Here is a 111,684-nt window from a genome sequence, read left to right as displayed (position 1 = left end):
CGCGGTTGTGCCGAAGGACGGCCGCCCGACCATCTTCATCGACGGCCGCAAGCTGTCGAACGCGGCGCGCGACCATCTCGAACAGACTGCCCAGGTCGCCGAGCCCGCGGAGCTGGCGCCCACGCTGCAGGCGCTGGCCGGCTCGGGCGCGTCGATCGCGCTCGACAGCGCCACCGCCGCCGATGCGCTGACCCGGCTGGTCAGGGATGCCGGCGGCAAGCCGCTGCGCGGCGCCGATCCGGTCGCGCTACTGAAGGCCGTCAAGAACGCCACCGAGATCGAAGGCACCAAGACCGCGCATCGCCGCGACGCCGTGGCGCTGGCGCGCTTCCTCGCCTTCATCGATCGCGAGGCGCCGAACGGATCGCTGACCGAGATCGACGCCGTCGAGGCGCTGGAGAGCTTCCGCCGCGACACGGGCGCGCTCAAGGACGTCTCCTTCCCCACCATCTCCGGCACCGGCCCGAACGGCGCGATCGTGCATTATCGCGTCACCCGCAAGAGCAACCGCCGCATCCAGCCCGGCGACCTGCTGCTGATCGATTCCGGCGCGCAATATCAGGACGGCACTACCGACGTCACCCGCACCATCGCGATCGGCGAGCCGACCGCCGAGATGTGCGACCGCTTCACCCGGGTGCTGCGCGGCCATATCGCCATCGCCCGCGCGGTATTTCCCGACGGCACCACCGGCGCACAGCTCGACACACTGGCGCGGCAGTTCCTGTGGCAGGCCGGGATCGATTTCGAGCACGGCACCGGCCACGGCGTCGGCAGCTATTTGTCGGTGCACGAAGGCCCGGCGCGGATCTCCAAGCTCGGCACAACGCCCTTGAAGCGCGGCATGATCCTGTCCAACGAGCCCGGCTACTACAAGGCCGACGGCTTCGGCATCCGGATCGAGAATCTCGAACTGGTTGTTGAGAAGTTGGTTGAAGGCGCCGAGAAGCCGATGAACGGATTCGAGACGCTGACGCTGGCGCCGATCGATCGCCGGTTGATCGACACGGACATGCTGAGCCGGAAGGAACTGGCCTGGCTGAACGCCTACCACGCCCGCGTCCGCGCCGAAGTGAGGCCGCATCTCGACGGCCCGACCCAAGCCTGGCTCGACTCCGCGACCGCGCCGCTGGAGCGCTGATCGCCGTAATGTCACCGTCATTCCGGGATGCGCGCCGGCCGGCGCGCAGACCCGGAATCCAGAGGTTGTTGCGAAGAGAGATTCCGGGTTCGCGCTTCGCGCGCCCCGGAATGACGAACGAGAGGACGGTGGCGCGCGCCCCGGAATGACTGCCTGTGCCAGAAGTCTCGCACCCCTCCCGCTCCCCGCATGGCCTTATGCCGAAAACGGCCTGTTAGTGATCCCGCGGCACGTTACAGTCGAGTGCACACCGCACATCGTCATTTGCTGACCGGTCGGAACCGCCCCCGCATGCACGGCAAGACCGGTAGAACCTTCGCGATCGACCCCGGCCGGATCGACCGGCCGCCGTCGAAACTGCTGCTGCTCCTGCTGGTGCTGATGAACGGCGCGGCGCCGATCGCGCTGTACATCTTCGTGCCGGCGCTGCCGGTGCTCGCCAGCGATCTCGGCGGCGACATCTCGGTCGCGCAGATGACGGTGTCGCTCTACATGGTCGGGCTGGCGTGCTCGCAACTGATCATGGGCCCGCTGTCGGACCGGTTTGGCCGCCGCCCGGTGCTGCTCGGCGGCTTGACGCTGATGGTCGCCGCCAGCGTCGGCTGCATCTTCGCCGAGACCCTGCCGCAACTGATCGCCGCGCGGTTCCTGCAGGCGCTCGGCGGCGCTTCCGGCATGGTGATCAGCCGCGCCATCATCCGCGATCTGTACAGCCGCGACCGCGTCGGCGGCATGCTCAGTCTCGTCATCGCCGTGATGATGATCGCGCAGATGCTGAGCCCGCTGTTCGGCGGCGTGATCGAAACCGCGCTCGGCTGGCGCGCGATCTTCTACGTCGTCACGGCGGGCGCGATCGCCGTCACGGCGACGATCGCGCTGGCGCTGCCCGAGACGCGCCGCCGCCTCGGTCCCGCCGCACCGGGCGGCTTCCGCGGCGATGTCGGCGGCCTGTTCAGGAGCCGCGCCTTCATCGGCTATGTGCTTTGCCAGGTGCTGGCCTCGGCGATCATCTTCACCTTCGCCGGCGGCGGGCCGTACGTCGTGGTGACGCAGATGGGCCGCAGTTCGGCCGAATACGGCGCCTGGTTCGCCAGCTCCGGCTTCGCCTATCTGCTCGGCAATCTGTTCTGCGTGCGGTTCGCGCCGCGCTATTCGCTCGACAAACTGATCTGGTTCGGACTGGCGATGCAGATCGGCGGCGCGGCGCTGAATCTGGCGTGGGGCGTGCTCGGCTGGAATCAGGTGCCGAGCTGGCTGTTCGCCACCCACATGATCATCATGTTCGGCAACGCCTTCGTGATGGCCAATGCAACCGCCGGCGCGATCAGCATAAGGCCGCAGGTGGCCGGCACCGCTTCCGGGCTGATGGGCTTCACCCAATTCGGGATCGGCGCGCTGTGCTCGCAGTTCGGCGCGTATCTCGGCGGCCATTTCGCCACGCCGCTGCCGCTCAACATCGCCGTCGCCGCCCTCGCGCTGGCCTGCGCCGCCTCGATGATCTTCCTGGTGCCACGCAGCAACCTCATCGCGAGCGAAGAGCTGATCGAGAAGGCAGAAGGCGAAGAGCCGCCGGTGATGTGAGGGCGGCCTGCCTGCGCCGTTTCACGCACAGCATCGTCATCCTGAGGTGCGCGCCCTCCTCGGCGCGCCTCGAAGGATGCGGCGACGCGCGCAAGCGGCCCATCCTTCGAGGCCGCCGCTCCGCGGCGGCGCCTCAGGATGACGTCCGGACTGGCCAGGCACGCCCCTCCCCGGGTCATTCCGGGGCGCTCACGAAGTGAGCGAACCCGGAATCTCGATCGGCAGAGCACCTCGGAATTCCGGGTTCTCGAGCTGCGCTCGCGCCCCGGAATGACGCGTCAAGAGATCAGCGCCAGCCACTCGTCCTCGGTCAACACCGCGACGCCGAGGTCTTTCGCCTTGGTGAGCTTCGATCCGGCGTCCGCGCCGGCGACGACGTAGTCGGTCTTCTTCGACACCGAGCCGGCGACCTTGGCGCCCAGTCGCTCCGCCGCCGCCTTGGCTTCGTCGCGGGTGAATTTCGTCAGCGATCCGGTGAACACCACGGTCTTGCCGGCGACGGCGGTGTCGCGCCGCGCCTGCTCGGCCGGCAGCACGTCCTTCAGTTCGGCCAGCAGCGCATCGAGCGCCGCGACGTTGCGCGGCTCGGCGAAGAACTCGACCACAGCGGCAGCGACGACCTCGCCGATGCCGGCGATATTGTCGAGATCCTGATACGCCTCCGACGTATTGCCTTCCTCAGTCTGCCCTTCCGCGGCGGCGCGCATCGCCGCCAGGAAGGCATCCAGCGTGCCGTAGTGCCGCGCCAGCAGCTTCGCATTGCCCTCGCCGACATGGCGGATGCCGAGCGCGAAGATCAAGCGATGCAGCTCGATGGTGCGCCGCGCGTCGATCGCCGCGAACAGATTGCGCACCGAGGTCTCGCCATAGCCTTCGATATCTTCGAGCTTCAGCGCGGCGTTGCGCGCCTGCAGCGTGAAGATGTCGGCGGGTTCCTTCACCCATCCGCGTTCGTGGAACAGCACGATCTGCTTCTCGCCGAGCCCGTCGATGTCGAAGGCCAGCCGCGAGACGAAATGCTTCAGCCGCTCCACCGCCTGCGCCGGACAGATCAGCGCGCCGGTGCAACGCCACACCGCCTCGCCCTCCTCGCGCGCCGCGTGGCTGCCGCACACCGGGCATTTGTGCGGGAAGTGATAGGGCGTCGCGTCGGCCGGCCGCTTGTCGAGCACGACGCTGACGATCTGCGGAATCACGTCGCCGGCGCGCTGCACCACCACGGTGTCGCCCTCGCGGATGTCGACGCCGTCGCGCAGCGGCGAGCCGTCATTGCCGAGACCCTTGATGTAGTCCTCGTTGTGCAGCGTCGCGTTCTGCACCACCACGCCACCCACCGTCACCGGCTGCAATCGTGCCACCGGAGTGAGCGCGCCGGTACGGCCGACCTGGATGTCGATCTTCTCCAGCACCGTGGTCGCCTGCTCGGCGGCGAATTTGTGCGCGATCGCCCAGCGCGGACTGCGCGAGACGAAGCCGAGGCGTTCCTGATAGTCGAGCCGATCGACCTTGTAGACCACGCCGTCGATGTCGTAGGGCAGCGCCGCGCGCTGCTCGCCGATCCGGCGATAGAATGCGAGCGCGTCGTCGACGCTGGTACACAGCGTGATCTCGGGATTGACGACGAAGCCGGCCTGTTTCAGCCAGCCGAGCATCTTGAACTGGGTCGGCTCGTCCATCGGGTAGTCGCTCATCTCGCCCCACGCATAGGCGAAGAATTTCAGCGGCCGCGACGCGGTGATCGCAACATCCTTCTGCCGCAGCGAGCCGGCGGCGGAATTGCGCGGATTGGCGAACACGGTGTCGCCGGCCTCCTCCTGCCGCTTGTTGAGCGCGAGGAAATCCTGCTTCAGCATGTAGACTTCGCCGCGCAGCTCGCAGGCGGCGGGGATCGTCTTCGCCTTCAGCGTGGTCGGAATATCCGCGATAGTGCGGACGTTGGCGGTGACGTCCTCGCCGGTGAAGCCGTCGCCCCGCGTCGCCGCGCGCATCAATTCGCCGTGCTCGTAACGCAGCGACAGCGACAGCCCGTCGATCTTCGGCTCGGCGACGATCGACGGCACCGCATCGAGCCGGAGGAAACGCTGCACGCGCTCGACGAATTCCGTGACCTCGTCGTCGGCAAAGGCGTTGCCGAGCGACAGCATCGGCACCGCGTGCTGCACCTTGGCGAAACCACGCGCCGGCGCCGCGCCCACCGTCTGTGTCGGCGACGACGCGCTGACGAGCTCGGGGAATTTCGCCTCGATCGCCTCCAGCCTGCGCCGCAGCGCATCGTACTCCGCGTCCGAAACCGTCGGCGCGTCGTGCTGGTAGTACGCGCTGTTGTGCCGCTCGATCTCGAGCCGCAACCGCATCGCCTCCACCTTGGCTTTCGCTTTGGTGAGGGTGGCGATGTCGGGGGCGGGCTTCGGCGCTTTTGTCATGCGCAATGGATACAATGAAGGACCTGGTGATGAAAGCGGGGCTGGCTCACCACTCCCCGCGCGCGGCAGGGCAATCGCATGGAATTCGAAGCTATTGCACCGGGCTCGCTTCACCCTCCCCTTCGAGGGGGAGGGTCGGCACGCAGCCCGCGTAGCGGGATGCGTGACGGGGTGGGGTGAGCCGCGGCACGGCGGATGAACTCTTCGCCACCCCACCCCGCTCGCTGACGCGAGCGACCCTCCCCCTCCAGGGGAGGGTGATGCACGTCGCGAGCGCGAACTTTCAGATGCGATCACCCTGCCCCGCGCGGAGCGAGGATGAGATCACCCCGCCGCCTTGATCAGCCGGTCCGCCGCCGCCCTTGCCTCGGCGGTGATCTCGGCGCCCGCCAGCATCCTCGCGATTTCTTCGCGGCGGTGGTCCTGTTCCAGGGCGGCGACGCGGGTGGCGACGCGTTTGCCCTTGTCGAGCGCGGCTTTGGAAATCAGCAGATGCTGGTCGGCGCGGGCGGCGACTTGCGGGGCGTGGGTCACGGCCATCACCTGCACCTTGGTGGCGAGCCGCGCCAAGCGCCCGCCGATCGCATCGGCGACCGCGCCGCCGACCCCGGTGTCGATCTCGTCGAACACCAGCGTCGGCGCCGAGCCCTTGTCCGACAGCACCACTTTCAGCGCCAGCAGGAAGCGTGACAGCTCGCCGCCGGAGGCGACCTTCATCATCGGGCCGGGCCGCGTGCCGGGGTTGGTCTGCACCCAGAATTCGACGCGGTCGATGCCCTGCGGCCCCGGCGTCGCCGGATCGGCCTCGACCTGGGTCATGAATTTGGCGCGCTCGAGCTTGAGCGGCGCGAGTTCGCCATTGACCGCCTTGTTGAGCTTGTCGGCGGCCTTGCTGCGCGATGCGGAGAGCTTCGCCGCGGCGGCGCCGTAGCGCGCATCGGCGTCGCCGGCGGCCTTCTCCAGCGCCTTCAGCCGGTCGGCGCCGGCGTCGATCAGCGCCACGTCGGCGGCGTATTGCGTAGCGAGTGCGGCGAGCCCATCGACCGGCGTCGAATACTTCCGCGCTGCCGCGCGTAAAGCAAACAGCCGCTCCTCGATCCGCTCCAGTTCGAGCGGGTCGAAATCGGCGGCGGCGAGTGCGGCGTTGAGATGCTGGTCGGCTTCCTCCAGCGCATTGATGGCGGCGTCGATCGCCCGCACCGCGGGCTCGACCAGTTGCGGCGCGGAGCCGGCGCGACGCTCCAGCCGGCGCACCGCGGCGGCCAGCGCCGCCACCGGCGAATGATGGCCGCCGACCGCGTCCTGCGCCTCGCGCAGATCGGAGGCGATCTTCTCGCCCTGCATCATCACGGAGCGGCGCTCGGCCAGCACGGTCTCCTCGCCGTCCTGCGGCGCCAGCTTCTTCAATTCGTCGGAGGCGTGGCGCAGATAATCCGCCTCGCGCGCGGCCCGCTCCATCCCGGCGCGGTGGGCGTCGAGCGCGGCGCGGGCGCTGCGGCGACCCTCCCACAGCGTCTCCAGCGCGGCGACGTCCTTCTCCAGCCCGGCGAAGGCATCGAGCAGCCGCCGATGGGTGGCGGCGTCGACCAGCGCGCGCTCGTCGTGCTGGCCGTGGATCTCGACCAGCGTGGCGCCGACCGATTTCAGGGTCTGCACGCTGACCGACTGGTCGTTGATGAACGCGCGGGTGCGGCCGTCGGCGAGCTGGATCCGGCGCAGGATCAGCTCACCGGAATCCTCGATCTCACGGTCGTCGAGCCCGTTGGCGGACAGAATGCCGAAGGCGGGATGGCCTTTGGCGAGGTCGAAGGTCGCGGTGACCTGGCCGTGTTCGGCGCCGTGGCGGACCAGCGCGGCATCGCCGCGGCCGCCGAGCGCCAGCGCAAACGCATCGAGCAGGATCGATTTGCCCGCCCCGGTCTCGCCGGTGAGCACGGCGAGGCCACGGGAGAACTCGATATCGAGCCGCTCGATCAACACGATATCGCGGATCGACAGGCGCGAAAGCATGAGGAAATGGTCCTATCCGAGACCGAGCTTTTTGAAGGACTTGCTGATCCAGGAGCCCTTGTTCTCGGTGGGTTCGAGTCCACCGGACTTTACAAGAGTATAGGCGTCTTTGTACCAGCGGCTGTCAGGAAAGTTGTGGCCAAGCACGGCGGCGGCGGTCTGCGCCTCGCCGACGATGCCGATCGCCATATAGGCCTCGGTCAGACGCGCCAGCGCTTCCTCGACGTGGCGGGTGGTCTGATAGCGCGTCACCACGGTCTTGAAGCGGTTGATCGCCGCGGCGTAATCGCGCTTCTCCATGTAGAAGCGGCCGACGTCCATCTCCTTGCCGGCGAGCTGGTCGCGGGCGCCTTCCAGCTTCTGCTTGGCCTGGTTGGCGTATTCGGAGGTCGGATATTTGCGGATGACTTCCTCGAGCGCGGCGATCGCCTTCTCGGTGCGGCCCTGGTCGCGAGAGATGTCCGGGATCTGGTCGTAATGCGACGCGGCGATCAGATATTGCGCATAGGCCGCATCCGGGCTGCCGGGGTGCAGCGTCACGTAGCGGGTGGCGGAGCCGATGCAGCTGTCGTAGTCGCCGGCCTGATAGAACGAATAGGCCGACATCAGCAGCGATTTGCGCGCCCAGTCGGAATAAGGATGCTGCCGGTCGACTTCCTCGAATTTCTTCGACGCGCCCTTGAGGTCCTTTTCCTTGTTCATCAGGTACAAGCCCTCATTGTAGAGCTTGTCAGCCGGCTCGTCGTTGAACTTGTCTTCGTCCTTGGCCAGGAACTTGTCCCAGATCGCGCCGGTGCCGCAGCCGCCGAGCGGCAGCGCCAGCAGCATCAGGCTGGCGACCAAAGGAAGGCTGCGCCAAAACCGATCGCTTCCGCGCAAGATCAGCCTGTTTCGCAGTCCGAGCCGCTGTGCCGACATCAATTCCAACCTGACATACTGGAGAACGGTGCGCCCCGGCATCCGATCAGGCCGCCATGGCGAAAGCCACCGACCTGCCCCCGAAGCATGGAGTCGACCTCCGGCTGTGTAGCCGAAAAAGGTTACTGGACCAACCGGGTACGCAGGCATTTCGCCGGGAATAAGGCGATCGGGCGGCGGCGGCTGGCAGACGGGGAAAAGCGGCGGGATATGGAGATGACGGGCCGCCAGTCGTGGTCGCGAAGGCGGTCGATGTCGTGCCCCGTCGGATCAGGACATATCCGGACCGTAGGCCGGGGCGACCATGCCGCCGGCCAGGCGGGTGACGGCTTCGGCGTGGCCCCGCACCGCGCGGCGCGCCGGCTCGGCTTCGATCACTCGGAAGTTGGTGCGATCGGCCAGAAGCGCGGTCAGCACCGAATGGTTGAGCTTGTGGCCACCCCGCATCGAGCGATAGGCGCCCAGAATCGGCAGACCCGCCAGCGCCAGATCGCCGATCGCGTCGAGCAGCTTGTGGCGGGCGCATTCGTCGGCATAGCGCAGGCCTTCGGCGTTGAGCAGCCGCTCGTCGTCGAACACCACCGAATTCTCGAACGACGCGCCGAGCGCGTAGCCCATTTCCCACAGCCGGGCGACGTCGCTCATGCAGCCGAAGGTGCGGGCGCGGGCGATTTCGCGGCGGAAGGCTTCCGGCTCGACGCCGAGGCTGTAATTCTGCTGACCGATGACCGGATTGGCGAAGTCGATGTCGACCTCGACGCGGAAACCACCGGTATAGGGGCGAAGCTCGCCGAACGAGTCGCCGTGCGACACGCGGACCGGCTTGAGAACCTGGATGAAGCGGCGCGGCGCCGATTGCTCGCGGATGCCGGCCTGGTCGATCGCGGCAACGAAAGGCGCGGCGCTGCCGTCCATGATCGGCACTTCGGGGCCGTCGACTTCGATGGTGGCATTGTCGATGCCCATGCCGCGCAGCGCGGCAAGGACGTGCTCGGCCGTCGAAACCAGCGGGCCGTCGCTATCGCCCAGCACGGTGGCGAGTTCGGTGGCGACCACCGATTTGGCATTGGCCTGGATTTCGCGGTCACCGCCGTCGAGACCGCTGCGGACAAAAATATAACCCGCGTCGATGGAGGCGGGTCCGATGGAGAGCGTGGCCGGACGACCGGAGTGGACACCGACGCCAGTGACCGTGGCTTGCGATCGCAGCGTTGTCTGCCGGCTGAATTTCATGCGCTAGTGCCCACCAATGACCACCAGTCCGTCGTTTCCCGGACATAACGTCCAGGCGACTCGACCGTGTGTCCCCAAGTCCAAGAAACCATAGCACTGCCTCAAAGAGCGCCAACTCACGCTTTTTTACGAATTGTTACCCCAACTCCGCCGCATTACCGCCGCCGGCTCCTCGAATTCGGACTCAATCGTGGCGCCATCGCAATCGTTCCCGCTTCTGCAGAAAACCCATTTAGCAAATGGAAACATAGACTTACTGGATATCTACGAGCTCCGCAGCGTGTCAAACAAAGACCCCGGAAGCTAGCTTCCGGGGTCTTGTCATCGTCAGAAATGAGGCATCGGATCAGTTCGCCTGCCGCCGCAGGAAGGCGGGGATATCCAGATGGTCGTCCCCCTGTGGCAGGGGCGCAACAGGTGCGGGCCGCCCATGGATGTCGAGGCCCTGCGGCGCCGGGCGTTTGGCGTATTCCGACACCGGGTCCGGGCCGCCCATTTGCTCGGCGACGCTGCGCTGCGGGCGGCGTTCCGGCAGGGGCGGCATCTGCGGCATTGCGGGCGCGGCGACGCCGCGCGCCGGAGCCGCGGGCTCGGCTTCGTCTTCGCGACGGCTGAGGCCGTTGGCGAGACGCTGCAGCAGCGACAGCCGGGTCTTCTGCGGCTCGTCGTCGAACTCGCTGCGGGCGGCCTGACGGATCTCGTTCTGGGCGGGCACCGGCAATTCGTCGAACCGCGGCATCCGCGGCGCGCGCAGAGCGGCCCGGTCGGGCTGCTGCGGAATGAAGGCGTCCGGAGTCTCGGGCTCCTCGTGCGTCGCGCGCGTCGGCTCGACGTCGGGGAACAGCGACGGCTTCTGCGGGATCGGACGGACGGTGACGTCGCCATAGGACGCGGACTGCACCGGCGCCTGAGCGACGTCCTGAGCCGGCATCTGCTCGTTACTGACGGCGGCAGCGATCGCGGCGAGCGCCGCACGCTCGACATTGGCGGCGCGGGCCACCGGGGCAGCGGCGGCCGGAGCCGGCGCAGCGGCAGCCTGCGCCGCGCGGGCGGCGGCGGCTTCCGCGATGCGCAGATTGTCGGCGCGCAGCTTGGCGGTCAGTTCAGCCAGACGGCTGTCAGCCGGCGCAGCATTGGCAGCCGCGCCGGCCGCGGCTGCGTTCCGCGACAACTGCGCCTGCTCGATGCCGGTGGCCACGACCGAGACGCGAATGATGCCGTCGAGGCTCTCGTCGAAGGTGGCGCCGACGATGATATTGGCGTCCTGATCGACCTCCTCGCGGATGCGGGTGGCGGCTTCGTCGACTTCGAACAGCGTCAGGTCCTTGCCGCCGGTGATCGAGATCAGCAGGCCGCGCGCACCCTTCATCGACGAGTCGTCGATCAGCGGATTGGCGATCGCGGCTTCGGCGGCGGTCAACGCGCGCTTCTCGCCGGAGGCTTCGCCGGTGCCCATCATCGCCTTGCCCATCTCGCGCATCACCGCGCGGACGTCGGCGAAGTCGAGGTTGATCAGGCCTTCTTTCACCATCAGGTCGGTGATGCAGGCGACGCCCGAATACAGCACCTGGTCGGCCATCGCGAAGGCGTCGGCGAAGGTGGTCTTCTCGTTGGCGACGCGGAACAGGTTCTGGTTCGGGATGATCAGGAGAGTGTCGACCACCTTGTGCAGTTCGGTGATGCCGGACTCGGCGGTCCGCATCCGGCGGGCGCCCTCGAAGTGGAACGGCTTGGTGACCACGCCGACGGTGAGGATACCCATCTCGCGGGCGGCCTTGGCGATCACCGGCGCCGCGCCGGTGCCGGTGCCGCCGCCCATGCCGGCGGTGACGAACACCATGTTGGCGCCGGTGAGGTGATCGCGAATCTCGTCGATGACTTCCTGCGCCGCGGCGGAGCCGACATCGGGCTGCGAGCCGGCGCCGAGACCCTGGGTCACCTGGGTGCCCATCTGGATCAGCCGCTGCGCCTTCGACATCGTCAGCGCCTGCGCGTCGGTGTTGGCGACGACGAAGTCGACGCCATCCAGCCCGGCGGTGATCATGTTGTTGACCGCATTGCCGCCGGCGCCGCCGACTCCGAACACGGTGATCCGGGGCCGCAGCTCGCGAATGTCGGGAACGTTGAGATTGATCGTCATGGTTGCCTCTCGATTACGCGAGCGTTGGTTCGTGAAGTCCCGGGCGATGGGCCTGGGCGATCTGTGAAAGCGGAAGGGGGCGGAATAGAGTCATCAGAAACCCTCGCGCAGCCAGCGGCCGACCTTGCCGAAGTAGCCGGCGTGATCGGCACTCCGGACCTGCCGGGCGTGTCGGGGCTCGATGTGTTCGAGATGAGCGTATTGCGGATACACCAGCAGGCCGGTGGGAACGGCGAAGGATGCGCTCTTGGCCTCGGTGGGAAGCCGGCCGAAACCGAGCGGACGGCCGACCCGCACCGGACGGCCGAGAATCCGCGTCGCCAGTTCGGGAATGCCGGTGAGCTGCGACGCGCCGCCGCTCAGCACCACGCGCGCGCGCGGCTCTGCAGCAAACGGCGAATCCGCCAGCCGGTCCCGGACCATCTCAAAAATCTCCTCGGCGCGATGCCGGATGATGTTCGCGATCGTCGCGCGGGAGATCACTTGCGGAGCATCCCGCTCATTGTCCCCGGCGGCAGGGATCGACATCAGCTCGCGCGCATCAGAACCGCCAGTTAGCACCGTGCCATATAACGTCTTGATTCGCTCGGCATCCGCAATGCAGGCACCTAATCCACGCGCGAGATCCATCGTGATGTGATGCCCGCCGAGCGCAAATCCGCCGGCGTGGACGAAGCGGCCGGCCGAGTAGACCGCCATCGTGGTCGTCCCCGCCCCCATCTCGATCAGCGCGGCGCCGATATCGGCTTCGTCGTCGGTCAGCACCGACAGGCCTGCGACATAAGGACTCGCCGCCATCGCCTCGACCTCGAGATGACAGCGCTCGACCGCGAGCATCAGGTTCTTGGCGACGGTGGCGTCGGCGGTGACCACGTTCATGTCGACGCCGAACTGACGCGCGACCATGCCGCGTGGATCGCGGATACCCTTGACGCCGTCGAGCGTGTAGCCGACCGGCAGCGCGTGCAGCACGGCGCGGCCGGGCGCGGTGGCGTGATGCATGCCGGTCGAGGTGACGCGACTGACATCGTCGGCGGTGACCGCGCCGCCCTTGATATCGGCGGCGGCCTCGATCAGTTGTCCCTGCAGCCGGCCGGCCGACACCGACAGCAGCACGGATTCGACCCGCACCTTGGCCATCCGCTCGGCGAGCGCCACGGCGTGGCGGATCGCCTTCTCGCACTCGACCATATCCACCACGGCCCCGGCCTTGACGCCGCGCGACTGGATCTGGCTGTAACCGACCAGTTCGACGGCGTGGCTGCGGCCGCGCAGCGCGTCCTTCGGCGGGCACGGCTTGAGCCGCGCGATCATGCAGGCGATCTTGCTGGTGCCAATGTCCAGCGACGCCACCATCGCGGTGCGATGCGGCGGCATCGGGCGTGTCTTCGGCGTCTGGGTGCGGTCGAAGCCGGTCACGCGTCACCAGCCTTCTTTTTGGACTTCTTGTCCTTGCTGAACTGCTCTTCGCGCGCCTTGGCGGCGTTGTCCGACAGCCGCACGGTCAGGCGATCGGGCAGCCGCATGTCGATCGCGGTGATGTCGCGCGAAAACAGTTTGTCGTCCTGATCGAGCTTGCTCAGCATCGCCAGCGAATTGCCGACCTCGTGCTCCGGCAGCCGGATCACCAGCCCATTGGTCAGCCAGACGTTCCACCGCCGCTCCCCGACCAGCGCGACCGCGCGGGTCTGCGACTGGATCTGCGGATAGCGCCCGAGCAGCGCGAGAAAATCCTTGGCGCGACTGCCCGCTCCGCTGCCCACCACCAGCGGCAGCGACAGGAAGCGGCGCGCCACATAAGGCTCCAGCACGGCGCCGTCCTCGGCGATCACCGAGGTGCGGCCGTCGAGTTGCCAGCGCGCGAAGGCGGTGCGCTCGACGATGTCGATCTGCAACTCGCTGGGATAGAACTTCAGAACCGTGGCGTCGGCGATCCACGGGTTCGCCTTCAACTTGTCACGCACCGCTGCGGCATCGAGGAACAGCAGCGACGACCGCCCGGTGACCCCGCCGATCGCCAGAATCTCGTCCTGCGTCAACTGCTTGCGGCCGCTGAGCGCGACCCGTTCGATGCGGAAGCCGGCGATGTTGGCGACCGCGTTGCGGGCGTCGTCCACCCCCTGCACGAACTCGTCGACATGGCCGCCCTTGACGATGCCGAGACCGGCGCTGCCGAGCAGGATCAGCGCGGTGGCGAAAACGCCGATCCGGCGCGGCGTGTACTTCTCCAGCACCGCGATGACGCCGTGCTGCGGCTCGGGCCGGGCCAGCCGCTTGGTCGGGCGCGGCTGCGGCCGGTTGCGGCGGGCCATCCGATGGCGCAGCAGCGCGACGGCCGCGACGGCGACCGCTTTCAGATCAGACTGAATCCCCGACAGTCGCGACGACTTGGCGAGGCGCCCTCCACCATGCATTGCTTGCGCTCATACTCGTTGTGCCCGCAACCAACCGGGCTCAGGCGCAAGTGACGGCTCGATGCTGCACGGGATCGCGCCGCGGAGAATCCGCCCGGTCACGCCGCGTCAGCCGAGCGTCAGAATGCGCGGCCAGCGTTAACCTTCGGCTCTCCTGGTAAACAAAAAGTAAAGGCGCTCGGTTCGGCCCCGGAATTGTTACGTTTCCTGAAAGATTTGCGGCCGCCAGCGGCATTTTTGCAGCGCCGAAACCGGGAACTCGACCAAAGTCGTTAACGCCGGGCGCCGCGTTCGGCGAGCGCGATCTGGCCGTGGAGGAAATCGACGAAGGCGATCCCCTGCGCCTGCAGCGCCTTGGGATAGAGCGAGGCCTTGGTCAGTCCGGGCAGCGTATTGGTCTCGAGAAAGATCGGACCGTCGGCGACGACGATGAAGTCGGAGCGCGAATAGCCGCGGCAGCCCATCACCCGATGCGCCTTCACGGCATCCTCCATGATCCTCGCCGAGATCTGCGGCGCGAACCGGCCGGGGCAGATCTCCTGGGTCGATTTGGCGAGATATTTCGCGGTGTAGTCGAAGCCGCCGTCGGCCGGCACGATCTCGATCGGCGGCAGCGCCAGCAGCGAGCCGTCGGCCTGCTCCAGCACGCCGCAGGTCGCTTCGATGCCGGAGACGAACGGCTCGATCAGATAGTCCTCGGACCTCGCCGCGTCGCGCACCGCGACCAGGTCCTGCTTCGCATTGATGAAGAACAGGCCGTAGCTCGACCCGTCGCGGGCCGGCTTGGCGATCAGCCGGCCGTGGGCGGCCAGCGCCGCCTCGGCCTCCGCCAGCGCGATGCCGGCCGGCGCGCGCACGCCGGCGATCGCGGCGAACCGCTTGGCGGCCACCTTGTCGAAGGCGAGATGCGACGCCGCCGCGCCCGACCCGGTGAACGGCACGCCGCGCATCTCGCACATCGCCTGCAACTCGCCGTTCTCGGCGACACCGCCGTGCAGACCCAGCACCAGCAGCCGCTGTTCGATCGCCGCGCGATCGAGCGCGCGCTCCAGCGGACCGATGTTTTCGCCAGCCGGCCGAAACGCCTCCTCGAACGGCCGCGCATGCGCCAGCAGCGCCTCCGCGGTCACCGCGTGGACGCTGTCGTCGTCGTTCCAGAACCACAATTCGGCATCGGGCAGCGCGGCGTGCAGCGCCTGCGCCGAGGCGACCGAAACCAGGCGCTCCTTGCTGGTGCCGCCGAAGAGAATTGTCTGTCGCATGAATTCGGTCCGCCGCGCGGGTCCCTGCTCGATCGAATGGTCCGTGAAACGCGCGGGCCGGCGCGGGCGCAATCTCCCCGATTTGGCTGATTCGGAGAAGCCGCCGCTATCGCGCCCGCCGCAGGCAGACGAGGCCCCAGCCGAGCAGCGCCACGATCGCCGGCGTCGCCAGCCCGATCACGCGCAGCGGCTGCCAGACCCCGCCTTCGGTCGCGACCATGCCGAGCCACATCACGCCGGCCCAGGCGATCAGCAGCGGCACCACCCTGACCTCGCCGCTGCGTCGCCACGCGTCGACCTGCACCACTGCGACCAACGGCGCGACGAACGCCACGTAGTTCGGCTGCGACACCGACAGCATCACCGGCAGCGCGGCGCACAGGATGGCGCCGCCGATCAGCAGCGCTTCGGACGGCGGCGGTTGCGGCCCGGTCAGGCGCCAGAACCGGCCGTGGCCGATCCACAGAAGCGCGGCCGCGAACGCGGCGTTGAAGGCCATCTGTCCCGCGGTGGCGAATCCCGGCAGCGTGTCGGCCGCGGGCAGGCCGCCAGCGCCGATCCGCGCCAGCATCGCGGCGATGCTCAGCATGTCGTACGAGGTGAAGGTGATTTCGGCGGCAATCTTGGCGTTCGGCACGCCGGTGAGGATGCCGTTGAGATGCTCGGTCCACATCGCGGTGTAGAGTTTGATCACTTCGGCCGGCCCGAGGCACAGCGTCGGCACGACGAACAGGAAGACGAGACTGAAGCCGGCGGTGGCCAGCACCGTTTTCACGTCCCGCCGCAGTATCGGAAACAGCAGCAGCGCGATCGGAAACAGCTTGATGGTGAAGCCGATCGCCAGCGCGCACGCCGCCGCATAGATCCGGCCCTGCACGTAAAGCACGAGGAACGCCACCATCGTCAGCAGCACCAGCGCGCTCGGCTGCCCGCGGCCGAAACCGTCGCCGATGAACGGCAGCAGCGTCGCCAGCGGCCCGATCCGCAGCATCCACCACCCGTTCCAGCCGGCCTCCTGGAGCAGAGGCGGAGCGCCGCGTTCGAGCGCCCTCGCCCACCAGTCGATCGCGATCAGCACGGCGGCGGCGCTGAGCGCGTACCACACCGCGACCGACATCGGCAGCGGCAGCGCCCAGGCCGGTTTGGGATAGCCGTCGAGCGGATAGGCGAACGGCCCCATCAGCAACGCGAAGAACGGCGGGTAGTGATAGGTCCAGCCGTGATGATCGGCGACTTCATACAGGGGATAGCCTGTCCACACCGCCCAGCCGGCGCGGAAGAACACCTGGACGTCGCCGAACCCGTGCACCGCCGAGCGCTTCACCACGATCGGCAGATAGATGCAGAGCGCCAGCGCGACGGCGGCGATCAGCGCGATCTCGTACCAGTGCAATTGCCGCAATCGCGGCGCGAATTGTCGTTGCAACGAGACGCTCCGGTCGAATCCTGGGCGTGATTTGCACCCCTGCGGGGCGGAACCATGGCGAGTGTGTTGCTGGCCGTGTACGTCGGGGACGAGAGAGCCCGCAGCAGGCCAGCCTTCGCGACGCTTGTAAAGAGGCCAGAGCCGTGCGGCGGTCGGCCCCCGGCTCGGTGGACGGACACGACAGAACGGGTCAAGGTCCGCCGCACAAGGCCCACTCCTCTCGCCGATTCGGCTGCGACCGTGGCGCCGGGGACACAGCGATCGATACTGCGGGAACAATGATGATCAGGGCGTGGCTCGACCTTCCCACTTACGGCACCTTCGTCACGCTGGCGCTGTTGTACTACGGCGTGGCGCTGACGCTGGTCGTCCTGACCTGCGCCTCGCCGCTGCGTGGGCCGGTCTCGAAGCTGAACGGGGTCGTCGCGCCGTTCTTCTCCTCGGTTGCGGTGCTGTTCGGATTGCTCACCGGCTTCCTCGGCTACGACGTCACCGAGCGCAATCGCCAGGCGTCCCGGGCGGTGCAGGCCGAGGCCGGCGAACTGCAGAATCTGTATACGCTCAGCGTCGCCTCCGTCACCGACATGCGCGATATCCGCATCGCGCTGAAGGGCTATGCCGCGTCCGTGCTGCACGACGAATGGCCGGCCGCGCATGGCGAGAGCGCGCCGCGGACCAATGCGGCCTATGACACCCTGCTCGGCGAACTCAGCGATCCCGCGATCAGTCGCGACGCCAGCGCCGCGGTCCACGTGGCGATGCTCAGCGCAGCGGTGCGGGTCGGCACCGCGCGCAACGCAAGGCTCAGCCTGTCGACCGATCGCACCAGCGACCTGAAATGGATTTCGGTGCTGCTGCTCGGCGTGATCACGCAGGTGGCGTTGACCTTGGTGCATCTCGACAAGCCGCGCGCGATGCTCGCGGCGCTGACGGTGTTCGCCACCGGCGCGATCGTCGCGCTCGGGATGATCGCGCTGCAGGAAGATCCGTTCGGCGGCGTATTTCGGGTGTCGTCGACGCCGATCGAGCGGCTGCTGTCGCTATCCGACACGGTGGCGCCGCCGGTCGCGCCCGCCCCGGCGCCTGCGACGGCTCCGCCGTCCGCCGCGCCGAAGTAACAGCTCAGCCGGCAATCCCGGCGGTGACGCCGATCCGCTTGATCTCCCACTGCAACTCGATGCCGGACTGCGCCTTGACGCGTTCGCGCACGGTTTCGCCGAGGGTCTCGATGTCGGCCGCGGTGGCGTCGCCGATGTTGATCAGGAAGTTGCAGTGCATCTCCGACACCTGCGCGCCGCCGATCCGCAGCCCCCGGCAGCCCGCCGCGTCGATCAGCTTCCAGGCGCTGTGGCCCGGCGGATTCTTGAACGTCGAGCCGCCGGTCTTCTCGCGGATCGGCTGCGCCAGTTCACGGTGCGCCTGCACCTCGTTCATCTTGGCGCGGATCGCGTCCGGCGATGCCGGCGTGCCGCGGAACCGGGCCGAGGTGAAGATCAGCGACGGGTCCGCGCCGGAGCTGCGATAGCTGAACTGCATCCCCGCAAGATCGATGACGTGGCGGCGGCCGGCGCGATCGACCGCGGTGGCGTCGATCAGCACGTCCCTGGTCTCGCGGCCATTGGCGCCGGCGTTCATCCGCAGCGCGCCGCCGATCGTTCCGGGAATCCCGAAATAGAACTCGAGTCCGCCGAGTTGCGCCGCCGCCGCGGTCTCGGCGACGCGCTTGTCGAGCGCGGCCGCACCGGCATGGACGGTCTCGCCGTCGCTGCGCGCTTCGCCGAAGCCGCGCGGCGCCAGCCTGATCACCACGCCCGGCAAACCGCCGTCGCGCACGATCAGATTGGAGCCGACGCCGATGCACAGCACCGGCACCTCCGCCGGCAGCAGCGACAGGAAGTAACCGAGATCATCCTCGTCGGCCGGCGTGAACAGCACCTGCGCCGGGCCGCCGACACGAAACCAGGTCAGCGGCGCCAGCGGCTCGTTGCCGAGCAGCCGGCCGCGCAAATCAGGCATCGCGGCTTTGAGGTCGGCGGCGAGATCGGGAAACATCAGTACAGCCAAGAGCGATACTCCGGCCGTTGATCCTTCATGTCCTCGAACAGCCACACCATGCGATCGACGAACCACGTCTTCGCGAGCATCACCACCACTGCGCCCAACGCGGTGATGGCGAGATCGAACGCGATCAGTCCCCACGCCAGAAACGGCAGGCCCGCCATCGAAATGCCGGCGGCGACTCCGGGCACGATGCGATGCCGGGCCGGCACCTCGTCGCGCTGCAGAGCGACCCAGATCCGTTCGCCGAGCACGGCTTTCGACGCCCAATTGTCGGTCGAGGCCGGCGGCGGAAACGCCCGCGGATTATAGGCCAGCCACGCGATCGTGAGGCCGATCGGCGCCAGCGCCCACCAGCCGAGCCACGCCCGGCTCCAGATCGCCGCGATCAGCACCGGAAATGCCGCGTAGCGCGTCCACACGCTCCACGGATTGGCGTGCCGCTTCCAGGTCTCGTCGCTCAGGACAGCCATCGGCGCCTCCTCTCGCTTCAGCCGCCCAGCGCCTTCAATTCGCCCGGCAGTGCGTAGGCCCATTGGGTGATGTTGCCGGCGCCGAGGCAGACGACGTAGTCGCCGCTCTTGGCGACGCCCGCGACGACTCCCGCCAGCGATGCGGAATCCTGCAGCGGGATCACGTTGCGATGGCCGTGGGCGCGCAGGCCGAGCACGAAGTGATCGCGATCGATCCCCTGGATCGGCGCCTCGCCGGCCGGATAGACGTCGGCGACGATCACGCTGTCGGCGTCGTTGAAGCAGGTGCAGAATTCCTCGAACAGCGACTGCAGCCGGGTGAAGCGATGCGGCTGCACCACGGCGATCACCCGGCCGTCGGTCGACTGCCGCGCCGCCTTCAGCACCGCGGCGATCTCGACCGGATGATGGCCGTAATCGTCGATGATGGTGACGCCGTTCCAGTCGCCGGTCTTGGTGAAGCGCCGCCGCACGCCGCCGAATGCCGCCAGCGCCTTGCGGATGGTGTCGTCGGACAGGCCGAGTTCATGCGCGACCGCAATGGCTGCCGTTGCGTTCAGCGCATTGTGCCGGCCCGGCATCGGCAGCATCAGCTCGGCGATCTCGTGCGCGGTGCCGGCCTTGCGGTCGCGGAACGCGACCTTGAAGGTCGAACCGCTGCCGGACGGCTTCAGCTCGAGCAGGCGCGCATCGGCCTGCGGGTTCTCGCCGTAAGTAATAATGCGGCGGTCTTCGATCTTGCCGACCAGCGCCTGCACCACCGGATGATCGATGCACATCACCGCGAAGCCGTAGAACGGCACGTTCTCGACGAAGTTGCGGAACGCGTCCTGCACGGCGTCGAAAGTCTTGAAGTGATCGAGGTGCTCGGGATCGACATTGGTGACGATGGCGACGTCGGCCGGCAGCTTCAGGAAGGTGCCGTCGCTTTCGTCGGCTTCGACCACCATCCAGTCGCCGGCGCCGAGCCGCGCATTGGTGCCGTAGGCGTTGATGATGCCGCCATTGATCACGGTCGGATCGAAATCGCCGGCGTCGAGCAAGGCGGCGACCATCGAGGTCGTCGTGGTCTTGCCATGGGTGCCGGCGATTGCGACGCAGCTCTTCAGCCGCATCAGTTCGGCCAGCATCTCGGCGCGGCGGACCACCGGAATGCGTTGCGCCCGCGCCGCCAAGAGTTCCGGATTGTCGCGCTTGATCGCCGTCGACACCACCAGCACGTCGGCGCCGGCGACGTTGTCGGCCTTGTGGCCGACGTGGATCTGGATGCCCTTTTCGCGCAAACGACTGACGTTGGCGCTCTCGGACGCGTCGGAGCCCTGCACCGTATAGCCGAGATTGCACAGCACCTCGGCGATGCCGCTCATGCCGATGCCGCCGATCCCGACGAAGTGAATGGGTCCGATCTCGCGCGGCAGTCTCATGGCATGGTCCTTGAAATCATCGTCCGGAACGGACGGCAGAACGGCGCAGGCGGCCCGGGCGGCCTGCCTCCCCTTGGATGCCCCGCCTGTCGCACCCTGACAAGGCCATTTTGCGCGTTCTTATGGCGCATTGCGCCGTCACGCGGATCGCACTTGACAGGCTTACGCCGCCGCCGGCGCTATCCTGCGCGCGCGGCCTGGTCCTGCAGTTCGATCACGCGCAGATAGTTGCGCAGGCGATTGTGCTCCAATGTTCGGATCAATTTGTTCTGATGATACGGCAGCAGCAGATCGGCGAGCGCCTCGCTCCACGGCGCGTCGGTGTCGAACAGCACGCCGAGGCCGAACACCGCCGGGATCTCGGCGAAGCCGTAGGCCCGGCCTTCCGCGAGCTCCTCGCGCAGAAAATCGTCGATCGCCGTCATCACGCCGTTGCGCGGACCGCCTTCGACCTGCGCCAAAGCGAACTGGCCGTTTCCGCGAAAACCGCGGCCCTCGACGATCGAAGGATCGCCCGGCACGACGCCGCCCTCGAAGCTGCAGGGCAGACGATAGGCCGCGGGGATCCGCTCGGGCGCGTAGTACTGATCGCGGCGCGCGCACGGCCAGCCGACGTCGTGCAGGAAGGCGAGCACCGGCTTGCCGTCGCGGCGGCAGGCCGCCTTGATGGACTGCAACTCGTGATACACCGTGTACCAGTTGTGATCGCCGTCGACGATCCAGGCATCGTGCGCCGCCATCGTCGCCAGCGCGTCGAGGCTCGCCACCGCGAGGTGGCACACCTCGGGATGGCGCGCCAGCCATTGGGTGAACGCCGGCTGCGGCGACGGGTCGATGCAGGTCAACGCGCCGTCACGCGCGCGGCTGTAATCTGCGAGCAGCGCCGACATGCCGCCCGCCTCGCTGCCGATCTCCGCGATGGTGCGGGCTTCGGCCAGGGTCAGGGCCTCGAGGATCAGGTCGGAAAATTCAGCAACCGAATGGATCAGCAGATCGGGCATCGCACAACCATCTCAGATGTTCGCCACCTTGACGACCAGATCCGCCAGCCGGTCCGCGGCATCGAGCCGGCCGACGGTGCGGGCGGCGGTGACCATCGCGGTGAGTTTCTGCGGATCGGCGGCCAGCGCGGCGATCTCGTCGGCGAGCCGCTCGGGGGTGAAGTCGGCCTGCACGATCCGGATCGCGCCGCCGGCGTCGGCGAGCACGCCGGCATTGGCGAACTGGTCCTGATCCAGCGCACCGGGCAGCGGCACCAGGATCGACGGCCGGCCGATCGCGGCGAGTTCGGCGACGGTGCCAGCACCGGAACGTGATACCACCAATTGGCTGGCGGCCAGCCGCGCCGGCAGATCGTTGAAGAACGGAGCGAGCTCGCAGGTGATCTTCAGCCGGTCGTAGACGGCGCGGACCCGCGCCATGTCCTCCTCGCGGACCTGCTGGGTCAGCACCAGCCGCGGCTGCAGCGCCGGATCGAGCTGCTCGATCGCGCCGGGCACGATGTCGGCCATCACCCGCGCGCCCTGGCTGCCGCCGACCACCAGCAGCCGCAGCGGCCCCTCCGCGGCGAGCGGCGCGAACGGCACCGCGGCGGCCGCGAGGATTGCCGGGCGCATCGGCGTGCCGGTGGTGGTGGTCTTGGCGGAAAGCGTCGGATCGCGGTCGAGCACGCCGGGCAATGAGGTCGCGATCGCCGTGACACCCTTCGACAGCAGCCGGTTGGCGCGGCCCATCACCGCATTGGAATCGTGAATCAGCGTCGGAATCCGCAACGCCCGCGCCGCGAACAAGGGCGGCAGCGTCGGATAGCCGCCGAAGCCGACCACTGCGGCGGGCTTCAGCCGCAGCATCAGCGCGAGCGCCTTCGCGGTTCCGGCACCGAGCATCAGCCCGGTCCGGGCCAGCGCCCACGGCGTCCTGCCGCGCACCGTCTCGCTCGGCACCACGTCGATCATGTCGGCGGAGAACAACCCGCTGTAGCGCATCGCGCGGCTGTCGGTGACGAGGCGCACGCGCAGGCCGCGCTTCATCAGCACCACGCCGAGCGCCTCGGCGGGGAACAGATGCCCGCCGGTGCCGCCCGCCGCGAGAAGGATGAGGGGCGCGTCGCTCATGGCGTCACGCGTAGCCCGCAGCCGCGGCACCCATGGCATTGACCTCGGTCTTCGGCCGCAGCCGGGTCAACGCCAGCATCATGCCGACGCCATAGGCAAGTGACACCATCGACGAGCCGCCATAGGAGATGAACGGCAGCGTCATGCCCTTGGCCGGGATCAGTTGCAGATTGACCGACATGTTGATCGCGGCCTGGATGCCGAACAGGATGGCCAGCCCGGACGCGGCGAAGCGCGCGAACAGATCGTCCGACTTGTAGGCGCGCGACAGCGTGCGCATCACGATGAAGGTGAACAGCGCCAGCAGCGCCAGGCACAGGATGATGCCGAATTCCTCGCCGGCCACGGCAAACACGAAGTCGGTGTGACTGTCCGGCAGGCTGCGCTTGGCGATGCCCTCGCCGGGCCCGAGACCGAACCAGCCGCCGTTGCTGAACGCCTCGCTCGCCATGTCGACCTGGAAAGTATCGCCCGATGCCGGGTTCATGAACCGCTTGATCCGGCCGGCGACGTGCGGGACGAACAGATAGGCGGCGAACAGGCCGCCTGCGGCGACGCCGGCCAGCCCGAACACCCAGACGATCCGCATCCCCGCGATGAAGAACAGCGCGCCCCACACCATCAGCACCAGCATGGTCTGGCCGAAATCCGGCTCCATCACCAGCAGCGACACCAGCGTCAGCAGCAGCGCCAGCGACATCGAGGTCGCCGGCATTTCCGGCCGCCGCGCCGCTTCCGAGAACAGCCACGCCGCCAGCACCACGAAGGACGGTTTGGCGATTTCGGAGGCCTGAATATTGAGGCCGAGCAGCGTGATCCAGCGCCGGGAGCCCTTCACCTCCGGGCCGAACAACAGGGTCGCGACGATCAGCACGATGCTGAGCGCGAACACGATCAGCGCGGCACGCCGGATCTGCCGCGGCGACAGGAACGACACCCCGATCAGCACGATCAGCGACGGCGCCAGGAACAGCACATGGCGGTTGAAGAAATGGAACGGGTCGAGCCCGATCCGCGTCGCGACCGGCGGCGACGCCGCCAGCGACAGGATGACGCCCGCCAGCATCAGCGCGATCAGCGCCACCAGCAGCACGCGGTCGATGGTCCACCACCATTCGCTGAACGGGGTGCGTTGCTCACGGGAAATCATCGGCGATCCTGGGCCAGAGGTCGGCTTATTGGTGCGCCGTCGTGGTTGCCAGAAAGTTAATGGAAAGGGGAAGAGTTGAGGTTGTGAACGCCGACCTGCCAAGCCCTGCCAAGCCGTCATCCCCGCGAAGGCGGGGATCCAGTATCCCAGAGCGTTCGTGGCTGAGCACCTGCGCTCCGGACTACTGGGTCGCCCGCCTGCGCGGGCGATGACGTGGTTGGCCGTGGCTAGGCCACCGGCTTCACCCCATCCAGCGCCGTCACCAGATCGCGGAACTTCGTCCCGCGGATTTCGAAATTCCTGAACTGGTCGAACGAGGCGCAGGCCGGCGACAGCAGCACGACCGGCTCCGGCAGCCCCGACGATGCGGCGTCGCGTGCGGCGGCCGGCACCGCGTTGTCCAGCGTCACGCTGATCTCGTAGGGCACACGCCCTTCCAGCGTCGCGGCGAATTCCTGCGCCGCCTCGCCGATCAGATAGGCCTTGCGGATGCGCGGGAAGTATTCGGCGAGGCTGTCGATGCCGCCGGTCTTCGGCTTGCCGCCGGCGATCCAGAAGATCTCGCCGAACGACGACAGCGCTTTCGCGGTCGCGTCGGCATTGGTGCCCTTGGAGTCGTTGACGAACAGCGTCGTGCCTTGGCGTCCGACCTGCTCCATCCGGTGCGCGAGGCCCGGGAAGCTGCGCAGGCCGTTCTGCAGCACGTCCGGGCCGACGCCGAGCGCCAGCGCTGCGGCGGCGGCCGCCGCGGCGTTCTGCGCGTTGTGCAAACCGCGCAGCGAACCGATGCCGTCGAGCTTCGCGACTTCATGCGATGCGCCGCCGTCGGCTTGCACGATCGTCTCGCGATCCGCGGTGATGCCCGAGGCGAGCGGCTGCTTCACCGAAATCCGCACCACGCGCTTGCCGGCGCGCTCCAGCCGGTCGGCGGCGTCGCGGCCGAAGCCGTCGTCGACGCCGATGATCGCGGTGCCGCCGTCCTGCACGCCGGCAACCAGCCGCTCCTTCACCGCGGCATAGTGCTCGATGGTGCCGTGGCGATCGATGTGGTCCTCGGTGACATTGAGCAGGATGCCGACGCTCGGATCGAGCGACGGTGTCAGATCGATCTGGTAGGACGACATCTCGATCACGTGGACGCGGCCGGCGCGCGGCGGCTCCAGCGACAGGATCGCGGTGCCGATATTGCCGCCCATCTGGGTGTCGTAGCCGGCCTGCCGCATCAGATGCGCGATCAGCGCCGTGGTGGTGGACTTGCCGTTGGTGCCGGTGATGGCGACGAACGGCGCGTTCGGCGCGTGCAGCCGCCGCTCGCGGCAGAACAGCTCGACGTCACCGATCACCTCGACGCCCGCCTCGCGCGCCTTGAGCACGCTCCAATGCGGCGTCGGATGCGTCAGCGGCACGCCCGGCGTGAGCACCAGCGCGGCAAAATTCATCCACGGCAGATTGCGCAGATCGGCGGTGATGAAATTGGCCTGCGCCGCTTCGACCATGCGGTCGAGATTGTCGTCGCAGGCGATCACTTCGGCGCCGCCGGCGCGCAGCGCGTGGCAGCTCGCCAGCCCCGAGCCGCCGAGCCCGAACACCGCGACGGATTGCCCGGCGAAAGAGGTGACGGGGATCATTGCATTGCTCCGGCCACAAGGACCTCGCGCACAACCGACACGGCGTCATCCTGAGGTGCTCGCCGCCTTCGGCGAGCCTCGAAGGATGGCCGCGCGTGCCCGTGGCCATCCTTCGAGGCTCGCAAGGGCTCGCACCTCAGGATGACGCTGCAATCGGCGTGAAGGCTGACGGCGCACATATCCAACTTCACCGCAGCTTCAGCGTCGACAGGCCGGCGAGCGCCAGGATCACGGCGATGATCCAAAACCGGATCACGATCTGCGGCTCGGTCCAGCCCTTCTGCTCGAAATGGTGATGGATCGGCGCCATCCGGAACACGCGCTTGCCGGTCAGCTTGAACGACGCCACCTGCACGATCACCGACACCGCCTCGAGCACGAACAGCCCGCCGATCACCGCCAGCACGATCTCGTGCTTCACCGCCACCGCGATCGAGCCGAGCATCCCGCCGAGCGCCAGCGAGCCGGTGTCGCCCATGAAGATCGAGGCCGGCGGCGCGTTGAACCACAGAAAACCGAGGCCGGCGCCGAGCAGCGCGCCGCACAGCACCGCCAGTTCGCCGGTGCCGGCGACGTAGTTGATTTGCAGATATTCGGCGAACACCGCGTTGCCGACCAGATAGGAGATCATGCCGAAGCTCGCGGCCGCGATCATCACCGGCACGATGGCGAGGCCGTCGAGGCCGTCGGTGAGGTTCACCGCATTGCCGGCGCCGACGATCACGAAGGCGCCGAAGATCACGAAGTACCAGCCCAGATTGAGCACCACTTCCTTGAAGAACGGGATCACCAGCGAACTCGACAGCGAGCCGCGGCCGAGCCACACCAGCGCGAAACACGCCGCGCCCGCGATCGCGAATTCGATCAGCAGCCGGGTGCGGCCGGAGATGCCGGCGTGGGTCTGCTTGGTGACTTTCATGTAGTCGTCGTAGAAGCCGACGAAGCCGAAGCCGAGCGTCACCGCCAGCACGATCCACACATAGGGATTGAGCGGATTGGCCCACAGCACGGTGCCGACCGTCAGGCCCGACAGGATCATCAGGCCGCCCATCGTCGGCGTGCCGCGCTTGGTCACCAGATGCGATTGCGGACCGTCGGCGCGGATCGGTTGCCCCTTGCCCTGGCGCAGTCGCAGATTGTCGATGATCCACGGCCCGCACAGAAACACGAACAACGCGCCGGTCACCACCGCGCCGCCGGTGCGGAAGGTGATGTAACGGAAGACGTTGAAAGCAGGAAACGAGCTGGAAAAATCGATCAGCCAATAGAGCATTGAAGCCGCCTCACACCGCAGCGTCGTCGAGCGCGGCCTTGCCGGGAAAGCGCTTCTCGAGCGCGGTGACAATCGTTTTCATGCGCGAGCCGAGCGAGCCTTTGATCATCAGCACGTCGCCGGACCGGACTGCCGCAACCACCTGCGATTCGAGCGCGGCCGCAGTCTCTGCATAGCCGCCTCGTTTGCCCGAGGAAAGGGCATCCCACAGATTGTGCATCAGGGGGCCGCAGCAGAACACCAGATCGACCGCGTTGCTCTGCACCGTTCCGGCGAGGCCGCGATGCAGCTCAGGCCCGGCCGGACCGAGTTCCAGCATGTCGCCGAGCACCGCGATTCGCCGCCCCTGCCCGCTGATCTCGGCGCTGCCGAGCACGCCCAGCGCCGCCGCCATCGACGCCGGATTGGCGTTGTAGCTCTCGTCGATCAGCGTCGCCGCGCCCTGCCCGAGTTCGAGGGTGCGGCGAACGCCGCGCCCGGCCGCGGGCTCGACCTGCGCCAGTGCCAGCGCGGCCAGCGCCAGGTCGGCGCCGACCAGGTCCGCCGCGGCCAGCACGGCGAGCGAGTTCATCGCGATGTGGCGGCCGGGGATGTTGAGCTTGTAGGTGACGTCGTGCCCGAGGATGCTCGCATCCACCGCTGAGCAATCCGCATGCAGCGCAATGTCGCGCAGCCGCGCATCGGCCTTGGCGTGGACGCCGAACGAGACGATGCGTTCGACTCCGGCTTTGCGGGCGCTCGCGGTGAGCCGTTTGAACATCGGATTGTCGCGGTTCAGCACGGCAATGCCGCCGGGCTCCAGCCCTGAGAAGATTTCCGCCTTGGCGTCGGCGATCGCCTCGATGCCGGAGAAGAATTCGAGATGCACCGGCTCCACCGTGGTGATGATCGCCAGATGTGGTCGCACCATCTTGACCAGCGGTTCAATTTCGCCGGCGTGGTTCATCCCGATCTCGAACACCGCATAGCGCACGCTCGCCGGGCAGCGCGCCAGCGTCAACGGCACGCCCCAATGATTGTTGAACGACGCCACCGAAGCGTGGGTCTCGCCCTGCGCGCCGAGCACGCCGCGCAGCGCCTCCTTGGTCGAGGTCTTGCCGACCGAGCCGGTCACCGCGATCACCTTCGCGTCGAGCCGCGCCCGCGCCGCGCGTCCCAAGTCGCGCAGGCCGTCGAGCACGTCGTCGACCAGCAGCAGCGGCGCATCGGGGGCGAATTTGCCGCGCTGCGCGGTCTCGACCACCGCCAGGGCGGCGCCGGCCTTCAGCGCCGCCTCGACGAAATCATGGCCGTCGTGAACGTCGCCCCTGATCGCGAAGTAAGCGTCGCCCGGCGCCAGCGTGCGGCTGTCGATCGAGATGCCGAACACGTCGCGGGCCGGCGTGCCCTGCACCGCCGCGCCCATCGCCGCGATGATCGCATCGGACGTCCATAGCGGTTGTTTGCTCATGCGGCGCTCGCTGACAACGCCGCCGCGGCGGCTTCGTGGTCACTGAAAGGCAGCACCGTGTCGCCCACGATCTGCCCGGTTTCATGGCCCTTGCCGGCGATCACCAGCGCGTCGCCCGGCTGCAATTCGCCGATCGCTGTTCGGATCGCCTCGGCCCGGTCGCCGATCTCGCGCGCGCCCGGCGCTGCTGCGAGAATCGCGGCGCGGATCGTGGCGGGGTCTTCGCGGCGCGGATTGTCGTCGGTGACGATCACGGCGTCGGCGCTCTCGGCCGCGATCGCGCCCATCAGCGGCCGCTTGCCGGCGTCGCGATCGCCGCCGGCGCCGAACACCACAACGAGCTTGCGCTTGGCATAAGGCCGCAGCGCCTGCAGCGACTTGGCCAGAGCATCTGGCTTGTGCGCATAGTCGACGAACACCGGCGCGCCGTTGCGTTCGCCGACCAGCTCCAGCCGGCCGGGCGCGCCCTCGAGATGATCGAGCGCGGCAAACACCGCCGCCGGATCGCCGCCGGTGCCGATCACCAGCCCGGCCGCGACCAGCGCATTCTCGATCTGGAATTCGCCGACCAGCGGCAGGTGGACTTGATAGTTACGCCCGGCATGGTCGAGCGTGAGCCGCTGCGCGAAGCCGTCGACCGCGGCCGCGATCAGCCGGATGCCCGCGCCGGCGTCGCCGTTGCGGCCGACGCTGATCAGCCGCAACCCGCGCGCCCGAGCCGCATCGATCACTTCCGCCGAACAGTCGTGATCGGCCGAGATCACCGCGGCGCCGCCGTCGACCACGAGATCGCGGAACAGCCGCAGCTTGGCGTTCAGGTAGTGCGCAACGTCGGGATGATAGTCCATATGGTCGCGCGACAGATTGGTGAATCCCCCCGCCGCGACGCGGACGCCGTCGAGGCGGAACTGGTCGAGCCCGTGCGACGAAGCTTCCAGCGCCAGATGGGTGACGCCCTCGCGCGCAATGGCGTCGAGCGAGCGATGCAGCGCGATCGGATCCGGCGTGGTCAGCGAGCCGTAGACGCTGCGCGTCGGCGTCACGAGACCGATGGTGCCGATGCTGGCCGAAGCATGACCCAGCCGCTGCCAGATCTGCCTCGTAAACGCTGCCACCGAAGTCTTGCCGCTGGTGCCGGTGACCGCCGCGATGGTCTGCGGCTGCTGCGGAAACATCCGCGCGGCGGCGAGCGCCAGCGCGCGGCGCGGATTGGTCAGGCGAACGAAGGGCACGGCGAGGTCGCCCGCGGGCGGATGATCGCCAGCCACCGCGACGGCGCCTGCCTCGATCGCAGCGGCGACGAAGCGCGCCCCGTCGGTCTTCGCCCCGGCCAGCGCAAAGAACACATCGCCCGGCTTCACCGCTCGGCTGTCGACCGCGAGGCCGCCGACATCGAGAGCGGCCGCCTGCACCGTGATCGCCGTGTCGTCGCTGAAGAGGTCGCGGAGCTTCATGGTCCTCGAGTCCGGTCGGTCGGTCCGAAGGGAGTTCGCACGCAGACCGGGCTTTTAGCGCAAGCGCGCCCCGGTGCAACACGACTGACGCATTGCCGCCCCGCGTGGCCCGCGACCTACTGGGCCGCCCTCGATGACGCAAGAATGAGGCGGTCGGGCGGCGGCAGATCGAACCGCGGCTCGATCCCCAGCAGCGGCGCGATTCGCTCGATCACCTTGCCACCGGTGGGCACCGCGTTCCAGCCCGAGGTGATGAAGCCGTGGGTTTCCGGCAGCGGCTTGGGCTCGTCGAGCATGATCAGCACCTGGAATTGCGGATGGTCGGCCGGCAGCACGGCGGTGAACGAGTTCAACACCTGCTTCTTGGCGTAGCGGCCGTTGATCACCTTTTCCGAGGTTCCGGTCTTGCCACCGATGTAGTAGCCCTTGGCGATCTGATCCGCCGTCCTGGCGGTGCCGATTTCGGCGTTCAGGCGCATCAGATAGCGGATCTTGTCGCTGGTCTCCTTCTTGACCACGCGCTTGGCCATCTTCTGCGCTTCGTCTTCGCTGCGCCGGTGGAAGGTCGGTGGGATCAGATAGCCGCCATTGACCATCGCGTTGATGCCCATCACCGCCTGCAGCGGCGCCACCGCGACGCCGTGGCCGAACGAGATGGTGATGGTGTTGAGTTCGCCCCAGCGCTTCGGCACGATCGGCGAGGCACTCTCGGGCAGTTCGGTGCGCAGCCGGTCGAGCTGGCCGACCTTCTTGAGGAACGCCTTGTGCGCGTCGACGCCCATCGACAGCGCGATCCGTGCAGCGCCGACGTTGGACGAGAAGGTGAACACTTCCGACAGCGAGATCGCGCGGCCGAGCGGATGGGTGTCGTGGATCGCGAACTTGCCGTAGCGCAACGCGCCGCGGGCGTCGTACATCGAATTCAGCGTCGCCTTGCCCGAGTCGAGCGCCATCGCCAGCGTCAGCGTCTTGAAGGTCGAGCCCATCTCGTAGACGCCGGTGGTGAGCCGGTTGATGCGGTCCGGGTCGTTGGCCTCGCGCGGATTGTTCGGATCGAAATCCGGCAGCGACACCATCGCGACGATCTCGCCGGTGTTGACGTTGGAGACGAGACCGGACGCCGCCTTGGCCTTGTACTTGTCCTTCGCCTTCAGCAATTCATCGCGCAGCGCGTGCTGGACGCGGATGTCGACCGCGAGCTCCACCGGCTTCTGCAGCCGGTCGGAGGCGAAGCCGGCGCGATGCAGATCGGCGAGTCCGTTGTGGTCGAGCCACTTCTCGATGCCGGCGATGCCCTGGTTGTCGATATTGACGAGGCCGATGAGGTGCGAGACCTCGGTGCCGGTGGGGTAGATGCGCCTGTTCTCGCGCAGGAAGCCGATGCCGGGAATACCGAGCTTCTTGATGTCGGCCTGCTGCCGCGGCGTGATCTCTCGCTTCAGCCAGACGAAGCCCTTCTTCGAGGCCAGCCGCTCGCGGACCTCCGGGGTCTCGAGGTCCGGCAGCGTCGCGGTGAGCAATTCGACCGCTTCATCCTGATCGATGATGCGGCGCGGCTCGCCGAACAGCGACGGCGATTTGACGTCGGTGGCCAGGATGGTGCCGTTGCGGTCGACGATGTCGGGCCGCGCGGTGGCGATCGCGTCCTGCGACGCGGTGCGCCGCGTGCCGTGGCTGTCGCCGACCACCGCGATGAAGGTCAGCTTGAACGCGATCACGCCATAGACCGCGGCGAAGGCCAGCATCGCCAGACCGACGCGGGCGCGCGCCTTGGCGTCGCGATCGACGTCGCGGCCGTAGATCAGGCTGCGCACCAGCCGCTGGCGCCAATTGACGTGATGGCCGACGAGCGGCACCGACGGTTCGGTCATTGCGCGGCCTCCCTGGCCGGCAGCGCGCCGGTGACGATGTCGGGATCGATCTTCTCGATCATCGAGGCGATCGGGTCGGGATCGTTCGGGTTGACGATGCTCGGCGGCCGCGCCGGCAGGTTCTTCAACTGGTCGAACTGGCGCGCCGTGATCGGCTTCAGTTTGAGGTGCCGCTCGGCGATGCCCTGCAGCCGGCCGGGCGCGTCGAGCTTGGCCCATTCGGCACGGAGCTGCGCGATCGCCTCGCGCTCCTTGCGCACTTCGGCGTGGAGCTGCAGCACCTTCTCGGTGCGCGCGGTCGACTCCATCTTGATCCGGTAGACATAGGCCGCGGCGAACACCAGCATTCCGATCACCACGACATGAATGAGGCGCATCATCGGCCGGCCCTCGTCACGCCCGCCTTCATCACACCGGCGAGCGTCGGCCATCCCGGCAGATCGTCGGGCCGGTGCGCCGGCGCCGCAGTGCGTTCGCCGCCGCGCAGCTTGGCCGAGCGCGCGCGCGGATTGGCGGCGACCTCGGCGTCGCCGGCGGTCGTCGGCCGCTTGGTCAGCACGGTGAAGCTCGGAGCTGCCTGCGCCAATTCGGGCAGATGCCGCGAGCCGCCGCCGACGCGGCTGCGCTCGGCGAGGAAGGTCTTGACGATGCGGTCTTCCAGCGAGTGGAACGTCACCACCGCGAGCCGCCCGCCCGGTTTCAGCACCCGCTCCGCCGCCGCCAGCGCCTGATACAATTCGTCGAGCTCTTCGTTGACGAAGATCCGCAGCGCCTGGAACGTGCGCGTCGCTGGGTGGATCTGTCCCGGCTTGGCGCGCACCACCGAGGCGACGATGTCGGCCAGCGCCTTGGTGGTCGTGATCGGCGCCTCCTTGCGGGCGGCGATGACGGCGCGGGCGACGTGGCGCGAGAATTTCTCCTCGCCGAAGATGTAGATGATGTTGGCGAGGTCGGTTTCGGACGCGCGCGCGACGACGTCGGCCGCAGTCGGCCCGTCGGTGCCCATCCGCATATCGAGCGGGCCGTCCTGCCGGAACGAGAAGCCGCGGTCGGCCTGATCGACCTGCATCGACGACACGCCGATATCCATCACCACGCCGTCGACGGCGGGCGCACCCTGCGCCGCGCAGACCTCGGCCAGATTGGAGAACCGATCCTCGACCAGCGTCAGCCGCCCGCCGGCGCCTTGGACCAGGTCGAAGCCGCCGGCGATGGCGCTGCGGTCGCGATCGATCGCGATCACCCGCGTCGCGGCCGCCTCCAGGATCAGCCGGCTATAGCCGCCGGCGCCGAAGGTGCCGTCGAGATAGATTCCGCCATCGCGCGGCGCCAGCAGCGTCACCGCTTCGGGGCCCAGCACGGGAATATGGCGCGGGCGCGCTTCGCTCATGCGCCCTGCCCTGACGGCGCGGCTGTCCGACCGGTCCGCGGCGTGCGGGGACCGGCTTCGGCACAGTTCGGCTGCGATGTCGGCGGCAACGGGCGCATCGTCGTTCGAAACTCCCGGTTCCACGGCGGGTCCAACCGGCGCGTCGGCGACCGCTCCCCGCGCCCCCGACGGTCCGGCTGAAATCGGCTGGATTTCCATCGGCTTGAGGGTTTGCAGAGGTGGTTCCGGCCGGTCCCGGCGGTTCGGCTCTTCACCCCTCAGTAACGTCCCTTAGCCTTAAGAAAACGTTGACGGAGTCCGCGCAGACCGACGGAACAGCCGCGATTTCAGGCGGCTGGCGGGGCGGTATTGGAATGATGCGGATCACCCACAGTCCACAGAAAATGGCAAAATCGTGAAACAGCCGAGTTGCGACCGACGGTCATCACACGGATAGTGGGCAGGCGCTGCGGCTGGCTGCATTCGCGCCTCCGCCGTTCTCCTGCCGGGTTTGGATCGTCTGATGTTGTCAGGTTCGTTCGCGTCTGCAGGCTCAGAGTCGAAGCGTCGACGTGCCGTCCCACTGCCCAAGGGCATCGTGGCCATGCAGACTTTTACACCCGATTCATCCGTCGTTTCCGACGTGATCCCGTCGCCGAATTTCGGCGAGCGCAACAAGGCGCGCCAGCCCGACATGATCGTGCTGCACTACACCGGCATGCCCGACGTCGAGGGCGCCCTGACCCGGCTGTGCAAGGCCGGCACCGAAGTGTCGGCGCATTACGTCGTGCTCGAGGACGGCCGGATCCTGCAATGCGTGCCGGAATCGAAGCGCGCCTGGCACGCCGGCGTGGCGCATTGGGCCGGCGAGGACGATATCAATTCCTGCTCGATCGGCATCGAGATCATCAATCGCGGCCATGATTGGGGCTATCCGGACTATCCGCTTCGCCAGATCGCCGCGGTGATCGCGCTGTGCCGCGGAATCATCATCCGCCGCAACGTTCAGCCGCATCGCGTGCTCGGCCATTCCGACGTGGCCCCCGCGCGCAAGAAGGACCCCGGCGAGAAATTTCCGTGGCGGGCGCTGGCCTCCTCCGGCGTCGGGCATTGGGTCGAGCCGGCGCCGATCGATGCCGGCGCGGTGCTGCGCCATGGCGCCGAGGGCGAACCGGTCCAGGTGCTGCAGCGCGCGCTGGCCGATTACGGCTACGGCATCGCGATCAACGGCAAGTTCGACCACGCGACCTTCGAGGTCGTCACCGCCTTCCAGCGCCATTTCCGGCCCGAGAAGGTCGACGGCATCGCCGACGGCTCGACGCTGGCAACGCTGCACGCGCTGCTCGGCGGTCTGCCGGTCGAGGTCCGCACCGCCGCTGCGCTGGGCTGAGCGACGCAGGCCCAACAACCAGCCAGATCATCGCCCTGCCGGCTCTGACGCGATCAGAGCCCGCAGGGCGATGGCGTTATGGCTTGTCAGCCACCGATCCGTCCGACCGCGGGAGCGGCCGGCCGTGTAGCGGCGGGAGCCGCCTTTTGCGCCGGCCTGGCGGCGGGAGCCGTCCGCACCGCCTGCGGGGCGGGCCCGGCTCCGCGCGGCGGCGGTCCACGTCGCACGTCGCGATCGCCGCCGCGATTGCCCGATGCCGCGGCCGCGCCGATCGCCGCGCCGAGCAATCCGCCGGCGATGGCGGCAGCCGCCGCGCCGTCGTCCGATTGGCGTGCGCCATCGATCCAGACGCAGGCCTGACGGCGTTCGCTGAACCGCTTGCCGGGGCCGCAATCGACATAGCGGCGCGGCGGAGGCGGCGGCGGCACGTAGCGGCGCTCCTCGTAGTAACGCGGCGGCGGGGCGCGGTCGAAATCCTCGACGCAGGCTTGGCGGCGCTCGCTGAAGCGCATCCCCGGGCCGCAGCCGTCGCGCACCTGGACAACGTCACTGGGCCCGGCGATCGGCCGCGCACCGAACATCGACTGCGCGCCGACCTGGGTCGGCAGAACCACGGCAACAACAGCGATCAGCAGGGTCAGCCGCGCTGCAATTCGCGAAGCGGTCATCGAAACGTCCTTTCTCGAAGGAATCAGATCGGAAGCACCGCCGCGAGCGGGGAGAAAAAAGAAGGGCGGAGCCGTTCGGGAACAATGGAACCCGCAAGCGTTAGGAGCGGCGCCGTACCGTTGCAATTGTTTCCCAACCGGCCGTCTGCGTCATCTTGTCACGATTTCGTCGTGTGGAGGCGGAGCGCCAGCCCCGGCGCAGCTTGACGCCGCCGCGCGCAGCCCGCATGGCTTGCCCGTCAGTCGGCCGGACGGCCGCTCCCGCACCGGCCGAAAGGCTGCGGGGGAGGAAAGTCCGGGCTCCATCGACATACGGTGCCGGATAACGTCCGGCGGGGGCGACCCCAGGGAAAGTGCCACAGAGACCGAACCGCCCCGCGAAGCCGCAAGGCGAAGCGGGGTAAGGGTGAAAAGGTGCGGTAAGAGCGCACCGCGTCTCCGGCAACGGAGACGGCATGGTAAACCCCACCGGGAGCAAAACCGAATAGGGACGGCATCGCGGACAGTTCGCTCTCGGGCGATAACTCCGCAGGGTGATGTCAAACCCGCCGTCCGGGTAGGTTGCTCGAGGCGCTGTGCAAACAGCGTCCCAGAGGAATGGCCGTCGCGTATCGCTCCGCCTCACGGCGAGCGGTGCCCTCCAGAACCCGGCTTACAGGCCGACTGATACTTGTTGAATGAAGGGCTCGGCGTGATGCGCCGGGCCCTTCGCCATTCTCCCTACAGAAGGTCTGCGATCACTTCCGTTAGAGGGGCCTCATCACCGAGGAAGCTCGCAATCATCGCCGTCATAAAGACATCCGGGTCTAACCGCTTCAACTGCAGGGGGCGACCCGCGTGATCTGCAAGATGGGCGAAGAACGCGAGTTGCGCGCGTCCGTTGCCTTCGCGAAAAGGATGGATCGAATTGAGCTCTGCTAGAAAGTGTCCTCCAGTATCGGCGAACTTTGTAGCGGACTGGCCCTGGAAGAAATTGCTGCGGCGCAGATCGGAAAACAGACGATTCATCTGCACGGCAATGTACTCGGGATAGCAGAAGTAATTCTCGCCTTTAGCAATCCGGACAGTGCGATATCGTCCAGCCCACTCAAACACATCCTGAAACAAATGGTGGTGAAAACGGCAATAGTGCACCGTATCGAGCTTCCCAGAAGGAAATGGTTGTTCGGCCCTGGCTGCCGTCACTTCAGCTTCGTACTGATCGAGCGTAGCCTGATCCCGAATATCGAGTAGGTTCTTCAGAACGGCGGTGCCGGGATAGCAATACGGATCGGCAACCGCATCATACATGCTAGCCCTTGCGGTAAGCTCGCTTGATGTGAGCGATCCGCTCTTCCGCGGAGTGGCCCAGACGTTCCGATTCTTTCGCACGCCGATGCATCGCGTCTGAGAGCTCAATGCCCTCCACGGCGCTGATCTTTTCGAAGTGCTCCGCGCCGAGCACAAATCCCTGCTCTGCCGGCGGCTTCTGATCGTGATCGTCTGATGCCATAACTGCAGTCTATCACGGCGCCCGTTCGTCGTCACCGCAGTTCGCACGGGCCTCTAATGCCCCCCGCCCCCCGCTGCCGCCGGGTTCGCCGGTTTCGCCACCAGCACCACCAGCGTGCTGAGCCCAACGTAGAAGATCGTCAGCAGGAAGAACGCGTCGCCGAAGCTCATGGTGACGGCCTGGCGGTGGACGATTTGGTTGAACTGCTTCAGCGCCATCAGCGAGGCGTCGCCCATGCCCTGGAATTTCTGCGTCAGCATGTTGAGGAAGTCGACCGCCTGGGCGTTGCCCCAATTCACCTTGTCGTGCAGCCGCGAGATGTGGAAATCGGTGCGGCCGTCGAGGATGGTGTTGATCAGCGCCAGCCCGAGCGCGCCGCCGAGATTGCGCGTCAGGTTGAACAGGCCGGAGGCGTTCTTGACGCGCTCCGGCGGCAGCGTGCCGAGCGCGATGTTGTTGACCGGCACCATCGCCATCATCATGCCGACGCCGCGGAAGATCTGCGGCCACAGCAGCTCGTAGAAATCATAGTCGCGGGTGATCCCGGTCATCAGCCAGGTGCCGGCGGCGAACAGCAAAAGGCCGATCGCGATCAGGATGCGCATGTCGACCAGCGTCATCAGCCGGCCGACCAGCGGCGCGGACAGAAACATCGCGATGCCGGAGACGAACATCGTCTCGCCGATCATCAGCGCGCTGTAGCCGCGGACTTCGGCGAGGTAGCGCGGATAGATGTAGGTCAGGCCGTACAGGCCGATACCGACGCAGAACGAGAACAGGCAACCGAACGCGAAATTGCGGTTGGTGAAGGCACGGATGTCGACGATCGGCTCGCGCGCGGTCAGCACCCGCCAGAAGAACCCCACGGCGCAGACCGCACAGACGATCGCGAAGATGAAGATCGACTCGTCGCTGAACCAGTCGTTGCGATGGCCTTCCTCGAGCACGTATTCGAGCGAGCCGAGGAAGCCCGCCATGAACAGCAGCCCCCACCAGTCGAAATGGTCGAGCAGTTCGTAATGCGGCTCGTCGAAATCGACCAGCATCAGCACGCCGATGGTGATGCCGATGCCGGGGACGACGTTGATGAAGAACAGCCAGTGCCACGACATCAGGTCGGTGATGTAGCCGCCGACCGTCGGGCCGATGGTCGGCGCCAGCGTCGCCACCAGGCCGATGATCGGCCCGACCAGGTTGAATTTGCTGCGCGGAAACACCGTGTAGGCCGAGGCGAACACGGTCGGGATCATGCCGGCGCCGAGGAAGCCCTGGATCGCCCGCCACACGATCATCTCGGTGATCGACGAGGTGAGACCGCACATCAGGCTGGCGAAGGTGAAGCCGGCCGCCGAGATCGCGAACAGATTGCGCGTGCCGAGCGCGCGCGACAGGAAGCCGGACAGCGGGATCGCGATCACTTCGGCGATCAGATACGAGGTCTGCACCCAGGAGACTTCGGACGATGACGCCGACAGGCCGGCCTGGATTTCGGACAGCGATGCCGAGACGATCTGGATGTCCAGGATCGACATGAACATCCCGAACACCATGATCAGGAACGCGATCAGCCGGCTGGCCGGCACGTGTTCGGACGGCGCCTGCGGCACCGCTCCGGCGGTCGCTGTGGTGGATGCCGACATCGGCAGTTCCTTAGAGGCCAACCTGCAATGTTCTATCCGTCATTGCGAGCGAAGCGAAGCAAACCAGGGCTCGGTGCGCTGAGCTGGATTGCTTCGTCGCTTCGCTCCTCGCAATGACGGTGATTGGTTTCGCTTACTTCCCGGTCCTTGTGTCGACCCGGATATAGACCGACATGCCGGCGCGCAGCAGGCCCTCGCGTGCCACCTCGGCGGGCACGCGGATGCGGACCGGCACGCGCTGCACGACCTTGGTGAAATTGCCGGTGGCGTTGTCGGGCGGCAGCAGCGTGAACACCTGCCCCGCCGCGGGCGACAGGCTGTCCACCGTGCCCTCGATCTTGCGGCCGGAGTAAGCGTCGACCGAGATGTCGACGGTCTGGCCGGGCTTCAGGCGGGCGAGCTGGGTTTCCTTGAAATTGGCGTCGATGTACACGCCGCTGAGCGGCACGATGTTGCCGAGGCGCTGGCCGGCGTTGATGTAATCGCCGGTATTGACCATGCGGTTGGAGAACACGCCGTCGACCGGCGCGCGGACATTGGTGAAGTCGAGATCGCGCTCGGCCTTGGCGAGCGAGCTCTGCAGTTCGACGAGTTGGGCGCGGGCCTCGTTCTGCTGCGCCTTGGTGACCTCGACATTGTCGCGCGCGGCGTCATAGGCCGCCTTGGCGGCGGCGACCGAGGCGGTGCCCTGGTCGCGGCTCGCCTGCGAGGTCTCGAACACCGCGCGGGAGGCGAAGCCCTTGGTGCTCAGCGCCTGCTGGCGGTCGAAATCGAGCGTGGCGCGCCTGGCCGAGGCTTCGGCGGATTCGCGCTGCGCCTGCGCCTGCTCCACCGCGCTTTCCTGCGCGGTGACCTGGCGGCCGATCCGTTCGATGGTCGCCTGCTGCGTGGCGATCTTGGCGCGCGCGGTATCGACCGCGATCCGATAGTCGCCGTCGTCGATCCGGAACACCACGTCGCCGGCCTTCACCAGCGTGTTGTCGCGCGGGACGATCGCGGCGATATGGCCGGCGACGCGGGCGCCGAGCGTGGTGTTGTTGGCGCGCACATAAGCGTCGTCGGTCGACACCATGAAGCGGCCGACCAGCATGTAGTCGGTGCCGAAATAAGCGCCTGCCGCCAGCGCCGCGAGGCCGACCGCGATCAGCGCCAGCCGCTTCCGGCCCGGCTTCTTCGCCGCCGCCGCGGGCTCCGTCGCCGGGGCGACCGGCTCGGACTTGGTGTCGGGCTGCACCGGCTCGGCGCGCTTCAGCGTCGATGGATCGTCCGGCAACGGGCGCGCGGCTTGCGGCGGCACGGCGGCACGCGGGTCCGCCTCTTGGGCGGGCTCGGACCTCAGAACGCGTGCAGCTTGGTCGCGACCGGACATCGGGCTTTCTCCTGACTGGCTCACAAGGATGAGCGCTTGTCCGGACCACCCGTCCTGACAGCCATTCTCAAATAAATTGACCGAACGGTTCGGTCAAGATAGATTTCTATGCGAAGCTTAGCAGCGCGGTCCCATCTTTGTGATAGCGACCGCCGGAATTTATGGACACGCTGAACCAATGGTTGCACCGGCTACCACCGCCCAGGCGCCTCATGCCGACGACGACAGCGTCAAGCGCCGTCAGATCGTCAAGGGCGCGCGCGCGGTGTTTCTGGAACAGGGCTTCGACGGCGCCAGTATGGGCGAGATCGCCCGCGCCGCCGGCGTCTCGAAGGGGACGCTGTACGTCTATTTCGCCGACAAGAATTCGCTGTTCTGCGAGATCATGGAGCAGGAAAGCCTCGCCCAGGGGATGCTGGCGTTCGACTTCACCCCGGAGCGGGAGGTCGAAGCCACCCTCAAGGCCTTCGGCACCGCCTATATCCAGGCGCTGTGCAATCCGCGCGGGGCGTCGGCGATCCGGACGGTGATGGCGATCGCCGAACGCATGCCGGAAATCGGACAGCGCTACTACGAGCGGGTGATCGCCAATTCGCTCGGGCGGTTCGCGCGCTATCTCGAACTCCACGTTCAGTCCGGCGAGTTGGAGATCGGCAACTGCCAACTCGCCGCCGCGCAATTCACCAAACTGTGCCAGGCGACCCTGTTTCTGCCGTTCATCTTCCAGATGACCGAGACGCCCTCGCCGGCGCGGATCGCCGAGGTGGTGGACAGCGCGACGCGCATGTTCCTCGCCGCCTATCGGGCGAAGCCGGACGCCGCTGACTAATCGTCTTCGGCTTCGTCGCGATCCACCGCCTTCGCACGCGCCGGGACTTTGCCGATCGAGCCGGTGACGCCGTTCCAATTGCCCGACGCATAGGGATTGCGCCCCTGCAGCCGCTGCGCGATCACTTCGCCCGGCACCGCGGCGGGCTTGCAGATGCTGCGCTGGCTCTTGCGGCGCATCAGGTCGACGTGGATGTGATCGTAGTGATAGATGTTCGAGCCCGGCGCCAGCACGGTGTTGAACATTTGGCACGCCGAGTTCTGCACGTCGTGCAGGAACGCCTGCTCTTCCGGCAATCCCTTCCAGCCGCCCTTCACCGTCACGCGCCGGCCGTCGGCCAGCACGAAGGCGGAGATGTCGAGCGCGTTGCCGAAGGCGTGTTCGGAGATGTGCGCGTTCGGATTGCCGTTCATGCCGCGGCACGAATAGGCCGAGATCTGCTTGATTTCGACGACGGGGACACCGAACCAGCGCATCGCCGACGGCTGCACCGATTCCACCAGCCAGCGGTCCAGCGCGGAGACGATCGGACACGCCAGCGTCGCCACCGGCTTGATCGCGACCGGCCCGACCGAGCCGGTGATGTTGCCCTGCTGCGCCGGACCGAGCCGCGGCAATGGGCGCCGCGCGTCGTCCGGCGCACGACCGGCGGGCGCCGGTGCGTAGCTCGGATCGCGCGAATAGCCGGTGACGTGCTCGGCCGGCGGACGATCCGCAGGCGGCAGCGCGCCCTCGTCCGGCAGATCGATGTCCCGGCCCGCGGGGCCGACGCCGGGCGCGGTCAGCGACACCGGAGCATTGTTGCTGCCGTAGGGAGGATTCGAAGCGCCGTAGCCGGTTTGCTGTTGCGGATAGCCGCGCGCCGGCGCCGCATAAGACGGCTGCGCCCCCGGCCAGCGCGGCTGGCTGGCGCGACCTCCGATCGCCGCTGGCGGACGCAAATCGTCGGCAAAGCCGATCGCGCCACTCTCGCCGAGCGCAGCCACTTTGAGGGGAAACTCGGCGCCGCAGACGCCGGGGCCCGAGATCGGATCGACCCGGACCAGTTCGGGGCCTTCCTTGACGGCGCCCGATTTCAGACAAGCGACCTCGGCCTCGGTCCGCCACGGTTCACGCTCGGCGGTTTGAAACAAACCGCGTCCGCAACCGGCAAGCGACACGAGGACGAAGGAGCCGACGAGATACAAACGAACTCCGCGCGTCATCCGCGCACAGTCGCCCAATCTGATTAAAGAGAATTGAACGGTATCGATTCAGCTTCGCCTAACCATGCGAAAGCGGGGGCCGAAGCCCCCGCATTGCCGCTCGTCAACGATCTGCGATCAGCCGATCAGGCGGCGCGGACTTCGCGCAGGAAGGTATCGACCTGAGACTTGAGGGTCTCGCCGGTCCGCGACAGTTCCGTCGCGGAATCGACCACATGACCGGCGGCCATGCCGGTTTCGCGCGCCGCATCGTGCACGCCACCGATATTGTTCGAGACTTCGGTGGTCGAGCGCGCAGCCTCGGCGACATTGTGGGCGATCTCGCGTGTCGCCGAGCTTTGTTCCCGCACCGCGCTGGCGATCGCCGTGGCGATCTCGTTGACGCGGCCGATGATCGTGGTGATGCCCTCGATCGCCGTCACCGAACTCTGCGTGGCGGTCTGGATCGATCCGACCTGGGAGGAGATCTCGTCGGTCGCCTTGGAGGTCTGTTCGGCGAGCGCCTTGACCTCGGCCGCGACCACCGCGAAGCCGCGGCCGGCGTCGCCGGCGCGCGCCGCCTCGATGGTGGCGTTGAGCGCCAGCAGGTTGGTCTGCGCGGCGATGTCGCTGATCAGCGTCACCACTTCGCCGATCTTCTGCGCCGCTTCCGCCAGCCCCTTCACTTCTTCATTGGTGCGCCCGGCCTGGCTGGCCGCCTCGCTGGCGACCTGCGCCGACTGATCGACGTGCTTGCCGATTTCGTTGATCGAGGCGTCGAGTTCCTCGACCGCCGCCGCGACCGCTTGCGCATTCGAGGTCGCCTGCGACGAGGCGGCAGTGGCCGCCACGATGCGCTGTTCGGATTCCTTGGCCGTCCCCGCCATCGAATCCGCGGTGCCCCGCAGTTCGGTGGCCGCCGAACTCACCAGTTCGACCACGCTGCCGACATTCGACTCGAACCGCGCCGCGAGTTCCAGCATCGCCTGCCGCCGCTCGCTCTCGTTGGCGATACGCTGCTGGTCCTGCGACGCGCGCAGCCGTTCGGTCTCGATCAGGCTTTCCTTGAAGACTTCGACGGTGCGGGCCATCGAGCCGACCTCGTCGCGCCGACCGCAGCCGGGCACTTCGATCGCATGATTGCCCTGGCTGATCTCGCGCATCGCGCCTTCCAGCGCCTGGATCGGCTTGGCCATGCCGCGGCCGAGCCAGAACGCGATCGCCATCGCGGCCAGCGCCGCGCCGAGCGTCGCCAGCCCGAGCCACTGCATCGCGCTCGCCGTCAACGCCTCATAGGCGCTGGCGTCGCGCACGATCTGCAGCACCGCCACCGGATTGCCGGAGAAATTCTTGATCTGCCCGAAGCTCACGCCGGTTGCCTTGCCGCCGTCCTCACCCTTGCGGATCACCAATTCGCCGGTCATCGCACGGCGCACCGCATCGGCGTCGGGTGTCAGCCCGGAGATCGACGAGGCAACGACATTGGTCTTGTCGCCCGCCGGCTGCAGGATCGCGACGTCCACCCCGAACCGCGACTTCATCCGCTCCACGAAATTCTTGCCGAACGGCGCGCCGATATCCATCGTGCCGACCAGGCCCTTGCTGTCGACGATCGGCGCCGTGCCGAAAACGGTGAGGTTGTCGCGGCCGGGCTCGATGCCGCCTTCGGAGCGCGAATTGGCCAGCGCATCCACCACCATCTTGCGACGGTTGGCGACGTTGTCACCGAACGCATCCGGCTTGTGGACGCGGGCGAATGTCGTGGACGGCGGAACCTGGATGGTGATCAGGTTGAGGCCGCGCGGGGCGAGCTTGCCGTGAGCCTCTTTCATCAGCGCGATCGTGGCGTCGCGATCGCCGGAGCGAATCGAGTCCTTGATCGATTGCATCGCTGCGAGGGTTTCGCTGAGGGCCAGCGTGGTGCGGGTTTCGGCCTCGATCGCGCCGGACAGATTGGCGTAGTCCGAGCGAAGTTCGCGCTCCAGCGCGACGTCGATGGTCGCTTGCTGCCGCCAGAAGCTGAAGCCTGCCAGCATGGCGCACGATCCGATCGCCACCAGCGTAATGGCGACGATCATCCGCGCCGAAATCGATCTCATCATTGAAAGTCCCCCTACCCGGCACCGAACGCCGCCGCGCCGGCCGATACGCCAGCATTCTGTAATTCGAGAGGTAAAACATTGTATTAACGAGTTAAGTATTCCGTACAGCTATTCATCAAACCCGACACAGGGACGCCGGGTAAGGTTGATCAGTTAGGTTAAGCGCGCAATTGCGTTGACCGCGCCGGCGCCGATGGTCAATTGGCGGCATGATCAAGGACGACGACTACGAACTGGATTCCTCGGGAAACCGGGTGCTGATCGGTCTCTCGTCGGAAGAAACCGCCGAGTTCTTCCGGCTGGACGAGATCATCGCCAAGAGCGGACCGCCACCGGGCGGCAATGAGGAATGGTACCGGCCCGAGGACCGGCGCTGGCTCGAACTCTACGAGAAGCACGAATCCGCCCGCCGTCCGTTCCTCAAGAGCAGCAAGACCATGCATTGACGAGGTGCGGGATCGGCGCCGCCGCCGGGCGGCGCAGCGATCGGCGCTTTGAAGATCACCAGGCGTAGCGCACCACGCCCTTGCCGGCGTAGCTGCGGGTGACGTCGGAGAATTCGCCCTCGAAGCTGGCCGCGACCGAGAATCCGTTCAGCCAGTTCACCTCGGCCGATACCGTGGTCAGCGCCGCATCCCGCGCCGGCCGCGCGCCGTTCACGACGAAACTCGCCCCGGGCAGCGCCTGGAACGTCGCCGCGATCGAGCGCTCGGTGTCGAAGTCGTGCGCCCAGGCCGCCCGGCCGCGCAGCGTCAGCAGCGCGCCATCGAGCGCGAACGACCGATCGCCGCGCAGGCCGAGTTCACTGCGCGTCGCCGTCGCGGTCTTCGACGCGTAGTCGAGCGCAAACACGCCGGTGCCGCTCACCGTCTGCTCGGCATAAGCCGGTAGATCGAACGCAGTGATCTGCGCCGCCGCATAGGGCGTGAGCCCGACGCCGCCGAGCGCCGGGGCGATCCAGCGGTGACCGGCTTCGACACGGGCCGAATAGGCATTGGCATTGAAGGTCGCGCGATACTGATTGACCCCGCCGATGCCGACGGTCCGCTCGGTGGTGATCTCCTGCCAGCCATAAGCGGCCGCGGCAGTGAGATAGCCGGCGCCGACGCTATGGCGGACGAAGCCGCCGACCTGCACCAGATCGGAGCGTCCCGATCCCAGACCGCCGGACAGACCGAAACTGGTCGCTCCGCCGGCCATCGCGAAGCCGGCGACGGTCTGCGGCGACAGCCAGTAGTCCGCGCCGGCCGCGATGCCGTAGAGCCGGCTGGTCGACGTGGCGCTGCCCTGCGTCGCGTTGCCGTCGGTGGTCTGCGAACCGCCGAAGCCCGCCGCCCAACTGACCCAACGCGACTCGAACGGCGGCTTCACCACCGCTTTGGTGATCATCGCGTGGGCATCGCGCACGGAGCCGCCGCCCGCGTAGGACATCGCGACCGGCGTCTGAGCCCCGCGCCCGCGGCCATTGCTGAACGGATCGGTCAGCACGCCCATGAACATGTTCATGGCGTTGAACGTGGTCTGCTGAACGCCGGTCGGCGTCTCGCCCGCCGCAGCACTCAGCCCGGCCGGCCCGAGCGCGCCGAACACGATCGGAATGCTGCCGGTCCGCGCGAAGTACCCGCTCAGCGCGTTGGCGACCGCGGTCTGGTTGCCGTTGAGGCCGCTGTTGATCGGCAGCGGCGACGGCGTGGGTGTTGGAGTCGGTGTCGGCGTAAAGTCCAGCACCAGGTTGAGATAGGCGTTGTTAGCATCGTAGCCCAGACTCGACTTGAAGCCCGACGGCAGATTGCTGTTCACCACCGAACCGAAGGTGCCGACGATGCCGCCGGCGGCATTGAGGATGGTGTACTGCTTCTCGACATAGCTGCCGCTGGCGAAGATCGCGTTGACCGTCGCGCCGCCGAGCGTCGCGGTGCCGGTGACGTCGGTGCGGTCGGCGGCGGTCGGCGACACCTCGACCATGTAGCTCGAGGCCGCGGTGAAGACGAGGTTGCCGTTCACATTCAGCGTGCCGATCGAATTGCCCGGCGCCAGCGCGCCGCCGTCGATCAGCGTGGTACCCACCGTGCCGGTGCCGCCGAGCGTGCCGCCGGCATTCACGGTGGTCAGCGACGAGGTTGCGATCGAGCCGTTGACCGAGAGCGTCCCGGCATTGACCGTGGTGGCGCCCAGATAGGTGTTGATCCCGGACAGGGTCTGGTGGCCGCCATTGAGGATGACGCCGCCGGTGGGCGTTCCAAACGCTGGCTTGATGATTCCGGCGAATTCCGACGCCGCGTTGGTGATCACCAGATTGCTGTTGCGCAGGGTGACAATGCTGCCAGCGACGCCGCGCAACGCCTGGATCGTGGCGTCTCCACCGGCGTTGGAGATATCCAGCGTAGCGCCGCTGGCGGCAAGATTGACCTCGCTGGAGGTGGCGATGGCGCCGACATGTCGGAGGTCCAGCGTAGCCGACGCCGAGTTGAGCGTGGTCGGGCCGCTATAGGTGTTGGCGGCGAACAACCTGAGCGACGAATTTTGCCCGACGGTCAGGCCACCGCTGCCGTCGACGACACCGCTGAAGTTGGAGCCGAAAACAAAGTCGGTGCGCTGGACCGTCAGCGTGCGGCTGCCGAGATGGACCGCCGTGCCGTTCTGGCCCTGCAAGCTCTTGATCGAGATGCCGGCGTTGGCCCCGGAAATGTCCAGCGTCGTATTGGCCTGCAAGGTGACGCCTGCACCGCTGAAGTCGGCCGCGCCGGTCAATGCCAGCGTACCCGCATTGATCTGGATGGCGCCAGCGCTCGGGCCGGTACCGCTGAAGCTGAAGGTGCCGGTGCCTTCCTTGATGGCGCTTAGCGTGCCAATGAAATTTCCGGTGAAGCTGGTGGACGCATTGTCGCCACCGAAACTGAAGGTGTGGCCAGCTCCAAGATTCACATTGCCGGCGCCCGCCAGCGACGCCACGGTCTGTTGTGTATTGGTGAGATCGAGCGTCGCACCGGCGGCAATCGTCAGCGCCGAGGCGCTGCTGAGCACGTAATCGACGGCGGTCTGCAGCGTGCCATTGAGGATGGTCGTCGCGCCGCTGTAGGTGTTGGCGCCGGACAGGACCAGCGTGCCGATGCCGTTCTTGATGACAACGCCGGCGCCGGAAATCACGCCGCCATAGCTCGTCGTGTCGGAGCGGGTGAAGGTCAGCGTGCCGTTGTTCAGGACGTTGCCGGTGATCGAGCCGAGGGTGCCACTGTCGCCGACCGTCAGGAACGCGTTGGTGTTGATCTCGGTGCCGCCGCTGTAGGTGTTGGCGCCGGTGAGGTAGTTGAAGCCGCCAGAGACGAACATCTGGCCGGCGCCGCTGATCGCGCCGCTGATGGTGCCGCCCCCCATGGTCGCCAGGATCCCGAGCGCGACATCGGGCGCGACCGAGCCGGAGTCGAGAAACAACGAATTCGTCGCGATGGCGCCCGCCCCGGTCACGGTGGACCCGCTCCCGACAGTCAGGGTGTTCAAGACCAGCGTCGCGCCGGCATTGATGCCGAGGGTGGCGCCGGTCATCGTGATCTGCCCGGCATTCGCCGTGGTCGCGGCCACCACCGGGGTGGTCGGCGTGGATGCGATCGTCGAGACGTCGGTCGAGGTCGGTGCGACGCCGGTGCTCCAATTGGCGCCGTTGGAGAAGTCACTGTCGACGGCGCCGTTCCAGGATTGCGCCTGCAGCGCCTGCGGATAGACCACGATGCCGACCAGCGCGGTCGACAGCAGCAATTGCTTGATCCGTGCAGCGGCGACGGACGCGATCCGCACCCTGCCGTTCGCAATCCTGCCACCCATCACCGTCGGCACGTCCATCGTCGCGTCTCCCCGAAGCGCTGCCGTTCCGACGCGCGGGCGCGCCGGCCGGGTCTTGTCTTCATCGATGCGTGTAGCTCGGCCGCTTGCGACACCGCCGCATGCGCGTTCGCCGCGCCCCCGGGGGAACACTAGGAGCGCGGCAACGGGATGAAAAATTGTGTCTTTGAATGCCGACCATAGCGCCGGTGAATGGTTTGGGCCGCGCTCCCATGCTGATGATCGGGGCCGGCTGCGACAATTCGTCATGGTGGGCGGGCCGCCGCTGATCTATCTATCAGCCGCGCGAATGATTGAAGCTTGCCTTGCAAGATCAAGGCGACAGGGGGACGGCGGGGCCGATGGCGACGATCAATCTGCGTAATGTCGATCTCAATCTGCTGATCGTGTTCGACGCGGTGTATGCCACCGGCAATATCAGCCACGCCGCGCGGCAGCTGGCGCTGAGCCAGCCGGCGGTCTCGAACGCGCTGACGCGGTTGCGCGAGCATTTCGACGATCCGCTGTTCGTGCGCGCCGGCCGCGGCGTCAAGCCGACGCTGCGCTCGCAGCAGATGATCGAACCCGTGCGCGAAGCGCTGCGGCTGATCCGCCAGCAATTCGACGGCGACCGCAGCCTCGACCTCGGCTCCTACAAGCGCACCTTCCGGATCGTCATCGTCGATCCCCTGGAAGCCATGCTGATGCCGACGATGCTGCGCGAGATCAGCGCGCACGCGCCGCAGGTGACGATCGAATCCCGGCCGCCATGGAACACCAATGTCGCCGACGCTATCATCGCCGGCACGCTGGATCTGGCCTGCTACACCTTTCCGGTCAGCGCGCCGGGACTGGTGTTCAAGACCATCTGCCCGTGCGACCACGTCATCGTGGCGCGCCGCGGCCACCCGAAGATCGGCGCCACGCTGGACGCCGAGACCTTCCTGTCACTGGCTCAGGTCGCGCTGATCCCGGAACTGCGCGGCCACACCAACATCGATCGCGACATCACCACCCGCGGCGGCAACCGGCGGATCGCCTACATGGTCAACAAGGTGTGGTCGATGCCGGGCGTCGTCGGCAGCACCGACCTGGTCACCGTGATGCCGCGCCGGTTCGCCGAACTGATGGCGCCGAAATTCGGTCTGCAGATCTTCGAGTCGCCGATCCCGATCTCGCCGCAGGACTATCACATGATCTGGCACGAGAAGAACACCGACGACCCCGGCCACAAATGGCTGCGCGACACCATGGTGAAGGCGATGCAGCCCGATCCCGCGCCGGCCGGGCTGGTCCCGGCCGCAGCCGCGTGCTAGCCCTCCCCGCAACAACAGCGGGGAGACGAAACGCGATGGTCGAGGCGGTGATCTGGGATTTCGGCGGGGTGCTCACGACCTCGCCGTTCGAGGCGTTCGCGCGGTTCGAGACCGAGCGCGGGCTGCCGATCGACATCATCCGCCGCACCAATGCGGCCAATCATTTCGAGAACGCCTGGGCCAAGTTCGAGCGCGCGGAAGTCGATCTCGACACCTTCGACGCGCTGTTTGCGGCGGAATCGCTGGCGCTCGGCGCCGAGGTTCGCGGCCGCGACGTGATCCCGCTGCTGTCCGGCGAATTGCGGCCCGAGATGATCGAGGCGCTGCGCCGGATCAAGGCGAACTGCAAGACCGGCTGCATCACCAACAATCTGCCCGCCAACGCGATCGGCTCGGCGTCGGGCCGCACGCTGTACGTCGCCGAGGTGATGGCGCTGTTCGATCACGTCATCGAATCCGCCAAGATCGGGCTGCGCAAGCCCGATCCGAAGATCTATCGGATGATGACCGATACGCTCGGCGTCGACCCGGCCAACTGCGTCTATCTCGACGACCTCGGCGTCAACCTGAAGCCGGCGCGCGAGTTGGGGATGACCACGATCAAGGTGGTCAGCGCCGATCAGGCGATCGCCGAGCTCGAGGCCGCGACCGGGCTGACGCTGCGGGCCGGCTAACCCGGCCGGGTCGTGACGGCGGCGCGCGCCTCGCCCTCGTACCAGCCCTTGGAGCGGTTGACGATCCACACCACCGTCAGCATCACCGGCACCTCGATCAGCACGCCGACCACGGTGGCCAGCGCCGCGCCGGATTCGAAGCCGAACAGGCTGATCGCGGCGGCCACCGCGAGTTCGAAGAAGTTGCTGGCGCCGATCAGCGCCGAGGGACCCGCGACGCAATGCTGCTCGCCGCTCAGGCGATTGAGCAGATAAGCGAGCCCGGCGTTGAAATACACCTGGATCAGGATCGGCACCGCGAGCAGCGCGATCACCAGCGGCTGCCGGATGATCTGCTCGCCCTGGAAGCCGAACAGCAGCACCAGCGTCGCCAGCAAGGCGACCAGCGACAGCGGCTGAACCGCGCCGAGCAAGCGCTGCAATCCCGCCTCGCCGCCGGCCGCCAGCACCCGCCGCCGCAGCATTTGCGCGATGATCACCGGCACCACGATGTACAGCGCCACCGAGATCATCAGCGTGTCCCACGGCACGGTGATCGCCGACAGGCCGAGCAGCAGGCCGACGATCGGCGCGAAGGCGAACACCATGATGGTGTCGTTCAGCGCTACCTGGCTCAGCGTGAAATGCGGCTCGCCTTTGATCAGGTTCGACCACACGAACACCATCGCGGTGCACGGCGCCGCGGCCAGAATGATCAGCCCGGCGATGTAGGAATTGATCTGATCGGCCGGCAGATGATCCCTGAACAGCCAGCCGATGAACAGCCAGGCCAGCGCCGCCATCGAGAACGGCTTCACCGCCCAGTTAATGAACAGCGTCACGCCGATGCCGCGCCAATGCTCGCGCACCCGCGCCAGCGCGGCGAAATCGATCTTCACCAGCATCGGAATGATCATCAGCCAGATCAGCACCGCCACCGGCAGATTGACCTTGGCGATCTCGGCGGCGGCGACCGCCTGGAACAGGCCGGGCACGACATGGCCGAGCCCGATGCCGACGGCGATGCACAGCGCGACCCACAGCGTCAGATAGCGTTCGAAGGTGGACATTGAGGACCTCTTTGATCACTTCGCGCCGCGTCGCGCCGCTCGAAAAAGCGTCTTGTCTTGCAAACGAAGCGACCCAATCCACCGCCGTCATCCCCGTGAAAGCGGGACTCCACTTTCCCGGAGCGCCCGCGTTCTGGCGGAGCGTTCGCCGCAAGCGCGCTGGAATACTGGGTCGCCCGTTCAAGCCGGGCGATGACGTCGTGCAACGTTGCTTCGCCTTGCCTTCATCGTTGGTCTGCCATCACCGGTCTGCGCTTGTTACACCGTCGCCATGCGGCGGCCGGTGGCGGTGACGACGAGTTCGCCGTTCTCTTTGCGGAATTCGCCGCGTTGCGGCGGCAGCAGGTCGAGCACGGTTTCGGACGGCCGGCACAGCCGCACGCCTTTCGGCGTCACCACCAGCGGGCGATTGATCAGGATCGGATGCGCCGTCACGGCATCCATCAGCTGGTCATAGCTCAGCTCGGGGTCGTCGAGCTTCAGCTCGTGATACGGCGTGCCTTTTTCGCGGATCAATTGCCGCAGCGTCAGCCCGGCGCGAACCATCAGCTGTTCGAGCATCGCCCGGCTCGGCGGGCATTTGAGATACTCGATCACATGCGGCTCGATCCCGGTATTGCGGATCAGGCCGAGCGTGTTGCGCGAGGTTCCGCAGGCGGGATTGTGGTAGATGACGACGTCCATCTTGGGGCCTCTCAACGCGATGCCGCGCGCGCGCGGCTGCGCGCGGCGGTCTTCGCTGGCGGCGCACAGCGCGGCTGCAAATCGGCGATCAGCGGCGCACATAGTTCGGGGCTGCCGCCGCAGCAATCCTTGATCAGGAACAGCGCGATCTGCTGAAACCGCGCGAGGTCGGCGCGATACACGATGGAGCGGCTGTGGCGGCGCGCGCTGATCAGCCCGGCGCGCGCCAGGATCGCCAGATGCGACGACATCGTGTTCTGCGGCACCGCCAGCGCGTCGGCGATCGCGCCGGCCGCCATGCCGTCCGGCTCGTGCGCGGCCAACAGCCGGAACGCCTCCAGCCGGGTCGCTTGCGCCAGCGCCCCGAGGGCGAGAATTGCGTTTTCGGAATCCATATATCGAGATTTATCGATATTCTGAGCCGAGTCAAGGCCCGCAGCTCGACTATTTCGATGCTGCTGGAAATATCGTTTGACAGACGGACCACCCGACCGCATCCTGCGGCCATGAAGATCGACGACGTCGCCGCCAAATTCGAGGCGCTGGGCAATCCGACCCGGCTCAAGATCTACCGGGCGCTGGTGCGCGCCGGCGAGGCCGGCACGCCGGTCGGCCGGCTGCAGGAGCGGCTGAAGATCGCGCCCTCGACGCTGTCGCATCATCTCAAGACGCTGGTCGCGGCCGGACTGATCCGCCAGGTCCGCGACGCGACCACGCTGAACTGCCACGCCAATTACGACGTCATGCGCGGCCTGCTGGACTTCATGGTCGCCGAGTGCTGCGCCGACGCCACCGTGCCCAAGGATACCAAGTCCGCCGCCTGACGTCGTCAGGCCCGTTTATTCGATCATTCTAGTTCGATCGAATTAGCAGAAACTGTCCGTCGTTCTGCCGAACAACCACGAGGAGAACCGCCATGTCGACCACCGAGATCACCGAAATCGTCCGTGAGAAATACGCCGCGGCCGCCACCCGCGCCGGATCGTGCTGCGGCGCCCCTGCCCTCGACCATGTCAGCCCGATCACCAGCAATCTCTACGACGCCGCGCAGGCCGAGGGGCTGCCCGCCGAAGCCATGCTGGCCTCGCTCGGCTGCGGCAATCCGACCGCGCTGGCCGAGCTGAAGCCCGGCGAGACGGTGCTCGATCTCGGCTCCGGCGGCGGCATCGACGTGCTGCTGTCGGCGCGCCGGGTCGGCCCCACCGGCAAGGCCTACGGCCTCGACATGACCGACGAGATGCTGGCGCTGGCGCGCGACAATCAGCGCAAGGCCGGCGCCGATAACGTCGAATTCCTCAAGGGCCAGATCGAGGCGATCCCGCTGCCGGACAATTCGGTCGACGTCATCATCTCGAACTGCGTCATCAACCTGTCGGGCGACAAGGACCGTGTGCTGCGCGAAGCCTTCCGCGTGCTCAAGCCCGGCGGCCGTTTCGCCGTCTCCGACGTGGTGACGCGCGGCGAGATTCCCGAACAGTTGCGTAGCGACGTGCTGCTGTGGGTCGGCTGCCTCGCCGGCGCGCTGGACGAGGCCGACTACACCGCGAAGCTCGCGGCCGTCGGCTTCCGCGACGTGTCGATCGAGCCGACCCGGATCTACAAGGTGGACGACGCCCGCGACTTCCTCGAAGGCCGCGGCCTCGACGTCGACGCGATCGCGCCGCAGATCGACGGCAAATTCTTCAGCGGCTTCGTCCGCGCCACCAAGCCGGGGGCGACTGCCGGCGGCTGCTGTTCCAGTTCGTGATCATCGCGACGGCGCGCCGATCTTGCGACCGGCGCGCCAGTCACGCACCACGACCTCGCCGCGCGACGGGGCCGGCGCGGACACAACGAGCGATCAACCCTTCTTCGCCAATCGCTTCTCCACTTTCTTGCGGGCGTTGCCGACTTTCTTGACCGCCTTCTTCACTGCGGTGGCGGAGCGGCCGGTCTTCTTGGCCTCGTAACTCACTTCGTGCTTCTGGCCGCCGGCGACTCTGGCCCGATCCTGTTTCCGCCCGCGCGCCGTCTTGGTCGTGGTGGTCTTCTTCGCAGCCATCGTGTCCTCCTGTTGTTGCCGACGGGGCAACGCATGGAGGATTCGCGGGTTCCGGAAAATTGTGCCGCACCGTGGAACGAATCACCGCGTGACAGGCAACGTCCCGCCATCCGTCTTTGTGAGGAGCACCCGGATCGGCGCTTCGCGCCGTCCGGGCACAGGCTCCGCGACGAAGCAATCCAGCTCGTGCGCGAGGCTGGATTGCTTCGCTGTGCTCGCAATGACGAAGCTTACAGGCTGTCGCCGAAATCCTCGCGGAATTTGGCGACGAGCTTGTTCTGCCAGTCCGACACCGGCTCGAGCAGGCCGTAGAAGAACCGCAGCACCTCCGGCTCCTCGACGAAGGTGAGCCCGCCGATCAGGTGGCGATTGTCGTACAGCCAGGCGATGCGGTCGACCGCGTATTTGACCTGCGACAGCGTGAATACGCGGCGCGGCAGCGCCAGCCGCACCAGCTCCATATTGGCGAAAATCTCGCTGCCGTCGGGCTCGCGCTGTTCCGACAGCGTGCCGCGCTCCATGCCGCGAATGCCCGAGGCGATGTACAGCGCCGAGGCCAGCGCCCCGGCCGGATATTGCGATTGCGGAATGTGGTCGACGAAGCGCTTGGCGTCGATGTGGCAGCCGAGCCCACCGGCCGGCGTGATCACCGGCACGCCGCGCTCCTGCAATTGTTCGACCATGTAGCCGATGAACATCGGCCCCTGATTGATCATCTCCTCGTCCATGGTCTCTTCCAGACCGACGGTGAGCGCTTCCATTTCACGTACCGACATGCCGCCGTAAGTGAGGAAGCCCTCGTACAGCGGCACCAGCGGCCGCATCTTCTCGAACAGCGCGCGGTCGCGGATGCAGATGCCGCCGCCGCGGGCGCAGCCGAGTTTGCGCGCCGAGAAGTAGATGATGTCGCACAGGTCGGCGGTGCGGCGGGTGATCTCGCGGATCGACATCGCCTTGCAGTGATCCTCGCGGGTCTTGTTGAAATACAGATTGTCCGCGAGCAGGCTGGCGTCGAGCACCAGCGGCACGCCGTGCTCCTTGCAGACGTTGCTGACCTCGGCGAGGTTGGCGAGCGAGAACGGCTGGCCGCCGATCAGATTGGTGCCGCTCTCCATCCGCACGAACGCGATGTTGCCAGCGCCGTGCTGGCCGATCACCGCGCGCAGCTTGGCGATGTCCATGTTGCCCTTGAACGGATTGACGCTGACCACTTCGAGGCCGGCGTCCGTCACCAGTTCCTCGACCGAGCCGCCCTGCAGCGTGATATGCGCCTTGGTGGTGGTGAAGTGATAGTTCATCGGCACCACCTTGCCGGGCGAGACGAACACCTTGGCGAGGATGTGCTCGCAGGCGCGGCCCTGATGCGTCGGCAGGAAGTAGTGCATGCCGAAGATGTCGCGCAGCTTGTCCTCGAGCCGGGTGTAGGTGGCGCTGCCGGCGTAGCTGTCGTCGGCGACCAGCATCGCCGCCTGCTGGCGGTCGCTCATGGCGTTGACGCCCGAGTCGGTCAGCATGTCGAGAAAGACGTCGTCGTTCTTCAGCAGGAAGGTGTTGTTGCCGGCCTCGGTGATCTTCTCGAGGCGGCGTTCGACCGGCGGCAGGCTGAGCTTCTGCACGATCCGCACCTTGTGCATCTCGAGCGGCACCGTCTCGTTGCCGTAGAACTTCACCGTCGCCATACCGCGTACTCCCCAACCCGCACCACGCGAGGGCTTCGGGCTTATCGAGGAGCGCCGGAATCTCAATTGCGCCAGATCAATCCAGCCGCTCGGCAGCGTTAACAATCGGTGCAGGGGGCCCGTAGGCGAAACAAATCCCTACCGCGACGAAACCAAATTCGGCGCTCCACGAAAACGTCCTGAAACGGTTGGGCGGGTACTGATGTCGCCAACAAGTCGCCGAAACAGGCGCTGGCGAACAAACAGGGCGTTCAAACAGGGGACCGACCATGACCCATTTCCAGCTGATCCGCCGCACTGCCGCGATCGCTGCATTCGCGATCGGGGCCGTCGCCCTGACCGGAGCGGCCCAGGCCGCCCAGCCGCTGCCCTTCCCGTTCCTGCCGCTGCTGCCGCAGCCGGCCGCGCTGCAGCCGGCGGCGCTGGCGCCGCAGGTCCAGGCCGTGCCGCAGGACGAGGACGACGACGCGTCCGCCGCCGAAATGCCGGCGCGTCTGAAGCGCCAGATCGTCAGCTACGCCACCCGCGAGGCGCCGGGCACGATCGTGATCGATACTCCGAACACTTATCTCTACTACGTGCTCGGCGGCGGCCGCGCGATCCGCTACGGCATCGGCGTCGGCCGCGACGGCTTCACCTGGTCGGGCGTGCAGTCGATCACCCGCAAGGCGGAGTGGCCGGACTGGACCCCGCCGCCGGAGATGATCGCCCGCCAGCCCTATCTGCCGCGCCACATGGCCGGCGGCCCCGGCAATCCGCTCGGCGCCCGCGCGATGTATCTCGGCGGCACGATCTATCGCATCCACGGCACCAACGCGCCGTCGACGATCGGCACCCACGTCTCGTCCGGCTGCATCCGGCTCACCAATGACGACGTCACCGACCTGTATGGCCGGGTCAATGTCGGCGCCAAGGTGATCGTGCTGCCCGACAACCGCCGCGCCGACAATTCAAGCGGCCGCCGCGGTTAGCGAACGACGACCGACAACGCACTCGAGGACGAATGGCGCGGGCGACCGCGCCGTTTTCTTGTGTCGTATCGTTGCCGGCGTGTCCGTTGTGACACAACGGCGGCGGCGGCGCGGCGACATTGCCGCGATTTCAGGGGCTTTGCCCGGTTCGCGCCCAGCCCCCTGCTGGCGCCGCCGGGCCCGGGCCTGTATGGTCCGGCTCGTTTGCCCCCGGGGATTTGATGCGTTTCAAGACCATCCTGATCGCATTGGCGATCATAGCACTCTCGTTCGGTGTCACGCTGAAGGCGTTCGACTGGCTGTCGCCGCGCGCCGTCAGCCCGCTGACGCTGCAGGCCCTGCCGCCGCTGCCGGCGATCCGACAGTCCTCGGTCGTCGTGCCCGTGAGCGTGCCGCTGACCGCGATCCGCGATCTGGTCGACCGGAGCGCGCCGCGCAATTTTTCCGGCAGGGCCGACAATCCGATGCCGCAGCTCGTGCAGAACGCCGATATCAGCTGGACGGTGGCGCGCGGCGCCGTCGCGACCAAGGGCGCACCCGAGCAGGTCACCGTCACCGCCCCGCTGATCGGCACCCTCTCCGCCCGGGGCTCGCTCTCGAGCAGCGCCCAGAACCAGGTCGGTGATACGCTCGGCAAATTGTTCGGCGACAAGGTCGCCAAGCAGGTCGGCGTCAACATCAAGTCGTTCAACGCCAGCGGCGAGATCAAGGGCATGATCGCGATCACCGCCCGTCCGAAAGTGCTGCCGGACTGGCACGTCGACCCGAACCTCACCGCACAGGTGATCCTGTCCGACTCCAATGTCGCGATCGGCGGCGCGCGCATCAACGTGCCGGCGCAGGTCAAGCCGGTGATCGACAAGGCCGTCAACGACCAGATCGCCCAGTTGCAACGGACCATCCGCGACGACGGCGCGCTGGAGCGCAGCGCGCGGCGCGAATGGGCGCGGATCTGCCGCTCGATTCCGCTGCAAGGCGCCGGCGTGCCGAACGGCTTCTGGCTCGAACTGCGTCCGACCAAGGCGCTGGCCGCGCAGCCGCAGATCGACGGCGCGACGGTGGCGCTGACGCTCGGGATCGTCGCCGACAGCCGTATCACCACGGCGCCGACCAAGCCGGAATGTCCGTTTCCCGCGCAGCTCGAAATGGTCGCGCCCGACAGCACCGGCGTCAAAGTCGCGGTGCCGATCGATATTCCGTTCAAGGAGCTCGATCGCGTCATCGAGCCGCAATTCGTCGGCCGCACCTTTCCTGAAAACGGTGGGGCCGCCGCGATCACGGTGAAGCGCGTCAATGTCGCCGCCAGCGGCGACCGGCTGCTGATCTCGATGCTGGTGGATGCCAAAGGCCAGAAGAGTCTGTTCAGCTTCGGCGGCGAAGCCACGCTGCACATCTGGGGGCGGCCGGTCCTGAACCAGGAGGATCAGACGCTGCGGCTGTCCGACATGCAGCTCGCGGTGGAATCCGAGGCGGCGTTCGGCCTGCTCGGCGAGGCGGCGCGCGCCGCCGTGCCCTATCTGCAGAAGGCGATCGCCGAACGGGCGGTGATCGATCTCAAGCCGGAATCGCTCAACGTGCAGCGCCGGATCGGCGCGGTGATCGCGGCGTATCAGCGCAACGAGGACGGCCTGCGCATTTCCTCGGAGATCTCCAGCCTGCGGCTGACCGATGTGGCGTTCGACTCCACCATGCTGCGGGTGACCGCAGAGGCCAACGGCATTCTCGAAGTCACGATCACCAAGCTGAAGGCGCCCTGAGTCCCGCGCTGATCTGCGACGTTCTCGGCAGCGTGACTCCGTCTCCTGCATGAGACCCCGGCTGCTCGAAACAAAATTCGCCCGGCGGCTCGTGCCACCAGGCGAATTTCACCACAAGACATCCCAGACAGCCGCCCGAACGCGTCGTCGCGTTCGGGTCTCTGTCAGATCATGCCGTTACGACTTGTTGTACTTGAATTCCGGCATCGACTTGAGCTGATCCTTGGTGGCGTTGAACACCGCGTGGTCGGGATACCAGCGATCGGCCGTATTCGCCGTGTTCGCCGCCGAGCCGGTGGTGGTGGTGGTGGTGGTCGCCGGAGCGGCTGCCGTTCCCGGAGCGGCCGTCGTGCCGGACGCCATGTTGTTGTTGGTCCGGTTCATCGCGGTATTGCCGGATACCGGGGTGTTGACGAACTTCATCTTGTCGAACGACACCGCGACGTCACGCTCGCCGACGCCGAGGAAGCCACCGACGCCGATCACGACGGCCTGGACCCGGCCCGAATTGTCGATCAGCACTTCGTTGATGTCGCCGAGCTTTTCGTTGGCCTGGTTGTAAACGTCGAGCCCCATCAGCTTCGACGTCCGCCATTGGCCGGTGTCGGAGGCCGGCGACGGCACCGTGGTCGACTTCGACATCGAGGTGGAATTGTCTGTGGTGGCGGGGGACTGCGCGAACGCGGCGGTCGCGAGAAGCGTGGTGCCGAGCAGGCCGGCCAGAACGGTATTGGTTTTCATTGTGTAGGACCCTCCATGTTTGTCGAATGGTCCCGGACAAACGAGGGAGTCAGCGCACAGTTCCGAAGCTGGATCGCTTTTATTGGTCGACTACACATGACGAAATCGAGTCGGCCGACGCGCCGGTTCCATCGCGTGACGACACGACGCGGCACCTGCCACGGGACGGCGCGGAGGCGCGCCGGTCCCGAGGGCGTCGGATGGTCAGGCCTGATAGTTGACCACCATCGCAGACGACGATCCCGAGCTGGCGCTGCTGGTTCCGCTGGAACCATAGCTGCTCGCGGTCGACGACTGCTGCTCCTGGAGCAGCTTCAGGAATTCCTGCAGCGCCTCGCTGATGTCGGTGCCGGAGCTGGACGTGCTCGTCGTCGAATCGGTCGACGTCGACGACGAGCTGTCGCTCGGCGGCGGACCGGGCGGCGGACCGCCGGCGCCACCGGGCCCGCCGGCGAACGCATTCTCGAACACGCTCTTCAGCTCTTCGGCCTGCTCGCTGGTCAGATTGCCGCTCGACACCTGCTCGTCGATCAGATCGTCGATCTTGGACTTCATGTCTTCGGGCGACGTTTGCGTGCTGCTGCTGGAGCCGCTCGTCCGGCTGCTCTGCAGGCTGGAATCGATTTCGGTCAGCGCCGACGACAGCGCCGTCGCATCGGTCGAGCTGACCTGGCCGGCGGAGACTTCGGCCGCCAGCTCCTTCTGAAGCTGCTGCAGGGGAGAGAGATAACTGCTTGTCGCGGAGATGGAGGTCATGAGAAGCTCCGGATGCTGTGATCGCAGTTCACGATGTGATTGATAGAGTTAACGAGACCTTTCCGCCCCACACGGCCTGATTGCGGAATGTTGCAGCGTTTCCACGAGACATATCGGGAAACAAAAAACTCGTTTCAGCTTCGCGCGGAATTTCGGTAAACGGCGTCATGAGCACCGCCCCGCCCCATATCCTCGTCGTCGAAGACGACCGGGAAACCCGCGCGCTGATCGCGAAATACCTTCGCAACAACGAATGTCATGTCGTGACCGCGCAGGACGGCCGCGAGATGGACAGCCGGCTCTCCGACCAGCGCGTCGACCTCGTCGTGCTCGACGTGATGCTGCCGGGCGAGGACGGCCTCAGCCTGTGCCGGCGCGTGCGGGCGAGCTCGCCGCTGCCGATCATCATGCTGACGGCGCGCGGCGAGGACGTCGACCGTATCCTCGGCCTGGAGATGGGCGCCGACGACTACCTCGCCAAGCCGTTCAATCCGCGCGAATTGCTGGCGCGGATCCGCTCGGTGCTGCGCCGCCAGTCGCTCGCCCAGACCGCCAGCGCCACGTCCGGCGCGACCGCGCTCACCTTCCTCGGCTGGCGGATCGATTTCCGGCTGCGCGAACTGCGCAACCCCGATGGCGCCCTGGTGGCGATGACCAGCGCCGAATTCGACCTGCTGCAGGCGTTCTGCGAACGGCCCGGCCGGGTGCTGTCGCGCGAAGCGCTGCTCGATCTCACCCACGGCCGCAACGCCGGCTCGTTCGAGCGTTCGATCGACGTGCTGGTCAGCCGGATCCGCCGCAAGATCGAGCCCGACCCGCAGAGCGTCAGCATCATCAAGACGGTGCGCTCCGGCGGCTATATGTTCACGCCCGCCGTCGAAACGGTTTGATCGAGGCCGCTGCGGCCGGAGGCTTCATGCTCGAGCGGCTCGGCAGGTTTCGATTCAGCGGCATCCGCAGCCAGATCGCGGTGCTGGTGTTGGCGTCGCTCATCGGGACGCAGTTGCTGATCATGGCGACTTTCCTGCTGCGCGGGCCGGACCGCTTCGGTCCGCCCGAACATCGGCGCGAGCAGTTCGAAATCGCGGTCCTTCTGATCGCGGCGACTCCCGAGGAGCAGAGGCCGCAGCTCGTCGAACAAATCACCAGGACATTCCCTCACCTCGAACTCCGCCTGCTCGACGCCGCCGCGGTGCCGCCGCGGTCCGACCGCGAACTGCCGGAAATTCGCGACGTCGCGCGCACGCTCGGACCATTGGCGAGGGTGTTCGCGCTGCCCGGCGCGGAGCCGCCGCAAGTCGGCATTGCGTTGCCGGACGGGACCGCGATCGCCGCCGCGATTCCGGAGATGCGAGGCCGGCCTCCGATCTCGAACGGGCCGTGGATGAGTGCGTTCGCCGGCGTGATCATCAGCCTCGCGATGTTCGGCCTGTGGGCCGACCGGGCGCTGTCGACGCCGCTGTCGGAATTCGCTGCCGCGGCGGAAAACTTCAAGCTGGACGGCACCGACGAGCCGCTGGCCGAGAGCGGGCCGGACGAAATCCGCTCGCTGGCGCGGGCCATGAACCGGTCGCGCAACCGGATCACGGCGCTGATCGACGACCGCACCCGGACACTGGCTGCGATCGGCCACGACCTGCGCACCCCGATCACGCGGCTGCGGCTGCGCAGCGAATTCATCGAGGACGCCACCCAGCGCGACAACATGCTGCGCGATCTCGACCAGATGCGCTCGATGCTCGACGCGGTGCTGTCGTTCCTGCGCACCGGCCGCGCGCTGGAACCGATGACGCGGATCGATCTGGCGAGCACGCTGCAACTGATCACCGATCAGTTCACCGATCTGGGCCACAAGGTGACTTATCTGGGGCCTGAACATGCCGAATTGTTGGCGCGGCCGGACGATATCCGACGCGCCGTCACCAATCTGGTCGACAACGCAGTTCGCTATGGAAAGGACATCCTGGTCCGGCTGGAAGCGTCGCCCGGGCGCGTCACGATCGAGGTCGAAGACGACGGCCCCGGCATTCCCGAAGCCTGCAAGGCCGACGTGATCGAGCCGTTCGTGCGCGGCGACGATGCGCGCAACATGGACGAGACCTCCGGCTTCGGCCTCGGCCTCTCGATCGCCCGGACCATCGTGCAGAATCACGGCGGCGAACTGACGCTGCGCGACCGCAAGCCGCACGGCCTGATCGTGCGGCTCGACCTCCCCGGACAGCAGCAGGACAGCGGCGCCGCGTGAGCCGGCGTCCCGATCAGTTCGCGGGCGTGACCTTCGGCGCGGCGCCGTGCAGCGCGCCCGGCCGGCGCAAATGGATGGTCGCGACGTCGTCGGAATACACCTTCTGCCAGCCGTCGATGTGATCGAGCAGATGGGTGGCCGCGTCCTCGGTGCGGAGCAGCGTGGCGTCGATGTCGTAGTCCGCGAGCAGTCGGAACAGTTTCTCCGGCGGCTTCAGCCGCACCGCGGAATTCTGTTCGACCACGAAGGCCTCGCCGTACAGTTCGGTGCGGCCGTCGATGAACGGCGCGACGCCGTTGGCGATCAGGTAGCCGCCGAAATCGTAATCGTTGAACACCCGCTGCACGCCGAGCGTCTTCAGCTCGGCCACCGCCGCCGCCGGCGAATTCGCCGGATGCGGCGCGAAGCGATGCAGCGAGGCGAACGCCAGCGTGCCGCCGAGCGTGAGCGCGATCGCCGCGGCCACCGCGCCGACCGAGAGGCGCGCCGGCGCCTCGCCGCGCGCTTCGGCGCCGCCGATCTGCCGGGCCAGCGGCGCCGCGATGATCAGCGGCGCGAGCAGCGCCAGCACTTCGATGTTGCGGTTGGCGCTCAGCGCCATGTGCACGAGGCCGAGCAGCAGCAGGATGCGCACCGGCGGCAGCGTCACGCCGCGCCACAAAGCGAGGCCGAGACCTCCCAGCAGCGCAACCTCGAACGCCCCGACCCGCGAGAAATTCACCGGCGCCCATTCGCCGATCGTCGCCAGCGCCGCGCCGAGCGACAGGATGCGCTGCGACGCCAGGATCGCGTTCCAGCCGTACGGATTGGCGCAGCTCACGATCAGCGCGGCGACGCCGAACGCACCCCAGCGCAGCAGCAGCGAAACGCGGCGCGACGGCGCCGCCGCCAGCACCGCGTCGAGCGCGATCGGCGCCACCAGCGCGATGCCGAGCACGAAGCCGCCGTGCAGATTGGCCCACAGCACCATCAGCGGCAGCAGCCAGAACGACGGCGCGGCGCGGCGATCGGCGGCCGCCATCAGCGCGCCGACCCATGCCACCATCACCGGCATCGCCAGCACGTGCGGCCGCGCCAGCATATGCGGCGCCATCAGCGCCACCGCCGCGGCGACGAACACCAGCGCGGTACTGCCGCGCAGCCGCTGGCCGAGCCAGCGCGCATAAAGCATGAAGGTCGCCGCCAGCGCCGCGGCCGACAGCACCACCGGCCCGGCCCAGCCGGCGAGTTGGTAGCTCGCCGCCAGTAGCACCTGCGACAGCCATTGCGTCGAGATCCACGGCTGCCCGGCCATGGTGAAGGAATAGACGTCGACCTGCGGCACCGCGCGATGGTCGATGATCCACTGCCCCAGCGTGACCTGCCACAGCGTATCGGGATCGTTCAGCAGCCGGTCGCCGGAGACCAGCAGGAAGGCGTAGACCGCGACCCCGATCCACAGCGGCAGCGCGGCGCTGTGCCGTGCGCCGGCGAGGTCGCTCGAATCGGCGGTGAGGATCGTCATCGGCGGTGTCCGGTCGTGGCTGAAGCTACGCCGATCAAACACGCGGCCGGATAATTTGAAGTAAACCGGCCGCGCTGTCGGGCCGATGGAACAAGCTCCCGCCGAAAGGCACGTTGACACCGGGGGTGATCGGCCTACATTGAGTCCGTTCCGAGGGGGGCTCCGACGAGGAGCTGAGATACCGCAAGCTTGCCGATGCTGGTCGTATCAGACCGCATTCTGAGCAGGACCGCGGTGACCCTTTGAACCTGATCCGGGTCATGCCGGCGAAGGGACAGGGATGTATCAGACTATCGAAGGCCAGAGCGGGGCCGATTCCGCTCATCACGCTGCTATTGCATCAATCACGCCCGACGACGCCGCTCCTGCCGACGCCGCCGCATTGCGCGGCACGCCGCCGGACCTGCGCAAGGACGCGCCGGTCTCGGTGATCGGCGCCGGCATCGCCGGGGCCTGGCAGGCGCTGCTGCTGGCGCGCGCCGGCCGCAACGTCACGCTGTACGAGCGCGGCGACCGCGAAATGACCCAGGCCACCAGCCATTGGGCCGGCGGCATGCTGGCGCCGTATTGCGAGGCCGAGACCGCCGAACCGATGGTCGGGCTGATGGGCCTGCGCTCGCTGGAGATGTGGCGCAAGGAATTCCCCGAGACCGCGTTCAACGGCTCGCTGGTGGTGGCGCATGCGCGCGACCGCGCCGATTTCGAGCGCTTCGCCAAGATGACCGCGGGCCACAAGCGGCTCGACGCCGACGGCGTCGCCGAGCTGGAACCGGCGCTGGCCGGCCGCTTCCGCGAGGGCCTGTACTTCCCCGACGAGGGCCATGTCGAGCCGCGGCTGGTGCTGGCGCGGCTGCACGAGCGGCTGGTCGAGGCCGGCGGCGCGATCCATTTCGAATCGGAGATGACGCCGGAGGAACTCGACGGCCTGGTGATCGATTGCCGCGGCCTCGCCGCGCGCGACAAGGCGCCGGAACTGCGCGGCGTCAAAGGCGAGATGGTGGTGATCAAGACCACCGAGGTGACGCTGTCGCGGCCGGTCCGCTTGATGCATCCGCGCTGGCCGCTCTACGTCATCCCGCGCGAAGACAATCACTTCATGCTGGGCGCCACCTCGATCGAGAGCGAGGACGAACTCGTCACCGTGCGCTCGGCGCTGGAACTGCTCAGCGCCGCCTATGCGGTGCATCCGGCGTTCGGCGAGGCGCATATCGTCGAGATCGGCGCCGGCCTCCGCCCGGCCTTCCCCGACAATCTGCCGCGCATTTCCATCGGCAACCGCCGCATCGCCACCAACGGCCTGTACCGCCACGGCTTCCTGCTGGCGCCGGCGCTGGCCGAGAAGATGCTGGCCTATGTCGAGCGCGGCGTCGTCGACAATCAGGTGATGCGATGCTTGTGACCTTGAACGGCGAACAGCGCGAGGTGAACGCCACCAGCGTCGCCGCGCTGATGAGCGAACTCGACTGCACCGGCGGCCACTACGCCGTCGCGATCAACTACGACGTCGTCCCCCGCGGCAAATGGGACGAGACGCCCGTGAGTGCCGGCGACGAAATCGAAATCCTCACGCCGCGGCAGGGCGGATGAGGATGAGGATGGCCTCGCCCCGAATATCGACGTCATCGCCCGGCCCGTCCGGGCGACCCAGTATCCCAGAGCGCCGGCGTTCAGCCGCTAACTCTCTGGGATACTGGATCCCCGCTTTCGCGGGGATGACGGCCTTTTGTGGAGCAACCCACGCATGGTGAAATTCTACGACCGCGAGATCTCCTCGCGCCTGCTGATCGGCAGCGCGCTGTATCCGTCGCCGGCGATCATGCAGGATTCCATCCGCGAATCCGGCGCGGACATCGTCACCGTGTCGCTGCGCCGCGAGGCCGCCGGCGGCAAGGCGGGCGATCAGTTCTGGTCGCTGATCCGCGAGCTCGGCGTCACCGTGCTGCCGAACACCGCCGGCTGCCGCAGCGTGCGCGAGGCGGTGACCACGGCAAAGCTGGCGCGCGAATTGTTCGGCACCGCATGGATCAAGCTCGAAGTCATCGCCGACAACGACACGCTGCAGCCCGACGTCGTCGGCTTGGTCGAAGCGGCGCAAATCCTGACCAAGGACGGCTTCGAGGTGTTTCCCTATTGCACCGAGGATCTGTCGGTGGCGATGCGGCTGGTCGATGCCGGCTGCCGCGTCATCATGCCGTGGGCGGCGCCGATCGGCAGCGCGCGCGGCATCGTCGCTCGCGACGCGCTGAAGCTGCTGCGCGACCGCCTGCCCGATATCACCCTCGTCGTCGATGCCGGCCTCGGCGCGCCGAGCCACGCGGCCGAAGCGATGGAGCTCGGCTACGACGCCGTCCTCCTCAACACCGCGATCGCCAAAGCCGAAGATCCGGTGGCGATGGCCCGCGCCTTCAAGCTCGCGGTCGAAGCCGGCCGCACCGGATTCGAGGCCGGGCTGATGGGCGCCCGCGATTTCGCCTCCCCCTCAACCCCCGTGATTGGGACCCCGTTCTGGCATGCCGTATCCTGATCGCTTCTATCCCGTCGTCGACAGCATCGCGTGGGTCAAACGCCTCGCCGCGCTCGGCGTCGGCACCGTGCAACTCCGCGCCAAGGACCTCGACGACGGCGCCGCGCTGCAGCTCGTCACCGACGCGCTCGACGCGGTGAAAGGCACCAGCGTCAGGCTGATCATCAACGACTACTGGCGCGCCGCGATCGTCGCCGGCGCGCAGCATCTGCATCTCGGCCAGGAAGACCTCGCGACCGCCGATCTGCACGAGATCCGCGCCGCCGGGCTGACGCTCGGCCTGTCGACCCACGACGACGCCGAACTCGAAACCGCGCTGGCCGCGCGCCCGGACTACATCGCGCTCGGCCCGATCTTTCCGACCACGCTGAAATCGATGCGCTTCGCCCCGCAGGGCATCCCGAAGATCACCGACTGGAAGCAGCGCGTCGGCAGCATCCCGCTGGTGGCGATCGGCGGCATCAAGCTGGAACAGGCCGAAGAGATCTTTGCCGCCGGCGCCGACTCGATCGCGGTGGTGAGCGACGTGACGCAGAACCCCGATCCAGACGCCCGCGTCCGCGCCTGGCTCGATTTCGTCGCGGAGACGGCGTGAGCCGCGGCACAAAGGATGTCGCCGTCACCCTGAGGTGCGAGCCGTCTTCGGCTCGCCTCGAAGGGCGACGGCGGGAGCACTGAATTCGTTGCGGTCATCCTTCGAGGCGCGCAAGGGCGCGCACCTCAGGATGACGGACCAACCAAGCGGCCCGATAACAACACAAACAGGAGGATGGCATGAATATCCGCTCCAATCCCGACACCACGCGTCCCGCCGTCACCACCGGCGGCCTGCCCTCCTCGCGCAAGATCTATGCTGTGCCCGCCACCGCGCCGGATCTGCGCGTGCCGCTGCGCGAGATCATGCTGAGCGAAGGCGCCGGCGAGCCGAACCTGCCGGTGTACGACACCTCGGGCCCCTACACCGATCCCGGCGTCACCATCGACGTCAACAAGGGCCTGTCGCGCGCCCGCACGGAGTGGGTCAAGCAGCGCGGCGGCGTCGAGCAATATGAAGGCCGCGACATCAAGCCGGAAGACAACGGCAATGTCGGCGCAGCCCATGCGGCGAAGTCGTTCACCGCGCATCACCAGCCGCTGCGCGGCGTCGGCGACGCGCCGATCACGCAATACGAATTCGCCCGCAAGGGGATCATCACCAAGGAGATGATCTACGTCGCCGAGCGCGAGAATCTCGGCCGCAAGCAGCAACTGGAGCGCGCCGAAGCCGCGCTGGCCGACGGTGAAAGCTTCGGCGCCGCGGTGCCGGCGTTCATCACCCCGGAATTCGTCCGCGACGAGATCGCGCGCGGCCGCGCCATCATCCCGGCCAACATCAATCACGGCGAACTCGAGCCGATGATCATCGGCCGCAACTTCCTCACCAAGATCAACGCCAACATCGGCAACTCGGCGGTGACCTCGTCGGTCGAGGAGGAAGTCGACAAGATGGTGTGGGCGATCCGCTGGGGCGCCGACACCGTGATGGACCTCTCCACCGGCCGCAACATCCACACCACCCGCGAATGGATTTTGCGCAACTCGCCGGTCCCGATCGGCACCGTACCGATCTATCAGGCGCTGGAGAAGTGCGACGGCGATCCGGTCAAGCTCACCTGGGAGCTGTACAAGGACACGCTGATCGAGCAGGCCGAACAGGGCGTCGATTACTTCACGATCCACGCCGGCGTGCGGCTGCAATACATCCACCTCACCGCCGATCGCGTCACGGGCATCGTTTCCCGTGGCGGATCGATCATGGCGAAGTGGTGCCTGGCGCATCACCAGGAGAGCTTCCTCTACACGCATTTCGACGAGATCTGCGACCTGATGCGGAAATACGACGTGTCGTTCTCATTGGGCGACGGGCTGCGCCCGGGCTCGATCGCCGACGCCAACGACCGCGCGCAATTCGCCGAACTGGAGACGCTCGGCGAACTCACCAAGATCGCCTGGGCCAAGGGCTGCCAGGTGATGATCGAAGGCCCCGGCCACGTGCCGCTGCACAAGATCAAGATCAACATGGACAAGCAGCTCAAGGAATGCGGCGAGGCGCCGTTCTATACGCTCGGCCCGCTGACCACCGACATCGCGCCGGGCTATGATCACATCACCTCCGGCATTGGCGCCGCGATGATCGGCTGGTTCGGCTGCGCGATGCTGTGCTACGTCACGCCGAAGGAACATCTCGGCCTGCCCGACCGCAACGACGTCAAGACCGGCGTGATCACCTACAAGATCGCCGCCCACGCCGCCGACCTCGGCAAGGGCCACCCCGCAGCCCAGTTGCGCGACGACGCGCTGTCCCGCGCCCGCTTCGACTTCCGCTGGCAGGACCAATTCAACCTCGGCCTCGACCCGGATACGGCGAAAGCCTTCCACGACGAAACCCTGCCCAAGGAAGCCCACAAGGTCGCGCATTTCTGCTCGATGTGCGGCCCGAAATTCTGCTCGATGAAGATCACGCAAGATGTGCGCGACTACGCGGCGGGATTGGGCGACAACGAGAAGGCGGCGCTGAACCTCGCCGGCGCCGGCTCGTTCGGCAGCGTCGGCATGACGATGTCCGGCGTCATCGAAGACGGCATGGCGCAGATGAGCGAGAAGTTTCGGGATATGGGGGAGAAGCTGTATCTCGATGCGGAGAAGGTGAAGGAGAGCAACAAGGCGCTGTCGTAGGGCGGCGCGGCTCTCCACGCCACAAACGTCATGCCCGGGCTCGACCCGGGCATCCATCTGACACAAACGGCCGGGCGAAAGCCCGGCTGTTTTGTTAATGACACCTGTAGGGCGGGTTAGCCGAAGGCGTAACCCGCCTCTTCCACGCGATCAGTCGGCGGATTACGCTGCGCTAATCCGCCCTACGGGCTGTCAGTTCCTTACTCTCACTGCACACACAGTATGTCCAAAGAATGAAAGTCACATGACATGACTGATCCTCTTTCAGATATTCTTCAAGTACGCATCTAACTCTCTATCAACGTGAGTATCGTAACTTAGCCATCCGGATTCTTGACGGTTTAATTTCTTTATGTTGTCAGTAAATTTGATTCCTTTTCGCAAGTTGTAGTTGTAATAGAACAACGGGGGGCCACTATCTTTGTTGTTTGCCTTGCCATACACGACAGCTACCTCCTGACCGTTAGCTATAGGGACTTGGTAGCCCCAAAGCGTTATCTCGGTGTCGCTGAGGTTCCCGCCTCGCTGCAGGAAGAATGAGGTCACTTTGTAGATTGCGTTTCCGCTTTTCTCCCGTCGGATCGCGCCCCCATAAACGGTGCCCTTGTAGTGGAAGAACTTCGCCATTGCCCTATCGACCCCATGACTATTTTAGAATCTTGCTAATTATTCGACCAACAGCCAAGCCAATGCTACCCCCTTCGCCGCGCCGTGAATTGCCGGCTTCAGAACCGTCTCAGATTCTCCCTGTTTCTCTATTTTCGATAAATCTAAACCCTCATTTAGTCGGCTCACATTGCTATTAGATAATTCCTCTTCCTTGCCCATCTCAACAATGCTCCACTTTGCTTTGGACGCACGAACGAGACTTCAATCACATTCAGCGAAGAAATAAACAGCGACAAGGATTATCGTACAGCCTTGGTTGATCGATCAGTTAGTGATGATTCAATACCCTTAGAAACAATGCAAGAGATCAGATGTGGATTTTTCCATGACACAACATCGTACCATGCGCATCGCTGCCAAACTCCACTCATTCTCTCTTCTCCGGCATCATAAGACAGCGTGCAACTCAGCCACATTTCGTCGAATGTAACGCACTGTCGTCAGCCCGTAGGATGGGTTGAGCTCTTGCGAAACCCATCGCCCCGATCGCTGCACATCATGATGGGTTTCGCGAAGGGCTCAACCCATCCTACGGCGCTGGAGGCAGCTATTCGAAAAGGCGGTGGCCCTGCCGGACATCCTGTTTTCGCGCACCAACCATTCCGGTTGAAGTGCTGCCCTTTGTTTTTTGGTCTTTGGTAGACTCGCTAACTACAATATTACCATCGAGCGTTTGACTCTCTTTCAAAACGAAACCACTTACAATACGGTCCGTTCGCTACAAATCTCCAAGGGGTGCAATGGTGGCCTGGTGGAAACGAAATAGACCGGTCGACCCTCAAGATTCGGCTCCTTTGATAGCAACAGAATCTCGTTTGTCGGGATCGTCGGAATGGAGTGAGCTTGAGCTGCAAGCCGAGATCAAACGTAGGCAAGAAGAAGCACGCAGGGTCGAAGCTGCCGTGCTCCGTAGACGACGAGAACAGGAGGAGCAGCTGTCTCGCGAGAAGGCCGCCTATGCGGCCGGCGTTTCACTTTGCACCGATCCTGATTTCATCAACTCCTTACTCAAGGACTTGAGACGCCGGATCTCTGCTGGAGATAAGCGGCCGCTAGATATTACAGATTTCCTTTGGTCGGCGCTTATCAAGAAGATCAATACGATCTCTGTCGAATGGAATCAGTCGCTCGAGGGGATGCGAGAAGCGCTGCCCGCCTCTTTGAAACCGCATGGTCTCAGAGTTATCGACTTCACTCATGAGTATGAGACAATCGAGGAAACCGAAAGCGGCCTCGGCGGTATATCGAGATCCACCGAAAAGCACACGATGAAAGGACTTGCTGTCACCTACTAGCACACTGGCCGACAATAAATTCCATTCAATTCGATATCGCCGGCCGGCGTGGTTCGCCAGCCCGTAGGATGGGTTGAGCTCTTGCGAAACCCATCGCCCCGATCGCTGCACATCATGATGGTTTTCGCGAAGGGCTCAACCCATCCTACGGCGCTTCACGATCGTTCGCCGAACGCGTCGCTTGGGGCGTCCATGTCGCCAGCCCAATCGATCGAATAGACGCCGCGCGCGACCATACGATGAAACGAGGAATGCGGCCAGTCCGCGACGCGGGCGACGTGGCCATGTTTCACAGGGTTGAAATGAATGTAGTCGATATGCCTCGCGAGATCGTCGTCGTCGCGAAGCGTATGCTCCCAATAGCGCCGCTGCCAGATGCCGCGTTCGGCTTTGCGCGCGCGGCTTTCGGAAATCCGTTCGCCCGTCGGTAGGCCGCGTGAGAACGCAGCCTTGATCAGCCGCCAGCGCGCGGCGAAATCGCGATCGCCATCGGGGAGCGTCCAGACCGCATGAAGGTGGTCGGGCAACACCACGATCGCATCGATCACGAACGGATGGCGCTGCCGCGTCTCGCGAAAGGCAGCGCGCAACAGATCGATGTGATCGGTCAGCAACCGCAGCCGGCGCTCCGCGAGATTGACGGTGAAGAAGAAGCGGCCGCCGGCGATGGCGTTACGCCGATAATTCGTCATCGAAAGGCCCGTGGTGCGGCGATGGGTTTCGCAAGAGCTCAACCCATCCTACACGATGGCTCGCGTAGCTGGTGACCTCAGAACCCGCATATCGCTTGGCTCATGCGGGTCCCCCGCTACTTCACCGCCGCCCGCATCGCCTTCCAGTCAAAACTCTTCGCCGTCGCCAGCGCTTCGTCTTCGCCCAGCCCCTTGAACGCCAGCGACAGCGCGGCGGCGGGGCCGAGGGCGATCAGGATGGTGCCGGACTTGTCGCTGGCCTGAAACGTTCGCGTCAGCTTGAAGCCGTCGATGGTCGCGGTGGTGGCCGGGCCGTGGCTGGCTTCGGTCTTCATCCCGGTGCCGCCGGCCGCAAGCCGGCTCTGCGCCGGCGCGCCGGCGAGCAACTGGACGCTGACATGGATCTCGCCGCGCGCGTAGCCGCGCTGCACCACCACAATCCGGCTGCCGCCGTCCTGCATCGCCATGCCGCCGAGCCTGCCGGCTTTCCAGCCCGGCAGTTCGACCAGAAGCGGCGCGTACGGCTCCAGCCCGTCCCCGGCGCGCACCGGGGACGACGGCGCCAGCGCCGCCGCGACCAGCGCCGGCAGCGCGACAGCCAAGCCAAACAGACGACGACGCGCGATCATCACACCCTCCGAATCCGAGACAGCGGCGGCAACCTAGCAAGGCCGCCGGCCGCGGCATTGATCTGAGTGCACGCTCGCCGAAGGTCGCAGCGATCCGACGGGCCGGCGTCGCCCCGCCGATCTCGTCGCGGTCGATCTGGGTCAACCCACCCTCGCGTGACCCGCGCGTCCTGCAGCCCATCGGGCGGATCAGCGCAGCGTCATCCGCCTTTTCTCCGGCACAAGCTCAGTCGCTCGGCGGGTTACGCCTTCGGCTAACCCGCCCTACGGTCCAGCTCACGCCAGAGAACCTGCTTTGCGTCCCGCCCTCCGCTCGCGCTACACATGAATATCCATCCCAGCCACCGCCCCGCTCATGCGCCGACGCACCCGTGACTACGGTCCCCGCCCCTCAACTGCCGCGCCGCGCCCGGTGCTGCTGGCGGCGGCGCGGGATTTCGTGCGGGCGGCGGCGCAGATCGAGGGCGTGCGGCGCATCGCCCTGATAGGCTCGCTCGTGACCGACAAGCCGGCGCCGAAGGACATCGACCTGCTGGTGACGATCGACGCGGCGATGGATCTCGACGATCTCGCGCGCACCGGCCGGCAGATGCAGGGCAAGGCCAACAGAGTCAATCTCGGCGGCGAGGTGTTTCTGGCCGGCGACGACGGCGTCTATCTCGGCCGCATCTGCCACTATCGCGAATGCCACACGCGCATGCTGTGTCGCGCACAGCATTGCGGCGCCCGCAATCATCTCAACGACGATCTGCACGACGTCACGCTGTCGCCGCAACTGATCGCCGAGCCGCCGCTGGAGTTGTGGCCGAAACTGATCCGCCGCACCGAATTGCCGGCCGATGTCGAGGCGATCCTGATCGCCGAGCTGCCGCGATAGCGAGCGTCGCCGGGAGCATAGCATGCCGGTCGCTGCGCGCCCTCACACCACCCGCAGCTGCGGCCGGACCCAGCCCTGGCGCAGTTTCGCCGCCAGGGCTTCGGCCTCCGCGAGGCTACTCGCGCTGATGAAAAAGGTCCCGCGCAGGCCGATCGGTTCGCGGACGATCGGACTGCAGACGATCTCGCCGCCTACGACGTAGTCGGCCGCTTCATCGATGATGTGCGACGTCAGCCGGTACAGGCGCGCGCCGATGTTCGGGGCCAGCGTCACCTGAACGTGAGGCGCGGCGACCGTCATGGTTGTGCCATCGGACACCGCGAAGGTGTGCTCGGCCACGGCCTCGATCGCCAGCACCTCGTCCAGCGCGACATCGATCCGCTCGCGCGGATGAACGATGGACATCGCGATACGGTCCTGTCCGTCGCGGCCGCCGGTAATCACCGAGAAGCTCTTCGTCATGCCATCCCCCAGCGAGCATCGCCGCCGGCATCAGCCGATGCGACGGCCTGGATTGTTTCCGTGCGATGCCGTTGCGGTGCTGCGCGAGTTCCCCACCGCCGCGCCCACCCGCGCGTTCGCTTCGCTCCACGCAGGCGACGACGCGACGCTCTCACGGCTCGCCGAAGCGTTGTTGCGTCCGACGGATCACCTCCTCGATCATCGGTCCGCTCTTCTGCAGCTCGGCGGCGATTTCGGTGGCACGATCCGGCGTGATCAGCGCGCCCTCTTCGCAGTCGAAGATGCAGCCGCCGGTGGCGTCGGCATAGGCGGCGGCCGCCAGATAGGCCGCCTCGCCGGCCGCCAGATCGGCGCCCCAGCGGAACGCCAGCGCGTGGCGCCAGCGATGGTCGAACGCGACGTCCTCCGCCTCGTCCATCAGTTCACCGGCGTCGAAATGATCGCATTCGAACGCCGTCGGTCGATCGCGCAGCACCGCCGGCAGCGCGCCGTTGAGCTCCGCGAACGGCCGGGCGGCGGAGAGACGCAGCGGCGCGCCGCGGCGATCGAGCGCCTGCTGCCAGTCCTCGATCGTGGTCAGTCTCTGGTCCGAGAACACGTAGATTTCCATCGACATGTCGGTTGCTCCTGATCCGCATCGGCGGCGCGCGACCGCGGTCCGGCGATGCGCGGCCTGCCGCCGAGCGATGACGTCGGCGACACCCGCAAAACGGTAAAATTCTTAACTACTCGCCCTTCTTGACAATCGGAACATATCATGAACAATTAGCTTGGCAAGTTTTCAAACGAAGTTTTTCTTGGAGGCGTCGATGTTGCTGTGGGTGCTGATTTCGTTACTTGCCGTTGTCGCCGCGCCGAGTCGGGCGCAGTCGCTGATCGACAAGGCCGCGCGCGACGAGATCGCCCGCGTCAAGAGCGGCGATCCGGAGATGGCCGCGGCGATCGCCAAGGCGCGCGCCGGGCTCGATGGGTTTCTCGCCCGCGCCGATCATCCGGCCGGCAATCAGCGCGACTTCGCGGTCAAGGTGAAAGTCCCGCTCGGCGCCAATGCGGAGTATCTGTGGCTGCGCCCGTTCGTTCGCGACGGCGACGGCTTCATCGGCCGCGTCGTCAACACGCCGCGCAACATCGCCAAACTGAAATACGGCGACCGCCTCGCCTTCGAACGCAAGGACATCGCAGACTGGTCCTACAAGCAGGACGATCGCGTGATCGGCAATTTCACCGCCTGTGTGCTGATCGCGCGCGAGCCGGCAAATCAGCGCGCCGCGTTCCGCGACCAATACGGGATCGATTGCGAGTGAGCATCGGGAGGACACTGGTCGGACGCGGCTGGCGTTCGACCGCCCCCCCACCATTCGCGTTCCCTTCACGAGGTGTTAACCAAGCCCGCAACGGCACCGAACTGATCGCTTGCATTTTAATTATCGCCTCGACAGCGACGAGGAGCAGACGATGAGCGAAGCGCTTCTGATCATGCCGAACATGCGCGGCGGCTGCGCGACGGTTGGTAGCAAGGTGCATACGTTGTTTCGCGTCAACGGCCGACGGCGGGGACTGGCGCAGCTGGAGCCGGACGCCGAAGCGGCGGCGGATCGCGATGACCAGAGCGCGAGCCACGATGCAGCGAAGACGTCGAGCCGGTAACGATCAGCTGGTCGCAAGGTGTAGCCCGGGTGAGCGAAGCGACACCCAGGTTGTTGCTTTGTGGCAGCCCCCGCATATCGCTGCGCTCATGCGGGCTACCGGCTTGCTACAGGCTTGCGGGCGACGGTCGCGTCGCTACACCCCGACCCGCTCCTTGACCCTCGCGCCCGGCGCAATCGTCGGCGGCGACGCATTCAGCTTCTCGATGGCGAAGCCCGCCGCGGCCTTGTAGCCGGCCATGAAGGCGGCGCGTTCGGCCGGCGGGATGACGTCGTCGATGTTCTCGAACGTGCCGCCGCAGCGCTCGTCGACGAGGTTCAACAGGCCGAATGGCCCGGCGCCGCGGTTGCGCAGGATCAGTTGCGAGATCGGGCCGCAGAGCTTTTCGTCGAACGCCGCGAGCGCGGCTTCGTTCGCGCCGTGCGCCACCATCGCGGCGCCGAGTTCGCGGGCGTCGATGATCGCCTGGCTGCCGCCATTGGAGCCGGTCGGATACATCGCATGCGCGGCGTCGCCGATCAGCAGCACCGGGCCGTCGCGCCAGGTCGACACCGGGTCGCGGTCGATCATCGGATTTTCGAATGCGCTGGTGGATTCGCGGATCAAGGCCGGCACGTCGATCCAGTCCCACACCCAGCCGTCGAAATGATGCGCGAAGTCGCTGGTCGGGACCTGCCGGAACCAGCCCTGTTGCTTCCAGCCTTCGCTGTTATCAAGCGTCACTTCGGCGATCCAGTTGATCATCGACAGCCCGGTCGCAGGATCGGGATGCGAGATCGGATAGATCACCACGCGCTGGCGATGGGTGCCGAGGCCGATGAAGGAGGCGCCGGAGCGGGTCGGCCTGCCCCAGGTGGTGCCGCGCCACATCACCGCGCCGCCCCAATGGATCGGCGGCTGATCCGGATGCATCTGCGCGCGGATGGCGGAGTGGATGCCGTCGGCGCCGATCAACAGCGCGCCGTCGACCTCGGCGCGGCCGCCATCGGCCTGCTCCACGGTCGCAGCGACGCCGTGGGCGGTCTTGCGATAGCCGGAGACGCGGCTTCCGAGCCGCACCGCATCCGGCCCAAGCCGCTTCACCACCTCGTCGTGCAGCAACATGTGGAAGGCGCCGCGATGCACCGCATATTGCGGCCACGCATAGCCGGCGTCCCGGCCGCGCGGCTCGGCGTAGATGTCGTTGCCGTTGAGGCCGACCAGCGCCCATTCCTTGGCCGGCAGGCCGACGCGGTCGAGATCGGCCTCGGTGATGCCGAGATCGCCGAGCTCGCGCACCGCGTTGGGCTGCAGATTGATGCCGACGCCGAGCGGCCGCATCTCGCGCGCCGCCTCATAGACCACGCAGGGCACGCCGATCTGATGCAGCGTCAGCGCCGTCGCCAGCCCGCCGATGCCGCCGCCGGCGATGATGACCTTGTCGCTCATGAGCACGCCCCAACCTGCTTCTGATTGCGACTTGCTGTAGCCAGCCACGACCGGCGAGGCAACCGGCCCGGTATCAAGAAGTCCGGGGAATGACCGACTTGACGACAGGAACAAATCGGAAACAAAATAGCAGCAGTTCCTTGATGCATTTGTTGTTGCTTGTTTCTGGAGGGCGCCATGACGCGCCGGACTTTTGCGCTGGCGGCCGTCGGGCTGCTGCTCTCGGCCCTCCCGCCTGCCGGTGCGGGCAATTTGCTCGAGCGGGTCGAGCGCGACGAACTTCGCTACGTGCCCGACGACGACCCGGTGATGCAGGCGGCGATCGCCAAGGCCCGCGCCGCCCTGCCCGACTTCCTGGCAAAGGCCGCGCGCCCGCGGATCAACCAGCGCGCCTTCGCGCTGAAGGTGGAGGTCAGGCTCACCGATGGCCGCAGCGAATTCCTGTGGGTCACGCGCTTCGCGAACCAGGGCGACGATTTCATCGGCGTGGTCGATAACGAGCCGCGGCTGGTGCCAAACCTGAAACGCGGCGGCTATCTGGTGTTCAAGCGCGACGAGATCGCCGACTGGCTCTATCTCGAAGGCGACCGGATGATCGGCAACGCTACGCTGTGCGCCATGACCGCCTCGGTGCCGGAGGACCGCCGCATCGCCCGCGAGCAATTCGGCCTCGATTGCGACGACGCACCATCCGCAGCGCCGCGATGAGCAACGCCGCCACCGCCCTGATCGTGACGCCGGAGGGCGACCATGTCACCGGCCGTTGCGCCTGCTGCGGCAGAGTCAGCCGCTGTGTGTGGGGCACCGTGTCGACCGACGATGCAGGCCTCGCCGCGTACTACGTGCACTGGAGCGTCGGCCACGTCGCCGAGGTCGGCGCCGATCTCGACCTGATCATCGGCCGCTGGGGCGACGGCACCAGCGCGGCGGATCGTTGCGTGGTGCGGCTGCATCACGTCGTGAACCCGGACGGGGTGATGGTGCAGGACGCCGCGATACGCGGCGGGCTCGATCGTCTGGTAACGCGAACGCTGCTGCGCGCCGAGGTGATCGGCACCCCGCTCGCCGCGGAGGCGTTCGCCATCTACGATGCGATCATCGTGCAGGATGCGCGGCTCGCCGAATTGCGAGGCACCGCGGCGTGACGATGCCCCCTGCCACGCTAGCGCCCGCCCCAGTATGCGCTCGCCTGCGTTCCGCCGCGCCTCGCCTAGCGCAGCCCGATCGCCAGACCGCTGAGGTCGAGGTTGGCGATCAGGCCGACTTGGCGTCCGGACAGTTCGAGCACGGCGCCCTTCTCGTTGCGCAGCACGATGGCGCGGGCGCCGACGCCGATCGCGGCGCCCGCCCCGGCGGCGCCGTAGATGCCGGCGACGTCGCTGGCGCTGCGGATGTTGCTGACGCGGCCGACCAGTTCGGCCTTGGAGCCGCCGAACACCAGCCCGTAGGACAGCCCGCCGATCGACAGCGGGTAGCGACGGCCGTTGAAGCTCAACGTGCCGGAGCCGCCCGAGCCGCCGATGATCCAGCCGCCCTTGAAGATGGTGAGCGCGATCCGGCCCTCCGCGGCGCGCGCCGCGCCGGCGCCGGCGGTCGCGGCCAGGATCAGGGCAAACGCAATTCCGAACAGTCGACGCATGGTTGTCTCCTCCCAATCGGCGCGCGGCCTCGCAGCCGGCCGTCGCGCGCCAACAGCGCGGCGATTCGATGCCGCGACCATAGCAGACCAGGCAATGCCGCAACGCACGATCGGCGCAACAACATGAGGCGCCGCTCGTTCGGCGCGGCACGGAGATGTCCCTGCAGGCGGCGACGGCAACGATGTGGCATCGCAGCAACAATGCCCCGGAAACGCACGTAGTTCACTATAAACGTCTTGGGTGGAACCCGTTACTGTGTTCTCTTTCGCACATACTCGATGGAGATCGATTTTCAATGGCTCAGCTTGGCTACGGTTTCGCCGTCCTCGTCGTCGCCTGCGGGCTCGGCAGCTCGATGGCGCTCGCGGCCGACATGGCCATGAAGGCGCCCGTGAAGGCGGTGCCCTACGCGCCCTCCCCCAGCTGGACCGGCCTCTATGTCGGCGGCCATCTCGGCGGCGGCTGGGTCGACGAGACCGCCACCTTCGTCAGCAGCACGTCGATCAATCTGATCGATCCGCTCGGCACCTCGTACCCGATCGATCACAGCGGCTTCCTCGGCGGCGTGCAGGCCGGCTACAATTACCAGATCCAGAACTGGGTGATCGGCATCGCCGGCGATTTCTCCTGGACCAGCGCCAAGGTCGATACCGTCACCGCCAGCCTTCTCGTTCCCGGCGCGCAGGTTCACACCCAGGCCAAGACCGACTGGTACGCGACCGCGACCGGCCGGGTCGGCTATGCCTTCGGCAATTTGCTGGCCTACGGCAAGGGCGGCGCCGCCTGGATTCACAGTGTCCATGGCGGCTTCGCCGATTTCGGCGCCGCCGGCATCGTCCCATTCAGCGACGTCACCACCACCCGCGCCGGCTGGACGGTCGGCGTCGGTCTCGAATGGGCGTTCGCGCCGCATTGGTCGGTGTTCGGCGAATACAACTACATGGATTTCGGCACCAGGACCTATACCTTCACCAATCTGGCGGACGGCGGCAGCACGTCGAATTTCGACGTCAAGACCAGCGTGAGCCTGGTGAAGGCCGGCGTGAACTATCGGTTCTGACGCCGCCGGCGGCCATCACGGCCGTCGGACACAATCGCGACGCGCACCTGCTCATGGGTCGTGACGGCCATCCGCGGTCGCCCGGCCGATCGCGAGGCGCGATCGTCGCCGCGTTGCGCCAGAGCGCCACTTGACAATAATCCTATTGAGATTATAATCCGCACCGTCCTGTCCGTGAGGGGCGCTTCGCGAGGCGTCGTACAAGCGGGACAGATCGGCGGGTTGGGTAACCAGCCCGGAACGATGGCCCGGCGAAGCCGACACTTGTCGGCGAAGTCGGGCGGACGCGGCGTCCTGCGCGCTGTGCCTCGCAAGCACACGTCCGGGAGGCTTCGGGGACCCGTCCGGGCCTACTACGAGGCTCTGCGACTTGTTAGTTCGCTGCACGGGGGCAGGCGAAGGCGGCGAAATCCGCCGGACCGTGGGGTTTCATTACCCTTGCCTGTCAACGGAAGCACGGGCCCGAAGACAAAAAAGCGCCGCGGTGGGCGCGCCGAGACGGCGTTGCGCGATGACTTCGCAAGTCATCGCGAGAACCACCACCAACCCGCGCCGACCGGCGCGCCCCCACCCCTCGCTGTGACAGCGACGGGTGCACAACTCGGGCTCAGTGAGCCGCGAGACGGATGGCGCGTGGCTGTTGGCTGGTCGAATCGCGCATCGCGACACCGCGGACGTCGGTACCGTTTCGTCCTTGATACCGGTCAAAGTCGCTCGCTGCGCTCAACCATTTTCGCGTGCCCGATGGCCATGATCGGTGGGTAAAACCCATGCTCCGCCACAGGTCCGGCTTTCGGCGGCGGTTGTTTGGCGGTAGGCTGGCAACCATGATGTGGGGATTAGCGGTGCTGCGCAAAGCTTTCATGAGAGTGTTCTCGGCCCATCCGGTCGAGACCATCGCCGCCTGCACCGGTCTGTTCATGATCGTGCTCGGCTTCGCGCTCGGCACCCAGACCGGCTGGGTCTGGTTCTGGGGCCAGGTCTCGGCGATCTGCGGCGCCAGCCTCACCACCCTCGCCATCGTGTGGACGGTGCGCCAGCGCGCCGCCGAAGCGCGCACCGCCGCCCATCTCAACGTGCTGGCGCGCCAGCTCGAGACCTCGATCAGCCAGATCCACAAATCGGTCAAGGGTGGCCGCGACGAGTCGCTGCCCTCCGCGGTGTATCTCGCCCAGATCGAACAGTGCATCGACAATCTGATCGGCGTCACCCACGAGATCGGTGAGATCACCGGCCGGCAATTGCCGTTCGACGTGATCGAGATGCTGACCGCACGCGACACGCTGCATATCGAGGCGCATATCACCGACGCCCGCGCCCCGGAGCGCAAGCTCGCCACCGAGACCGAGAACTGCCCGGCCTGCAAGAAGCCGGTCGAATTCCAGATCGGCAGCCTCCCCGGCGACAGCGCCAAGCCGACCTGCCAGCATTGCGGCCAGCGCTTCCACGCCCACCGCTCGACCACCGGCGGCATTTTCCTGCGGATGCCCGGCGCCTCGCAATTCACCCGCGCGGTGTCGGTGAGCTGCCCGGTCTGCGCCAGCAAGATCCCGGCGAATATCGACCAGGGCAAGCAGCATTCGGAGACGCGGTTCTGCTTCTCTTGCGGCGCCAAGGTCTCGATCGATCCGCTCGGGCAGGAATGCACGCTGATCAGCAAGCAGGACCGCCTGCCCGGCCATTTCAACGCCGCCGGCAGCCTGGTGTGCGAGACCTGCAGCGAGCCGGCGATCGTGCTGACCTCGAACAGCGCCGGCACCTACGGCATCTGCCGCAAGGACGACGGCCTGGTGTTCCTGCCCGCAAGCAGCGCTCCGGCCGCGGCACCGTCGCGCAGCGACGCGGCCGAGTAGTAGCGAACGAGCCGTCGGGATTGCAACGGCCCGTCGCGGCCTGCTACGAAACGTCGACCTTCTTTTTTCCCGTCGCGCCGATCACCTCGATCCCCTTTGTCCCGAGCACCGAGGTGATATCCAGGGTGACGGAGTACGGCGCCGTCTGCGGCAATCCGATTCCGCTTTGACAGCCCACAACTTCGATTCCCCAGTATTCCGGCTGTCGAATGTAGACCAGCGGCCGAAGTTCGACCGTCATCGTGACCCACGGTTTGGTGCCGCTGACGATCAGGATGAAGGTCTTGGGTACGAACCCGGGGACCACGACGACTTCGTCGAAGTCGATCAGCCGGCACGAACTCGCTTGGGGCAACGCATTCATCGTTGCGACGTCTTTCGCTTCCATGGCAATTCTCCGAGTTTGAAATATGTGCTCCGCAATCGGTGAAACCGATCCCCTTCGAACAATGGGCGACATGGATCACGCCGTCGGCACGAGCATTTGTATTTGACAGCCGCAGCCCGGTTCATCACGCTTGCAGTCGCCTCGCAACTTCTCCCGCACTGCAGCAGATCATCGCATGAGCAACGCTCCCCACTTCGAGATCAATGTCGCCGCGTTCTGGGCCGATCCCTATCCGGCCTTGGCGAAGATGCGCGCGCAAGCGCCGATCGCCTTCGTGCCGCAGCTCGGCTCGACCATCTTCACCCGGCGCGACGACATCTTCGTCAACGAGAAGCGCATCGACGTGTTCTCGTCGCATCAGCCAGCCGGTTTGATGAACCGGCTGATGGGCCACAACATGATGCGCAAGGACGGCGACGCGCACCTCGCCGAACGCACCGCGATGTTTCCCGCGGTGTCGCCGCGCACCGTGAAGGAGGTCTGGCGCAAGCAGTTTCAGGCCCACGCCGATCGCATCCTCGAGGATCTCGCGCCGCGGGGCGCCGCCGATCTGGTCAAGGCGTTCGCGCTGCCGCTGTCGGGCGAATGTCTCAAAGACGTCACCGGCCTCACCAATATCAGCTATCACGAGATGGATGCGTGGTCGCAGGCGATGATCGACGGCATCGCCAACTACACCGGCGACCGAGCGGTGGAGGATCGTTGTCACGCCGCGACCGCGGGAATCGACGCCGCGATCGACGACATGGCCCCGGTGGTGCGCAAGCATCCCGACCACTCGATGCTGAGCGTGCTGATCGCTGCCGGCATGGCGATGGATTCGATCCGCGCCAATATCAAGCTCGCGATCTCCGGCGGACAGAACGAGCCGCGCGACGCGATCTCGGGCTGCGTCTGGGCGCTGCTGACCCATCCGTCGGAATACGCCCGGGTGGTCGCGGGCGAAGCCAGCTGGCTCGACGTGTTCGAGGAATACGCCCGCTGGATCGCGCCGATCGGGATGTCGCCGCGCCGCGTGGCGCAGCCGTTCCATTATCGCGGCGTCGATTTCGAGCCGGAGGACCGGGTGTTCTTCATGTTCGGCTCGGCCAATCGCGACGAGGCCTGCTTCAGCGATCCGGATGTGTTCGACGTCGGCCGCGATCACGCCAAGAGCATCGCCTTCGGTGCCGGGCCGCATTATTGCGCCGGCGCCTTCGCCTCCCGCGCGATGGTCGCCGACGTCGCGCTGCCGGGCGTGTTCGCGCGGCTGACGGATCTGCGGCTCGATCCGCGCGAGCCGGTGCGGATCGGCGGCTGGGCGTTTCGCGGATTGCTCAATCTGCCGGTCGTCTGGAACAGCGCAGCGCCGAATTGAAGCCGTCACCTCACCTCTGCTAAAGGTGGGGGGATAGGAATCGTTTGGGGGCGCGTGTGGCCGATACAGAAGTAACCCGCCGTGGACGTCCGGGACCGCAAGGACCGCGTGGACGTCCGGGCGAACCGGGACGTCCCGGACCGCAGGGACATCCGGGACGGCCGGGACCGGAAGGCCCGCGCGGCAAGCCGGGGCCGGTCGGCAAACCCGGTCCGCAAGGCAAGGCCGGCCCGCAGGGCAAGCCCGGCGCCGACGGCAAACCGGGCCCGCAGGGCCCGCAGGGCCCGCAAGGCAAGCCCGGCCCCGACGGCAAGGCTGGTCCAGTTGGGCCCGAAGGCAAGCCGGGACCGCAGGGTCCCCGCGGCGACCAGGGCCCCCGTGGCGAACAGGGACTGCGCGGCGATCAGGGCCCGCGCGGCGAGCCCGGCCCTGCCGGCGCCCTCCCCTCGATCGAGCAGGTGATGCCCTGGCTGCACCTGATCTTCGACGCCTATGAGGACTACAAGGCGAAGCGCGAACAGGAGGCGCGCGAACGCGCCGAGCGCGAGGCCACGGAGCTGCGCGAAGCGATCGAACGCGAAGCCGCCGAGCGCGAGGTCGCAGCTGCGCTCGACGAGTCGGAGCACGCCGACGACGATGAACGCGACGACGACGACGAGCGGCCCGACGGCAAGAAAAAGAAGAAGCGCAAGCACAAGGATTGAGTGAAGCCGCGCGCGCTAACCGAATCGCGCGCGCGAGCGCTCTCTTGCCTTCTCTGCCTCGACGTCCCGGTTGCGCGGCTCGGCCTGCGTCTGCAGCGACGCCAGTAACGTCCGCGCGACATCGGCGACGTCGTCGACCGCGCGCGCGAACGCCGCTGCGTTGGCCTGCGACGGCGTGTTGAACCCCGACAGCTTGCGGACGAATTGCAGCGCCGAGGCGCGGATTTCATCCTCGGTCGCCGGCGGCTCGAAGTTGAACAGCGTCTTGATATTCCGGCACATGCTCGACCTCCGACATTGGTACGCTCGCGTGCGAGCGTAACGCCGAACGCCGGGCGCGCAATGTGGAACCGATCTCGCACGCAGCTCTTGTGATCGCCGTCCCTGTGCTTAGCTGAGGCTGCAGGTCACCCGCTGCGAGGACGTACATGTCGGCGATTTGGTACTACACCGTGCTGGTGTTCGAATCCGTGATCGGCGTGTTCGGGCTGCGGATCTACGAACAACCGCCCTATACGGTGCTCGACCGCCCCGCCGACGCCGTCGAAATCCGCCGCTATGCGCCGCGCGTCGCCGCCGAGGTCGCGCTCGATCGCGAGGACCGCGCCGACGGCCAGGCCTTCAGGCTACTGTTCAACTACATCGCCGGCGCCAATCGCAACGCGTCGGGACAATCGGAGCGCGTCGCCATGACGACGCCGGTCGATGTCGCGCGGTCCGAGAAAATCGCGATGACCGCGCCGGTGCAGACCGAGCGCAACAACGGCGCCGTCCGGATGCGGTTCTTCCTGCCGGCGACGCTCACGCCCGATACCGCGCCGACGCCGGCCGACGACCGGGTCAGGATCGTCACCGTGCCCGAGGAAACGATCGCGACGCTGCGCTTCACCTGGACCGGCCGCGACCTCGCCGAACGTCAGCGGCAACTGATCGCGGCGCTGGACCATTCGCGATGGCAGCCCGCCGGCGCGCCCTACGGCCTGTTCTACGACGCCCCCTTCACGATTCCCTTTCTGCGCCGCAACGAAGCCGCGGTGACGGTGACGGCGCGATGAGCGAGGCGGCGCAGAGCGGCGGCCACTCGTCGAATCCGTGGCGCGCCGTTTTGCGCTGGATCCTCGCTGCGTTCTTCGTCGCAGCCGGCGTGGCGCATCTCGCCGTGCCCGACAAGCTGCTCGCGATGACGCCCGGCTGGGTGCAGTTCGCACCGCAGGTGATCCTGCTCACCGGCCTGTGCGAATTCGCCGGCGCGGCTGCGCTGGTGACGCGGCCGCTACGCTGGTGGGCCGGCGTCGCGCTCGCGCTGTATTCGCTGTGCGTGTGGCCGGCGAATATCATGCACGCGGTAGACGGCATCGAAATTCCGGGGCTGCCGAGTAGTTGGTGGTATCACGGCCCGCGGCTCGCGGCGCAGCCGCTGATCATCTGGGCATCGCTGTATGCCGCCGGCGTTGTGGACTGGCCGTTCCGGCGCCGACGCGCCTGACGCAGCGCGGACGATACGACCAGGTTGCAAATTCTCTTGCTTGCTACCCGTCACGGTTGCAGAATGGAACCAAGATGGGAGGCTGCGTTGCATCGCTCGTTGCGTATCCTGATGCAGGTCTCGGCAGGTGCGGCGACCATGGTTCTGGCCGGGTGCGTCACCGATGCCGGCACCACCCGGTCCGGCAACTGGCTGATCGATCAGAAGCCGGACCGCATCACCGGCACCCCGGTCGCCGGCGCGATCACGCGGGTCTGGGGCGCCACCAACAGCAACGACGGGGTGATCCGCAACGCCCTCCTGCAACTCACCTGCTTCGAGAATCGTCCGATCGCGAAGATCGCCTTCGAGTTCAAGATCGGCTCCGACCGCAACACCAGTCTCGGCTATCGCTTCGACGACAAGCCCGGCCGCGATGCGGTCGAGTCCCGCGTTCTGCTCGGCTATCGGGTGATCGTCATCGAGGACACCGCCGCCTTGCAGCAGTTCATCGACGATCTGCGCGGTTCGACCCGGCTCTACGTCCGGATCCGCTCGCTCAATGCCGGGGTCAGTTCGGTGGAGTTCAAGGTCGCCGGCGCCGAGCCGGCGCTCGAGGCGGCCTATGCGGCCTGCCCGCTGACAACGACGCAGGCGCGCCGGACGACATAGCAGCCCTCGAGACCGTCGCTCGATCAAGCCGCAACGGGAGATCGGCGCGCCCCCGTTCAGAGGCGCGCCGCGCTCACATCAGTCGTGGAGTTCGCCGATGTGGTGCTGCTGATACAACTCGACGCCGATCCGGCTGACCAGTTCGATCTGGGTCTCGAGGAAATCGATGTGATGTTCCTCGTCCTTCATCAGCTGCTCGAACAGGTCGCGCGACACGTAGTCCTTGACGCTGTGGCAGTAGGTCGCCGCTTCCTGGTACAATTCGCGCGCGCCGATCTCGGCCTGCAGGTCGGAATTCAGCACTTCCTTGACGTTCTGGCCGATCCGCAACGGATCCAGCACCTGCATGTTCGGGAACCCATCCAGGAAGATGATCCGGTCGGTCAGCTTGTCGGCGTGCTCCATCTCCTCGATGGATTCCTTGCGCCAGACCTTGGCGAGGTCCTTCAGCCCCCAATTGTCGAGCAAACGATAATGCAACCAATACTGGCTGATCGCCGTCAACTCGCTCCGCAAACCGCGGTTGAGATATTCGATGACCTTGGCATCGCCCTTCATGACTTCTCCTGTCGCACGCCACGCATCCGGCGATTCACCGGCGCGGGAATTCCAGATTAGAATTGGAATAATTCTAGATCAGAATCCCAACGACTCGCAATCCCCGCGATCGCGAGGGAGGGCTGCATTTGAGGGCTCAGGAGACGTGGGCGTGCGCGTGAGCGTGGGCGGCCGAGCAGCCGGTGTCGTTCATGATCTTCCGAATCGTATGCATGCAGCGGCCGCACTGGCGGCTGCAGCCGAGACATCGATGGACCTCTCCGGCGCTGCGTGCGTTCCCGCCATCGGGATTCAACGCGCTTCGGACGTCGTGATCGGTGAGGACGTTGCAGGAACAGACGATCATGGAATTTCAGCAGTCCCAATGATGGCGGTGCAAACTCTGGATAGTCAGGAGATAGGTCGAAAGCAAAAGGAAAACGGCTGTTTTGAAGCTATTCCAAACTCGGTGAGCCGGTTTGATCTCGCTCAAGCGCGCGCCGCCCTGGACGCTGGCGGCCGGTTAGTTCGGTAGCGATACGTATCTTGTTCGACGTCGCGTTCCGCAGTCGACCGATTTCGACCCGGGCGGCAACACGGTGCGCTGCAGCGAATGCAGGTGAATCGGGGCGGTCTGGTGAACCATCGCGACGTCTGAACTCGGCGCTGGGCAGCGGCGACCTGTGAACATGGCAACTCTTGGACGTCTCCATTCATCGATCGTTCAACAGTATCGTGGAACCTTCCCCGCGACGTTGGAGCAGAGGGCCCGTCACGGACGGGCGGGAAGCGAAGGTGACGCCATGAGGAAACCATTGATGGTGCTGGCCGCAGCGGCGGCGCTGGGAGTGGCAGCGGTTGGCGCGCCGGCCCCGGCACAGGCGCATGACGGCTTCGGCGTGGGACTCGCCGCCGGGCTGCTCGGCGGCGCGATCGTCGGCGGCGCGGTGGCTGGTCCGGGCTATCCGGGCTATTACGGATACGGTCCCGGCTATTATTACCGGCCCGCGCCGGCCTATGTCGTCGGACCCGGCTACGATGCCGACTGCTACTGGCAGCGCCAGCGGTTCTGGGACGGCTATGCCTGGCGAATCCGCCGGGTGCGCGTCTGCGAATAGGATTGAACCTTCGGGCTCCTGCGCCGACTAACCAGTCTTCCCCTTGTCCTGACCGGACGGAGAAGCCTTGGGGCCTGAGCTTGGGTGGCCCGAAAAAGACCGCTTTTGAGGGACAGTGATCGGCAGCCGATCTGCGACGATTGACGGCATTGCGCTTTTTTGGTGCTGTGCGGTTGGCCTTGCGAGTTCATATCAACGCGCGCCGGTCGCGGCGCTACTCTGGAGAGACAAATGAAGAAGACTGTTTCGATCCTGGTTGCAGTCGCGACCCTCGCCGGTTCACTGGCCATCGCCGTTCCGCAGGCCAAGGCCGATGGCGGCCGGATCGCGGCCGGTGTTGCAGGCGGCCTGATCGGCGGCGCCCTGCTCGGCGGCGCAATCGCGGCCAGCCGTCCCGCCTATGCGGCGCCCGCGCCGGTGTATGTCGAGGAACCGGCCTGCCGCATCGTTCGCCAGCGCTTCTGGGACGACTATCGCGGCGTCTGGCGCTCGCGCCCGGTCGAAGTCTGCGATTGATCGATCTGCGATTGCGCTAGTCGATCGCACGATCCAGCGTTCCGAATATCTGCAAACCGGCCGATTTTTCGGCCGGTTTCTTTTTGGCTGCACTCCCGGCGCAGGGCGATCTCGCTCGGCCCCCCACCGGAAGTCTCGCACGGACTGTCACATAACCATCGCGCCTTCGGTCCATGATGCCGTGGATTGTCTCTGGGTTGCACCTCCGGGCCGATCCTTCGTTGTCCTCTCGTCGACCGCATCGTCGCGGTCCGTCTGGACCGACATTTCATTCCCCTCGACCCTCAGGAGAAATTCGTGATCCGTTCTGTTCTTCGGACCCTGGCCCTCGGCGCCGCTGTCGGCATGTCTCTGTCGAGCAGCGCGTGGGCCCTCGATCCCCGCTTCACCGATGCCGACGGCGACCTGTTGGCCGACGTTCCGACCAACGCGTCGGAGCAGATCGATCCCCCGGTGCTGGTGTTCGCCTACACGCCCGTGGAAGACCCCGCCGTTTACGCCAAGGTCTGGGAAGGCTTCCTGAAGCATATGGAGCAGGTCACCGGCAAACGCGTGCAGTTCTTCCCGGTGCAGTCCAACGCCGCCCAGATCGAGGCGATGCGCGCCGGCCGCCTGCATGTCGCGGGCTTCAACACCGGGTCCAATCCGATCGCGGTGAACTGCGCCGGCTTCCGCCCGTTCGCGATGATGGCGTCGAACAAGGACGAGTTCGGCTACAAGATGGAGATCATCACCTATCCGGGGTCCGGCATCGAGAAGATCGAGGACATCAAGGGTAAGAAGATGGCCTTCACCTCGGAGACTTCGAACTCCGGCTACAAGGCGCCCTCGGCCCTGCTGCGCGATCAGTTCAAGATGGAAGCGCAGAAGGACTACGAGCCGGTGTTCTCCGGCAAGCACGACAATTCGATTCTCGGCGTCGCCAACAAGGATTATCCAGCCGCCGCGATCGCCTCCTCGGTCAAGGACCGGATGATCGCGCGCAACGTAGTGAAGGCCGATCAGTTGAAGGTGATCTACGCCTCGGCGCCGTTTCCGACCACCGGCTACGGGATGGTCTACAATCTGAAGCCGGAACTGCAGGCCAAGATCAAGCAGGCGTTCTTCTCCTACCCGTGGGAAGGCACCGAACTCCTGAAGGAGTTCGAGAAGTCCGATCCGCCGCAGCAGAAGTTCATGGAGATCTCGTTCAAGGACAAGTGGCAGGTGGTGCGTCAGATCGATCAGGCGATGGGCGTCAGCTACGCCTGCAAGTAACACCCCCCTTGCCGAGCGGCGCCGTCCGGATTGAAATCCGGGCGGCGCGACGCATGTCGGGCGCCGGCCAATGCGATTCGGGGAAATCACCGTGCTGAGAATCGAAAACCTCGACAAGCGCTACAAGACCGGTGATCGGGCGCTGAAGGACGTCTCGCTCAGCATCGGCGCGGGTGACATCGTCGGCCTGATCGGCCCCTCCGGTGCCGGAAAATCCACCCTGATCCGCTGCGTCAACCGGCTGGTGCAGCCGACCGGCGGCTCGATCCGGCTCGGCGACACCGAACTGACCCGACTCGGTGGCACGGAACTGCGCAAGGCACGGCGCCGGATGGGAATGATCTTCCAGGAATTCGCGCTGATCGAGCGCCTCACCGTGATGGAGAACGTGCTGTCCGGCCGGCTCGGCTATGTCGGCTTTTGGGCGAGCTGGTTCCGGCGGTTTCCGCAGGCCGATGTGCAGCGCGCCTTCGCACTGCTCGCCCGGGTCGGGCTCAGCGAACAGGTCGACAAGCGCGCCGACGCGCTGTCCGGGGGCCAGCGCCAGCGCGTCGGCATCGCGCGGGCTCTGGCGCAGGATCCGGAACTGCTGCTGATCGACGAGCCCACCGCCAGCCTCGATCCGAAGACCTCGCGGCAGGTGATGCGGCTGATCACCGAACTCTGCGCCGAGCGCGGCCTCGCCGCCATCGTCAACATCCACGACGTCGCGCTGGCACAGCTGTTTCTGCCGCGCATCGTCGGGTTGCGCGCCGGCGAAGTGGTCTATGACGGACCCGCCTCCGGCCTCACGCCCGATGTCCTCACCCGCATCTATGGCGAAGAGGATTGGTCGAAAACCTCCGACGAAGACGCCGACTCTGTCGATGCGCCACCGCGCGCCGCCGACCTGCCCGCCTCGCTCAAGCTCGATCCGGCGCTGGCGCGACTGTAATGGACGCCATCGCCCGATCACCGGCGCCGGTCTGGCACCGGCCGCAACTCATCGAGAACCGCTGGCTGCGGATCACCGTCGCCGCCGCCGTGCTCGGCTATCTCTGGCTGGCGCTGTCGAGCGTCGACGTGGACTGGACCCGCGTGGTCGAGGGGATGGCGCGCGCCGCGCGGCTGTTCGCGGGATTCCTGCAGCCAGACTTCACGTCGCGTTGGAGCGACATTCAGCAGGGCCTGATCGAAAGCCTGACCATGACGGTCTGCGCGACCGTGTTCGGCGTGATCCTGGCGCTGCCGATCGGGCTCGGCGCCGCGCGCAACCTGGCGCCGGTGTGGCTCTACGGCGTCTGCCGCGCGGTGATCGCGCTGGCGCGGTCGTTTCAGGAGATCATCGTCGCGATTCTTTTCGTCGCGATGTTCGGCTTCGGCACCTTCGCGGGCTTTCTGACGCTGTCGCTGTCGACCATCGGCTTCCTGTCGAAGCTGATCGCCGACGACATCGAGGAGATCGACCCCGCGCAGGTCGAGGCGATCCGCGCCACCGGCGGCGGCTTCTGGCAGGTGATCGACTACGCGGTCGCCTCGCAGGTGACGCCGCGCGTGGTCGGCCTCACCGCCTATCAGGTCGACATCAATTTTCGCGAAAGCTCGGTGATCGGCATCGTCGGCGCCGGCGGCATCGGCGCTACGCTCAATACCGCGCTCGATCGCTACGAATTCGACAGCGCCGCGGCGATCCTCCTGATCATCATCGCCATCGTGTTGCTGTGCGAATACGCCTCCGGCTGGATCCGCAGGAAGGTGGCCTGAGATGGCGGTGACGATCGGCGCCGACGGCGCACAACACTGGCGCAGGCTGACGCCCGACGAACAGCGCTGGCGCTGGTTCGGCTGGTTGGCGCTGGTCGCCGTCGCGGTGCTGTGCTGGCGGATCATGACCGCGGACACCATCTGGGCGTTTGTCGAGAATGCCCCGCAGCAGGCCGTCGACATTTTCGGCCGGATGCTGCCGCCGCGCTGGAGCTATGCCGGCCAGCTCTGGAAACCGCTGTGGGACACGCTCAACATCGCCACCCTCGGCACCCTGATCGCGATCGTGATCGCGACGCCGCTGGGCTTTCTGGCGGCGCGCAACACCACGCCGAGCGTGGCTTTCGTGCGCCCGCTGGCGCTGTTCATCATCGTCGGCTCGCGCTCGATCAACGCGCTGATCTGGGGCCTGCTGCTGGTCGCGGTGCTCGGCCCCGGCGTGCTCGCCGGCATCATCGCCATCGCGCTGCGCTCGATCGGCTTCATCGGCAAGCTGCTGTACGAGGCGATCGAGGAAATCGACGACACCCAGGTCGAGGCGATCCGCGCCACCGGCGCGGGTCCCGGCCAGGTGATCAGCTACGGGATCTGGCCGCAGATCCTGCCGGCCTTCGCCACCATCGCGGTGTTCCGCTGGGACATCAACATCCGGGAATCCACCGTGCTCGGCCTGGTCGGCGCCGGCGGCATCGGGCTGGCGCTGGAGAGTTCGCTCAACACCCTGGCCTGGCCGCAGGTCTCGCTGATCCTGCTGATGATCCTCTCCACCGTGGTCGTCAGCGAATGGATCACCGCGAAAGTCCGCCGGGCGATCATCTGACCGCGGCGGTTACCGCGCGGTCTGAAGCGAACGCAGCACCATTTCGCTCGGCCAGCAATCGAGCTTCAGTCGCGCGGACTTCTGATAGGCGCCGAGCGCGGCGCGGGTCAGCATCCCGGCCTTGCCGTCGATCTTGTCGTTGTAGAAGCCCAGCCGCGTCAGCTCGTTTTGCATCGTTTCGACATCGGCGGTGCGGAGCTGCTTCGTCGCCGCCCATGGCGTCGCAAACGGCCGCGGATCGGTGATGCGGTCGGCGAGATGGCCGACGAACAGCACGTAGAGGTCGGAGAAATTGTACTGCTTGATGACGAAATAGTTGTTCGTCGTCAGGAAGGCGGGACCGTAGATGCCCTCCGGCTGCAGCAGCGACGCGGGCTCCGCCAGTTCGCCGGCGCCGAGCTTGCCGCCGCGCGCCAGCGCAAATCCCTCGCGCAGCCACTGCCCGATCGGCTGGCTGACTTCGGGCACGCCCCGGGTGCAATCGGCATTGGCCGGTGCGCGGACTTCGTAAGCCCAACGCACGCCCGGCTTCCAGCCCTTGTTGACGAGTTGCTGCGCGGCGGACGCCAGCGCATCCGGCACCGAGCGCCAGATATCGACGCGGCCGTCACGATCGAAATCAACGCCGTGCTTGTCGAGTTCGGTCGGCAGAAACTGCGTCAGCCCGGTGGCGCCGGCCCAGGACGAGCGCATGTCGGCGCGCGTCACCACGCCGTCGCTGATCAGCTTCAAGGCCGCGATCAGCTCGAGGCGGTACTGCTCCTTGCGACGTCCGACATAGGCCTGCGTCGCCAGCACGCGGACGGCATCATAGGGCAGCCTGTGCCGGCCGAAATCGGTCTCGCGACCCCAGATCGCCAGAACCACCGTCGCCGGCACGCCGAAGCGCTGCTCGATCGCGGCGAGCGTGGGGCGATATTTCTGCAGCAGGCCGCGGCCGTATGCGGCCAGACTTTCGATCCGCGCTTCCTTGAGATAGTCGGCCGGCACCTGCACGAACTCGGCCTGGGACGGCGCCCCGGTCTTCGGCCGTCCCGGCAGGATCAGGTCCGGCAACTTGTAGTCCGGCTCGAGCCCCGCCGTTACGGCATCGAAGGTCGCGCGGGAAACGCCCGCCTGCTGCGCCTCGGGCCACAGCGAGGCGACGAAGCGCGTGAAGCCGGCATCGGCCGCCTGTGCGGCGGCCGGGACCAGCGTCAACCACAGCGCCGCGCCAATCGCGGCGACAGCGGCGACGACCCGCATCGTCAATGTTTCCCGGAATGAGTCTTCGCTTCGTCGATCGCCTGGTTCGATATCCGGTCGACCACCGCGATGCCGATCGCCGACAGGATGAAGATGGTGTGGATGATGGTCTGCCACATCACACCGGTCTCGGTGTAGCCGCCGGCCCGACCCGGCGCGCCGAGGGTCCCCGCCTCGATGAAGGTGCGCAGCAGATGGATCGACGAGATGCCGATGATCGCCATCGCCAGCTTGATCTTCAGCACGCTGGCATTGACGTGGCTGAGCCATTCCGGCTCGTCGGGATGCCCCTGCAGGTTGAGCCGCGACACGAAGGTCTCGTAGCCGCCCACGATCACCATCACCAGCAGGTTGGAGATCATCACCACGTCGATCAGCCCCAGCACCGCCAGCATGATCTGCTGCTCGCTGAAATCGAACGAGTGCTGAAACAGATGCCACAGCTCCTTGAGGAACAGCACGACGTAGATGCCCTGGGCGACGATCAGCCCGACATAGAGCGGCAGCTGCAACCAGCGCGAGCCGAAGATCAGCATGGGAATCGGGCGCAGCCCCACGCCTTTCGGCGGCAGCGGCGTCTCGGGCGTCATCGACATGGGGGAAGCTCCAGGCGGGGGAAATCGGGGACCTCTCAAGTGGGAACTCCGTGCGATTCTGTCGAGACGCCGGGGAGCGGCGATTAACCGCAGCTGGCGATTCGCGAATGCGCGGGCCGTTACTTGATCGCGACGATGAAAATACGCGGGAAGCGTAACAGAACTTTGCCGTCGGACTGCGGCGGATAAGCGGCCGCGACCCGCGCGGTATAGGCGGCCAGATACGCCTTGCGCTCGTGCAGGTCGAGCGGGTCGATGAACGGGCGCAGGCCGGTGCCCTTGACCCATTCAACGATCGCCGCAGCGTCGTCGAGCACGTGGTTGTAGACCGTGTGCCAGATATCCAGACGGCTGCACAGCGGCCGCAGGGCGTCGTAATAGGCGCCCGGTTTCGGCAGCAGGTCGCGAAGCTCGGCGGCCTGAGAGAGCTGGTGCCGCCACGGCTCCTGAAATGCGACCTCGCGCATCATCACGTGCGACGGCTCGTCGACATTGTCGGGCATCTGGACTGCGAGCACGCCGCCTTCGTCGAGTCCCGTGATCAGCCGCTTGAGGTGTTTCAGATGATCCGGCACCCACTGGAACACCGCGTTGGCGAACAGCACCTCGGTGCCCGGCGGCGGCGCCCAATGCGCCACATTGGCCTCGATGAACTTTTGCTGCGGCAGCCGCTCGCGGGCCTGGCGCAGCATGTCGGCGGAGGTATCCACGCCGATCACGGACGCATCGGGCCAACGCTCGACCAGGAGCTCCGTCGAATTGCCCGGCCCGCAACCGAGATCGGCGACCTTACCGGGCGCGACCACAGGGATCTGCGCCAGCAACTCACGCGCCGGGCGGGTGCGCTCGTCCTCGAATTTCAGATATTGCTCGGCACTCCAGTCGGCCATCCACTCCACCCTCGCGCCCCCGCGTGGCTGGAAACCTATTGATCCGGCGGGATTTTGCAACTGAGGCTGCGCATCTGCCCAGGCCCCCTTGGAAAGCCGAGTTGACAGTCCGGCGCTTGAGTATTACTTTTTTGCAAAGAGTAATACGAGGTTCAGCATGAGTTCGACCGTCACCATCAAGGGGCAAGTCACTCTGCCGAAAAAGGTGCGGGATACAGCCGGCATCAAACCCGGTGACAAGGTCGAAATCCGCAACACCGCGTCGGGCGGGATCTACATTGGAAAATCCGGCTCGGAGCGTGAGTACCTGACAAAACTGCAATCGATCGCGAAGCGCTATCCGATCCGCGGCAACACGGACGAGATTATGCGCGAATTGCGCGGCGATCCCGCGGACGACTACAAGAAGTGACGCTGGTCGACACCAATGTTCTGATCGATATTCTGTCGATGGATCAGACTTGGCAGCTGTGGTCGACTAAGGCGCTCCGACAGCAGTCTCAGCACGGCCCACTCTTGATCAACGAGATCATCTACGCTGAACTGGCGAGCCGATATGCGAGCCAGAGCGCGCTCGATGCCGTTGTCGAAAATCTGGACCTCGACTTCGAGTGGCTCTCCAAACCGGCTTTGCATATCGCCGGCCGGGTGTTCAGCGACTATCGCCGCGCCGGCGGCGTTCGAACCAGCATTCTGGCTGATTTCTTCATCGGCGCGCACGCGTCTGCCGCGGGAATTCCCATCCTGACGCGCGATACCGGCCGCTACCACAGCTACTTCCCGGACGTTGCTTTGATCACGCCGGACTGACGCGCCTCAACGCGTCAGCTTCTTGTACTTCGCGCGGTGCGGGATGATGGCGTCCTGCCCCAGCCGCCGCATCTTGTCCTTCTCGTAGTCCTGGAAGTTACCCTCGAACCACTCGACATGGCTGTCGTCCTCGAACGCCAGGATATGCGTGGCGATGCGGTCGAGGAACCAGCGGTCATGGCTGATGATCACGGCGCAGCCGGCGAAATCCTCCAGCGCCTCTTCGAGCGCGCGCAGCGTGTCGACGTCGAGGTCGTTGGTCGGTTCGTCGAGCAGCAGCACGTTGGCGCCCGACTTCAGCATCTTGGCGAGGTGGACGCGGTTGCGCTCACCGCCCGACAGTGAGCCGACCTTCTTCTGCTGGTCGCCGCCCTTGAAATTGAACGACGAGCAATAGCCGCGCGAATTGACTTCCTTCTTGCCGAGCAGGATCTGCTCGTTGCCGCCGGAAATCTCCTCCCACACCGTCTTCTTGGCGTCGAGGCTGTCGCGCGACTGATCGACATAGCCGAGATGCACGGTCTCGCCGACGGTGATGGTGCCGCCGTCGGGCTTCTCCTGCCCGGTGATCATCCGGAACAATGTGGTCTTGCCGGCGCCGTTCGGGCCGATCACGCCGACGATGCCGCCGGGCGGCAGCTTGAAGGTCAGATCGTCGATCAGCAACTTGTCGCCGAAGCCCTTGGTCAGGTGGTCGAACTCGACGACGTTGTTGCCGAGCCGCTCGGCCACCGGGATGATGATCTGCGCGGTCTGGGTCTGCTTCTCGCTGGCCTTGGCGAGCAGTTCATCGTAGCGCTGGTAGCGCGCCTTGGACTTGGCCTGCCGAGCCTTGGGCGATGAGGCGATCCACTCCTGCTCGCGCTCCAGCGTCTTCTGATGGGCCGCGTCCTCGCGCCCCTCCTGCAGCAGCCGCTTCTGCTTCTGCACCAGCCAGGACGAGTAATTGCCCTCGTAGGGAATGCCCTTGCCGCGGTCGAGTTCGAGGATCCAGGACGTGACGTTGTCGAGGAAGTAGCGATCATGGGTGACGATCAGGATCGCACCCGGATAATTGCGCAGATGGTTCTCGAGCCACGACACGCTCTCGGCGTCGAGATGGTTGGTCGGCTCGTCCAGCAGCAGCAGTTCGGGCCGGTCGAGCAGCAGCTTGCACAGCGCGACGCGGCGGCGCTCGCCGCCCGACAGCTTGGTGACGTCGGCGTCGTCCGGCGGGCAGCGCAGCGCGTCCATCGCCTGATCGACCTGGCTGTCGAGATCCCACAGCCCGGCGGACTCGATCTGGTCCTGCAGCGCCGTCATCTCGTCGGCGGTTTCCTCGGAGTAGTTCATCGCCAGCTCGTTGTAGCGATCGAGGATCGCCTTCTGCTTGGCGACGCCGAGCATGACGTTCTCGCGCACGTTCAGCGCGGCATCGAGCTGCGGTTCCTGTTCGAGATAGCCGACGCGGGCGCCGTCGGCGACCCAGGCCTCGCCGGTGTATTCCTTGTCGATCCCCGCCATGATCTTCAGCAGGGTCGATTTGCCGGCGCCGTTGACGCCGAGCACGCCGATCTTGGCGTCGGGATAGAACGACAAATGGACGTTATCCAGCACCTTGCGGGTCGGATAGGCCTTGGTCAGGCCCTGCATGAAGTAAACGAACTGGCGAGCCATCGGCGTCCTTGAAAGCGATGCGTGCGGGGGAATTGGTCGAGGTTGATGTAACGGTGCGTCCGGCAAAGGGCAACCCGAGCAGGCGCGACGTTAAGCAATGATTCAGCCTGCCCGCGCCATTGAGCCCAAATCAGGACAATTCGCACAAAGTCTTAATGACCCCGGCCAACACTGGCCGTGAAGGATGCGCCGGTGCGCCCTTCCCGCCGCAATGGCAGACCGCAGGGGGAGCCCCATGGCAAGCCTCACATCGCAAGCGCCTGTCCAGCGCGAAGCCATCGGCGAGCCGCGCCGCCACGGATGGATCAGCGAGATCCGCGAATTCTGGGGCCAGTTCTTCGTCCAGGCGTTCAAACCCTATCGCCCCGAATTGCACTACATGCGCGGCCCCGGTCCAGCCTGGCGTGCCAAGCACGGCCACGGCAAACCGCCGCGCCAGATCTGAAGCTCACCGCGAAGCCGGCCGATCGACCTCAGCAAAAAGCCCGCGCAGATCGCTCTGCGCGGGCTTTTTGGCGAGCTTCTCGATGTCAGCGGATCGTCACGGGGGGCGGCAGCGGCGCCACCGATGTCGGCTGCGTTCCGGGAACGGACATCTGCAGCGATTGCTGCGGCGGCTGGGCCGATGCAACCGGCTGCGGCGACTGGGCACTCGCGGTCGGCGTGGGCGGCGCGCCGCCCGGCAACACGACGACGCGGGTGCCGACCTTGACGCGCTCGAACAGGTCGCTGACGTCGTCGTTCAGCATGCCGATGCAGCCCGACGACACGAACTTGCCGATGGTCGAAGGCTGATTGGTGCCGTGGATTCGGTACACCGTCGAGCCGAGATACATCGCCCGCGCGCCCATCGGATTGCCGGGGCCGCCAGCCATGAAGCGCGGCAGATAGGGCTGGCGCTCGATCATCTCGGTCGGCGGATGCCAATCCGGCCACTCCGCCTTGCGGCTGACTTTCTGTACGCCGTTCCAGGTGAAACCGTCGCGCCCGACGCGGACGCCATAGCGCATGGCGCGGCCGTTGCCGAGTATGTAATACAGATAGGTGTTGCCGGTATCGACCACGATGGTGCCGGCCGGCTCCTTGGTCGGGAACGCAACCTCCTGCCGGCGCAGATGTTGCGGCAACTGGAATTCTTGATCGGCGTCCGGCTGCTCCTCGGGCGGCAGCGCCGCCACCTGAAGCGGCCGGCCGTCGGCGCCGATCTGCGGAGCCGCTGGGACCGAGCCGGTCGCGACCTGGGGAACGCCCGGCTGTCCGGCGCCGGCAACACCCTCGGGCGGGCGCAGCGAACCGTCGCCGCGATTGGAGTAGATCACCGACGGCGGACCGGCGGGCCGGCCGTAGCGCGGATCATCGGGCGACATCACCGGCCCCTGGGGCACCGGAGCGCGCTCCGAGTAGACCGGCGGGGCGCCCATCGGGCGACCATAGCGCGGGTCGTCCGGCGACATCACCGGGCCCTGCGGCACGGGAGCGCGATCGGAATAGACCGGCGCGCTCGAGGGACGTCCGTAGCGCGGATCGTCCGGCGAGGTCACCAAACCCGGCGGCGGCAGCGCCGCAGAGGATCCGATGCCATCCTCGTCGTCGACATTGTCAAAATTCGGCATCTCCTGGCGATAATCGCCCGGCGCCGGCGTTACATAGGATCCGGGCGCAGACGGATAGTTTTGCGCGTGCACCACCGACGTTCCGGCCGAGATCGCCGCAACCGTCGCCAACAACGTCAAGATTCGATTGTTCATCATCGCCCGTTTGTAAACCGCAGCCGAGACCGGATCGCTCATGGGCAGATGCCGCAGGATCGCGGCACATTCAAGACAAGACCGGCACATTCACGCCAAATTCGACGGTATTTGAAGGTCTGTGCTGCATTTGTCGCGTCTTCGATGCGGCGAGGTCCAATCCGCGGGGCGCTTTGTGCAGGCTTTCCGGTTATTGCGCGATATTTCGGCGCCTCCGCCGCACGAGCGATATCCGGGCCGGATCCCGCGCGCGGCAGCGCCGTGGTCGCTGTATCCGCATCGCAAACGATCGCGCAGCGACAAGACGAGTCCCTGAAATTTTCGCACGGCACTGTGAATCCATTGCGCTATTCTCGATCTGCTCTGATTCGCAGTGCGCATCGCGTTACCGTCGAACAGAGCCCGTGTGGTCACCGCGTTGGTGTTGCTCAAGTGTCTTCGCGCGATGGTCGCCGAAGACGGAATGAACCCGAGATGCTTCCCGGAGTCCGGTTCCTTTTCGCGGCGGTCGTGCTTGCGGTTTCGATGCTGGTGTTTGGGCTTGGCGCCGCGGCGTTATTGCGCGCCGCGCATGAGCAGTTCGCCAGTGGCCGGTCGAGCCGGCCGGCCCAGATCGCGCTCGCCCTCCGGCCGGCCGAGCCGGCGATGCCGACCCTCAGCCTGCTGCGGGTCGAACCTCCGGCGGCTGAACCGGTCGTGCCCGACGAACAGTCGATTGCGGCGCCGCCCGTTCAGGCCACCGAGTCGGCGCCACAAGCCGCCGTGACAAGCGTGCCCGAATCCGCCGAGACGGCTACGCCGGACACCACGATCGCGACGCCGCCCGCGGCCGAACTGAAGGCTCCAGACAACAAAGCCCCCGATCAAACCGCCGGGCCGGCGGCAGGATCGGTCGTGGCCGAGCAGGACGCACAGCCAGGCGCCAACCAACAACCTGCAATGGCGCCAGCGGCAACGTCGGAGCCGTCTGCAACCGCGAGCGCCATCGACACCGCGGCGAAGCCCGAGCCCGCCCACTCGGAAGCCGCCAGGGTGGAAGCTGAAAAGCCCACTGCAACGGCGACCGAACAGCTCCCAGCCGCCGCCTCCGTCGAAACCGCGACGCCGCAGCCGGCCGACAGCGCCCCCGCAGCGAATGATCTGCCGCAGGTCACCGCGCTCACCGGCCCGATCCCGACGCCGAAGCGCGACCCGCGGCCCACCATCAAACCGATCGTACAGTCACCCGGTCAACCGGCCGGGTCAGGCTCCGCGGCGACTGTCGATCCGGCCGCCAAGCCAGCCGACCCGGAATCGACCGGGTCGATCGGCGATCCGGCATCGAAAGCTGAACAGCCGAAGGTGATGCAGCCGAAGGCCGACAAGCCGGCGAAGACCAGGAGCAAGATCAATCGGCGCCGTCAGGCCGAGGAGCGGCGCCGGCGTCCGGTCGTCGCCCGGCCGTCTTCCGAGGAATCGCCGTTCGGCCTGCCGCCGACCTGAGGCGGGCTAGGCCTAAGCCGGCCCCGTCGCGATCGGCGGACCATCCGGCATCCCCCACTCCGACCAAGAGCCGTCGTACAGCGCGGTGCCGCGGACGCCGAGCCGGTACAATGCCAGCGTCAACACCAGCGCCGACACGCCCGAGCCGCAACTGGTGACGATCGGGCCGTCGAGATCGACGCCGGCCCGGACGAAAGCCTTCCGCAACTCATCGCGTGACTTCATCAGCCCGGTCGCGGCGTCGAACAGTTCGTTGTAAGGCAGATTGCGGCTGCCCGGGATATGGCCCGCGCGCAGGCCGGGGCGCGGCTCCGGCACGCGGCCCTCGAACCGATCGGCGGCACGAGCGTCGATCACCTGCTCGGCGCCGCTGTCGAAATTGGCGACCAACTGCTCCTTGCTGCGTAGATAGGTCGGATCGAGCGTTGCGGTGAAGACGCCCGGCTTCGGCGACGGCTTTCCTGACTCGGTCGGCCGGTCTTCCGCCTGCCACTTCTTCAGGCCGCCCTCGAGGATGCGAACGTCGGCGTGGCCGAAAGACAGGAACATCCACCACGCCCGGGGCGCTGCGACCCAGCCGCCGGCATCGTAGACGACTACGGTATCGCCAGACGAGACGCCCATCGCCGCGACGTCGCGCGCGAACTGCGCCGCGTCCGGATACATATGCGGCCGCGCATCGGCGCGGTCGCAGACTTCCTCGACGTCGAAATACACCGCGCCGGGAATGTGCGCCGCGAGATAATCGTCGCCGGGCCGCGGCAGCACGCCCGGCATCTTGAACGAGGCGTCGAGCACCTTGACCTGGGGATCGCCGAGATGCGCGGCAAGCCAATCGGTGGAGACCAACGGATCTTCAATGGCAGTCATCGGGAAGTCTCCGCCGCAGGCGAATGAAACACAACATCGCCGGAAACTCTGCGGCGCGGCATCGTCATTGAGAAAACAGCGACGCCGGTCAAGTCCGCGCGCGCCGATCGCGGCTCAGCCTTTCGGCTTTTTCGGCACCCAGGCCTCGACCGGCCCGCCGGCGTCGCGCCAGGCGGCGAAGCCGCCTTCGATATGCGCCACCGGCTTCAACCCCATGTCCTGCGCGGTCTTCGCCGCCAGCGCCGAGCGAAGGCCCCCGGCGCAATAGAACACGAATTTCTTGTCGCCCTGAAACACCGGCTTGGCATAGGGGCTTTCCGGATCGATCCAGAATTCCAGCATGCCGCGGGTGCAGGCGAATGATCCCGGGATGCGGCCGTCGCGTTCGATCTCGCGCGGATCGCGGATGTCGACGATCACCACGTCGCTGGCCGGGCCGGCCTTGTGCAGCGCGACCGCGTCGGCAATGCCGATCGTCTCGATCTGCGCGTTGGCCTCGTCGAGCAGCGCCTTGATGCCGCGCGTGATGGTCTGGGGCATTCCCTCGGATCCCTCGTTCTTGATTGATAGCAGCTCGGGTTAGCGAACCAACTCCCGCATCGCGCCTTCCAGGCCCTCGATCGTGATCGGATACATCCGATCCGAGAACAGGCGGCGAATGATCGTGGTCGATTCCGAGTAGTCCCAATGCCGCTGCGCCACCGGATTGAGCCAGACGGCGTGCGGATAGGTCCGCAGTACCCGGTCGAGCCAGACCGAGCCGGCCTCCTCGTTGACGTGCTCGACCGAGCCGCCCGGCACCATGATCTCGTAAGGCGACATCGAGGCGTCGCCGACGAACACGACCTTGTAGTCGTGCGGGAATTTGTGCAGCACGTCCCAGGTCGGCGTGCGGTCGGTGAAGCGCCGCTTGTTCTGCTTCCACACGCCTTCATAGAGGCAGTTGTGGAAGTAGAAATATTCCATGTGCTTGAATTCGCTCTTCGCCGCCGAGAACAGCTCCTCGACCTGGGCGACGTGCGAATCCATCGATCCGCCGATGTCGAAGAACACCAGCACCTTGACGGCGTTGCGCCGTTCCGGCCGCATGTGCACGTCGAGATATCCGTGATTGGCGGTTTCGCGGATCGTGGTGTCGAGATCGAGTTCGTCCGGCGCGCCGGTGCGGGCGAATTTGCGCAGGCGGCGTAGCGCCACCTTGATGTTGCGGATGCCGAGCTCGACATTGCCGTCGAGATCCTTGAACTCGCGCTTGTCCCACACCTTGACCGCGCGCTGATGGCGGCTCTTCTCCTGCCCGATCCGAACGCCTTCCGGATTGTAGCCCTCGGCGCCGAACGGCGAGGTTCCGGCGGTGCCGATCCACTTGTTGCCGCCCTGGTGTCGCTTCTTCTGCTCCTCGAGGCGCTTCTTCAGCGTCTCCATGAGCTTGTCCCAGCCCATCGCCTCGATCTGCTTCTTCTCTTCCTCGGTGAGATATTTCTCGGCCAGCTTTTTCAGCCACTCGGCCGGAATCTCCGCCTTCTCCATGGCGTCGAGCAGATTCTCCAGCCCCTTGAACACGCTGCCGAACACCCGATCGAACTTATCGAGATTGCGCTCGTCCTTCACCAGGGCGGCGCGTGACAGATAGTAGAAATTCTCCACGCTCTGATCCGCGAGATCGGCGTCGAGCGCCTCCATCAGCGTCAGATATTCGCGGAGCGTGACCGGGACCTGAGCGTCGCGCAGCGACGTGAAGAATTGAAGGAACATGCCCGACAGATTGCCCGACCCTGCGCGCCCGTCAAGGTGCAATCCCTTCGCAGGGACTGTTGAAAACTCCGCAGGAACCGCAGATGCCATCAATCGCAGCGATCGGATTATCGGTTGGGTAAGCAAAGGCGGTGCACTGCTGTGCGCGCAACGAAGCCCCCCGCAGGCCGATGAAATCCCGCATCCTCCCATCGTCCAATCCGATCGCCCGACTGTCGACGCCGGCGCTGATCGTCACAATGTTCGTGCTGGCGATGAGCGCCTGCGTGCTCGCGCTCGTGGTCTGGAAGGGCTACGACGCCAGACGCAATGCGCTCGCGCAGAGCGAGACGGAGATGCGCAATCTGGCGCATTCGCTGGCGGAACACGCCTCCCACACGATTCAATCGGCCGACGTGGTGATGGACGATCTCGTCGCCTTCATCCGGTTCCAGCCGTTTCCCGATCGCGCTCGGTTCGACGCGCGGCTGCGCGAGGTCTCGGAGAAGCTGCCCCAGATCAAGGAACTCGCGACCCTCGACGCGAAAGGCGACGTCGACCATGCGTCGGTGACGCCGCCTCCCGCTATCAACAATGCCGACCGCGACTACTTCGTCTACCACCGCGATCATGCCGACCCGAAGCTGCGGATTACTGGCCCGATCGTCTCGCGCGCCTCGGGTCAACCGGTGATTGCAGTGACGCGACGACTCGAAACCGCAGACGGCGGCTTCGCGGGCATCGTCGTCGCAACCATCGAGAGCGACTATTTCACCGAATTCTACAAGACTTTCGATCTCGGCGCCGGCAGCGGCATCACTTTGTCCGGCGGCGACGGCCATATCCTGGTCCGTTGGCCGACGGCGGCGGGCGACCTGTCGAAGAGCCGGCTTTTCGAGAGAATGCTGCCGCGCAGCCCGGTCGGATACAATCTCGCAATCTCGCCGTTCGACGGCCTTCAGAAATACTATGCCTACGAGCAGCTATCGCGCTATCCGCTGGTCGTCACGGTCGCGCGCACCGAGGTGTCGGTGCTGGCCGACTGGCGCGAGGCGGTCCGCTCCGATGCCGTGGTGGCGACGGCGGCGCTCGCCTGCATCGTGCTGCTGGCGGCCGGGCTCGCGGTGCAACTGCGCAACCGCGAGCGCTTCGAGAGGCTGCTGCGCGAGCGTGACGCGCGTCACCGTCTGATCGACGCGAACATCGGCGACGTCGTCGTCGTGCTCGACGGCCGGGGCGTCGTCACCTTCGTGTCGATGTCGATCGAGACCGTGCTCGGTTTCAGGCCGGAGGAGGTTCTGGGCCGCGTCTATTTCGACATGATGCACCCCGACGACGTCGCGGGCCTCCAGGCGATGGGCAAGCGTCTGCCTGACGTCCCCAACGGGCTGCGCGCCGAGTTCCGGATGGAACGCGCCGACGGCACGATGGTCTGGCTCGAGGCCAATTTCAGGTTCACCCGCCAGGATGGCCGGCCGGGGCGCAGTATCGTCTGCACGCTGCGCGACGTCACCCGCCGCAAGGAGATGGAGGACGAAGTCGAGGCACTCAATTCCCGCCTTGCGGAAATGGCCAGGACCGACGCCCTCACCGGCTTGCCGAACCGCCGTGCGCTCGACGATTTCATCGCCGGCGAATTCGAGGCGAGCCATGACCTGTCGGTGCTGATGATCGACGTCGACGACTTCAAAGGCTTCAACGACCGTCTCGGCCACCACGCCGGCGATGACGCGCTCAGGCAACTCGGTCGATTGCTGGCCGGGACTGCGGCCGGCGCAGGCGGTTTCGCTGCGCGCTACGGCGGCGAGGAATTCACCATCGTCCTGCCCGGCACCGGGAAGGCCGTCGCGATCGCCTTCGCCGAAGAGCTGCAGGCAGCCATCCGCGCGCTCGGCATCGTCAACCCCAGCGCGGCGCGCGGCAGACTCACCGTGAGCATCGGCATCGCCGACAAGATCGCCAGTATCTGCGACCCGGCCACGCTGCTCCGCTGTGCCGACATCGCGCTCTACGAGGCGAAGCGGCGCGGCCGCGATTGCAGCGTTGCGGCCCCTGCCTTTGTCGGCGACGCCGGATCGTTGGTCCCCGACGTCGCCACCCGGACCGGCACGCCGGCCTGATCGGCCACGCCATCCGCCGGCGCCGGTGCCTAGACCTCGCGGGTTTTTCGACTAAAGTCGCCCGGCCCGGCCACCCACTCGGCGGGCTGAGCACTCGAATGACCTGGGGGTTGTCATGGGGATCGATTCCATCATCGTCTGGCTGCTGGTCGGCGCGATCGCGGGCTGGCTCGCCGGACTGCTGGTGCGCGGCGGCGGCTTCGGCCTGATCGGCAACATCGCGATCGGCATCGTCGGCGCCGTGGTCGCCGGCTGGCTGCTGCCGTTCCTCGGCGTCAATCTCGGCACCGGCATCTTCCGCGCGATCATCAACGCGGCGATCGGCGCGGTGATCGTCCTGGTGCTGCTGGCCATGATCCGCAGAGCCTGATACCGAAGATCGCAGCGATGTGCGGCCGCCGTCCGCGGCCGCGCGCTCACGACAAAAGCAACAACAACGGGCGCGCGCGCCTGATCCAGACGAGGCAGAAAACGCATGAAATTCACCGGCACCAAGGATTACGTGGCGACCGACGATCTCAAGATCGCCGTCAATGCGGCGATCGTCCTCGAACGGCCGCTCTTGGTGAAAGGCGAACCCGGCACCGGCAAGACCGTGCTGGCCGAGGAAGTCGCCAAGGCGATCAACGCTCCGCTGCTGACCTGGCACATCAAGTCGACCACCAAGGCGCAGCAGGGCCTCTACGAATACGACGCCGTGTCACGGCTGCGCGACAGCCAGCTCGGCGATCCGCGCGTCTCCGACATTTCCAACTACATCAAGCGTGGCAAGCTGTGGGAAGCCTTCACCCACGGCCAGCGCCCGGTGCTGCTGATCGACGAAATCGACAAGGCCGATATCGAGTTTCCGAACGATCTTCTGCTCGAACTCGACCGGATGGAATTCCACGTCTACGAGACCGGCGAGACCGTCAAGGCCGAGAAGCGCCCGATCGTGATGATCACTTCGAACAACGAGAAGGAACTGCCCGACGCGTTCCTGCGCCGTTGCTTCTTCCACTACATCAAGTTCCCGGACGCCGACACTATGCAGGCGATCGTCGACGTGCACTTCCCCGGGATCAAGCAACGGCTCGTGGCCGAGGCGCTGAAGATCTTCTTCGAGGTGCGCGACGTGCCGGGCCTGAAGAAGAAGCCGTCGACCTCCGAACTGCTCGACTGGCTCAAGCTGCTGCTGAACGAGGAAATGTCGCCGGAGCAACTGCGCGAACGCGACCCGCGCAAACTGATCCCGCCGCTGCACGGCGCGCTGCTCAAGAACGAGCAGGACGTCCACCTGTTCGAGCGGCTGGCGTTTCTCAGCCGCCGCGAGGTGTGAGGCGCGCAGCCGCCGGCTCGTTCGCGGTTTCGAACTAAGCTCGCGATGCCCGGGCCCCGGGCATTGCCGTTTTCGCGACCTGCAGGCCACGGCGATCACCGCAACTCACGTGAACTGGATTGCCAGTTCCGCCGTCTCGAACCGCCGTCCGGCGAGGTCTTGCTTGGACAGGAAGTAGTAGAGGAAGCCGCCCGGCCCCCAGTCGGCGATCTCGCTGCCGTTGGTGTAGCCGTCGAGCTGCAGCAGCAATCGGTACTGATCGAACGGCTGATCGAGGGTGAACTCGAAACTCTCACCCTGCAGCAGATCCGGCCAGCCGAGCAGCTTGCTGCGATTGCACGGATAGTCCAGCACGGCGGGAAGGCCGTGCCGCCGCAAGTCGCTGTGCAGGCTTTTGTAGAGCGCCTGGCGCGATCGATCCGGCAGGATCGCCGTGACGACGCTGCTGTCCGGGTCCGGCAGGTCCCACATCGGCCGGAACGACAATTCGGCGCGAGGAAACACCGTGAGCATCTCCAGCGGCGGCTGCGCCGGGATCAGATGCTCTGTGTCCGGCCAATGGTACAAGGCGCCGCCCTGCCCGGTGAACAGACACCCCATCACCGTGTCGTGGTCGCCGAAGCAGGACAGCAGGCCTTGCGACGGCAGCGCCTCCGCGCCCGGCAGACCGCGCAGGTCGGCGCAGTTGATCTGGCCGAGAAACAGCATCGGCTCGGTCGCGGCGACCGGCCAGCGCCAATCCGGCGGTGCGCAGGGCATGCCGCCGAGCCGGGAACCGTCGATCGGCGCGTCGGCGCGCGCCGCCTGCGGCCACAGCCCGATCGCGGGACGAAGCTGGCGCAGCAGCGCCGCGGCCTCCAGCGGCAACGCGGCGATGAGGCGCTGCGCGATCTCGGAGAGCTCCATCGCCGCTGGGGGCGGATGTCGCGCCGGCCAGAATATCGGATGATCATCGAGGATGCCGGCGCCTGCCGGTCGGCCCGCGGCCGCTGAGTGCGCGTCGTCGCACCCGCTGGACGCACGGCATCCGCCGCGCGCCGCGCTTGCGGATGCCTCCGCCCTGGCGAGCGCCAGCTCGGCACTCCGGGTGATCTCCGGGTCGGTGTATGTCAGCAAGGAGCGAAGCTGTTCAATGCCGCGACCGCGCGCGATCAGTTCCCGCTCGATCCTTGCCAGTTCAGCTTGGAGACGATTGAACGCTCCGACATGCTCGACGGCGCCGGTTACGCGGACCCTGTCCAGCCACGCCTGCAGCAATTCAGTATCGGATCGTTCATCCAGCTCGTTCATGCCCCGCCCCCCGGATGCGAACCAGAGGCTACCGGAACAAAGAGCGAACAGTCCAGTCAGGATTTTCCCGTCCGTGAGATCAATAGGAGTTCGGTATACCAGCTTAGGATCTCATGATGCAGATTTTTGAAATTCTATTGCATGTGACCTCTTAATGTATACAGTCTGAACCCAATGATAATCTTCAGGGAGGCCACGATGCCCGCCTTTCCGCTCAACGCCTGGTACGCCGCAGCGTGGGACGCCGACATCAAGCACGCGTTGTTTCCGCGCACGATCTGCAACAAGCACGTGGTGATGTATCGCAAGGCCGACGGTAGCGTCGCCGCGCTCGAGGACGCCTGCTGGCACCGGCTGGTGCCGTTGTCGAAGGGCCGGCTCGAAGGCGACACCGTCGTCTGCGGCTATCACGGGCTGAAATTCAGTCCGCAGGGCCGCTGCACCTACATGCCGTCGCAGGAGACGATCAATCCGTCGGCCTGCGTGCGCAGCTACCCGGTGGTCGAGCGGCATCGCTTCGTCTGGCTGTGGATGGGCGATCCGGCGCTGGCCGATCCGGCACTCGTGCCGGACATGCACTGGAACGACGACCCGGCCTGGGCCGGCGACGGCAAGACCATCCACGCCAGATGCGACTGGCGGCTGGTGGTCGACAATCTGATGGACCTCACCCACGAGACCTACGTCCACGGCTCGTCGATCGGCAACGAAGCCGTCGCCGAAGCGCCGTTCGACGTCACCCATGGCGACCGCACCGTCACCGTGACGCGGTGGATGCGCGGCATCGAGGCGCCGCCGTTCTGGGCGGCGCAGCTGCGCAAGCCGGGTCCGGTCGATCGCTGGCAGATCATCCGGTTCGAGGCGCCCGGCACCGTGACGATCGACGTTGGGGTCGCGCCCGCCGGCAGCGGGGCGCCGGAAGGCGACCGCTCGCAGGGCGTCAACGGCTTCGTACTCAACACCATGACGCCGGAGACCGACACGACCTGCCACTACTTCTGGGCGTTCGTGCGCAACTATCGGCTCGGCGACCAGCGCCTCACCACTGAAATTCGCGAAGGCGTGTCGGGTATCTTCGGCGAGGACGAGATCATTCTCGAAGCTCAGCAGCGCGCCATCAGCGAAAACCCGGACCGCGTGTTCTACAATCTCAATATCGATGCCGGCGCGATGTGGTCGCGCAAGCTGATCGACCGCATGGTCGCGAAGGAAGCCGCGCCGCGGCTGCAAGCGGCGGAGTAAGCGATGAACGAGAAGATCGCCGACCGCTCAATGTCGCAGACGGTGCGGGCGCAGCTCGCGCTGCGCGACATGGTGCTGTCCGGCCAGCTCCGCGCCGGCGAGCGGATTTCCGAATTACAGGCGGTCGATATCACCGGCGTGTCGCGCACCCCGGTGCGGATGGCGCTGGTGCGGCTCGAGGACGAAGGCCTGCTGCAGGCGATCCCGTCCGGCGGCTTCATGGTGAAGGCGTTTTCCGAGCGCGACATTCTCGACTCGATCGAGCTGCGCGGCACGATGGAGGGCCTCGCTGCACGGCTCGCCGCCGAGCGCGGCGTCAGCGCCCGACAACTCGAACCGCTGAAGGAGTGCCTCGGCGACATCGATCAGCTGGTGCAACAGGATCCGGTCTCGGTCGACGCGTTCTCGTCCTACGTCGCGCTCAACGCCCGATTCCACGCGCTGCTCAACGAATTGTCCGGCTCGTCGCCGGTGATGCGGCAGATCGACCGCGTCGCCGCATTGCCCTTCGCGTCGCCGAGCGCCTTCGTGATGGCGCAGTCGGCGCTGCCGGAGGCCCACCAGATCCTGGTCATCGCGCAGGACCATCACCGCACCGTCGTCGACGCCATCGAGAACCGCGAAGGCGCCCGCGCCGAAGCGGTGATGCGCGAACACGCCCGGCTCGCGGTACGCAATCTGCGGCTGGCGCTGCGCAACCGCACGCATCTCGACCTGCTGCCGGCGCTGGCGCTGGCGACGGCGTCGGTCGACAAGTAACGGAGGCCCGCATGCGCTTCGCCGAACACTGGAGTTTCGCAACCGTCATGGCGACGCGCGATCTTGCCCCGACCATCCGCGAGATCGTGCTGAAGCCGGATGCGCCGGTCGGCACCTGGCCGCCGGGCAGCCACATCAACATCGCCGTGCTGGTGGACGGGCGGCCGCAGCGACGCAGCTACTCGTTGGTGCCATCCATGGTCGAGGGCACGCTAAGGATCGCCGTCCGGCTTGCCGACGACAGCCGCGGCGGCTCGCGCGCAATGTGGGCGCTGCAGGCGGGCCAGCGGCTGGAGATCACCAACCCGACATCGCTGTTCGAGATCGACTGGAGCCGCAACACCTACTGCCTGATCGCCGGCGGCATCGGCGTCACGCCGATGCTCGGCATCGCCGCCGCGCTGGCGCGCAAGGGCCTCGATCCGATCGTGCACTACGCGGTGAAATCGCGAGCCGACGCCGCGTTGCATGAGGAACTCGCCGACCTGCTGGGCGACCGGCTGTTGCTGCACGCTGCGGATGTCGGGAAGCGGCTCGATCTGGACGCCACCTTCCGCGCCCTCCCCGCCGATGCGATCGCCGTTGTGTGCGGCCCGTTGCGGATGCTGGACGCGGCGCGGCAGGCCTGGCGAGACGCCGGCCGGCGCCCGACCGACCTGTGCTTCGAGACGTTCGGCTCCAGCGGCCGGCTGCCGACCAGCGACTTCCGCGTGCGGATCGCCTCGACCGGCAATGAGATCATGGTGCCGCGCGACCGCTCGATGCTCGACGCCCTGAACGCCGCCGGCTACGAGGTGATCTCGGACTGCCAGCGCGGCGAATGCGGCGTCTGCGCCGTCGACGTCACCACCGTCGAGGGCGAGATCGACCATCGCGACGTGTTCTTCAGCGCGCATGAAAAGCAGACCAGCGCCAAGATGTGTGCCTGCGTGTCACGCGCCCGCGGCACGGTGACGGTGGATACGCTGTACCGGCCGGATCAGTTGCCCGGTGCGGCGGCGTAGCAGCGCATCTCTCGCGTCATTGCGAGGAGGCGAAGCCGACGAAGCAATCCAGGAGCCCCGTGCTTGGAGCCCCTGGATTGCTTCGCCTTCGGCTTGCAATGACGAGAACCGCCAACCTGCGACTCAGCGCCAGCCTTCATGCACGTCGGTCGGCTGATCGCAGACCCACTCCGGCCGCAGCATCACCTGGCAGCCCTTGTCGAACGGCAGCGCGCAGACCGTGCGCTGATCCTGCATGATCTCGATCGCCCAGGTCAGCGGCACCGTCGGCTGCAACTGCACCAGCCGCTGGATCACACCGGCCGCGAACAGGGTGGCGTCGATATCGTCAGCCAGCGCCGCCCCGTCGTGGCCCGGGCCATCGACGCGGTTGATCGGATCACGGACGTGGAAGCGATAAAACGGCATGGCTGCATGATGGCGGTGTTATGCAGGTCACAGAATGACGTAGATCAAACAGAGGCGATTTGGCCGATCATTCTTTCGACCGGCAAGCTGATAGCAGGTCGGAACTTGATCGATATCAACGGGCGCCTGCTGCTTCCGGCCGAGGCTTGCCGGAGAGCTGATAGTTAAGATGAGCCTTCACGGTCGGCCATTCGGCGGCGACGATCGAATACACCACGGTATCGCGCAACGTCCCGTTGGATGCGATCTGATGATTGCGCAGAATGCCGTCCTGCTTGGCTCCGAGCCGCTCGATCCCGCGCCGGGACTGATGGTTGAAGAAGTGTGTACGAAACTCGACGGCGATGCAGTCGAGTGCCTCGAAGGCGTGCTGCAGCAGCAACAGCTTGCATTGCGTGTTCAGCCCGGTCCGCTGCACGCGCCGCGCGTACCAGGTGGAACCGATCTCGACCCGGCGGTTGGCGGCATCGACGTTCATGTAAGTGGTCATGCCGGCGATCCGGCCGTCGGCGTCCTTCACCGTCCAGGGCAGCATCGCGCCCTGCGCCTGCAGCGCCAGCCGCCGGGCGATCTCGGCGTCCATCTTCTCCGGCGACGGCACGGCCGTGTACCAAAGTTTCCACAGCTCGCCGTCTTGCACCGCCTCGATCAGCCCGTCGCGATGCGCCGGCTGAAGCGGCTCCAACGTCGCGTGGGGGCCGCTGAGGGTGATCGGTTCGAGCCAGGGCATTGCCATTTTCCTTGGTGGACTTTTTCCGCTCTCCCTTACTCCGCGAGGGCCGGGCTTGTCCCGGTCATCGACGGTGAATTCAGGAGCGATTTGCTGAAACAATAGGCTTACCTCAGGCCAAAGCCCCGGCGCGCCGCCGCCCGGTTTGTCCCCTCGACGGCGTGACTACTTGTTCAGGAAGTTCAGCGGCAGACCAGGCCGCGGCCAGTCCATCGCGATCAGTTCGCCCTTGCCTGACAGCGTGATGTAGGCAGTCTTCAGCTCGGGGCCGCCGAACGCGATGTTGGTGGTGACGCGGTCGCCGGTCGGCACCTGCTCGACCAGCGTGCCGTCCGGCGCGATCACCGAAATGCAGCCCGACACCAGCGTCGCGACGCAGACATTGCCGTTGGCTTCGACCGCGAGCGAGTCGAACATCTGGTAGCCGCCGAGCCCGGCGATCGGCTTGCCCTTCTCGCCACGATAGATCACGTCGCGCGGCTTGACCTCGCCGGGCGACACGATGTCGAAGGCCCACAGCCGCGCCGTCGGCGTCTCGGCGGCGTACATCGTGGCCTCATCGGGCGACAGGCCGATGCCGTTCAGCGGCAGGGTGCCGAACACCTGTTCGGTGATCTCGGTCATGCCGGGCTTGATGTAGTAGGCCGCGCCGACATCCATGTCGCGGGCGCGGCGCTTGCCGAGGTCCGTGAACCACAGCCCGCCATGCCTGTCGAACACCAGATCGTTCGGCCCTTTCAGCGGATGCTCGCCGCATTTGTCGAACAGCGTCTCGACCCTGCCGCTGACCAGATCGATCCGCTGGATCGAGCCGCCGATATATTCGTGCGGCTCGGGCGCGCCGGGCATCATCGTGCCGCGCGAGGGAAACCAGCCGAACCCGCCATTGTTGCAGATGTACATCTTGCCGTCGGGGCCGAGCGCCGCGCCGTTGGGACCGCCCGGCACCCTGGCGACCACCTCCTTGCGGCCGTCGGGCCAGATCCGCGTGAGCT

Annotated in this window: 110 protein-coding genes, 1 other RNA gene and 1 riboswitch (2 of these 112 cut by a window edge); of the genes, 50 read left to right on the top strand and 61 right to left on the bottom strand. The window is 66.5% G+C overall.

Annotated elements, in window-relative coordinates:
- A protein-coding gene (locus RPB_RS10110; protein ID WP_011440906.1) for an aminopeptidase P family protein crosses the window boundary here: on the top strand, positions 1–1,141 show its 3' portion. It extends 689 nt beyond the left edge of the window; only the last 1,141 of its 1,830 coding nucleotides appear in the window; its start codon lies off the left edge, out of view; its stop codon occupies positions 1,139–1,141.
- A gap of 291 nt (positions 1,142–1,432) precedes the next feature.
- Positions 1,433–2,722: a multidrug effflux MFS transporter gene (locus RPB_RS10105; protein WP_011440905.1), complete on the top strand. Its 1,290-nt coding sequence runs from the start codon at positions 1,433–1,435 to the stop codon at positions 2,720–2,722.
- A gap of 278 nt (positions 2,723–3,000) precedes the next feature.
- Here RPB_RS10105 and ligA read toward each other — a convergent pair whose 3' ends face one another.
- From ligA to RPB_RS10060, 9 genes are all read right to left on the bottom strand, one after another.
- Entirely contained in the window at positions 3,001–5,145 is a 2,145-nt protein-coding gene (gene ligA, locus RPB_RS10100) for an NAD-dependent DNA ligase LigA (protein WP_011440904.1), read from the bottom strand.
- A 324-nt stretch (positions 5,146–5,469) separates the two neighbouring features.
- A complete protein-coding gene (gene recN, locus RPB_RS10095) occupies positions 5,470–7,155 on the bottom strand; it encodes a DNA repair protein RecN (RefSeq protein WP_011440903.1) in 1,686 nt (561 codons plus the stop codon).
- 12 nt (positions 7,156–7,167) lie between these two features.
- Complete coding sequence (locus RPB_RS10090; RefSeq protein WP_011440902.1) at positions 7,168–8,073, bottom strand: outer membrane protein assembly factor BamD; 906 nt, start codon at positions 8,071–8,073, stop codon at positions 7,168–7,170.
- Positions 8,074–8,343: 270 nt separating this feature from the next.
- On the bottom strand, positions 8,344–9,306 hold the full coding sequence (gene lpxC / locus RPB_RS10085; RefSeq protein WP_011440901.1) for a UDP-3-O-acyl-N-acetylglucosamine deacetylase: 963 nt from the start codon (positions 9,304–9,306) through the stop codon (positions 8,344–8,346).
- A 346-nt stretch (positions 9,307–9,652) separates the two neighbouring features.
- Positions 9,653–11,446, bottom strand: coding sequence for a cell division protein FtsZ (gene ftsZ, locus RPB_RS10080; protein WP_011440900.1), 1,794 nt, complete (start codon positions 11,444–11,446; stop codon positions 9,653–9,655).
- A gap of 93 nt (positions 11,447–11,539) precedes the next feature.
- A complete protein-coding gene (gene ftsA / locus RPB_RS10075) occupies positions 11,540–12,865 on the bottom strand; it encodes a cell division protein FtsA (protein ID WP_011440899.1) in 1,326 nt (441 codons plus the stop codon).
- Positions 12,862–13,860 carry a cell division protein FtsQ/DivIB gene (locus tag RPB_RS10070; protein ID WP_011440898.1) on the bottom strand — a complete coding sequence of 333 codons (999 nt, stop codon included), beginning with the start codon at positions 13,858–13,860 and terminating at the stop codon, positions 12,862–12,864. The genes ftsA and RPB_RS10070 overlap by 4 nt, the downstream gene beginning before the upstream one ends.
- A gap of 272 nt (positions 13,861–14,132) precedes the next feature.
- Complete coding sequence (locus RPB_RS10065; RefSeq protein WP_011440897.1) at positions 14,133–15,122, bottom strand: D-alanine--D-alanine ligase family protein; 990 nt, start codon at positions 15,120–15,122, stop codon at positions 14,133–14,135.
- Between the two features lie 106 nt (positions 15,123–15,228).
- On the bottom strand, positions 15,229–16,548 hold the full coding sequence (locus RPB_RS10060) for a glycosyltransferase family 87 protein (protein WP_011440896.1): 1,320 nt from the start codon (positions 16,546–16,548) through the stop codon (positions 15,229–15,231).
- A 281-nt stretch (positions 16,549–16,829) separates the two neighbouring features.
- On the opposite strand from RPB_RS10060, the gene RPB_RS10055 reads away from it, so the two are divergent.
- Positions 16,830–17,666, top strand: coding sequence for a DUF4239 domain-containing protein (locus RPB_RS10055; protein ID WP_011440895.1), 837 nt, complete (start codon positions 16,830–16,832; stop codon positions 17,664–17,666).
- 4 nt (positions 17,667–17,670) lie between these two features.
- Here RPB_RS10055 and murB read toward each other — a convergent pair whose 3' ends face one another.
- From murB to rsmH, 13 genes are all read right to left on the bottom strand, one after another.
- On the bottom strand, positions 17,671–18,603 hold the full coding sequence (murB, locus tag RPB_RS10050; RefSeq protein ID WP_041798660.1) for a UDP-N-acetylmuramate dehydrogenase: 933 nt from the start codon (positions 18,601–18,603) through the stop codon (positions 17,671–17,673).
- Positions 18,600–19,079, bottom strand: a complete 480-nt coding sequence (locus RPB_RS10045; protein ID WP_011440893.1) for a DUF6653 family protein — start codon at positions 19,077–19,079, stop codon at positions 18,600–18,602. The genes murB and RPB_RS10045 overlap by 4 nt, the downstream gene beginning before the upstream one ends.
- Before the next feature lie 17 nt (positions 19,080–19,096).
- Entirely contained in the window at positions 19,097–20,503 is a 1,407-nt protein-coding gene (murC, locus tag RPB_RS10040) for a UDP-N-acetylmuramate--L-alanine ligase (protein ID WP_011440892.1), read from the bottom strand.
- A gap of 179 nt (positions 20,504–20,682) precedes the next feature.
- Positions 20,683–21,504: a class I SAM-dependent methyltransferase gene (locus RPB_RS10035; protein ID WP_011440891.1), complete on the bottom strand. Its 822-nt coding sequence runs from the start codon at positions 21,502–21,504 to the stop codon at positions 20,683–20,685.
- 12 nt (positions 21,505–21,516) lie between these two features.
- Complete coding sequence (murG, locus tag RPB_RS10030) at positions 21,517–22,617, bottom strand: undecaprenyldiphospho-muramoylpentapeptide beta-N-acetylglucosaminyltransferase (RefSeq protein WP_011440890.1); 1,101 nt, start codon at positions 22,615–22,617, stop codon at positions 21,517–21,519.
- A 4-nt stretch (positions 22,618–22,621) separates the two neighbouring features.
- Positions 22,622–23,767: a putative lipid II flippase FtsW gene (ftsW, locus tag RPB_RS10025; protein ID WP_011440889.1), complete on the bottom strand. Its 1,146-nt coding sequence runs from the start codon at positions 23,765–23,767 to the stop codon at positions 22,622–22,624.
- A gap of 227 nt (positions 23,768–23,994) precedes the next feature.
- Positions 23,995–25,395 carry a UDP-N-acetylmuramoyl-L-alanine--D-glutamate ligase gene (murD, locus tag RPB_RS10020; protein WP_011440888.1) on the bottom strand — a complete coding sequence of 467 codons (1,401 nt, stop codon included), beginning with the start codon at positions 25,393–25,395 and terminating at the stop codon, positions 23,995–23,997.
- A 187-nt stretch (positions 25,396–25,582) separates the two neighbouring features.
- Positions 25,583–26,668: a phospho-N-acetylmuramoyl-pentapeptide-transferase gene (mraY, locus tag RPB_RS10015; RefSeq protein WP_011440887.1), complete on the bottom strand. Its 1,086-nt coding sequence runs from the start codon at positions 26,666–26,668 to the stop codon at positions 25,583–25,585.
- Between the two features lie 10 nt (positions 26,669–26,678).
- A complete protein-coding gene (locus tag RPB_RS10010; RefSeq protein WP_011440886.1) occupies positions 26,679–28,118 on the bottom strand; it encodes a UDP-N-acetylmuramoylalanyl-D-glutamyl-2,6-diaminopimelate--D-alanyl-D-alanine ligase in 1,440 nt (479 codons plus the stop codon).
- The gene (locus RPB_RS10005; protein ID WP_011440885.1) at positions 28,115–29,572 is read right to left on the bottom strand and encodes a UDP-N-acetylmuramoyl-L-alanyl-D-glutamate--2,6-diaminopimelate ligase; all 1,458 of its coding nucleotides are present in this window, start codon (positions 29,570–29,572) and stop codon (positions 28,115–28,117) included. The genes RPB_RS10010 and RPB_RS10005 overlap by 4 nt, the downstream gene beginning before the upstream one ends.
- 116 nt (positions 29,573–29,688) lie before the next feature.
- Positions 29,689–31,443, bottom strand: coding sequence for a peptidoglycan D,D-transpeptidase FtsI family protein (locus RPB_RS10000; RefSeq protein WP_011440884.1), 1,755 nt, complete (start codon positions 31,441–31,443; stop codon positions 29,689–29,691).
- Positions 31,440–31,820 carry a cell division protein FtsL gene (gene ftsL, locus RPB_RS09995; RefSeq protein WP_041798659.1) on the bottom strand — a complete coding sequence of 127 codons (381 nt, stop codon included), beginning with the start codon at positions 31,818–31,820 and terminating at the stop codon, positions 31,440–31,442. The genes RPB_RS10000 and ftsL overlap by 4 nt, the downstream gene beginning before the upstream one ends.
- A complete protein-coding gene (gene rsmH / locus RPB_RS09990) occupies positions 31,820–32,833 on the bottom strand; it encodes a 16S rRNA (cytosine(1402)-N(4))-methyltransferase RsmH (protein ID WP_011440882.1) in 1,014 nt (337 codons plus the stop codon). The genes ftsL and rsmH overlap by 1 nt, the downstream gene beginning before the upstream one ends.
- Before the next feature lie 502 nt (positions 32,834–33,335).
- Here rsmH and RPB_RS09985 point away from each other — a divergent pair.
- Positions 33,336–34,202: an N-acetylmuramoyl-L-alanine amidase gene (locus RPB_RS09985; RefSeq protein ID WP_011440881.1), complete on the top strand. Its 867-nt coding sequence runs from the start codon at positions 33,336–33,338 to the stop codon at positions 34,200–34,202.
- Positions 34,203–34,288: 86 nt separating this feature from the next.
- Here RPB_RS09985 and RPB_RS09980 read toward each other — a convergent pair whose 3' ends face one another.
- Complete coding sequence (locus RPB_RS09980; RefSeq protein ID WP_011440880.1) at positions 34,289–34,870, bottom strand: hypothetical protein; 582 nt, start codon at positions 34,868–34,870, stop codon at positions 34,289–34,291.
- Between the two features lie 239 nt (positions 34,871–35,109).
- Here RPB_RS09980 and rnpB point away from each other — a divergent pair.
- Positions 35,110–35,541: RNase P RNA component class A (gene rnpB, locus RPB_RS23905), an RNA gene on the top strand.
- Positions 35,542–35,590: 49 nt separating this feature from the next.
- Here rnpB and RPB_RS09975 read toward each other — a convergent pair.
- The 4 genes from RPB_RS09975 to RPB_RS09960 all read right to left on the bottom strand — a co-directional run bounded on the left by RPB_RS09975 (position 35,591) and on the right by RPB_RS09960 (position 39,371).
- Entirely contained in the window at positions 35,591–36,160 is a 570-nt protein-coding gene (locus tag RPB_RS09975; RefSeq protein WP_011440879.1) for a Fic/DOC family protein, read from the bottom strand.
- 1 nt (position 36,161) lies between these two features.
- Positions 36,162–36,362, bottom strand: a complete 201-nt coding sequence (locus RPB_RS09970) for a hypothetical protein (RefSeq protein WP_011440878.1) — start codon at positions 36,360–36,362, stop codon at positions 36,162–36,164.
- Between the two features lie 53 nt (positions 36,363–36,415).
- Entirely contained in the window at positions 36,416–38,002 is a 1,587-nt protein-coding gene (locus RPB_RS09965; RefSeq protein WP_011440877.1) for a DHA2 family efflux MFS transporter permease subunit, read from the bottom strand.
- A gap of 133 nt (positions 38,003–38,135) precedes the next feature.
- Positions 38,136–39,371 (bottom strand): HlyD family secretion protein, encoded by a 1,236-nt coding sequence (locus RPB_RS09960; RefSeq protein WP_011440876.1) that lies wholly within the window; start codon positions 39,369–39,371, stop codon positions 38,136–38,138.
- A gap of 178 nt (positions 39,372–39,549) precedes the next feature.
- Between RPB_RS09960 and RPB_RS09955 the strand changes: the two genes are divergently transcribed.
- Positions 39,550–40,200, top strand: a complete 651-nt coding sequence (locus tag RPB_RS09955) for a TetR/AcrR family transcriptional regulator (protein WP_011440875.1) — start codon at positions 39,550–39,552, stop codon at positions 40,198–40,200.
- On the opposite strand, the gene RPB_RS09950 is transcribed toward RPB_RS09955, so the two are convergent.
- Together RPB_RS09950 and RPB_RS09945 are read right to left on the bottom strand one after the other, a co-directional pair.
- Positions 40,197–41,405: an extensin-like domain-containing protein gene (locus RPB_RS09950; protein WP_011440874.1), complete on the bottom strand. Its 1,209-nt coding sequence runs from the start codon at positions 41,403–41,405 to the stop codon at positions 40,197–40,199. The two genes, RPB_RS09955 and RPB_RS09950, sit on opposite strands and share 4 nt — an antisense overlap.
- A 125-nt stretch (positions 41,406–41,530) precedes the next feature.
- Positions 41,531–43,486, bottom strand: coding sequence for a methyl-accepting chemotaxis protein (locus RPB_RS09945; protein WP_011440873.1), 1,956 nt, complete (start codon positions 43,484–43,486; stop codon positions 41,531–41,533).
- A gap of 209 nt (positions 43,487–43,695) precedes the next feature.
- Between RPB_RS09945 and RPB_RS09940 the strand changes: the two genes are divergently transcribed.
- A complete protein-coding gene (locus tag RPB_RS09940; RefSeq protein WP_011440872.1) occupies positions 43,696–43,932 on the top strand; it encodes a hypothetical protein in 237 nt (78 codons plus the stop codon).
- Between the two features lie 55 nt (positions 43,933–43,987).
- On the opposite strand, the gene RPB_RS09935 is transcribed toward RPB_RS09940, so the two are convergent.
- Positions 43,988–47,323 carry an autotransporter outer membrane beta-barrel domain-containing protein gene (locus tag RPB_RS09935; RefSeq protein WP_011440871.1) on the bottom strand — a complete coding sequence of 1,112 codons (3,336 nt, stop codon included), beginning with the start codon at positions 47,321–47,323 and terminating at the stop codon, positions 43,988–43,990.
- A 341-nt stretch (positions 47,324–47,664) separates the two neighbouring features.
- Between RPB_RS09935 and RPB_RS09930 the strand changes: the two genes are divergently transcribed.
- Positions 47,665–48,618 carry a LysR family transcriptional regulator gene (locus RPB_RS09930; RefSeq protein ID WP_011440870.1) on the top strand — a complete coding sequence of 318 codons (954 nt, stop codon included), beginning with the start codon at positions 47,665–47,667 and terminating at the stop codon, positions 48,616–48,618.
- Positions 48,619–48,653: 35 nt separating this feature from the next.
- On the top strand, positions 48,654–49,292 hold the full coding sequence (locus RPB_RS09925; protein ID WP_011440869.1) for an HAD-IA family hydrolase: 639 nt from the start codon (positions 48,654–48,656) through the stop codon (positions 49,290–49,292).
- Here RPB_RS09925 and arsB read toward each other — a convergent pair.
- The 3 genes from arsB to RPB_RS09910 form a co-directional block, all read right to left on the bottom strand.
- Positions 49,289–50,341, bottom strand: a complete 1,053-nt coding sequence (arsB, locus tag RPB_RS09920; protein WP_011440868.1) for an ACR3 family arsenite efflux transporter — start codon at positions 50,339–50,341, stop codon at positions 49,289–49,291. The two genes, RPB_RS09925 and arsB, sit on opposite strands and share 4 nt — an antisense overlap.
- Positions 50,342–50,599: 258 nt before the next feature.
- Positions 50,600–51,025, bottom strand: a complete 426-nt coding sequence (arsC, locus tag RPB_RS09915) for an arsenate reductase (glutaredoxin) (protein WP_041798172.1) — start codon at positions 51,023–51,025, stop codon at positions 50,600–50,602.
- 11 nt (positions 51,026–51,036) lie between these two features.
- Positions 51,037–51,420 (bottom strand): ArsR/SmtB family transcription factor, encoded by a 384-nt coding sequence (locus RPB_RS09910; protein ID WP_011440866.1) that lies wholly within the window; start codon positions 51,418–51,420, stop codon positions 51,037–51,039.
- A 111-nt stretch (positions 51,421–51,531) separates the two neighbouring features.
- On the opposite strand from RPB_RS09910, the gene RPB_RS09905 reads away from it, so the two are divergent.
- Both RPB_RS09905 and RPB_RS09900 read left to right on the top strand, forming a co-directional pair.
- Positions 51,532–51,849 carry an ArsR/SmtB family transcription factor gene (locus RPB_RS09905; protein ID WP_041798170.1) on the top strand — a complete coding sequence of 106 codons (318 nt, stop codon included), beginning with the start codon at positions 51,532–51,534 and terminating at the stop codon, positions 51,847–51,849.
- Positions 51,850–51,941: 92 nt separating this feature from the next.
- A complete protein-coding gene (locus RPB_RS09900) occupies positions 51,942–52,772 on the top strand; it encodes an arsenite methyltransferase (RefSeq protein ID WP_011440864.1) in 831 nt (276 codons plus the stop codon).
- A 93-nt stretch (positions 52,773–52,865) separates the two neighbouring features.
- Here RPB_RS09900 and RPB_RS09895 read toward each other — a convergent pair whose 3' ends face one another.
- Positions 52,866–53,066, bottom strand: a complete 201-nt coding sequence (locus RPB_RS09895) for a DUF3606 domain-containing protein (RefSeq protein ID WP_011440863.1) — start codon at positions 53,064–53,066, stop codon at positions 52,866–52,868.
- 230 nt (positions 53,067–53,296) lie between these two features.
- Positions 53,297–54,745, bottom strand: a complete 1,449-nt coding sequence (locus tag RPB_RS09890; RefSeq protein WP_011440862.1) for a tryptophanase — start codon at positions 54,743–54,745, stop codon at positions 53,297–53,299.
- A 269-nt stretch (positions 54,746–55,014) separates the two neighbouring features.
- Between RPB_RS09890 and RPB_RS09885 the strand changes: the two genes are divergently transcribed.
- Together RPB_RS09885 and RPB_RS09880 are read left to right on the top strand one after the other, a co-directional pair.
- Positions 55,015–55,716, top strand: coding sequence for a L,D-transpeptidase (locus RPB_RS09885; RefSeq protein ID WP_011440861.1), 702 nt, complete (start codon positions 55,015–55,017; stop codon positions 55,714–55,716).
- 221 nt (positions 55,717–55,937) lie between these two features.
- Positions 55,938–57,473, top strand: a complete 1,536-nt coding sequence (locus RPB_RS09880) for a DUF4403 family protein (protein ID WP_011440860.1) — start codon at positions 55,938–55,940, stop codon at positions 57,471–57,473.
- Positions 57,474–57,650: 177 nt separating this feature from the next.
- Here RPB_RS09880 and RPB_RS09875 read toward each other — a convergent pair whose 3' ends face one another.
- Together RPB_RS09875 and RPB_RS09870 are read right to left on the bottom strand one after the other, a co-directional pair.
- Positions 57,651–58,214, bottom strand: a complete 564-nt coding sequence (locus RPB_RS09875) for a PRC-barrel domain-containing protein (protein WP_011440859.1) — start codon at positions 58,212–58,214, stop codon at positions 57,651–57,653.
- Positions 58,215–58,418: 204 nt separating this feature from the next.
- A complete protein-coding gene (locus RPB_RS09870) occupies positions 58,419–58,970 on the bottom strand; it encodes a hypothetical protein (protein ID WP_011440858.1) in 552 nt (183 codons plus the stop codon).
- Between the two features lie 167 nt (positions 58,971–59,137).
- Between RPB_RS09870 and RPB_RS09865 the strand changes: the two genes are divergently transcribed.
- Together RPB_RS09865 and RPB_RS09860 are read left to right on the top strand one after the other, a co-directional pair.
- Positions 59,138–59,860, top strand: coding sequence for a response regulator (locus RPB_RS09865; RefSeq protein WP_011440857.1), 723 nt, complete (start codon positions 59,138–59,140; stop codon positions 59,858–59,860).
- Between the two features lie 26 nt (positions 59,861–59,886).
- The gene (locus RPB_RS09860; RefSeq protein WP_011440856.1) at positions 59,887–61,215 is read left to right on the top strand and encodes an ATP-binding protein; all 1,329 of its coding nucleotides are present in this window, start codon (positions 59,887–59,889) and stop codon (positions 61,213–61,215) included.
- Positions 61,216–61,228: 13 nt separating this feature from the next.
- Here RPB_RS09860 and RPB_RS09855 read toward each other — a convergent pair whose 3' ends face one another.
- Positions 61,229–62,719 carry a hypothetical protein gene (locus tag RPB_RS09855; RefSeq protein WP_011440855.1) on the bottom strand — a complete coding sequence of 497 codons (1,491 nt, stop codon included), beginning with the start codon at positions 62,717–62,719 and terminating at the stop codon, positions 61,229–61,231.
- A 143-nt stretch (positions 62,720–62,862) separates the two neighbouring features.
- Positions 62,863–63,012: riboswitch (TPP riboswitch) on the top strand.
- Between RPB_RS09855 and RPB_RS09850 the strand changes: the two genes are divergently transcribed.
- The 5 genes from RPB_RS09850 to thiC all read left to right on the top strand — a co-directional run bounded on the left by RPB_RS09850 (position 63,000) and on the right by thiC (position 67,958).
- A complete protein-coding gene (locus RPB_RS09850; protein WP_041798168.1) occupies positions 63,000–64,118 on the top strand; it encodes an FAD-dependent oxidoreductase in 1,119 nt (372 codons plus the stop codon). It overlaps the preceding riboswitch by 13 nt.
- On the top strand, positions 64,109–64,306 hold the full coding sequence (gene thiS, locus RPB_RS09845) for a sulfur carrier protein ThiS (RefSeq protein WP_041798165.1): 198 nt from the start codon (positions 64,109–64,111) through the stop codon (positions 64,304–64,306). The genes RPB_RS09850 and thiS overlap by 10 nt, the downstream gene beginning before the upstream one ends.
- A 154-nt stretch (positions 64,307–64,460) precedes the next feature.
- Complete coding sequence (locus RPB_RS09840) at positions 64,461–65,243, top strand: thiazole synthase (protein ID WP_011440852.1); 783 nt, start codon at positions 64,461–64,463, stop codon at positions 65,241–65,243.
- A complete protein-coding gene (locus tag RPB_RS09835; RefSeq protein ID WP_011440851.1) occupies positions 65,230–65,838 on the top strand; it encodes a thiamine phosphate synthase in 609 nt (202 codons plus the stop codon). The genes RPB_RS09840 and RPB_RS09835 overlap by 14 nt, the downstream gene beginning before the upstream one ends.
- 179 nt (positions 65,839–66,017) lie before the next feature.
- Complete coding sequence (gene thiC, locus RPB_RS09830) at positions 66,018–67,958, top strand: phosphomethylpyrimidine synthase ThiC (RefSeq protein WP_011440850.1); 1,941 nt, start codon at positions 66,018–66,020, stop codon at positions 67,956–67,958.
- Positions 67,959–68,222: 264 nt separating this feature from the next.
- Here thiC and RPB_RS09825 read toward each other — a convergent pair whose 3' ends face one another.
- Positions 68,223–68,585: a hypothetical protein gene (locus tag RPB_RS09825; RefSeq protein WP_041798163.1), complete on the bottom strand. Its 363-nt coding sequence runs from the start codon at positions 68,583–68,585 to the stop codon at positions 68,223–68,225.
- 782 nt (positions 68,586–69,367) lie between these two features.
- Between RPB_RS09825 and RPB_RS09820 the strand changes: the two genes are divergently transcribed.
- Positions 69,368–69,922, top strand: a complete 555-nt coding sequence (locus tag RPB_RS09820; protein WP_011440849.1) for a hypothetical protein — start codon at positions 69,368–69,370, stop codon at positions 69,920–69,922.
- A 155-nt stretch (positions 69,923–70,077) separates the two neighbouring features.
- On the opposite strand, the gene RPB_RS09815 is transcribed toward RPB_RS09820, so the two are convergent.
- On the bottom strand, positions 70,078–70,614 hold the full coding sequence (locus RPB_RS09815; RefSeq protein ID WP_011440848.1) for an REP-associated tyrosine transposase: 537 nt from the start codon (positions 70,612–70,614) through the stop codon (positions 70,078–70,080).
- Positions 70,615–70,730: 116 nt separating this feature from the next.
- Complete coding sequence (locus RPB_RS09810) at positions 70,731–71,243, bottom strand: hypothetical protein (RefSeq protein ID WP_011440847.1); 513 nt, start codon at positions 71,241–71,243, stop codon at positions 70,731–70,733.
- Between the two features lie 355 nt (positions 71,244–71,598).
- Here RPB_RS09810 and RPB_RS09805 point away from each other — a divergent pair, with 355 nt between their 5' ends.
- Positions 71,599–72,120 (top strand): DUF6932 family protein, encoded by a 522-nt coding sequence (locus tag RPB_RS09805; protein ID WP_011440846.1) that lies wholly within the window; start codon positions 71,599–71,601, stop codon positions 72,118–72,120.
- 42 nt (positions 72,121–72,162) lie between these two features.
- Here RPB_RS09805 and RPB_RS09800 read toward each other — a convergent pair whose 3' ends face one another.
- Together RPB_RS09800 and RPB_RS09795 are read right to left on the bottom strand one after the other, a co-directional pair.
- Positions 72,163–72,582 (bottom strand): hypothetical protein, encoded by a 420-nt coding sequence (locus RPB_RS09800; RefSeq protein ID WP_011440845.1) that lies wholly within the window; start codon positions 72,580–72,582, stop codon positions 72,163–72,165.
- 151 nt (positions 72,583–72,733) lie between these two features.
- Positions 72,734–73,198 (bottom strand): hypothetical protein, encoded by a 465-nt coding sequence (locus tag RPB_RS09795; RefSeq protein WP_011440844.1) that lies wholly within the window; start codon positions 73,196–73,198, stop codon positions 72,734–72,736.
- Positions 73,199–73,391: 193 nt separating this feature from the next.
- Here RPB_RS09795 and RPB_RS09790 point away from each other — a divergent pair, with 193 nt between their 5' ends.
- On the top strand, positions 73,392–73,886 hold the full coding sequence (locus RPB_RS09790; RefSeq protein ID WP_011440843.1) for a DUF2314 domain-containing protein: 495 nt from the start codon (positions 73,392–73,394) through the stop codon (positions 73,884–73,886).
- Positions 73,887–74,037: 151 nt separating this feature from the next.
- Entirely contained in the window at positions 74,038–74,229 is a 192-nt protein-coding gene (locus tag RPB_RS09785; protein WP_157038796.1) for a hypothetical protein, read from the top strand.
- Positions 74,230–74,364: 135 nt separating this feature from the next.
- On the opposite strand, the gene RPB_RS09780 is transcribed toward RPB_RS09785, so the two are convergent.
- A complete protein-coding gene (locus tag RPB_RS09780) occupies positions 74,365–75,657 on the bottom strand; it encodes a flavin-dependent oxidoreductase (protein WP_011440841.1) in 1,293 nt (430 codons plus the stop codon).
- 177 nt (positions 75,658–75,834) lie between these two features.
- Between RPB_RS09780 and RPB_RS09775 the strand changes: the two genes are divergently transcribed.
- Both RPB_RS09775 and RPB_RS09770 read left to right on the top strand, forming a co-directional pair.
- Positions 75,835–76,365, top strand: a complete 531-nt coding sequence (locus RPB_RS09775; protein ID WP_011440840.1) for a DUF2314 domain-containing protein — start codon at positions 75,835–75,837, stop codon at positions 76,363–76,365.
- Positions 76,362–76,802 carry a hypothetical protein gene (locus RPB_RS09770; RefSeq protein ID WP_011440839.1) on the top strand — a complete coding sequence of 147 codons (441 nt, stop codon included), beginning with the start codon at positions 76,362–76,364 and terminating at the stop codon, positions 76,800–76,802. Before RPB_RS09775 ends, RPB_RS09770 begins: the two co-directional genes overlap by 4 nt.
- A gap of 65 nt (positions 76,803–76,867) precedes the next feature.
- Here the strand turns inward: RPB_RS09770 and RPB_RS09765 are convergent, their stop codons facing one another.
- Positions 76,868–77,296, bottom strand: a complete 429-nt coding sequence (locus tag RPB_RS09765; protein ID WP_011440838.1) for a hypothetical protein — start codon at positions 77,294–77,296, stop codon at positions 76,868–76,870.
- A 296-nt stretch (positions 77,297–77,592) separates the two neighbouring features.
- On the opposite strand from RPB_RS09765, the gene RPB_RS09760 reads away from it, so the two are divergent.
- Together RPB_RS09760 and RPB_RS09755 are read left to right on the top strand one after the other, a co-directional pair.
- Positions 77,593–78,357, top strand: a complete 765-nt coding sequence (locus RPB_RS09760) for an outer membrane protein (protein ID WP_011440837.1) — start codon at positions 77,593–77,595, stop codon at positions 78,355–78,357.
- Between the two features lie 845 nt (positions 78,358–79,202).
- Complete coding sequence (locus RPB_RS09755) at positions 79,203–80,210, top strand: hypothetical protein (protein ID WP_349644122.1); 1,008 nt, start codon at positions 79,203–79,205, stop codon at positions 80,208–80,210.
- 43 nt (positions 80,211–80,253) lie between these two features.
- Here the strand turns inward: RPB_RS09755 and RPB_RS09750 are convergent, their stop codons facing one another.
- A complete protein-coding gene (locus RPB_RS09750; protein ID WP_011440835.1) occupies positions 80,254–80,598 on the bottom strand; it encodes a hypothetical protein in 345 nt (114 codons plus the stop codon).
- A gap of 175 nt (positions 80,599–80,773) precedes the next feature.
- On the opposite strand from RPB_RS09750, the gene RPB_RS09745 reads away from it, so the two are divergent.
- Together RPB_RS09745 and RPB_RS09740 are read left to right on the top strand one after the other, a co-directional pair.
- A complete protein-coding gene (locus RPB_RS09745; RefSeq protein ID WP_011440834.1) occupies positions 80,774–81,955 on the top strand; it encodes a cytochrome P450 in 1,182 nt (393 codons plus the stop codon).
- Between the two features lie 56 nt (positions 81,956–82,011).
- Positions 82,012–82,659: a collagen-like protein gene (locus RPB_RS09740; protein WP_041798157.1), complete on the top strand. Its 648-nt coding sequence runs from the start codon at positions 82,012–82,014 to the stop codon at positions 82,657–82,659.
- A gap of 15 nt (positions 82,660–82,674) precedes the next feature.
- On the opposite strand, the gene RPB_RS09735 is transcribed toward RPB_RS09740, so the two are convergent.
- A complete protein-coding gene (locus RPB_RS09735) occupies positions 82,675–82,941 on the bottom strand; it encodes a DUF2277 domain-containing protein (RefSeq protein WP_011440832.1) in 267 nt (88 codons plus the stop codon).
- Positions 82,942–83,087: 146 nt separating this feature from the next.
- On the opposite strand from RPB_RS09735, the gene RPB_RS09730 reads away from it, so the two are divergent.
- From RPB_RS09730 to RPB_RS09720, 3 genes are all read left to right on the top strand, one after another.
- Positions 83,088–83,714, top strand: a complete 627-nt coding sequence (locus tag RPB_RS09730) for an SOUL family heme-binding protein (RefSeq protein WP_011440831.1) — start codon at positions 83,088–83,090, stop codon at positions 83,712–83,714.
- Positions 83,711–84,145 carry a DoxX family protein gene (locus RPB_RS09725; RefSeq protein WP_011440830.1) on the top strand — a complete coding sequence of 145 codons (435 nt, stop codon included), beginning with the start codon at positions 83,711–83,713 and terminating at the stop codon, positions 84,143–84,145. The genes RPB_RS09730 and RPB_RS09725 overlap by 4 nt, the downstream gene beginning before the upstream one ends.
- Positions 84,146–84,232: 87 nt before the next feature.
- The gene (locus RPB_RS09720; RefSeq protein ID WP_245258335.1) at positions 84,233–84,796 is read left to right on the top strand and encodes a hypothetical protein; all 564 of its coding nucleotides are present in this window, start codon (positions 84,233–84,235) and stop codon (positions 84,794–84,796) included.
- A 78-nt stretch (positions 84,797–84,874) separates the two neighbouring features.
- On the opposite strand, the gene bfr is transcribed toward RPB_RS09720, so the two are convergent.
- Positions 84,875–85,354: a bacterioferritin gene (gene bfr, locus RPB_RS09715; protein WP_011440828.1), complete on the bottom strand. Its 480-nt coding sequence runs from the start codon at positions 85,352–85,354 to the stop codon at positions 84,875–84,877.
- A gap of 136 nt (positions 85,355–85,490) precedes the next feature.
- A complete protein-coding gene (locus tag RPB_RS24085) occupies positions 85,491–85,700 on the bottom strand; it encodes a (2Fe-2S)-binding protein (protein WP_011440827.1) in 210 nt (69 codons plus the stop codon).
- Here RPB_RS24085 and RPB_RS24870 point away from each other — a divergent pair.
- From RPB_RS24870 to phnE (RPB_RS09685), 7 genes are all read left to right on the top strand, one after another.
- Positions 85,605–85,868, top strand: coding sequence for a hypothetical protein (locus RPB_RS24870; RefSeq protein WP_198135198.1), 264 nt, complete (start codon positions 85,605–85,607; stop codon positions 85,866–85,868). The genes RPB_RS24085 and RPB_RS24870 overlap by 96 nt on opposite strands.
- Before the next feature lie 268 nt (positions 85,869–86,136).
- The gene (locus RPB_RS09710; protein WP_011440826.1) at positions 86,137–86,451 is read left to right on the top strand and encodes a hypothetical protein; all 315 of its coding nucleotides are present in this window, start codon (positions 86,137–86,139) and stop codon (positions 86,449–86,451) included.
- A gap of 231 nt (positions 86,452–86,682) precedes the next feature.
- Positions 86,683–86,967, top strand: a complete 285-nt coding sequence (locus RPB_RS09705) for a hypothetical protein (protein ID WP_011440825.1) — start codon at positions 86,683–86,685, stop codon at positions 86,965–86,967.
- A gap of 345 nt (positions 86,968–87,312) precedes the next feature.
- Complete coding sequence (gene phnD, locus RPB_RS09700; RefSeq protein WP_245258360.1) at positions 87,313–88,224, top strand: phosphate/phosphite/phosphonate ABC transporter substrate-binding protein; 912 nt, start codon at positions 87,313–87,315, stop codon at positions 88,222–88,224.
- Between the two features lie 91 nt (positions 88,225–88,315).
- On the top strand, positions 88,316–89,158 hold the full coding sequence (gene phnC / locus RPB_RS09695; RefSeq protein WP_041798653.1) for a phosphonate ABC transporter ATP-binding protein: 843 nt from the start codon (positions 88,316–88,318) through the stop codon (positions 89,156–89,158).
- Positions 89,158–89,967: a phosphonate ABC transporter, permease protein PhnE gene (phnE, locus tag RPB_RS09690; RefSeq protein ID WP_011440822.1), complete on the top strand. Its 810-nt coding sequence runs from the start codon at positions 89,158–89,160 to the stop codon at positions 89,965–89,967. The genes phnC and phnE (RPB_RS09690) overlap by 1 nt, the downstream gene beginning before the upstream one ends.
- Before the next feature lies 1 nt (position 89,968).
- Positions 89,969–90,787 carry a phosphonate ABC transporter, permease protein PhnE gene (gene phnE, locus RPB_RS09685; RefSeq protein WP_011440821.1) on the top strand — a complete coding sequence of 273 codons (819 nt, stop codon included), beginning with the start codon at positions 89,969–89,971 and terminating at the stop codon, positions 90,785–90,787.
- A gap of 9 nt (positions 90,788–90,796) precedes the next feature.
- Here the strand turns inward: phnE (RPB_RS09685) and RPB_RS09680 are convergent, their stop codons facing one another.
- From RPB_RS09680 to tam, 3 genes are all read right to left on the bottom strand, one after another.
- Complete coding sequence (locus tag RPB_RS09680) at positions 90,797–92,032, bottom strand: lytic murein transglycosylase (protein ID WP_011440820.1); 1,236 nt, start codon at positions 92,030–92,032, stop codon at positions 90,797–90,799.
- Positions 92,033–92,034: 2 nt separating this feature from the next.
- Positions 92,035–92,628: a TIGR00645 family protein gene (locus tag RPB_RS09675; protein ID WP_011440819.1), complete on the bottom strand. Its 594-nt coding sequence runs from the start codon at positions 92,626–92,628 to the stop codon at positions 92,035–92,037.
- Between the two features lie 119 nt (positions 92,629–92,747).
- On the bottom strand, positions 92,748–93,518 hold the full coding sequence (gene tam / locus RPB_RS09670) for a trans-aconitate 2-methyltransferase (RefSeq protein WP_011440818.1): 771 nt from the start codon (positions 93,516–93,518) through the stop codon (positions 92,748–92,750).
- A 157-nt stretch (positions 93,519–93,675) separates the two neighbouring features.
- Between tam and RPB_RS09665 the strand changes: the two genes are divergently transcribed.
- Positions 93,676–93,930, top strand: coding sequence for an AbrB/MazE/SpoVT family DNA-binding domain-containing protein (locus tag RPB_RS09665; RefSeq protein ID WP_011440817.1), 255 nt, complete (start codon positions 93,676–93,678; stop codon positions 93,928–93,930).
- Positions 93,927–94,328, top strand: a complete 402-nt coding sequence (locus RPB_RS09660) for a type II toxin-antitoxin system VapC family toxin (protein WP_011440816.1) — start codon at positions 93,927–93,929, stop codon at positions 94,326–94,328. Before RPB_RS09665 ends, RPB_RS09660 begins: the two co-directional genes overlap by 4 nt.
- Before the next feature lie 6 nt (positions 94,329–94,334).
- On the opposite strand, the gene ettA is transcribed toward RPB_RS09660, so the two are convergent.
- The gene (ettA, locus tag RPB_RS09655; RefSeq protein ID WP_011440815.1) at positions 94,335–95,984 is read right to left on the bottom strand and encodes an energy-dependent translational throttle protein EttA; all 1,650 of its coding nucleotides are present in this window, start codon (positions 95,982–95,984) and stop codon (positions 94,335–94,337) included.
- A 235-nt stretch (positions 95,985–96,219) separates the two neighbouring features.
- Here ettA and RPB_RS09650 point away from each other — a divergent pair, with 235 nt between their 5' ends.
- Positions 96,220–96,429 carry a hypothetical protein gene (locus RPB_RS09650; protein WP_011440814.1) on the top strand — a complete coding sequence of 70 codons (210 nt, stop codon included), beginning with the start codon at positions 96,220–96,222 and terminating at the stop codon, positions 96,427–96,429.
- An 85-nt stretch (positions 96,430–96,514) separates the two neighbouring features.
- Here the strand turns inward: RPB_RS09650 and RPB_RS09645 are convergent, their stop codons facing one another.
- A complete protein-coding gene (locus tag RPB_RS09645; RefSeq protein WP_011440813.1) occupies positions 96,515–97,735 on the bottom strand; it encodes a L,D-transpeptidase family protein in 1,221 nt (406 codons plus the stop codon).
- A gap of 471 nt (positions 97,736–98,206) precedes the next feature.
- Here RPB_RS09645 and RPB_RS09640 point away from each other — a divergent pair, with 471 nt between their 5' ends.
- The gene (locus RPB_RS09640) at positions 98,207–99,214 is read left to right on the top strand and encodes a hypothetical protein (RefSeq protein ID WP_041798151.1); all 1,008 of its coding nucleotides are present in this window, start codon (positions 98,207–98,209) and stop codon (positions 99,212–99,214) included.
- Positions 99,215–99,226: 12 nt separating this feature from the next.
- Here the strand turns inward: RPB_RS09640 and sseA are convergent, their stop codons facing one another.
- The 3 genes from sseA to RPB_RS09625 form a co-directional block, all read right to left on the bottom strand.
- Complete coding sequence (gene sseA, locus RPB_RS09635) at positions 99,227–100,084, bottom strand: 3-mercaptopyruvate sulfurtransferase (RefSeq protein ID WP_011440811.1); 858 nt, start codon at positions 100,082–100,084, stop codon at positions 99,227–99,229.
- A 114-nt stretch (positions 100,085–100,198) separates the two neighbouring features.
- On the bottom strand, positions 100,199–100,624 hold the full coding sequence (locus RPB_RS09630; protein WP_011440810.1) for a rhodanese-like domain-containing protein: 426 nt from the start codon (positions 100,622–100,624) through the stop codon (positions 100,199–100,201).
- A 39-nt stretch (positions 100,625–100,663) separates the two neighbouring features.
- Positions 100,664–101,839 carry a vWA domain-containing protein gene (locus RPB_RS09625; protein ID WP_011440809.1) on the bottom strand — a complete coding sequence of 392 codons (1,176 nt, stop codon included), beginning with the start codon at positions 101,837–101,839 and terminating at the stop codon, positions 100,664–100,666.
- A 170-nt stretch (positions 101,840–102,009) separates the two neighbouring features.
- Here RPB_RS09625 and RPB_RS09620 point away from each other — a divergent pair, with 170 nt between their 5' ends.
- The 3 genes from RPB_RS09620 to RPB_RS09610 all read left to right on the top strand — a co-directional run bounded on the left by RPB_RS09620 (position 102,010) and on the right by RPB_RS09610 (position 105,256).
- Positions 102,010–103,938 (top strand): sensor domain-containing diguanylate cyclase, encoded by a 1,929-nt coding sequence (locus tag RPB_RS09620; RefSeq protein ID WP_041798149.1) that lies wholly within the window; start codon positions 102,010–102,012, stop codon positions 103,936–103,938.
- 115 nt (positions 103,939–104,053) lie between these two features.
- Positions 104,054–104,308 carry a GlsB/YeaQ/YmgE family stress response membrane protein gene (locus RPB_RS09615; protein ID WP_011440807.1) on the top strand — a complete coding sequence of 85 codons (255 nt, stop codon included), beginning with the start codon at positions 104,054–104,056 and terminating at the stop codon, positions 104,306–104,308.
- Between the two features lie 105 nt (positions 104,309–104,413).
- Positions 104,414–105,256 (top strand): AAA family ATPase, encoded by an 843-nt coding sequence (locus RPB_RS09610; RefSeq protein WP_011440806.1) that lies wholly within the window; start codon positions 104,414–104,416, stop codon positions 105,254–105,256.
- Between the two features lie 105 nt (positions 105,257–105,361).
- Here the strand turns inward: RPB_RS09610 and RPB_RS09605 are convergent, their stop codons facing one another.
- Complete coding sequence (locus tag RPB_RS09605) at positions 105,362–106,162, bottom strand: DUF1963 domain-containing protein (RefSeq protein WP_245258334.1); 801 nt, start codon at positions 106,160–106,162, stop codon at positions 105,362–105,364.
- A gap of 582 nt (positions 106,163–106,744) precedes the next feature.
- Here RPB_RS09605 and RPB_RS09600 point away from each other — a divergent pair.
- Genes RPB_RS09600 through RPB_RS09590 form a run of 3 tightly spaced genes read left to right on the top strand, consistent with a single transcriptional unit; the run spans position 106,745 to position 109,551 of the window.
- Positions 106,745–107,788 (top strand): aromatic ring-hydroxylating dioxygenase subunit alpha, encoded by a 1,044-nt coding sequence (locus tag RPB_RS09600; RefSeq protein WP_011440804.1) that lies wholly within the window; start codon positions 106,745–106,747, stop codon positions 107,786–107,788.
- 3 nt (positions 107,789–107,791) lie between these two features.
- Positions 107,792–108,547 carry a GntR family transcriptional regulator gene (locus RPB_RS09595; RefSeq protein ID WP_011440803.1) on the top strand — a complete coding sequence of 252 codons (756 nt, stop codon included), beginning with the start codon at positions 107,792–107,794 and terminating at the stop codon, positions 108,545–108,547.
- An 11-nt stretch (positions 108,548–108,558) separates the two neighbouring features.
- Positions 108,559–109,551, top strand: coding sequence for a PDR/VanB family oxidoreductase (locus RPB_RS09590; RefSeq protein ID WP_011440802.1), 993 nt, complete (start codon positions 108,559–108,561; stop codon positions 109,549–109,551).
- Between the two features lie 123 nt (positions 109,552–109,674).
- Here RPB_RS09590 and RPB_RS09585 read toward each other — a convergent pair whose 3' ends face one another.
- From RPB_RS09585 to RPB_RS09575, 3 genes are all read right to left on the bottom strand, one after another.
- Positions 109,675–109,959 (bottom strand): hypothetical protein, encoded by a 285-nt coding sequence (locus tag RPB_RS09585; RefSeq protein ID WP_011440801.1) that lies wholly within the window; start codon positions 109,957–109,959, stop codon positions 109,675–109,677.
- Positions 109,960–110,074: 115 nt separating this feature from the next.
- Entirely contained in the window at positions 110,075–110,689 is a 615-nt protein-coding gene (locus tag RPB_RS09580) for a GNAT family N-acetyltransferase (RefSeq protein ID WP_011440800.1), read from the bottom strand.
- Positions 110,690–110,854: 165 nt separating this feature from the next.
- Positions 110,855–111,684: the 3' portion of an SMP-30/gluconolactonase/LRE family protein gene (locus tag RPB_RS09575; protein WP_011440799.1), read on the bottom strand. The gene runs 100 nt beyond the window's last position; 830 of the gene's 930 nt are visible here — the last part of the coding sequence; its start codon lies off the right edge, out of view; its stop codon occupies positions 110,855–110,857.

Origin of the sequence: Rhodopseudomonas palustris HaA2 (assembly GCF_000013365.1) — a bacterium.
Lineage (GTDB): Bacteria > Pseudomonadota > Alphaproteobacteria > Rhizobiales > Xanthobacteraceae > Rhodopseudomonas > Rhodopseudomonas palustris_J.
The sequence above is the reverse complement of the archived record's forward strand: the minus strand, read 5'-3'. Positions and strand labels throughout refer to the sequence as shown.

Excerpts from the sequence above, each read along its gene's own strand:
- RPB_RS10105 (WP_011440905.1), top strand. The coding sequence starts at position 1,433 with ATGCACGGCAAGACCGGTAGAACCTTCGCGATCGACCCCGGCCGGATC.
- ligA (WP_011440904.1), bottom strand. The coding sequence starts at position 5,145 with ATGACAAAAGCGCCGAAGCCCGCCCCCGACATCGCCACCCTCACCAAA.
- recN (WP_011440903.1), bottom strand. The coding sequence starts at position 7,155 with ATGCTTTCGCGCCTGTCGATCCGCGATATCGTGTTGATCGAGCGGCTC.
- RPB_RS10090 (WP_011440902.1), bottom strand. The coding sequence starts at position 8,073 with ATGTCGGCACAGCGGCTCGGACTGCGAAACAGGCTGATCTTGCGCGGA.
- lpxC (WP_011440901.1), bottom strand. The coding sequence starts at position 9,306 with ATGAAATTCAGCCGGCAGACAACGCTGCGATCGCAAGCCACGGTCACT.
- ftsZ (WP_011440900.1), bottom strand. The coding sequence starts at position 11,446 with ATGACGATCAATCTCAACGTTCCCGACATTCGCGAGCTGCGGCCCCGG.
- RPB_RS10070 (WP_011440898.1), bottom strand. The coding sequence starts at position 13,860 with ATGCATGGTGGAGGGCGCCTCGCCAAGTCGTCGCGACTGTCGGGGATT.
- RPB_RS10065 (WP_011440897.1), bottom strand. The coding sequence starts at position 15,122 with ATGCGACAGACAATTCTCTTCGGCGGCACCAGCAAGGAGCGCCTGGTT.
- RPB_RS10055 (WP_011440895.1), top strand. The coding sequence starts at position 16,830 with ATGATCAGGGCGTGGCTCGACCTTCCCACTTACGGCACCTTCGTCACG.
- RPB_RS10045 (WP_011440893.1), bottom strand. The coding sequence starts at position 19,079 with ATGGCTGTCCTGAGCGACGAGACCTGGAAGCGGCACGCCAATCCGTGG.
- murC (WP_011440892.1), bottom strand. The coding sequence starts at position 20,503 with ATGAGACTGCCGCGCGAGATCGGACCCATTCACTTCGTCGGGATCGGC.
- RPB_RS10035 (WP_011440891.1), bottom strand. The coding sequence starts at position 21,504 with ATGCCCGATCTGCTGATCCATTCGGTTGCTGAATTTTCCGACCTGATC.
- murG (WP_011440890.1), bottom strand. The coding sequence starts at position 22,617 with ATGAGCGACGCGCCCCTCATCCTTCTCGCGGCGGGCGGCACCGGCGGG.
- ftsW (WP_011440889.1), bottom strand. The coding sequence starts at position 23,767 with ATGATTTCCCGTGAGCAACGCACCCCGTTCAGCGAATGGTGGTGGACC.
- murD (WP_011440888.1), bottom strand. The coding sequence starts at position 25,395 with ATGATCCCCGTCACCTCTTTCGCCGGGCAATCCGTCGCGGTGTTCGGG.
- mraY (WP_011440887.1), bottom strand. The coding sequence starts at position 26,668 with ATGCTCTATTGGCTGATCGATTTTTCCAGCTCGTTTCCTGCTTTCAAC.
- RPB_RS10010 (WP_011440886.1), bottom strand. The coding sequence starts at position 28,118 with ATGAGCAAACAACCGCTATGGACGTCCGATGCGATCATCGCGGCGATG.
- RPB_RS10005 (WP_011440885.1), bottom strand. The coding sequence starts at position 29,572 with ATGAAGCTCCGCGACCTCTTCAGCGACGACACGGCGATCACGGTGCAG.
- RPB_RS10000 (WP_011440884.1), bottom strand. The coding sequence starts at position 31,443 with ATGACCGAACCGTCGGTGCCGCTCGTCGGCCATCACGTCAATTGGCGC.
- ftsL (WP_041798659.1), bottom strand. The coding sequence starts at position 31,820 with ATGCGCCTCATTCATGTCGTGGTGATCGGAATGCTGGTGTTCGCCGCG.
- rsmH (WP_011440882.1), bottom strand. The coding sequence starts at position 32,833 with ATGAGCGAAGCGCGCCCGCGCCATATTCCCGTGCTGGGCCCCGAAGCG.
- RPB_RS09985 (WP_011440881.1), top strand. The coding sequence starts at position 33,336 with ATGTTGTCAGGTTCGTTCGCGTCTGCAGGCTCAGAGTCGAAGCGTCGA.
- RPB_RS09980 (WP_011440880.1), bottom strand. The coding sequence starts at position 34,870 with ATGACCGCTTCGCGAATTGCAGCGCGGCTGACCCTGCTGATCGCTGTT.
- RPB_RS09975 (WP_011440879.1), bottom strand. The coding sequence starts at position 36,160 with ATGTATGATGCGGTTGCCGATCCGTATTGCTATCCCGGCACCGCCGTT.
- RPB_RS09970 (WP_011440878.1), bottom strand. The coding sequence starts at position 36,362 with ATGGCATCAGACGATCACGATCAGAAGCCGCCGGCAGAGCAGGGATTT.
- RPB_RS09965 (WP_011440877.1), bottom strand. The coding sequence starts at position 38,002 with ATGTCGGCATCCACCACAGCGACCGCCGGAGCGGTGCCGCAGGCGCCG.
- RPB_RS09960 (WP_011440876.1), bottom strand. The coding sequence starts at position 39,371 with ATGTCCGGTCGCGACCAAGCTGCACGCGTTCTGAGGTCCGAGCCCGCC.
- RPB_RS09955 (WP_011440875.1), top strand. The coding sequence starts at position 39,550 with ATGGTTGCACCGGCTACCACCGCCCAGGCGCCTCATGCCGACGACGAC.
- RPB_RS09950 (WP_011440874.1), bottom strand. The coding sequence starts at position 41,405 with ATGACGCGCGGAGTTCGTTTGTATCTCGTCGGCTCCTTCGTCCTCGTG.
- RPB_RS09945 (WP_011440873.1), bottom strand. The coding sequence starts at position 43,486 with ATGATGAGATCGATTTCGGCGCGGATGATCGTCGCCATTACGCTGGTG.
- RPB_RS09940 (WP_011440872.1), top strand. The coding sequence starts at position 43,696 with ATGATCAAGGACGACGACTACGAACTGGATTCCTCGGGAAACCGGGTG.
- RPB_RS09935 (WP_011440871.1), bottom strand. The coding sequence starts at position 47,323 with ATGGACGTGCCGACGGTGATGGGTGGCAGGATTGCGAACGGCAGGGTG.
- RPB_RS09930 (WP_011440870.1), top strand. The coding sequence starts at position 47,665 with ATGGCGACGATCAATCTGCGTAATGTCGATCTCAATCTGCTGATCGTG.
- RPB_RS09925 (WP_011440869.1), top strand. The coding sequence starts at position 48,654 with ATGGTCGAGGCGGTGATCTGGGATTTCGGCGGGGTGCTCACGACCTCG.
- arsB (WP_011440868.1), bottom strand. The coding sequence starts at position 50,341 with ATGTCCACCTTCGAACGCTATCTGACGCTGTGGGTCGCGCTGTGCATC.
- arsC (WP_041798172.1), bottom strand. The coding sequence starts at position 51,025 with ATGGACGTCGTCATCTACCACAATCCCGCCTGCGGAACCTCGCGCAAC.
- RPB_RS09910 (WP_011440866.1), bottom strand. The coding sequence starts at position 51,420 with ATGGATTCCGAAAACGCAATTCTCGCCCTCGGGGCGCTGGCGCAAGCG.
- RPB_RS09905 (WP_041798170.1), top strand. The coding sequence starts at position 51,532 with ATGAAGATCGACGACGTCGCCGCCAAATTCGAGGCGCTGGGCAATCCG.
- RPB_RS09900 (WP_011440864.1), top strand. The coding sequence starts at position 51,942 with ATGTCGACCACCGAGATCACCGAAATCGTCCGTGAGAAATACGCCGCG.
- RPB_RS09895 (WP_011440863.1), bottom strand. The coding sequence starts at position 53,066 with ATGGCTGCGAAGAAGACCACCACGACCAAGACGGCGCGCGGGCGGAAA.
- RPB_RS09890 (WP_011440862.1), bottom strand. The coding sequence starts at position 54,745 with ATGGCGACGGTGAAGTTCTACGGCAACGAGACGGTGCCGCTCGAGATG.
- RPB_RS09885 (WP_011440861.1), top strand. The coding sequence starts at position 55,015 with ATGACCCATTTCCAGCTGATCCGCCGCACTGCCGCGATCGCTGCATTC.
- RPB_RS09880 (WP_011440860.1), top strand. The coding sequence starts at position 55,938 with ATGCGTTTCAAGACCATCCTGATCGCATTGGCGATCATAGCACTCTCG.
- RPB_RS09875 (WP_011440859.1), bottom strand. The coding sequence starts at position 58,214 with ATGAAAACCAATACCGTTCTGGCCGGCCTGCTCGGCACCACGCTTCTC.
- RPB_RS09870 (WP_011440858.1), bottom strand. The coding sequence starts at position 58,970 with ATGACCTCCATCTCCGCGACAAGCAGTTATCTCTCTCCCCTGCAGCAG.
- RPB_RS09865 (WP_011440857.1), top strand. The coding sequence starts at position 59,138 with ATGAGCACCGCCCCGCCCCATATCCTCGTCGTCGAAGACGACCGGGAA.
- RPB_RS09860 (WP_011440856.1), top strand. The coding sequence starts at position 59,887 with ATGCTCGAGCGGCTCGGCAGGTTTCGATTCAGCGGCATCCGCAGCCAG.
- RPB_RS09855 (WP_011440855.1), bottom strand. The coding sequence starts at position 62,719 with ATGACGATCCTCACCGCCGATTCGAGCGACCTCGCCGGCGCACGGCAC.
- RPB_RS09850 (WP_041798168.1), top strand. The coding sequence starts at position 63,000 with ATGTATCAGACTATCGAAGGCCAGAGCGGGGCCGATTCCGCTCATCAC.
- thiS (WP_041798165.1), top strand. The coding sequence starts at position 64,109 with ATGCTTGTGACCTTGAACGGCGAACAGCGCGAGGTGAACGCCACCAGC.
- RPB_RS09840 (WP_011440852.1), top strand. The coding sequence starts at position 64,461 with ATGGTGAAATTCTACGACCGCGAGATCTCCTCGCGCCTGCTGATCGGC.
- RPB_RS09835 (WP_011440851.1), top strand. The coding sequence starts at position 65,230 with ATGCCGTATCCTGATCGCTTCTATCCCGTCGTCGACAGCATCGCGTGG.
- thiC (WP_011440850.1), top strand. The coding sequence starts at position 66,018 with ATGAATATCCGCTCCAATCCCGACACCACGCGTCCCGCCGTCACCACC.
- RPB_RS09825 (WP_041798163.1), bottom strand. The coding sequence starts at position 68,585 with ATGGCGAAGTTCTTCCACTACAAGGGCACCGTTTATGGGGGCGCGATC.
- RPB_RS09820 (WP_011440849.1), top strand. The coding sequence starts at position 69,368 with ATGGTGGCCTGGTGGAAACGAAATAGACCGGTCGACCCTCAAGATTCG.
- RPB_RS09815 (WP_011440848.1), bottom strand. The coding sequence starts at position 70,614 with ATGACGAATTATCGGCGTAACGCCATCGCCGGCGGCCGCTTCTTCTTC.
- RPB_RS09810 (WP_011440847.1), bottom strand. The coding sequence starts at position 71,243 with ATGATCGCGCGTCGTCGTCTGTTTGGCTTGGCTGTCGCGCTGCCGGCG.
- RPB_RS09805 (WP_011440846.1), top strand. The coding sequence starts at position 71,599 with ATGCGCCGACGCACCCGTGACTACGGTCCCCGCCCCTCAACTGCCGCG.
- RPB_RS09800 (WP_011440845.1), bottom strand. The coding sequence starts at position 72,582 with ATGACGAAGAGCTTCTCGGTGATTACCGGCGGCCGCGACGGACAGGAC.
- RPB_RS09795 (WP_011440844.1), bottom strand. The coding sequence starts at position 73,198 with ATGTCGATGGAAATCTACGTGTTCTCGGACCAGAGACTGACCACGATC.
- RPB_RS09790 (WP_011440843.1), top strand. The coding sequence starts at position 73,392 with ATGTTGCTGTGGGTGCTGATTTCGTTACTTGCCGTTGTCGCCGCGCCG.
- RPB_RS09785 (WP_157038796.1), top strand. The coding sequence starts at position 74,038 with ATGAGCGAAGCGCTTCTGATCATGCCGAACATGCGCGGCGGCTGCGCG.
- RPB_RS09780 (WP_011440841.1), bottom strand. The coding sequence starts at position 75,657 with ATGAGCGACAAGGTCATCATCGCCGGCGGCGGCATCGGCGGGCTGGCG.
- RPB_RS09775 (WP_011440840.1), top strand. The coding sequence starts at position 75,835 with ATGACGCGCCGGACTTTTGCGCTGGCGGCCGTCGGGCTGCTGCTCTCG.
- RPB_RS09770 (WP_011440839.1), top strand. The coding sequence starts at position 76,362 with ATGAGCAACGCCGCCACCGCCCTGATCGTGACGCCGGAGGGCGACCAT.
- RPB_RS09765 (WP_011440838.1), bottom strand. The coding sequence starts at position 77,296 with ATGCGTCGACTGTTCGGAATTGCGTTTGCCCTGATCCTGGCCGCGACC.
- RPB_RS09760 (WP_011440837.1), top strand. The coding sequence starts at position 77,593 with ATGGCTCAGCTTGGCTACGGTTTCGCCGTCCTCGTCGTCGCCTGCGGG.
- RPB_RS09750 (WP_011440835.1), bottom strand. The coding sequence starts at position 80,598 with ATGGAAGCGAAAGACGTCGCAACGATGAATGCGTTGCCCCAAGCGAGT.
- RPB_RS09745 (WP_011440834.1), top strand. The coding sequence starts at position 80,774 with ATGAGCAACGCTCCCCACTTCGAGATCAATGTCGCCGCGTTCTGGGCC.
- RPB_RS09735 (WP_011440832.1), bottom strand. The coding sequence starts at position 82,941 with ATGTGCCGGAATATCAAGACGCTGTTCAACTTCGAGCCGCCGGCGACC.
- RPB_RS09730 (WP_011440831.1), top strand. The coding sequence starts at position 83,088 with ATGTCGGCGATTTGGTACTACACCGTGCTGGTGTTCGAATCCGTGATC.
- RPB_RS09725 (WP_011440830.1), top strand. The coding sequence starts at position 83,711 with ATGAGCGAGGCGGCGCAGAGCGGCGGCCACTCGTCGAATCCGTGGCGC.
- bfr (WP_011440828.1), bottom strand. The coding sequence starts at position 85,354 with ATGAAGGGCGATGCCAAGGTCATCGAATATCTCAACCGCGGTTTGCGG.
- RPB_RS24870 (WP_198135198.1), top strand. The coding sequence starts at position 85,605 with ATGGACCTCTCCGGCGCTGCGTGCGTTCCCGCCATCGGGATTCAACGC.
- RPB_RS24085 (WP_011440827.1), bottom strand. The coding sequence starts at position 85,700 with ATGATCGTCTGTTCCTGCAACGTCCTCACCGATCACGACGTCCGAAGC.
- RPB_RS09710 (WP_011440826.1), top strand. The coding sequence starts at position 86,137 with ATGAGGAAACCATTGATGGTGCTGGCCGCAGCGGCGGCGCTGGGAGTG.
- RPB_RS09705 (WP_011440825.1), top strand. The coding sequence starts at position 86,683 with ATGAAGAAGACTGTTTCGATCCTGGTTGCAGTCGCGACCCTCGCCGGT.
- phnD (WP_245258360.1), top strand. The coding sequence starts at position 87,313 with ATGTCTCTGTCGAGCAGCGCGTGGGCCCTCGATCCCCGCTTCACCGAT.
- phnE (WP_011440822.1), top strand. The coding sequence starts at position 89,158 with ATGGACGCCATCGCCCGATCACCGGCGCCGGTCTGGCACCGGCCGCAA.
- phnE (WP_011440821.1), top strand. The coding sequence starts at position 89,969 with ATGGCGGTGACGATCGGCGCCGACGGCGCACAACACTGGCGCAGGCTG.
- RPB_RS09680 (WP_011440820.1), bottom strand. The coding sequence starts at position 92,032 with ATGCGGGTCGTCGCCGCTGTCGCCGCGATTGGCGCGGCGCTGTGGTTG.
- RPB_RS09675 (WP_011440819.1), bottom strand. The coding sequence starts at position 92,628 with ATGTCGATGACGCCCGAGACGCCGCTGCCGCCGAAAGGCGTGGGGCTG.
- tam (WP_011440818.1), bottom strand. The coding sequence starts at position 93,518 with ATGGCCGACTGGAGTGCCGAGCAATATCTGAAATTCGAGGACGAGCGC.
- RPB_RS09665 (WP_011440817.1), top strand. The coding sequence starts at position 93,676 with ATGAGTTCGACCGTCACCATCAAGGGGCAAGTCACTCTGCCGAAAAAG.
- ettA (WP_011440815.1), bottom strand. The coding sequence starts at position 95,984 with ATGGCTCGCCAGTTCGTTTACTTCATGCAGGGCCTGACCAAGGCCTAT.
- RPB_RS09650 (WP_011440814.1), top strand. The coding sequence starts at position 96,220 with ATGGCAAGCCTCACATCGCAAGCGCCTGTCCAGCGCGAAGCCATCGGC.
- RPB_RS09645 (WP_011440813.1), bottom strand. The coding sequence starts at position 97,735 with ATGATGAACAATCGAATCTTGACGTTGTTGGCGACGGTTGCGGCGATC.
- RPB_RS09640 (WP_041798151.1), top strand. The coding sequence starts at position 98,207 with ATGCTTCCCGGAGTCCGGTTCCTTTTCGCGGCGGTCGTGCTTGCGGTT.
- sseA (WP_011440811.1), bottom strand. The coding sequence starts at position 100,084 with ATGACTGCCATTGAAGATCCGTTGGTCTCCACCGATTGGCTTGCCGCG.
- RPB_RS09630 (WP_011440810.1), bottom strand. The coding sequence starts at position 100,624 with ATGCCCCAGACCATCACGCGCGGCATCAAGGCGCTGCTCGACGAGGCC.
- RPB_RS09625 (WP_011440809.1), bottom strand. The coding sequence starts at position 101,839 with ATGTTCCTTCAATTCTTCACGTCGCTGCGCGACGCTCAGGTCCCGGTC.
- RPB_RS09620 (WP_041798149.1), top strand. The coding sequence starts at position 102,010 with ATGAAATCCCGCATCCTCCCATCGTCCAATCCGATCGCCCGACTGTCG.
- RPB_RS09615 (WP_011440807.1), top strand. The coding sequence starts at position 104,054 with ATGGGGATCGATTCCATCATCGTCTGGCTGCTGGTCGGCGCGATCGCG.
- RPB_RS09610 (WP_011440806.1), top strand. The coding sequence starts at position 104,414 with ATGAAATTCACCGGCACCAAGGATTACGTGGCGACCGACGATCTCAAG.
- RPB_RS09605 (WP_245258334.1), bottom strand. The coding sequence starts at position 106,162 with ATGGAGCTCTCCGAGATCGCGCAGCGCCTCATCGCCGCGTTGCCGCTG.
- RPB_RS09600 (WP_011440804.1), top strand. The coding sequence starts at position 106,745 with ATGCCCGCCTTTCCGCTCAACGCCTGGTACGCCGCAGCGTGGGACGCC.
- RPB_RS09595 (WP_011440803.1), top strand. The coding sequence starts at position 107,792 with ATGAACGAGAAGATCGCCGACCGCTCAATGTCGCAGACGGTGCGGGCG.
- RPB_RS09590 (WP_011440802.1), top strand. The coding sequence starts at position 108,559 with ATGCGCTTCGCCGAACACTGGAGTTTCGCAACCGTCATGGCGACGCGC.
- RPB_RS09585 (WP_011440801.1), bottom strand. The coding sequence starts at position 109,959 with ATGCCGTTTTATCGCTTCCACGTCCGTGATCCGATCAACCGCGTCGAT.
- RPB_RS09580 (WP_011440800.1), bottom strand. The coding sequence starts at position 110,689 with ATGCCCTGGCTCGAACCGATCACCCTCAGCGGCCCCCACGCGACGTTG.